The following is a 115,343-nucleotide window of genomic DNA, read 5'->3' on the forward strand; positions in this document are numbered from 1 at the left end:
CTGATCTTAATGCTAATACCTGTTTCCCTGGTAATTATTTATTTTCAAAAGCAATTCCGCCAAGCAAATTATAAAGCTAGGGAAGAACTTTCGGTGCTTAATTCCACACTTCAAGAAAACATTGTGGGAATTAGTGTGGTGCAAATGTTCCGCCGAGAAAAGTTTAACTCTGAGATGTTTCGCAACACTAATAAACGCTATATTCGGGAAATTGACATCACAATTTTTTATGATTCAGCTGTTTCTGCTACTTTAGAGTGGATTTCTTTAGTTGCGATCGCCTGCGTTTTAGGATTAGGTGGATGGCTTGTGTTGCGAGAAAACTTAACCTTTGGCATCTTATCCACCTTTATTTTATATTCCCAACGTCTCTTCGATCCACTCAGACAATTAGCCGAAAAATTCACCTCAATTCAAGCAGGTTTTACAGCTGTCGAACGGATCACAGATATTCTCAATGAACCGATCGAAATTCGCGATACCGAAACACCCAAATCTTTGCCCATAATTAGCTATGCTGATAATAATGGCGTTGCCTCAATGGGAGAAATTCGCTTTGAACAAGTTGACTTTGCTTATAAATCAAACGAATACGTTTTAAAGAACCTCGACTTTACCATTCATCCCGGAGAAAAAGTAGCTTTAGTTGGGCCAACAGGTGCCGGAAAAAGTTCCATAATTCGGTTATTATGTCGGCTTTACGAACCTACATCTGGACGAATTATTGTTGATGGAGTCGATATTCGGGACTTACCTCAAACCGAACTTCGTCGTCACATTGGCGTAATTTTACAAGACGGATTTCTCTTTTCTGGTGATGTCAAAAGCAACATTACTTTAGGTGAAAACTATTCCTTAGAAGCAGTCAAAGCCGCAGCCAAAGCCACCAATGTTGACCAATTCATCGAACAATTACCCCAAGGTTATGACACCGAATTGAGAGAAAGAGGAACCAATCTTTCAGGAGGTCAAAAACAATTATTAGCCTTTGCAAGGGCAGCAATCCGCGATCCTAGAATTTTAGTATTAGACGAAGCAACTGCCAATTTGGATGTCAGAACGGAAGCATTAATTCAGGAAGCATTAGAAAGATTACTTGTAGGGCGTACTGCAATTATTATCGCTCATAGACTTTCCACAATTCGCAATGTAGACCGAATTTTAGTACTGAAACGCGGAGAATTAGTCGAAACAGGAAGCCACGAAGAACTATTAGCAAAAAATGGACTTTATGCCAGTTTGTATAAATTGCAAATGTTAGGGTCTTAGGGATTGGGGACTGGGGATTGGGGATTAGGAAACTTACTTTCATTTATCCCCAATACAGCAAAAAAATAGCAATCCTCTTGGAATTGTAAACTCCTCCCTCTCTTCTCTGTGTCCTCTGTGTCTGGAGCGGTTCAAAAAAAATCCAATGTTTGATAAAATGAACTAGTTTCAGCCTCCAGATTTATCTCTCAAGTCAAGCTAAAATTTAAAATCGAATGACCACTTCCGAAGCTTCCCTGTCAAAAAACACCGTTGTTACTGATTCCAATAACAAGGGTAATTGGTCAAATGTACTGCAACAATTACTCGAAAAACAATCTTTATCTAATAGCCAAGCCGCAGAACTAATGCAGGGATGGCTGAATGAAGAAATTGAACCTGTTTTATCAGGGGCAATTTTAGCCGCCTTACAAGCCAAAGGAGTTTCTGCTGAAGAATTAGCAGGAATGGCTAAAGTTTTACAAGCAAAATCTCTGGCATCAGAAAACTATTCGGCTCAAAATTTAGCGAGTTCTGTAATTGATACTTGCGGTACTGGTGGCGATGGCGCATCAACTTTTAATATTTCTACAGCAGTGGCTTTTGTGGCAGCAGCGGCAGGCGTAGCAGTGGCTAAACATGGCAATCGTTCTGCTTCGAGTCGGGTAGGTTCTGCGGATGTATTGGAAGTTTTGGGAGTCAATCTTAGTGCTAATCCCGAAAAAGTTCAAGCGGCATTATCAGAGGTAGGAATTACGTTTTTGTTTGCCCCTGGATGGCATCCGGCATTAAAAGTTGTCGCCCCTATGCGTCGGACTTTAAAAGTGCGAACGGTGTTTAATTTATTAGGGCCATTAGTTAATCCTTTGCGTCCAACAGGTCAGGTAATTGGTGTTTGTGAACCGCATTTAATGTTGACTATTGCTCATGCTTTGAGTCAGTTGGGAATGGAAAAAGCGATCGTCCTACATGGCAGAGAAAAATTAGATGAAGCGGGATTAGCAGATAAAACAGATCTAGCAATATTATCAGCAGGAGAAGTTAAATTAGAAACAATTTCCCCTGAAGAATTAGGTTTAACAACAGCAACAACAGCTGCAATTCGGGGCGGCGATGTGTCAGAAAATGCGGAAATTTTACGCAATGTTTTGCAAGGAAAAGGTACAACAGCACAACAGGATGTTGTAACTTTAAATGCGGCGATCGCACTTCAAATCGGCGAAGTAATTGCGATCGGTGAATATCAAAAAGGAATTGCTCTAGTAAGGGAAATTTTATCTAGTGGCGCAGCTTGGACAAAATTAGAACAATTAGTTGAATTTCTGAAAAATTAAACCAAACTTAGGATAGAAATTTGTCCATAACATAGTAAGGTTTGACAAGTAAATGAGTTTAGTTTAAAGTTGGCAGTAACAATATTTACTTGCTCAACTTTTTTCTTTATTTGATATAGATGTTACAGAAACAATATAGCTTTTTACCTCGGTTTTTCCAGTTAGCGATCGCTAGTGTTTTGTCAAATGTCATGATCCCCTTAGCGGGATTAGTTGATTTAGCCTTTCTGGGTCACTTAGCCGATATTCGCTACTTGGCAGGAGTTATTTTAGGTACAATTTTATTTGACTATTTATATCGAGTTTTAAAGCCCTTACGCACCAGCACAAATGCCATTACAGCGCAAGCAGTTGGAGCAAGTGACGAGCAAGGAGTATTGCTGACTGGATTACGCAGTGGTTTGATTGCTTTGAGCATTGGTATTCTGATTATTATTTTGCAATATCCTCTCCAAAAATTAGGATTTTTGATCCTCAATGGTTCTCCAGATATTGAAACTGCCGGAATTGACTATTTTTATGGTCGAATTTGGGGTGCTCCTGCGGTACTTTTGAATTTTGTTTTAATTGGTTGGTTTCTCGGACAAGAAATGAATAAAGTAGTTTTATTCATGTCCTTAGTTGGTAATGGAATGAATGTGGTGCTTGATTATCTTACCATCTTCCAGTGGGGCTGGGGCAGCATGGGCGCAGGAATAGCCACTGCATGGAGTCAGTATTTAGCTTTATTCACTGGGTTAGTTTGGGTAGGTTTTAAAATTAATTGGCAACATTTATCGATCGCACTCAAAGAAGTTTTCGATCGGCAAGCTTTGAAGTCAATCTTAGCTTTTAATGGCAATGTTTTAGTCAGGTTTTTATGTTTAATTTCAGCCTACAGTATTTTCACAAATGTCAGTGCTACTCTCGGAACTACCCTGTTAGCTCAGAATGGTTTATTGTTACAAATTGCCCTTTTGAATCAGTTTACAGTTCAAGGAGTCGGCATGACCACTCAAACTCTGACAGGGAATTTCAAAGGAAAAGGTACAACTGAACTAATCAGTCCTTTATTGCAAGTTTCCCTGACAGTTAGTGGATTTATTTCTCTAACCTTTGCTTTAGGAACAATTTTATTCCCTCAACAAGTATTTGGAATTTTAACCAACCACAGCGAAGTAAGTACTGATATCAATAAATATATATTCTGGCTTTTACCACTGTTAACGCTAACCGCTGTAGCTTTTATGCTAGAAGGTTATTTCATCGGTTTAAAAGAAGTAGGAATTTTACGAAATGCTTCTTTAATTGCCTTTGGTATAGGATTTTTGCCCTTAGTAGCTCTAGCTTTTTACTGGCATAATAATCACATATTATGGTTATCTTTAGTAGCTTACATGACCACTGTAACCATTGTTTTAACAGTACAAATGCTACTAAAAATGATGGTTACTCAACCTGTTAATTCCCAGCAAATAGCAAAGCAAGAAAATAGTTAATTTTAAGTACAAGGAACCGATCGCAAATATTCGCTAAGATGAGAGCGATCGCAAATCACATGAAACTTTGGCCCTTTAGCTGCCATTTCGACAATACTAACTGCCGCTACAGGCATCGCTAGGCGATCGCGATATCTCCCCACATCTATTCCCAACAACCGACAAAGCATAATTCTAATTGTTGCTTTGTGTGACACAATCAACACATTCCCTTCGCTGTATCTTTTTTGAATTTCTTGAATTACTAAAGAAGAACGACGGGCAATATCGATCGCCCTTTCACCATTTGGCGGCGCAATCCAAGCCGGATTCGTTAACCAGTATACATATTCATCATGAAATTCCTGGTTAACTATTGATGGGTGTAAACCTTCCCAACAACCGTAAGAAACTTCTCGCAATCCGTCTCGCAATTGCATTTCTAAACCCACCGCTTCACAAAAAGGCTTTGCTGTTTGCATAGTGCGGTGTAAAGGACTAACAAAAGCAGCTTTCCAAGGTAAATGACAATAAGCATTAGCAAAAGCTTCTGCCATTAAAATTCCATCTGGTGTAAGTCCTGGATCGTTTTCGATCGTGCCACAATAACCACCAGTAATACTATAAGCAGTTTGACCGTGACGCAGAAAGTAGAGCTTTAAAGTCATTTGTCATTGGTCATTTGTCATTCAATTTTAGATTTTAGTATAAACAGATCCCCGACTTCTTGAAGAAGTCGGGGATCTCGCTGGAAGAGGAAAAGTAGGGATAACAAAATATACTTTCTAAACCCGCCCCTACAAATGGACTGAACGCTTTTGAATCTTTATTCAGTCCTATGATAGAGGAGTTTAGCTATTAGCCTGCGAATTGATTCGCAGGCGGATTTTGAGACTGGTGCAAGATCTGAGTTTAATGCAGAATAGCAGTTGCTTCAACGTATTCTTTCAACTCAATTTTTACTGGTTGAATTTTCCAGAAATCCTCGCAATAATCGCGAATGGAACGATCGGAAGAAAACTTACCCATTCTGGCAACATTGAGAATAGACATCCGCACCCAGCGATCGATATCGCGATATGCTTCACTTACTCGATCCTGAGTATCGATGTAGGAACGATAGTCAGCCAATAGCATATATTGGTCATTACCCAACAGGTGATCGACTAAAGGTTTAAACAACTTCGGATCGCCGTGAGAGAAGAAGCCGGAAGCGATGCGATCGATCGCCAATTTCAACTCAGGATCTTTTTGGTAATATTCCCAAGGTTTGTAACCTTGTGCTTTCAAAGCTTCAACTTCTTCTGTTGTTAATCCACACAAAAAGAAGTTTTCTGCCCCAACTTCTTCGAGGATTTCCACATTCGCACCATCCAAAGTTCCGATCGTCAGTGCGCCATTTAAGGCAAATTTCATGTTACCTGTACCGGAAGCTTCTTTACCTGCGGTAGAAATTTGTTCCGAAAGATCCGCCGACGGATAAATTCTTTGGGCGAATTTCACGCTGAAGTCTTTGAGGAAAACTACTTTTAGGCGATCGCGCACATCAGGATCGCGGTTAACAATATCCCCCACAGAATTAATCAACTTAATGATTAATTTTGCCATGTAATAACCAGGTGCCGCCTTCCCACCAAACAAGAAAGTTCGCGGAGTAATATCAATGTTTGGATTAGCTTTAATCCGGTTATACAAAGTGATAATGTGCAGCACATTCAGGTGTTGACGTTTATATTCGTGGAAACGTTTTGCCTGAATATCAAACATCGAATTAACATTTACATCAATATCTGTAGTTTTCTTGATGTAATCCACCACATCTTGTTTGATTTCTTGCTTCATTTCCCGCCACTGGTGACGGAATTCGGGATCGTCAACAAAAGCTTCTAATTTCTTCAGTTCATACAGATCTTTTACCCATTCATCGCCAATTTTGCTCCGCAGCAACTTACAAAGTCTGGGATTACTCAACACCATAAAACGTCGGGGAGTAATGCCATTAGTTTTGTTGTTGAACTTCTCCGGGTACATTTCGTAGAAGTCATGCAACACATCTTTTTTCAACAATTCAGTGTGTAATGCTGCTACACCATTAATTGAGTAACTACCCACACAAGCTAAAAATGCCATCCGCACATAACGTTCCCCGGATTCATCAATTAATGACATCCGCCGCAATCTATCTGTTTCGTCGGGAAACTTCATGCGGACTTCATCTAGGAAACGGTTATTGATTTCATAGATTATTTCTAAATGTCGGGGTAACATTTTGCCAAACAAACTAATCGGCCAACGCTCTAAAGCTTCTGGCAATAAAGTATGATTAGTGTAAGCAAAAGTGCGCTTAGTAATCCCCCAAGCTTTTTCCCAAGGCATATCATATTCGTCAATCAGTAACCGCATCAATTCTGGGATGGCAACTGATGGGTGAGTATCATTTAACTGAATCACGAATTTTTCATGGAACTGGTCTAAAGGAACTTTTTGTTGTTCCATAATTCGCATCATATCTTTTAGCGAACAGGAGACAAAAAAGATTTGCTGCGCTAAACGAAGTTCCTTACCTTGTGCTGAGTTATCGTTAGGATAAAGTACTTTCGAGATGTTTTCTGAAACAGTTTTTTGGTGAACTGCGCCTAAGTAATCTCCCGAATCAAAAGCGTAAAAGTCGAAGGATTCTACTGCTTCTGCTTTCCACAAACGTAGGGTGTTAGCGGTGTTAGTTTTGTAGCCTAAAATTGGTGTGTCGTAAGGGATGCCTTTAACTACTTTTTCCGGCAACCAATATACTTTAAAACGTCCATGTTCATCGGCACGCATTTCTGTGCGTCCACCCAGTTTAACTTCTACTGACCATTCTGGGCGGGGAAGTTCCCAAGGATTACCAGCACTTAACCATTTGTCAGTAATTTCGACTTGCCAACCGTCTTTAATATCTTGCTCGAAAATGCCGAATTCGTAGCGAATGCCGTAACCTAAAGAGGGAATTTCTAAGGTGGCGAGGGAGTCGAGATAGCAAGCTGCTAATCTACCTAAACCACCGTTACCTAGTCCGGGTTCTTCTTCTTCTTCTAGCAGTTCTCGCAAGTCGAGTCCAAGTTCTTTCATTGCTTGATTAACTTGGTCATAAATTCCCAAGTTAATTAAATTGTTGCCTAATTGTGGGCCCATGAGGAATTCGGCTGACAGATAAGCAACGGTACGAGAGGCGTTTCTGGTGTAGGTTTCAGCGGTGTTTAACCAACGGCGCAATAAACGATCGCGCACCGTATAAGCTAATGCCATGTAAAAATCATTTTTACTGGCGATTCCGGGGAATTTTCCTTGAATATAAAACAGGTTATCTGCAAAGGCTCTTTTTAGCGTTTCTACACTTAACCCAGTGCGATCGTCTTCTACTCTAACTTCTGCTACTGATTCTGATGAATTCGGCAATGTTTGCATAAATCAATTTCCCACCGATTTTTTGACTTTAGATTTTATATTTTAGATTCGCGATTTTGGATTTTATCGATTTACAGATATTAAAAAATCGAAAATCGAAAATCCAAAATCTAAAATCTATTTACTGGTTGCTAATTGTAACACTGCTCCAATTCCTGCGCCCATTTCTTCAGCCGTAATTTTTCCATCTTTGTTGACATCCAAGGCATCAAATACCGCATCACTTCCCAGCCATTCTTCGCGGGTAATAAATCCATCGCCGTCTAAGTCATAGACATGGAAAATATCTTCCGCTGCATGGCTGAGAGTAGCTGCACCTTCCAAACGCGCCAGTCGATCTGCTAATAGTTTCTCCAGAGTTTCTAAAGCTTTGGTGAAACCTTTGATTCCTTCATCGAGTTTTTCGTTAGCCATGCGATCGGCTTCGTGCATTTTATCAAAGGTAGCTTTGTCGATCGATATTTTTTCCATCTCTGATTTTACCGCCAATGCCGGGTCAAGTTTGCGCGGTAACTCTGCTGTAGCTGCTTGTAATTCTGCCAACAATGCCGGAGAAATTGTCAACAAATCACAACCTGCCAACTCAGTAATTTCGTCAAGATTACGGAAACTAGCCCCCATCACCTCTGTTTTGTAGCCAAATTTCTTGTAATAATTATAAATTTGAGTCACAGAAAGTACGCCTGGATCTTCGGCGGGTGCGTAACTGGTTTTCCCAGTTTCTTTCTTGTACCAATCAAGAATTCTACCCACAAAAGGCGAAATCAAAGTAACTCCTGCTTCGGCGCAAGCGATCGCTTGATGCAACCCAAACAACAAAGTTAAATTACAATGAATTCCCTCTTTTTCTAACACTTCAGCGGCGCGAATTCCTTCCCAAGTCGAAGCAATTTTAATTAAAATTCTCTCTTGAGGAATTCCCGCAGATTGGTATTCCGAAATTAAATAACGAGCCTTAGCAATTGTACCTTCTGTATCATAAGAAAGTCTAGCATCGACTTCAGTAGAAACGCGACCCGGAATAATTTCCAGAATCTTTTTCCCAAAAGCAACCGCCAAGCGATCGAACGCTAAAGAAAGTATTTGAGAATCAGGCGCACCAGCACCCACATCTTTTTTTGCCGTCTTCAAAGTCTCATCAACAATTTCTTGATACTGAGGCATTTGTGCTGCCGCCGTAATCAAAGAAGGGTTAGTTGTCGCATCTCTAGGTGTAAATTTTTCAATTGCTTGAATATCTCCTGTATCAGCAACAACAACTGTCATTTCCCGCAGTTGTTCCAACAAAGTTTTAGCCATTTTTTGTCTATCCTTTTTTTTGTTTAGTAATTGGTTATCGGTCATTAGTCATTTGTCATTTGTAAGATGCTTAACTAATGACAAATGACTAATAACTAATGACTCATGACCTAATTAATACGGCCATTTCCAGTGCATAACATCTGGTTTATCCACGCCGTATTCATAAGCGTAGTTGCGGCAATCAATTTGCATATTCTTGAATTTTTCTTTAGCATGAGCACCTGCAACTTTCAAGCTAGGAATGCGATCGATCGCATCCATAGCAATACTATAGCGATCGATTTGGTTTTGAATCGCCAATTCCAAAGGAGTGTTAATATTCCCCTTTTCCTTGTAACCGCGAACGTGCAAATTCTTATGATTTGTCCGGCGGTAAGCAAGGCGGTGAATTAACCAAGGATAACCGTGAAAATTGAAGATAATCGGCTTATCAATCGTGAACAAACTGTCGAAATCAGCATCGCTCAAACCGTGAGGATGTTCCGTATCTGGCTGCAACTTAAACAGATCCACCACATTAATAAACCGAATCTTCAAATCTGGGAATTCCTGACGCAACATCACCGTTGCCGCTAGCGCTTCCAAAGTGGGAATATCACCCGCAGAAGCCATCACCAGATCGGGTTCACAACCTTGGTCATTGCTAGCCCAATCCCAAATGCCAATCCCTTTAGTACAATGCTTAATTGCAGCATCCATATCCATATACTGCAAGTGCATTTGTTTGTCGGACACAATTACATTCACATAATTCTTACTCCGCAAACAGTGATTTGCCACTGACAGCAAACTATTCACATCAGGAGGCAAATAAATCCGAGTAACTTCCGCACTCTTATTCACCACCAAATCTAAGAAACCAGGATCTTGGTGAGTAAAACCGTTGTGATCTTGTCGCCAAACCGTTGAAGTAATCAACAAATTCAACGAAGAAATATCCGCCCGCCAAGAAAGTTGACGGCAAATATCTAACCACTTAGCGTGTTGGTTAAACATTGAATCAATCACATGGACAAAAGCCTCATAAGTCGAGAAAAATCCATGTCTTCCAGTTAACAAATAACCTTCTAACCAACCTTCCAAAGTATGCTCGCTGAGCATTTCCATTACTCGACCATCAGTAGACAGTTCGCTACCGTCTAAATCTTCCGGGAAAAACTCCTCAATCCAGAACTTCTTACTAACTTCGTAAATCGCTTGCAGTTTATTCGAGCTATTTTCATCTGGCCCAAATACCCGGAAATTAGTCATGTTCCATTTCATCACATCGCGCAAGAAAACACCCAGAGGTTTGGTATTTTCTGCTTCGATTTGGGCGGGTTTTTCCAATTTCACCCCATATTCCCGGAAATCAGGCATCCGTAAATCTTTCCGCAACAAACCGCCGTTAGCGTGGGGATTAGCACCAATCCGACGAGTTCCCTTCGGTGTTAAATCTTTGAGTTCGGGAATCAATTTGCCGTTTTGGTCAAATAATTCTTCTGGTTTGTAGCTGAGTAACCAATTTTTCAATAACTCGAAGCTTTCTGGATTCTTAGCCACATCTGCCATTGGAACTTGGTGTGCTCTCCAAAAACCTTCTACCTTATGTCCGTTAACTTCTGCTGGGCCTGTCCAACCTTTGGGGCTACGTAACACAATCATCGGCCAACGCGGACGGAAGGTATTGCCTGTGCTGCGGGCTTCCAACTGAATTTTTTTGATTTCGGCAACGCAATGATCCAAGGTAGCTGCCATTGCTTGGTGCATTGTCTCAGGATCGGACCCTTCGACAAAGTAAGGCGTGTAACCGTAGCCTTTAAACAGGTTTTCTAATTCTTCGTGGCTAATGCGTGCCGGAATCGTTGGGTTATTAATCTTGTAACCGTTCAGGTGCAGAATCGGCAACACTGCCCCATCCCGCGCTGGGTTAATAAATTTGTTGGAATGCCAAGAGGTTGCCAGAGGGCCTGTTTCCGATTCGCCGTCACCCACCAACACAGTAACAATCAAGTCTGGGTTATCGAAGGCTGCACCGTAAGCATGGGAAATACTGTAACCAAGTTCGCCGCCTTCGTGAATCGAACCGGGAGTTTCCGGGGTGCAGTGGCTACCAACACCGCCTGGGAAAGAGAATTCTTTGAAGAAGATTTTCATGCCTTCTTCGTCTTCGCTTTTCTCTGGGTAAATTTCCGAGTAAGTGCCTTCTAAGTAGCAAGGGCCAAGATAACCGGGTGCGCCGTGTCCTGGGCCTACGAGATAAATCATGTCTAGGTCTTGGTTTTTAATCACTCGGTTCAGGTGAGTGTAAACAAAACTAATCCCTGGACTCGATCCCCAGTGTCCCAACAAGCGCTTTTTGATCTGTTCTATTTTCAAGGGTTCTCTGAGCAGAGGATTGTCTCGCAAGTAAATCATTCCCACTGCTAGATAGTTGCAGGCTCGCCAAAATGCGTGCATTTTGCGAAGTTCTTCGCCACTAAGGGGTGTTCCCTGTACAGTGGATCGCGCTGTTCCAAAGGCGCTAATTGACGCAATATCACTAGTTGGTTTGGGAGGAGTTGCTACCATATTTCCTCATTCTCAAGGTTTACTTCAATCTCTACAATTGATACACCGACCTAGTTATAGAACTAATGAGTTCTTTGTCAGCTTGTCATCTCAGTTAGGCAAAATTCCTAGAAAATAATCCTCTGTTAACGGATAGATAATTGACGATCATTTTCTCAGCTTGTGAACTTTTCTCGGGGTCAGGATTAGCTTTGTATAAGCATTTGTTATCTTTGTATGTTGTTGAACGGGATAACTTTCCCAGGTAGTTTAACATCTAAAATAGAATGAATTCATCACTGCAACTATAAAATAAATTTTAAAATTTCAAATTTTTGTATAACATTTATCACTAACGATCGCTAATTTAAACTTAAAGTTGCTACATGGTAAATAATTTAATCATTTATTAATGTAATAATTATCTGAACTTAAGTAAAATAGGGTAAATTTTGTGCCAAATTCGCTAGAACGACAGCTTTTAAACCAAAGCGATCGAGTTTTCCCGGTTGTGCAAATATATTATGGTATTAAAATAAAGGGTTATTGTGGGGAATAGTATTTTAAAGGTTGCTCTATGGGCTTAATGCTGTATTTTTTACGACACGGACAAACAGTTTATAGCCGTTCTAATAGTTATTGTGGGTCGCTCGATCCAGAGTTAACTGCTGAAGGAATGGAGATGGCACAGGCTTTTGGTGAAGCGTATAAATCTTTTCCTTGGACTGCGATTTTTTGTAGTCCTTTGCTCCGTACTAGAACGACTGCGAAGCCGTTATGTGATGCGATCGGCATGGAAATGCAATTGCGAGACGGGCTCAAAGAGATTACTTATGGAAAGTGGGAGGGTTTATCTCCTGAAGAGGTTAGTCTCCAATTTCATGATGATTATATTCGTTATTTAGCCGATCCGGGTTGGAATGCGCCAACGGGTGGAGAAAGAGCAGTTGATATTGCTCAACGCAGTTCTGCTGTGCTGGAGGAGATTGAACAAACTTATAAAACGGGTAATATTTTGGTGGTTTCTCACAAGGCAACCATTAGAATTATGCTGTGTTGGTTGTTAGGGATTGATGTGGGGAGGTTTCGCGATCGCATTTCTGCCCCTGTAGCTTCTGTCAGTGTAATCGAATATGGCGTACATGGCCCGTTACTTCATGCGTTGGGCGATCGATCTCACTTAAGCGATCGCTTACGAAATTTGCCCGGTACTTAATTTCTCATCCTTTAGTTATTGCCATTACTTACCAGAGAAAATCTTGTTAACTAGGCAACATTTCTTCCAGAGGATTTGGCAACTTAGCTTACAGTAATTTGAACTGCAATCTGATAAAACTATAATGGCAACTATCCAAAGGAGGAAATCTATTAGATTTGGAAATAGCCACTTTTTCTCTACTCCTAAGATTAATTCTGGTTTTTGCTAAGGTATACTCCTAATGGTAGTTGCTTCTAGCAATTACTCTGCTTGGCTTTAATAATTAAATTAAAGCGGTGTAGTTAAAGGAGTCAGAAATAATGTTAGAACCAGCAAAAACTGTTCTCATCTATCAAAAACAACCAGGAATTAAAGAATTTTCCCCAGGCGAAGTCATTTTTGAAGCCGGAGAAATTGGCACTGTGATGTATGGTTTACTCGAAGGGGTAGTTGATTTATATGTGGGTAATAAAGTTGTAGAAACGATCGAAACAGGTGATATTTTTGGAGAAGGGGCGTTAGTTCATGAATCACATCAAAGGGCTACCACAGCTATAGCAAAAACTAATTGCAAACTAGCTTATTTAGATAAAGAAAGATTTCTGTTTGCAGTGCATGAAACACCTGTTTTTGCCCTAGAAATAATGCGGAGTTATTCAAATCGTCTGCGACGCTTAAAAAGTCAATATTAATGCTGCTAGGGGGCAGAAGTTTTAAGTAGTTAACTTAGCGGAATTCATCCTCATGGAAATACTAGTTCTCAATGCCGGATCTAGCAGCCAAAAAAGCTGCCTTTATATCCTAAAAGAAGATGCACTACCATCACAACCACCGCAACCACTTTGGGAAGCACAAATAGATTGGAGTCACCATCAAGGTGTAGCAGAACTGAAGGTGAAAACAATTCATGGGGCTGTTTTAAAAGAGGAATTAAAAACCCAATCTCGACTAGAAACAGTTGAGTATATGCTGCAAACTTTGTGGCAAGGTGAGACTAAAGTAATTAATAATTTAGGAGAAATTGATTGCGTTGGGCATCGGGTGGTGCATGGCGGAGACAAGTATCACGACAGTACTTTAATTACTAAAGAAGTCAAAGAAGCGATCGCAGATTTTGCCAAATTCGCCCCCGTTCATAACCCAGTTAATTTAGAGGGAATTGAAGCAATAGAACATATTTTAGGGGACAAAATCCCACAAATTGCCGTTTTTGATACGGCTTTTCATGCCAAAATGCCAGAAGCAGCGATTGTCTATCCCCTACCTTATGAATTTTACGAACATGGCATTCGTCGCTACGGATTTCATGGCATTAGTCACCAATATGTTTCCCAACGTGCAGCCCAACTTTTAGGCAAAGATTTAACCTCATTAAAGTTAGTAACTTGTCATTTAGGAAATGGTTGTTCTTTAGCAGCAGTAAAAAATGGACATAGCATTGATACAACAATGGGATTTACTCCCACTGCTGGATTAATGATGGGAACTCGTTCGGGAGATATCGATCCAGGAATTATTATAGACTTGTTGCGAAGGGGTCATACAGGCGAACAAATCGATGATATTTTTAATCGTCGATCGGGATTTTTAGGACTTTCGGGAATCTCTGCGGATATGCGACTTATTGAAGAAGCGATCGCCAAAGGTAACAACCGTGCCCAACTCGCTTATGATGTTTATGTTCACATCTTACGCTCTTTTATTGGTGCAATGATTGCCTCTTTAAGCGGTGTAGATGCCTTAGTATTTACTGCCGGAGTTGGAGAAAATGCCGCTAATTTGCGTGCAGATGTTTGTCAATCTTTTGAGTTTTTAGGGCTAAAACTTGACGAAGAAAAAAATAATCATAAACCTGTCGATCGAGATATTTCCACACCTGATTCCCCAGTCAAAGTTTTAGTAATTCACACACAAGAAGATTGGGCGATCGCCCAAGAGTGTGTTCGCTTAACTCAATTAGTCGCCAGTCACTAAAAATCTATAAATTTAATATACAATTCTGGTTACTATTCTTCGCTTAGTTCGTTGTAACGACTTCAGTCGCTTAGTTCGTTGTAACGACTTCAGTCGTTTTTTCCCAGATAAAAGGACTAAAGTCCTCACAACGAACCGGGACTAAAGTCCTCACAACGAACCAAAAAAAAGACGGTTTTCCCGTCTTCTTTACATTCAAAACCAAATTCTATGTAAAATAGCTTCACCAGTAGAAGTCTAATTTCCTGATTTTGGTTTCAAAGCCAACAAAATTTCCATTTGACTAGTTGATGAATCTGGCTGAGTAGCAGTTAAACCAATACCCCGAATTGAATTTAGAAAAGCACTAGCTTCTGAAGGTATTGTACTTTGTGGATTGCTAGCCAAATTACGATTCATCAAAGCCATTGTTTTGTCCATATCCAGGTAAAAATAACCGCCATTTGGCTTGGGTAAAGTATTAGTAACAGCTTTAAATGACGGGCTATTTTCTAAAGATTGAGAATTACTAGCCATCGTATCAACAACAGAACCACCTGTAGCGATAAACAGAGATTCTCCATCTAACCAACCATAACCTAACCAAGCTTCTTGCCCAGGACTTGACCATTCGGTAATAGTTTTCCCTTGAATATTTCTTTGTGTGACATTAATTGCATTAGTCTTGGCTACTTCATTGATTTTTGCTAAAGTATTTTCGGCAGTTTTGCGATCGCTAGTTTTTAACACAAAAGCTCCACCAAAACCTAACTGTGCTAAAACCCCTTGATTAGCAGAAACCGCCCCTAAAGCAAATTCCCCATCCATCCAACCAAAAACATCTTCATCTAAATCCAGATTCAAGTTAGTTTTAAGTTGTCCCCGCATTTGGTCAATTTGTTGTTGAATCCCTGGATTAGTTTTTGTTTGAGTCACAAATGTTGACCAACCTCGATTAATTCCCTGACCACTAATTAAAGCCACAGTTTCCAAAGGAAATTGAGAAATTACCTTTCCGGGAGTAGGTTTGTATGTAACTAAATTTAAAGCTGGATCGATTTTAGCAACAGCCTTCATTCTAATTCCAGCGTTATCAATTCCTACCCCAGCCGCCAAAGACTTAACCATTTTTAATTGATTCAAAGTTTCTGGAGGTAATGAGCCAGCATTAGGATTACTAGCTATTAATTGTTGAATTACACCACCATAATTAGGTAAATAAATTTGTACAACCGGATTTGGCACATCTACTCCCTTTGTAACCATTGAACTAACACCCTCTTGGCTAGCAAAAGAAGGCTCACCCTTAGAAGTGTCAATTGCCGATTCTACAGTTTTTTTACCCTCTGAAATTATCAAATGGTCGCCTAAAATAGCCGTATAAATTTTACCGCTTTTACCAGTAGACTCAAAGATTTTCACTCCCTTATAGTCACTTTCGACAACTTTTTCCTTAGATTTATTGAGTTTATTGGCAAAGTTAAACAAGCTAATTTTGTCCTTTGTACCCACAACAAATAGTAAGTTCGGTGCATTAGCAACTGGGGGTGTAGGTGGTGTAGGTGGTGTAGGGGTTGTAGTTGCAGGTAACACCGCAAACATGACACTACCCAACCAAGGTTTCACATCTTTGTCATAATCTATTTTTGACTCATTGAGCATTTGTTGGTTAAAATCAGCAAGGCTTTTACCAATTAATTGTTGCGCCTCTTTTGTACCAAACTGTTGCAATTGTGCCCAACTCTTTGCATCTGGAGAAACAAAACCTACCATCAAAGCTTCATCAGGGACAATCTTTGCACTAGCTAGAGGACTAACATCACTGAAAGTACCTCTTAAATAGAGATAACCAAGAGTTGCCCCACCTGCAATAACGGCAGCAGCACCAATTCCTACTGGAATCAGCCAATTTGATTTTTTCTCAGACATTTTTTTAAGATTTACTCAGATAGTTGTTAAAAAGTCGAAAAATTAACTCTCACTCTGAGAGCATCCGTAGACTGGTTAATATTTCTACTAAATAAATACTTCAACCTGAAAAAAAGCTATTCCAGAAGGCAGAGAAAAGGGGACTGGGGACTGGGGACTGGGGACTGGGAGACAAGGGGACAAGGGGACAAGGGGACAAGGGGAATTTTTATCTTCTGCTCCCCTGCCCCCCTGCCCCCCTGCCCCCCTGCCCCCCTGCCTCTTACAACTTGGCGGTTTCCAAAACTTGTGGTTCTTGGAACAACGGTGTACTCAAGTAACGTTCGCCAAAACTTGGTTGTATCATCACAATTAAACGACCTGCATTTTCTTCCCGTTTGCCAATTTTAATAGCTGCTGCTAAAGCTGCACCAGAAGAAATTCCAGAAAGCAAACCTTCTTCCCTTGCTAAACGACGACTAAAATACATCGATTCATCATCTGCAACTGGAATTACTTCATCAATTAATTCCACTCGCAAAACTTCGGGAACAAACCCCGCACCAATACCTTGAATTTTATGGGGGCCCGGTTTTCCTCCAGAAAGCACTGGACTATTTACAGGTTCAACTGCGATCGCTTTAAAACTCGGTTTCCTCTGCTTAATTACTTCTGCTACTCCGGTTAAAGTCCCACCAGTACCAACCCCAGCAATTAAAAAGTCTACTTCTCCATCGGTGTCAGCCCAAATTTCTTCAGCAGTGGTTTCGCGGTGAATTTTGGGATTAGCTGGGTTGCGGAATTGTTGCAACAGATAACCATTAGGAATGCTAGCAGCAATCTCTTCCGCACGCTTAATTGCTCCCCGCATTCCTTCCATGCCTGGAGTTAATTCTAATGTGGCACCATAAGCTTTGAGCATATTGCGTCTTTCCATGCTCATTGTCTCTGGCATGGTGAGAATTAATTCGTAACCTTTGGCAGCTGCTACCATTGCTAAAGCGATGCCTGTGTTACCAGAAGTGGGCTCGACTAAAACAGTTTTTCCTGGCTCAATTAATCCCGCTTCTTCTGCTACTTGAATCATACTTGCGCCGATGCGGTCTTTCACAGAAGCAGCTGGATTCATCCCTTCCAACTTAACAACAATTCGCGCTAAACTTCCTTCTGCTTGCGGAATTCTATTTAATTCAACTAGCGGCGTGCGTCCAATTAATTCCGTAACATTACGAGCAATTCGCATTTTGTACTCCTTAACGCGCTTGAGAGTTTGACTTTTGGCTTTCATCCCAGTGGTCAGAGAAGTCCTGTCAGGTATGCCGCTCCTTGCTTTGCTCGTAATTACTAACTGGTTCTAAAAGAGCTAATCAAGCGTTTTCCACCTAACTGGACAGTTTTATCTCTTCCAAAGTATGACCTTAATTATACTACGGTTAGCCGATTGGATTATTGTACTTGTTGCAACAAAAATCTACTTTTCCTCTAAGTTTAACTTTTTTTAAGTAATTAAATCAGTAAAAATTCTTAAGTACTATCCACCCACTTGCGGTTTTTACGTACTTAAGTAAAAGCCCTGAGTAAGTATTCCTAAGTGAAAACCACTAGAAACTTTTTCAGTGAAAATAACTAGGAAGTAATGCTTTAAAATAGCTTTAAAATTCATGAATTATTCATATTAAATTTTGTTAATACATATTTTTTAGTTTATATAGAAATACTAATTTAATTGAGGGATTAATAATTTATTTGCAGTTGCAAAGTTAATTTTTGCATTTAATTCAAAGTCTCGATCGCGAGCTAAAAAAACATGGGAAAAGTTGAGAATTCTCTAAATCTAAATACACCCGCAGAAAAATCTGATGGGCTAGTAGAAAAAGAGCGCAAAACAGGGCAGGTCTACTTTATTAGACATGGTGAAAGCACCAGCAACGAACGCAATATTTTTGCGGGGGTGCTGGATGTTGGACTGACAGCATTTGGTAAGTTGCAAGCACGTCGGGCGGGACTGGATATTAAAAAAAGAGGCATCAAATTTGATGCTGTATATGTTTCGCACATGAGAAGAGCGCGGCAAACTTGTCAAATTGCAGTTGATGTGAGCCAATCTCTTAAATCCCCGGATATCCCGATTAATATCGATCACCGCATTGGTGAGAAATCTTTTGGGATTTTTGCTGGGAGAAATTTAAATTTATTGCGCCTTGCTCTGGGCTATGAAGGCTTCGAGGAAATGTTACATTCCCATAACGAAGCGCCTCCAGCTGGGGAAAAAATAGACCAAGTTTATGCCAGGGCTGCTAGTTTTTACCGGGAAAAAGTTGTTCCCCATTTGGAACGAGGCGAAGATGTTCTGGTAGTGTGCCATCAATATGTTTTGGAGCCTTTAGCGCTTTATTTAAGTGGCTTACCACCAACGGCTTATAAACATTTGAAATTGCCAAATGGTAAGGCTCTGAGTAAGGAAGAGTTGACAAAATTCCGTGATAAAGAATCTAGCGGTAGTGCAGAGTTACGGAAAAAGTTCAACGATCTTTCGATTATGTGGGCGATTCTGCTCTATGCTGTGTCATTTTTAGTTGGCAGTTTGGCGAGAGCTTTTAGCGCTTCTAATTATCAGCTTCTTCCACCAGTGTTTACTTGGTTAATTGTTGCTTGTTTGGCAGTTTCAACTTTTTACACTTACTTAGATATTGACTTTGCTGGGACTAGGGGTAAAGTAACTCCTACTGTTAAGTCGATCGTCTATGGTTGGATGATAGTTCGATGGGCGATCGGACTATTTTTAATATTTTCAGGAATTTTGTATCAAAGTCCAGCAGACTTATACAAAATTTTGTGGGTGTTATTTTGGATGGTGCCACCAGCTTTGACTTCGCCAGTTTTATCAGTGCTTTGGGGCGGTAATCTTTATCCCTCTGCGGTGTTATCTCGGTTATTATCAATAGTTGCTCCTTTAGCGCTTCTAGGGACTTTTGCTATTGCGCCTTTACCAATTAAAGTTGACAGTTTGAACTTTTTCTTTGTCATTTTAATTGTAGGTTTAGCAATTCCCGCTGCGATCGCGCAATATTGGCGAGGTAAATCTCCTGTAGAATCAAATCACCACAGTAAAAACTGGAAATTTATCGGGGTTTTAGCTGTGGCAATTATGGCTTTATTTACAGGTTTTCAGTTTACGCCCTATACCATTATTTCCGACTTATTTACTTCAGCTGCGCCTGAGCGATCGCTAGCCTGTTTACAACAACTAGCATTAGCAGTATTAGTCTTTGTTTTCATGCGCTTGGCTGCTACATTAACTTACGTATTTTCCAACGGGAAAATCATCAAAGCAGAAGCACAAGACGCTTACATTCTATTAGTAAATCCCAACTTTTACCTCTGGGCAGCACTATTCATGAGCGCAGTTAGCGTAGTTCCTAACCCAGACACTCTAAGATATGCCGCTTTTTGGGCAGCACTGGGTTTCTTCTGCATCCCATTAGTTGAGCAAATTTTGTTCATGAATTTCTTCAGCAATGACATATTGCGAGAAACATTGCAATCCTCAAGAATGGCAACAGAAGATATCAGAAAACTGTTCCTAGAATTGGATAAAGATGGCAGTAAAGCACTGGATAAAGACGAGATTTTTGAACTCTTAGGAATGATTGAAGATTTAACAGTAGGCGAACGTAGTCCTGAAGAAGTCAGAAGACACATCACTGATTATCTTTTCAACATTCTCGACAGTGATAAAAATGGCACTGTTGACTTACAAGAGTTAGAAGATTACGTATCAGTATATGGGTTAGTTGCTAACCTTAACGCTGCTGCTTAATCCGGTTTTTTTGGATTGAACAAAGGGAGGTTAGCACAAATTTTAAGCTGACCTCTCTTATCCAATCTTTATTAACTAGAGTTTTACCCTACAAGTACAAGAGAGCCAAAAAAACTTTTAAAAATTGCAAGATTAAATTATTATTTCGTTTATTACAATTTTTCTAAAATATGTTTAAATTGTTATAGCAAAATATTAGGTACTAGAAAAATATGTCTTTAAATGTTGAACTGTTAGAGCAAAGTTTTGCACAAATCAAACCTAACTCTGAGGAATTTGTAGCTAGTTTCTACGACAACCTGTTTACAGCTTACCCAGAAGCAAAGGCGTTATTTGCCACAACTAATATGAACGAGCAACGGAAACATTTGTTAGCTGCACTAGTCATGGTAGTACAAAATTTACGGAAGCCGGAGGTTTTAGTGGAAATTCTTCAAACTTTAGGAGCTAAACATATCAAATATGGAACACTTCCCGAACATTACCCCTTAGTTGGGCAAGCATTACTAACAACTTTTGGGCAGTATCTTCAGCAGGATTGGACTCCTGAAATTAAGCAAGCATGGACAGATGCTTTTGAAGCAATTACTGCTTTGATGTTACAAGGTGCAGCCGAAGTATCTTCTTAGAACCCACATTCCGCACTTCAAAATGTAGTAAATAACTAAACATTTTGGTTAGCTTAGCGAGTACTTCAAGTATTTTTATTGATAGCTAAACTACTCAGGATTGGTGTAATACTTTGTCTACTATAATTTGAAGTGCGGAATCTGCAATATCAGGCTTTCAGAAGGTGGCAATAAATTTACTAAGAGGAAAAAATTATTTATGAAATTGGATAAGTTTGTCTTAGCCGAAAAAATGGCATTTCTCATTTCAATTCCACCAGAAAGCAATTTAGCCAAATTACTTTCCTTTTGTTTAGCAACAAAAGCTAGACACAATACTTCAGGAGTAGAGATTCTCAAGCTAACTTACGAACTAATGGAAAACCCATCCAATTTACCTTATTGGGTTCAAGATATAATGGGAATCGATCTAGATTATAGCGCCAATGAATGGAAAGCTTTGGGAGAAATGGGTATCAAAGATCCAGCAGAGTTCATGGCTAAACTTTATCAAGAATTGGCGGATTTGAATTTATAGCATCAACCTAAAACTTATGTAGATGGGTTCTCCCGGTTAACTATAAATTTTAAGCAACTTATCACTAGAAAAACCTATTCATTTGAAACATGAGTAAAAACATTGATAAATTCAGGGTCAAAAAATGTCTTTAAATGTAGAACTGTTAGAACAAAGTTTCGAGAAAATTAAACCTCATGCTCATGAATTTGTCGTAAGTTTCTACGAAAACTTATTTGCAGCTAATCCAGAAGTCAAACCTTTGTTTGCTCAAACTGATATGACAAATCAGTACAAAAAGCTGCTAAATTCCTTGGTGTTAGTCGTGGAAAATCTCCGCCAACCAGAAAACTTAGGAGCAGTACTGAATGCTTTGGGAGCTAGGCACGTTAGTTATGGAGTAATTCCTAAATATTATGGCCCAGTTGGTGCAGCTTTAATTACTACTTTTGAACAATATCTTCAAACAGATTGGACTCCTGAAGTTAAGCAAGCTTGGTTAGCTGCTTATCAAGCTATTACGGCTGAAATGTTAAAGGGTGCAGGAGCAGAATCAACAGCAACAGTTACTCCCGAACAGCCAAAAGTTGCCTCACCAGCTACAATAAAGACACCTGTTTCTCAGCCATCAGAATTACCAGTAGAATTATTAGAGCAAAGTTTTGAAAAAATTAAACCTCATGCTCATGAATTTGTCGTGAGTTTCTACGAAAACTTATTTGCAGCTAATCCAGAAGTCAAACCTTTGTTTGCTCAAACTGATATGACAAATCAGTACAAAAAGCTGCTAAATTCCTTGGTGTTAGTCGTGGAAAATCTCCGCCAACCAGAAAACTTAGGAGCAGTACTTAAAGCCTTGGGAGCTAGGCACGTTAGTTATGGAGCAATTCCTAAGTATTATGGCCCAGTTGGTGCAGCTTTACTCACCGCTTTTGAACAATATCTCCAAGAAGATTGGACTCCTGAAGTGAAGCAAGCTTGGTTAACTGCTTATCAAGCTATTACTGCTCAAATGTTAAAGGGTGCAGATGAAATATCCTCACCAAAAGTGGCAGCAACAGTAAAGCCTGCGGAATCAACAGTAAGTCAGCCTGAAACAAAGCCAGAAAAAGCTCCGAAACAGCGAGAAAAAACTACTATTCAAGACTTGCTTAAAGTTTTCACTAATATTCCGAAAAAACTTGTTGATACTTTTTGGGTATTACCCGCTTGGTTAGTCGCGGTTTGTGCAGCTTTATTGTTTATTTTAGTGTATTTGTTTGCTGATGAAAATTCTGTTGTTTCAGAAATTGTGGAAAGTGCTGATGTATTGAGTTTAATAATTGCCTTAGTTTTGTTTATTAAGGAAACTCCCGATCGCCGCAAGCAATTTTACTACCAAGCTTGGAGTACAATTGATGCAGCACATGGAGTAAAAGTTAGCTACGCCAGACTTTTAGCACTACAAGATTTAAATGAAGATGGTGTTTCTTTGCGAGGATTGGACACTCCTGGTGCAGAATTAGTAGATATTAATCTTCCCAAAGCTAATCTTAGTTCAGCTAATTTAAGTGCAACCGATTTGACTAATGCTAACTTAAGTTACGCCAACTTGGACAATGCTAACCTCAGTCAGAGCAAACTTAGTGGTGCTAATCTTAGTCATGCTAACTTTGGTTTTGCGAAGTTAAATCAGGCTAATCTTAGTAGTGCTAATCTTAGTAACGCTAACTTAATTTGTGCAGATTTAACTCAAGCTAACCTCAGTGGTGCTAATCTAAAAAATGCTAGTTTAAGTGGTGCAAATTTGGAGGGAGTCTACCTAACTGGTGCCAATCTTAAAGGTGCTAAAGTGAGTGATTTTGAGTTGAGTGTTGCTTTCCTTGAAGGCGCGATTATGCCTAACGGAAAGAAATATAAATCAGCAGAAACAGCAAAAATAAATTCATAATTTTACGAGGATTACTAACAGAAATTAGCCGTTTAGAAAGCGAACAAAAGAAGACTTCATCTAGTAGCTAATTAATGCAGTGAGGCAGAAGTAACTATAAGGTTAAAACCCGTGAAAAAGCTTCTGCCTTCTACATCTTCAGATTAGTTTTCTACAGTAACTTGTTGCGGGGCGATCTCTGTAGGGAAATTGTAGTTTTTGCCATTCAATTCGTTCATTTCAACTCCGATTTCAATTGCTTTCGGGATAGCAGCGAGTTCAATTCCTTCTTCATTGAACCGTTTTTGAATTAGGCGAATAATATCTGCGTAGGTATCCCAAAAATCATCTTTCTTCGTCCATCCACCAGCAAACAGGCTGATATAGTACTCTTCAATCTGCCACACAAAAGTACTGGGAGCGGGATTGGTGAGAACTTTGGGGTGAGATTTGAAGGTGTCTATAAGTAGTTGCTCTACCTTTTTGAGGTCTTCGTCAAAGGCGACGCGGAACGAGAGCATGATTTTGCGGTTTTTATCGTGGCTTAAGTTTTCGATCGTGTCATTCCAAATATTATTGTTAGGAATAGTAAATATCTGACCGCTAAAGCCTTTGATTTTGGTGTTGGCTAAGGTAATAGCTTCCACCCATCCCCAGAGTTCACCTACTTTTATTTCGTCGCCCACATCAAAGGGTTTGTAAGCCATGATCATTAAACCGCTAGCTAAGTTACCCAGGTTGCTTTGCAGCGCGAATGCTAGGACAAAACTTACACCCCCAACTAAGGCTAAAACTGGGCCAAGGCTGACTTCCAGCGCTGTTAAAGCTAACAGGAAACCGACTACAACTCCGCCACGCTTGACGAGCATGACGATAAATTGGCGCATAATTGCTGATGTACCGCCAAATCGGGAAAGTATTTGATTGAGTAGTGCGCCCAGGATTTGAGAAACTACGATCGAAGCTAGAATAATCCCAGTAAACTTGCCGAAATTACCAGCCCAGCGCAAACCTCCTTCGCTAGATTGTGCCCAGCTGATCAGCCGTAAGCCCAGCCCTTCAGTGTCTTTGGTATCCACTTCGACGGTGCTAACTGCTTTAATGTACTGACGATAGGACTTAACATCGCCACCTTTTTTTTCTAGTTCGTCTAAGACTGCGTTAAGGCGATCGATCAGTGCCGTCTGCTGTCCTTGAAGTTCAGTTACAGTGGTAACGAGTTGGTTTTTCGCTTCCGACTCAGCATCGGCACTCTTTTCCAGCTGTTGCGTCGTTCGTTCTACCTCTTGTTTCTTTTCTTGCAACTTCTGTTCGTTGTTCACTACTCCTGGTACACCCGCAACTTTCTCCTCTGGATTGTTTTTAATTTCAGTTTTTTCCAACGTCGCTGTAGCATTGTTTAAATTCTGGGATGACTGCTCAGTTTTGTCACCTTTACTAACCCCTAATTCTTGGAGTAGTTTCTTCAGGGCTTCATCCGCTTTGTCTAGCTGTTCGGTAGCTTTTTTATATTCTGGTGAATCAAGTTTCGCGCCTTTTTGTGCTTCTTGGGCATCCTCTACTTTTTTAATTGCAGCTTCTAGTTTTTCGATTTTTTTAGTTGCATCTTGATAAGCTAAAGAGCCTGCTGTTAATTTATCTCGATCGGCTTTTGTGCGATCGAGTGTTTGTTTAGCTGTGTCTAAGTTACCTGTTTTCTTAGCTTTTTCTAATGCCTCTTGTGCTGTTTCGTCTTTTTTTAATTCAGCCTTTGTTGTTTGGGCTTCATCAACAGCTTTTTGGGCTTTTTTTAAGTTTTCTTGGGCTTCTTCTACCTTTTTCGTTGATTCTTGATATTGCGGCGAACCAACAGTAGCACCTTGTTGAGCTTTTTGGGCTTCTTCCAGGGCTTTTTTAGCTGTTGCTAGGGCTTCGGCACCTTCTTTTTGTTTGGCAATAGCTAAATTCTGACGTTTAATTGTAACTTCAGCTTGACTGATTTCTTTGGCTTTATCTTGCAGTGCTTGCATCCAAGCCGCTGCTTCGTTTTGCAGTTCATCTAATGTCAACGGTTTGACGAGTAGTTTCAGTTCATCAACTGGAATATCAAGCTGTTTGATGGTTGTTGCTGCTTTGGGATCTGGTGGTTTTGCTGATTTTGCTGGTTCCACCTTTTCCGTTTTAGCATCTGGTGCTGGTTCCTGCTGTTCCTGCGATCGCACAGGAGTAACCCAAACCGCAAAAGCGCCGATCGCTCCTACAAGCATAATAGCTCGAACTCGGTAACGCCACATTTATCACATCCCTCCGTTCAGTATTTTTACTAATCACTTATTTTTAGGATACCCATTAGTTCGCTTAAAAATTTATATTATGTTGGTATAAATAATTTACTTTTGTAACTTTTGATAGATGAAATAAGTATTTATTCTCGTGCTATTCCGGTTACACCCATAAACTCAAAGGTTAAAAAAGGCAATTACATTTCTACTTTTTAGACTAAACAAGATTCCAAGGTTAGTAGTATTTATGACGAAAAATCTACAAAGTAACTCTAAGTATGGAGAAATTTGTCCAAAAACTAGCTATTTTCAGGAAAAAATGGGGTTATTGACTTATTTATAGTCAATAACCCCGTTCTTTGGAAATTTTGTATTGATTGAACTAAAATTCTGACAACTGACTTTGCAGCGAACTTAAATTAAGCTGTTGGTTTAGGTAATTTAGAGAGGTTTTCGCTGTAGATATTTACTGCCAAATTATCATCTTCGCGGTTCGTTAGCGATCGCCTAACCTCACCCAAAATCAGCGGTTGAGAAACCCCCGCTTCTGGATGAATCATTGTTCTAGCACGAATGACTAAACTATCACCACCCAATCTGCCATAAGAAAACAAATCTGCTGCGGCTTGACGCAAAGTTGCATCTAATTCAGACTGAGTGATTGTGGGGGGAACTGCGATCGAAGCTAAAGTTGCCCCATTATCAAACACCACCGAATAGCGAATAGCACCGGGAATAGTAGTATGGGAGAAAAGCCCTAAACTTAAAGCAAATAAACCACCAGTTAAAACCCCCATAAACCCAGTAGCACCAACAAATCGAAAGCGAAATCCCCACTTAAAAACAAAAGCTATTAAAGTCAACGCCGCACAACCTAAAGTTAGAATCCCTGCCCACTTACCAGCAATTAAAAAATCTGTTGTTGTTAACATAAATTCTGCAATGTTTGATTTTCAATTTTCGATTTTAAACCAATATTAGGTACGTTGTTGCGCTTTAGCGCTATAGTGGCGCTAAAGCGCAACAACGTACTTAGTTTATGATTGATTTCCCAGGAAAAATCCACACCTAAAATCTCAACAAACTGCAATTAAGCTTCCTCTTTTTCATTACTGATAAAGCCATTTGACTCAGCATTATCAGCTGATTGCAACGCCGCTTTTAAAGCGTGCCAAGTTAGATTAGCACATTTAATTCGCACAGGGAATTGGGCAACCCCTTGCATAACATTTAATTTTCGCAACTCTTTGGGAAACTCTGCTTCACCTTTCATCATTTGTTGGAAACGTTCCACCATTTCCAAAGCTTCCTTAACAGTTTTTCCCTTTAAAGCTTCCGCCATTAAATCAGCAGAAGCCATCGAAATTGCACAACCTTCCCCCTCAAATTTGGCATCTACAATTGTGTCGCCAGCATCATTTAGTTGCAACGTCAATTCGATCGTATCGCCACAGGAAGGATTATGCCCTTTTTGATATCGATGCACCGGATTAGTTTTACCCTTGTGCCTGGGTGTTTTATATCGTTCTAGAATTACCTGTTGATACAGGTCGCGCAAATTGCCCAAAGTCATAATTCGACTGATATTATGTTGTTTATCTTCCTATTTGATTGTAACGGTAATCAAACCTTTCAATTGTTAAATTGGTAAATCCGCACGGGGGTTAAAGGTTTCAATTTGGCGGATTTTTTCATAAAGTTCTCTTTCCCTGGAACTAATCTCTTTAGGAATCACTATTTGAATTTCCAACAATTGATCTCCCCGACTGCCATCTTCCATCGGATAACCTTTATTAGCAAGGCGCAATCTTTGACCTGATTTTACACCAGGAGGAATATTCATTTTTACCCGTCCATCTAAAGTTGGCACTTGTACTGGTGCGCCTAAAACTGCTTCACTGGGAGTAATAGGCAATTGGCAAACAATATCTGCACCTTCCAACTTATAAAACGAATGTGGTGTAACAGTAATTTTCAGGTAAAGATCGCCACCGCCTATGCCTTGACCTTTCAGACGAATGCGTTGATCTGTTACCATTGCGGGGGGCATATTTACTTCTAAACTGCGTCCATCTTCTAAGCGAATTCTTTCTACTCCCCCAGTGTAAGCTCTTTCTAAAGGTAAAGTTAATCGCGCTTCAATATCTTTGCGAGTTGGACGAGAAGGGACGGTGTAACTAACTTTAGTATTTCCGGGGCGAAATTCATCTTCTGCAACTTTAGCACGGGAATTCACATCATCTTCTGTCGCTACCCGGACTTTTTTGTTACTGCGTCCTAGTAGTTCATCGATGAATTGACCAAACTCGGTAAACTGACTGTAATAGTCATCATCTTTATCATCACGATTACCATTAAACCAACTTTTGCTACCACGAGCCGATCGACCTCCGCCAAATCCTCTTTGTTTCCAATAGCGACTAAATTGGTCATATTCTGCACGTTTATCGATATCAGAAAGTACTTCGTAAGCTTCACCGATATCTTTAAATTTTTCTTCCGCTTCTTTGTTTCCCGGATTTAAATCTGGATGATATTGTCTAGCTAGTCTCCGATAGACTTTTTTGATTTCTTCTGCTGATGCTTCTCTGGGAACACCCAGAATTTCGTAATAGTTTCTAAAGTTTTCCATAGTTATTTGTCATTGGTTATTTGTCATTTGCCATCGGTTATTTTGTCATTTGTCATTGGTCATTTGTTTATTACTAATCACCATTGACCAATGACAGGTGACTATTTACTATGACAATTAGAACCAATCATCGTCATCATCATCATCCCAATCTTGTCTTTGAGGTTGTTGGCTTCTTCGACCTGTTCCAATACCATCAGAAGTATTGCGACGATTAGACCCAGTATCATAGTAAGGGCGATCGTCACGAATCACTTCACGGCGATCGTCACGGCGATCGTCATAACGTCGATCGTCATAGCGGCGATCGTCATAATCTCGATTATTATTCCCGTAATACGATCGATCTCTATCTCTAAAATCGAAGTCCTCATCGTCATCATCTCCAGAGAAAGCGCGACGAATCGATCCGAATAAATCGTCTTCTTCTTCGGTATAACGCAGACGTACTTCCCGATTCATTTCATATAGAATATCCTGCAAATCTGCTTGACTCCTATCAATTCCCGCATCATCATTTCTTGCTAAATAATCGCGCAATTCGCGGACTAAACTTTCAATGCGGTAACGATATTCATTAGCAAACTGCATTCCCAAATCTATACTTACTTCTCGCAGTTGTCTTTCTGCTTGAGTCGCTAAAGATTCTGCACGATTTCGTTTTTCAATTCTCTCCCTTTGCAAGCGATCGACTTCCGCATATTCTTCAGCATCCCGAATCATTTGTTGCACTTCACTTTCACTCAAAGTCGAAGCTTCTTGAATCGTGACAGTTTGTTCTCGACCTGTGCTTCTATCTAATGCCGTGACTTGCAAAATGCCATTAGCATCAATATCAAAAGCGACTTGAATTTGAGGAATTCCTCTCGGCGCAGGTGGGATTCCTAATAACTTAAATCGACCCAAAGATTTATTATCTTTTGCCATTTCTCGTTCCCCTTGGAGAACGTGAATTTCTACCATTGTTTGATTGTTCTCTCCGGTAGAAAAGGTATCGGATCTTCTAACTGGAATTGTCGTATTGCGGGGAATTAATTTTTTCATTACGCCGCCGATCGTTTCCAATCCCAAAGATAGCGGAGTCACATCTAATAACAGGATATCTTTAAATTCTCCTGCCAAAATTCCCGCTTGAACTGCTGCACCAACAGCGACAACTTCATCAGGATTAATGTTTTGATTGGGTTCGATATCGATAATACTAGCCACCAAATCTTGAACCATTGGCATTCGCGTTCCCCCGCCAACAAGTACCACTTCGTCGATATCTTCTGGCAACAGATTAGCATCAGCCAAAGCGCGTTTTACAGGTCTGCGAAGGCGGCTAACTAAATCGGTACATAGAGCTTCAAATTGCGATCGCGTCAACCGAGTTTCTAAATGTACGGGACCGTTTTCCGTTGCCGCAATAAATGGTAAGTTTATCTCAGTAACGCTAACGCCAGAAAGTTCAATTTTTGCCTTTTCTGCTGCTTCAATTAAGCGTTGTAAAGATTGGCGATCGCGTCTTAAATCAATCCCTTCCTGTTCCAAAAATTGTTCTGCCAACCAATCAACAATCTTACTATCAAAATCATTCCCCCCCAACTGAGTATCGCCGCTAGTAGCCTTGACCTCAAAAACACCATCACCAACATCTAAAATAGACACATCAAAAGTGCCACCACCCAAATCAAACACCAAAATAGTTTGATTGTTTCGCTTATCTAAACCATAAGCCAAAGCCGCCGCTGTAGGCTCATTAAGAATCCGCTTAACCTCTAAACCTGCAATTCTTCCTGCATCTCTTGTAGCTTGCCGTTGCGAATCGTTAAAATATGCCGGAACCGTAATTACCGCCCCTGTAACTGGCTGTCCTAAGTAACGACTGGCTTCATCAGCCAACTTTTTGAGCACCATTGCCGAAACTTCTTCAGGTGCAAAATCCTTATTCAGACGGGGACACTTAATCTTAATATTTCCCTGTTCATCCTTGCGAATCGTATAAGGCACTCGCTTCGACTCTGGGCTAATTTCCGCATACTTACGCCCGATAAACCGCTTCACCCCATAAAATGTATTTTGCGGGTTGAGCACAGCTTGTCGCCGCGCCATTTGCCCTACCAGACGTTCCCCATCCTTGTTAAAGCCAACTACAGAGGGAGTAGTCCGCATTCCTTCGGCATTGGCAATTACCAAGGGTTTGCCACCCTCCATCACAGCTACCACTGAGTTTGTTGTACCCAAGTCAATGCCGACTACCTTTCCCATGCGTTACTGTTCTCCTCGCCTCTATTAAATAATGTTGAGAACTATTGCTGAAATTATTCTATCTTGCCAGCGGCAGATACATCGGGGAAAGGCAGAGGCGGACAAAAGTTTTGAGTTTGTAGGGGTGCGTTAGCTATTTGTAGGGTGCGTTAGTGCTAACGTAACGCACCATCCCACTAAATACTTAGGACTCAAAAGCTTTCAATCCATTTTAATGGACTTGGGCTATAAGAAAAGCGAATTGATAAGGCAGGCGGATTTTGGCAGTGGTGCAAGATCTCAGTATTACACTTTGGCGATCGCTATATGATTTTCACATCTAGGTGTGGCATCTTAGCGATGATCGATCATGACCGTTTATTCAAAGAACTACTAACAACCTTCTTTTTCCAGTTCATCGAATTATTTTTTCCCGATGTTGCAGCATATCTGGAACGTGACTCGCTGACTTTTCTGGATAAGGAGATTTTCACCGATGTTACCGCTGGCGAACAATACGAAGCCGACTTAGTGGCAAAAGTAAGGTTTCGAGGTGAAGAATCATTTTTCCTGATTCATACCGAACACCAATCAGAAGCAAGAGGCGACTTCAGTAAAAGAATGTTTCGCTACTTTGCTCGATTGTACGAAAAACACGCTTTGCCAGTTTATCCCATTGCCCTATTTTCCTACGACGTACCACAACGCCCAGAAACAACTTTTCACTCAGTTGATTTCCCCGACTTCCGGGTACTGGAATTTAATTATCGAGTAATTCAGCTAAATCGCCTCAACTGGCGAGATTTTCTGCGTTACCAAAATCCGGTAGCTAGTGCGTTAATGGCAAAAATGAAAATAGCGCCAAAAGATCGTCGGCGCGTGAAATTTGAATGTTTGTGCTTGATGGCTACCTTACGGTTAGATAAAGCACGAATGAAGCTGATTTCCGGGTTTATTGACACTTATCTACGTCTAACAGCTGAAGAGGAACGACTTCTCCAAGCTGAAATTAATACAATTGAACCATCTGCAAGGGAGGTAGTTATGGAGATTGTTACCAGTTGGGAACTACGAGGAATAGAGCAAGGACTAGAACAAGGACGACAACGAGAAGCATCCTTTGTTCTGCGCCTGCTTAACCGTCGTCTTGGCGAAATTGCTCCTGATTTAGAGGAAAAAATTCGCAGTTTATCGACTGAAAAATTGGAAGATTTAGGTGAGGCGTTATTAGATTTTTCGGAGGTTGGTGATTTGGTTGATTGGTTTAATAGGGAGGTAACGCCGTAATCGAAAATTGATTTAGGGTGGGCAATATCCACCCTGATTTTTTTTCTACAAATCAGTGTTTTAGTCGTTGTAATTTTTGGGGATTTGGGAAATGCGATCGCCAATCCTGTACTACCACCAGTTATCGCCCTCCCCAACCATCTAAAATAATCGACAAATACTCCCTAATTTCTAAAACAATTCGTATCTATGTCACTCAAAGAATTAGAACCAAAACTCCTTGCATTAACACCCGCCGAAAAAGCCCAAGCAATTCAACTATTAGCCCAAAGTTTAAGTAACACTTGGCAAGGTGTAGAAAAAACTCCTGGAGTGTGTGGTGGTGAAGCTTGTATCGCCGGAACTCGCATTCCAGTTTGGATACTTGTAAATGCACGTCGCATAGGTATAACTGAAGCAGAACTTTTATATGACTATCCAACAATATCTGCTGCTGACTTAACAAATGCTTGGGCTTATGCAGAAGCATTTCCTGAAGAAATTGAAATAGCCATCCGCAAAAATGAGGAAGATTAACCGATGGCAAGTTTTTATGCAGACGAACAATTCCCGAAGCGAGTGGTAGAATTACTCAGAGATTTAGGTCACGACGTTCTTACAGTACAGGAAGCAGGAAAGGCAAATCTGAAGATTCCCGATGAAGAAGTTTTGGCATTTGCTGTAAGTGAGGAACGCGCAGTTTTGACTTTAAATAGAGAAGATTTCTTCCGACTTCATCGCTTTCAACCTGAACATTTTGGCATAATTGCTTGCACAGACGATCGCGATCGGGAAAGAATGGCAACTCGCATTAACGAAGCGATTTCTAGGGAAGAAGACTTGAGAGGTAAATTAATTCGAGTTGTTCGTCCGTCTAGATGAAAATTATGCAATATCAAAATCTTTTTCTAACTCCCATTACTACTGGAGTAATCAAGCTAATGGAAGAACTAATCACTCTAAAAGAACTACTACACCAAGGCAATATAGCAGAAGCTTTGTTAATCGTAGAAGAACTCGAAGAAATGAGCAAATCTGATAAATTAAACAAAATATTTAGTTATGGCATCATTTTATTATTACACTTGATTAAACAAGCGGCAGAAAATCGCACTACAAGGTCTTGGAATTTCTCAATTCGCAATTCAGTTACGCAAATTCAACGCACCAATCGTCGCCAAAAAGCTAAAGGAACTTACCTAACTGAAGATGAATTAAGAGAAACTTTACAAGAAGCTTACGATTTAGCTTTGGAAAAAGCTGCTTTAGAAGCTTTTGAAGGTCAATATCAAACAGAAGAATTAGGCAAATTAGTTAATCAAAAAGAAATAATTCAAAAAGCAATAGATTTAATAATTGAAAAATAGTTACTCTGTCCCAGAGAGAAAAAAATAAACAATTCCCAGTCCCTAATCCCCAGTCCCCAATCCCCGATCGCCACATTTCTTGCAAAATGTAACGGACTGTAAAGTATAATGAGACCGATAAAGACGCAAGCAAGATTAAGGGTAATACCATACGAATGCGAGTTGCGATCGCTGGAGCAGGTCTAGCAGGACTTTCCTGCGCTAAATATCTCACAGATGTCGGTCACACCCCGATCGTCCTAGAAAGCCGAGACGTACTAGGAGGATTAGTGGCTGCATGGAAAGACAAAGATGGCGACTGGTACGAAACTGGATTGCACGCTTTCTTCGGAGCCTATCCCAATATGCTTCAACTGTTCAAGGAATTGGACATCGAAGATCGGCTCCAGTGGAAAGAACATACACTAATTTTCAATCAACCAGAAAAACCTGGAACATATTCCCGTTTTGATGTCCCAGATATCCCCGCACCGATAAACGTAATTTTGTCCATTCTGCGGAACAACGATATGCTCACTTGGGAGCAGAAAATCCGCTTTGCCATCGGACTACTTCCGGCAGTAGTTCGGGGACAAAAGTACGTCGAGGAAATGGACAAATACTCGCTTTTGGAATGGCTGAGAAGACAAGGTGTTGATGAAAAAGTAAACACCGATATCTTTATCGCCGCTTCCAAAGCTCTCACCTTCATTAATCCCGATGAAGTTTCCGCTACCATTCCTTTAACTGCGCTTAATCGCTTCCTGCAAGAGCGCTACGGCTCGAAAATCGCCTTTTTGGATGGTTCTCCTACCGAACGGATGTGTCAGCCTTTAGCGGACTATATTACCCAACGTGGGGGCGAAATTCGGATTAACTCGCCGCTTAAGGAAATTGTCCTGAACGAAGATGGCACAGTTAAACATTTTGTAATTCGGGGACTCAACGGCGCACCCGATGAGATTTTGACGGCAGATGTTTACGTTTCCGCGATGTCTGTGGATGTGGTGAAAGTGCTGTTGCCTAAACCTTGGCAGCAAATGGAATTTTTCCAAAAGCTGGAAGGTTTGGAAGGTGTGCCTGTGATTAATCTACATTTGTGGTTCGATCGCAAACTCACAGACATCGACCAACTGCTATTCTCCCGTTCCGACTTACTCAGCGTCTATGCCGACATGAGTAACACCTGCCGGGAATACGCCAATCCCGATCGCTCGATGCTAGAACTAGTTTTAGCACCCGCAAAAGATTGGATCGATCGCTCTGAAGAAGACATCGTAGCCGCAACAATGACAGAGTTGAAAAAACTCTTCCCCCACCACTTTGACAGTGATAAGCCAGCCAAATTACTGAAATATCACATCGTAAAAACGCCGCGCTCAGTCTACAAGGCAATTCCAGGTCGTCAACAGTACCGTCCTTCCCAAACTACACCTATTAATAATTTTTATCTTGCAGGTAGTTATACCATGCAACGTTATTTAGGCAGTATGGAAGGTGCCGTACTTTCTGGTAAGCTGACAGCGCAGGCGATCGCTGAAGCACACCCGCAAACAGCAAAAAAGGTAAACAAAACCCCAATCACCTCCCAGCCTGCGACCAATGCTGCAACTGTCTAATTACCCTCGCATGAGAACGCTGGCCTCTTTGGAGCAATCCTACGAACTCTGTCGTCAAATAACAGCTAAATACGCCAAGACCTTTTATTTAGGCGCATTACTAATGCCGGAGGCCAAGCGTCGGGCAATTTGGGCTATCTATGCTTGGTGCCGTCGTACAGATGAACTCGTAGATGGCCCCCAATCAGTCAACACCACCGACGAAACTCTCGATCGCTGGGAACAACAGCTAGAATCAGTTTTTGCTGGCGTTCCCCAAGACGATCAAGATGTCGCTTTAGTTGATACCCTGCAACGTTACCCGATGGACATTCAACCATTTCGGGATATGATTGCAGGTCAACGAATGGACTTATATCGCAATCGATATGAGACTTTTGAAGAACTCAATCTCTACTGTTATCGGGTCGCTGGTACAGTTGGGTTAATGTCTACTGCTGTCATCGGTGTCGATCGGACTATTTACACTGCCCCTTGGAATCAAGATCGAGAAGTTTATATTCCTACAGAAGAAGCGATCGCATTAGGAATAGCCAACCAATTAACTAACATTCTCCGCGATGTGGGAGAAGATGCCCGTCGCGGACGCATCTACCTACCCTTAGAAGAATTAGCTTTGTTTAATTACACGGAAGCTGATTTATTGAATGGCGTAGTTGACGATCGTTGGCGAGAATTAATGCGTTTCCAAATTCAACGGGCACGCAAGTATTTCGTATTAGCAGAAAAGGGCATTCGCGCCCTCAGTGCTGATTCCCGTTGGCCCATTTGGGCAGCTTTGATGCTGTACCAAAGAATTTTAAATGCGATCGAACGGAATAACTACGATGTTTTCCGGCAAAGAGCTTATGTTTCTAATCCAACCAAGCTGCTATGTTTGCCGATCGCCGGGATACGCTCAAAAGTCCTCTAAAAGTCAATGCTCAACCAGTTAATTTGGTTGAGCTTATCTTTAATATTCCTATCGACACAAATACACAAATAACTAGAATGTCTGTTGTAAGCACTTTAGTGCTTTTATCTAAGAAATGTACGACTAAAGTCGCTACAACAAACAATATTGATTATTTAGCAGCTTCGCCTTTTTTCAAAGCTTTTTCTACTAATTCATCATCGACATTTCCCACACTTTCAGCCGCAGGATTAACGTCTCTAGCCATATCTAAATAATCATCTGGGTTGCCTGTAGCTTCAGCTTGAAATGTTGTTTCTTCGGGTTTTGGTACTTCCAAATTAGGTGCTGTCGCCTTTGCTGCTGCTTGAGCACCTTCGCCAGTGCGATCGATTTCACTAACACTAAAAGCCTTCGATGCTTCATAGTCAGCATCCAAATCTACAGCAGGCATTGGCTCATTCCCACTCGCCATATTTTCCGCAGCTAATTGAGCATCCTGAGTAGGCGCTTGGTTCGGTTGAGGATTCACTTTTTCAGACATAATCTTTGCGTTTCCTGTTTTCTAGACTTCCACACCAAGCATAAAGGAGCTATCCTTGTTATTCTGACTCCCTTCCGATAGATCCCAAATCCACCTTTTGAGAGAAAATTATTCGCTCTCTAACTATGTCTAAAACTCTATCTATAGCCAGGGGATTTTATGCCATCAACCCTGTTATTCCTTGAATTTGAACTACTCAAATTTATGGGAAGGAAATCTATGGTTTTAAGTCAAAACACCATCAAGTCTCAAGCGCTATCAGAAGAATCTCTAAAAGTTGTCGATGCTTTTAACGCGCTAAACACAGACGAAAAGTTAGCCCTACTCTATTATGTATACAAGAAAATGGGCGACTCAATTACCCCAGCAGCCCCAACCGCAACCGATCCACAATTAGCGCCCAAACTTTTAGGCGATTACTATGAATTAGATAACGATCGCCAATTAGCAATTATGCGCGAAATTGTGAATCGTGAGGACACAGAATATTCCCGTGCTTACGGTACCCTGAAACAAAACAATCAGCTGATGGTTTGGTTTGCTTGGGCGCAAGCAATGGGCGACACAGTGGTAGATATGCCTGGTGATTACCAAGCAACTCAACCGATAAATGACGCTTTAGGACAAATCGAAAAACTGGATTTTGAAGGGCAAATTTCCGTTTTACGGACAGTCGCCGAAGAAATGGGCTACACTGACATTCAACCCATTCCCAGCCAAGCGGAAACAGGCAAAACTCCTAGCCTCTAAAGATTGGGGACTAGGGACTGAGGACTGGGGACTGGGGAAGGTTTGAGTTTTGAGTTGGGGAGACAGTTTTAAGCTAATAAACTTCCCCTTGTCCCCTTGTCCCCTTGTCCCCTTGTCCCCTTGTCCCCTTGTCCCCTTGTCCCCTTGTCCCCTTGTCCCCTTGTCCCCCTGCTCCGAGAGTTACCTACATTCCCATTCCAGGAAGATCGAGTCCACTAGTCAACTCTTCCATGCGTTCGCGCATGGTAGCGGTTGATTTGTTGTAAGCATTTTTCATTGCGGAAGTAACGATCGCAGACAGAGCTTCTGCACCTTGCGCCACAGCTTCAGGTGCAATTTCCACCCGCTGTGGTTCCTGATTACCATTGAGAACAACCTTGACTAAACCATCGTCAGATTGTCCCTCAATCTCCATTACCTCTAATTCTTCTTGCAGCCTTTTAGCGCCTTCTTGAACCTGCTGAGCTTTCTTAAAAGCGTCGGCTAATTCCTTCATTTTGCCTAAGCCGAAGCCAAATCCCTTTTGCTGTGACATAACCTTATTTGTCTGTTTATACGTAACCCATTCTGGCACAGGCTAGGAACATCGGACGAGGAAAGTTTTAAGAGCAGATGGGGGGAAAATAATTTACTAACTACTTCTTCAACTTCCCCCACCACCCCACCACCCCACCCCCCTACCTCTTCTTCCCTGTTGTCTTCACTCACCAAAATTTCCTGCCTCAAAATTGAACCTTTCAGTAAAGCTAGAAGTCTAAATAGGCTGAAACTCACCTAAGATTTTCACTTCTGGTTGCAACGATAAAGACCAATGACGCTCTACTTGCTGTTGTACATAGTGAATCAATTGGAAAATATCGTTTGCTGTCGCTCCACCGCAGTTAAGGATAAAGTTAGCATGACGTTCGGCGACTGTGGCACCACCAATCCGATAACCTTTCAAGCCAGTTTGTTCGATCAACCAACCAGCTTTATGAGGGTTGGGATTGCGGAACACGCTACCGCAGCTAGGTTTGTTATAGGGTTGGGTTGTATGACGCTGTTTCAGGTGTTGAGCAGTGGTAGCAATTACTGTAGCTGGATTGGCACCGGGTTTCAATTGGAAGGTGGCTTGAGTTACCAAGCGTTTGTCCCCTTGTAATCGGGAGGTGCGGTAGTTGTATCCTAATTTTTCTGGGGTAATAATTTCTAGAGAGCCGTTGGGGGAGAGTACATGAGCATTAACCAAGATATCTGCCATGCAACCAGTGTGAGCGCCTGCGTTCATGACTACAGAACCACCGACTGAACCTGGGATGCCTACAGCCCATTCTAGTCCTGACCAGCCCAATTCGGCGGCTCTCCAAGCTAGACGGACTAAGGGTTCACCTGCGGCTGCTGTTACTTGTCCGGTTTCTTGGTCAAAGTAAGTGTAGCGCAGGTGGCGAGTGCAGATAACTAGACCGGATAAACCGCGATCGCTAATCAGTAAATTCGAGCCTGCTCCTAAAAGAGTAATTGGTAAATCGTGATTTAATGCCCATTCAAAGCTAGCTTCTAATTCATTTAAATGCTTCGGCGCAACCAACCATTCGGCAGGTCCACCTACCCGGAATGAAGTAAAGCTAGCCAAAGAAACCTGAGACTTTACTAAACACTCCGTACCAGGCAAACAAATTTTTTCTGTTTTCATATTATCTGTTTTGTGCCGCTGACCCTGGAATCTGGCGACATTTAGGCCGTTAACGAGGTCTTTTGAGACAGTCATAGCTCCTCACATAAGCTTGTATACCGGAAGGCTTGCTGAAAATTTTTGTGGCTCAAGCTTAGGCTCTCAGGCGATATTCTTGAGGCATTCCTTGAGCAGTTTGTTCGTAAAAAGCCACTACTTCGGGAATAATTTGATTCAGGTTTCCTGCACCTAAAAAGATTGCTAGATCGCCTGGTTGAAGATTTTCCATCAGAAAGCGAGAAACTGCCTTTAAGGAAGGTTGGTAGACTACCTGGGGATGGTGAGTCGCAATTTCTGCGGCTACTTTTTCACCGCTAATATCATTTAATTTCGCTTCTCCAGCACTGTAAATATCGGTTACAACTACCAAGTCAGCACTAGAGAAACATTGACCAAATTCTTCTAGGAAGGTTTGGGTGCGACTGTAACGGTGAGGTTGAAAGATCGCTACAACTCGGTTTTGGGGAAAATCTAATCCATTAGCTTGAATCCTTGCTGCTGCAAGGGTAGCGTTGATTTCGCTGGGGTGATGAGCGTAGTCATCAATAAAGCGAATGCCGTTGACTTCACCACGTTTTTCAAAGCGGCGACTGGCTCCTGAAAATGTGGCGATCGCATCAGCTATCACCTTAAATTCCAAACCCAGATAACGACCTAATGCCACTACCGCTAAAGCATTGCTAAGATTATGCTTTCCTAACAACTGCAAGTTCAACTGTCCCAGGATATTACCTCGTTCCCAAACCCTCGCGGTTGTTCCCTCGGCTCGGTAAACTACACAATCAACGGTGTAATCTGCGCCTATTTCTGGTTGTAAGCTATAGCTAATTGCAGGTTTGATGTGTTCTTTTACGGTTGTGCAATCTATGCAGCCGATCGTAGTTTGACAGCGCCGAGCAAATACTTGAAAAGTGTCGATCACCTCGGCTAAGTTTTCATAGTGATCGGGATGATCTAATTCAATATTGGTGATCATGCCAATTTCTGAGGAGAGTTTCACCAAAGAACCATCTGATTCATCGGCTTCCGCAACTAAATATTTGCCTTTACCTAATCGTGCATTACCTCCCCAAGCTGTCACCTCTCCCCCAACGACAATAGTTGGGTCTAAACCAGCTTCTAGCAATAAATATCCCACCATACTGCTAGTAGTGGTTTTACCATGAGTCCCGGCTACTGCGATACTGTGATAATCCTGAATTAAAGCTGCCAATAAATCGGAGCGATGAAGAATGGGACAACCCAAATCTAATGCGGCTCGATATTCAGTATTGGCGGGATTAATCGCAGTAGAACAGACAACTTGCGGTAAAACTGGCTCTTTTCGTGCTACTGCCAAGTAAGCTGTGCCGTTGTTTGCTGATTCCCCAATTTGAAGATTTGTGGCACCTAGACAACCTGAGTTATGGCTAGAACTGAAAAATTCTAAATTACTTGCTTGTTGTTCGGCAAATATATGAGCGCCTATCGCTTGTAAACGCTCGGTAATATGACTAGAACGAATATCTGAGCCAGACACGGGTAATTTGCGTTTGGCGATCACATAAGCGAGTGCCGACATACCAATTCCACCGATGCCGATGAAATGAAATGGTCTGCCGCTAAAATCTACTGAAGTTAGCATATAAGCTCCTTACACACCACATAAAACCACACACCACAGATAACAGGCGTTATCATAGCAGGAAATATTTTTTCCCGATACCGATTAAAGCAGGATCTTATAAGCTAAGATTGCACAATTTTTCCTAAACTGAGCTTTTTAGATATTACGATGATTTATAACTATAAGATTACGGAATGTTTGTCATCTGTTGTGTAGCTATAAGCTATTTATCTTTGTAATTCAGGAAATTTAAGCTAGTGCCAGCCAAAAAGAGGTCTTTAACTGCCTTATGGAAGTTCTTAATCGGGAAAACTGTTGAGGAGTTCCCTATTCCCTGTTCCCTTTTTTGATGGAAAAGTAATGTTTGGGTATGCAAAAAGTAGCTATTTTCGGGGGTACCTTCGATCCGATTCACTGGGGACATCTGTTGATTGCCCAAACTGCTCTCGATCGGTTGGGATTAGATCGAGTAATCTGGGTGGTCGATCGCTCTCCCCCCCACAAACAACTTTCTACCCAATTAAATTTTCAGTATCGTTGGGAAATGGTGCAATTGGCGATCGCCGATCGCCCAGCCTTTATCCTCCCGGACATAACAACCAAATCCCCCGGACATTCTTACGCCATTGAAACCCTAACTCACCTGCAAGCAGTTTATCCCCAAACTCACTGGCATTGGATCGTTGGTCAAGATGCTTTTGCCACTTTACCACGCTGGTATCGTCGTCAGGAATTGATCCCTGAATGTGATTGGTTAGTTGCACCTCGTCCCGAAGGCAGCAACATCGAACTAGAATTACTGTGTAAAACCGTAGTCGAGCAACTAGCCACTCAATCTATACCCATTTGCTGGCAAGTTTTGTCAGTGCCACCTGTAGCTATCTCATCTAGTTTAATTCGCCAGTACTGCCAGCAAAACCGCTCCATCCGTTACTTAGTTCCCGAAGCAGTCAGAACTTACATTCTCAATCAGCAACTTTACCAATCCCCAGGCTTCGACGTGAGCGACTTCGGCGTGAACGCTCAGTCGAACGCTCAGCCGAACGTACCCAGTCCCTAGTCCCCTTGCACCAGAGTTTTCCACTACAAATCCGAGATCATCTTTTAAATGAGATTTCCTCTGATCCCAAATAGTTGAAGAGCATTCTATTTGGTACACCCTTTGCGATATGATGTGGTTCAATACTTGGGTTTTATCATTACAGTAGACAGAGGGCAAGACGCAGTGATAAGAGTAGCGATCAACGGTTTTGGACGCATCGGACGTAATTTCTTGCGTTGCTGGGCAGGAAGAGAAAATAGTAGTTTTGAGGTAGTCGCAATTAATGACACCTCCGATCCGAAAACAAACGCACACCTGCTGAAATATGACACGATGCTAGGAACGTTTGCTGCGGATGTCAGTGCCGATGATAATTCGATAATTCTTAATGGCAAGACGATTAAATGTGTTTCCGATCGTAATCCAGAAAACTTGCCCTGGAAAGACTGGGAAATCGATCTAATCATTGAATCTACTGGCGTATTCACCAGCAAAGAGGGAGCATCTAAACATTTAAATGCTGGTGCGAAAAAGGTTCTGATTACCGCCCCAGGCAAAAATGATGATGGTACTTTTGTTGTTGGCGTAAACGATCATGATTATGACCATGATAAGCACGTAATCATCAGCAACGCTAGCTGTACCACTAACTGCTTGTCTCCAGTGGCTAAGGTAATTCATGAGAATTTCGGGATTATCAAGGGTACAATGACCACTACCCACAGCTACACCGGGGATCAACGTCTTTTGGATGCTTCTCACCGGGATGTGCGTCGGGCAAGAGCAGCAGCAATGAATATTGTACCTACCTCTACTGGTGCTGCTAAGGCTGTGGCTTTAGTATTACCAGAATTGAAGGGTAAACTTAATGGTATCGCTTTGCGGGTTCCTACTCCCAACGTTTCTGTAGTGGACTTGGTGGTAATCGTAGAGAAGGAAACTTTTGCAGAAAAGGTTAACGAAACTCTCAAAGAAGCAGCAGAAGGGCCATTGAAGGGTATTCTCGAATATAGCGATTTGGAGTTGGTGTCTTCTGACTATCGCGGTCATGATGCTTCTTCGATCGTTGATGCTAGCCTAACTATGGTTATGGGTGGCAACATGGTGAAAGTGGTTGCTTGGTATGACAACGAATGGGGTTATTCTCAACGAGTTGTCGATTTGGCAGAATTGGTTGGTAAAAAGTGGGTTAAGTAATTTTCGATTTTAGATTTGGGATTTTCGATGGAATTAATATCGATTTCTCAAATCTAAGATGTGAAAGTTTCTCAAGTAGGGAAGGCAAAGTCCTCCCTACTTAATTTTTGACCAAGTTTTTGTAAACGATCTGCTAATGCGGTACCGACATTTCCCACACCGATGAAAGCTATTTTCATGTTGTTGCTCCTGAGATAGACCGATCGATCTCACGTAATGGGGAGATGGGGAGAGAGATCTGTATCATTATTTTTTTATGGGATAATCCGGTTTTACGGATTCATTCCCAATGCTTCCAACACCAGTTTTGCGGTTTCCGAGCCAGAATTTTGTTGCTGTCCGGTAATTAAATTGCCATCCCGAACGGCGTGGGGTGAAAAAGGCTCTTTGGTGACAAAGTTTGCGCCCAGTTGTTTCGCTTCATCCTCGATTCGGAAGGGCATTACTTTCTGCCCTACGACATGATCGGCATAGTCTTCTTCACTATTTGCAAAACCTGTGATCGTTTTACCTTGAATCAGATAGCCACCTGTGGCTAACTTGGTTTCGAGCAGTACACAAGTTCCGTGACAAAGCGCTGCTGTAGGTTTACCTGCTTGGTAAAAGTTGGCGAACATTTCAATGAGGTCATGGTCTTGCCGGAATGTGAACATGGGAGATTGCCCGCCACAAACGACGATCGCATCAAATGTATTCAAATCCAAGTCTGCGATCGCAGGCGTATTTTCCAGCAATTCCATGAATTCTGGTTTATTAATGTACTCCAAAGAAAGAGAATCATCTTTGGAGTAGCCAAAGGCATCGCGGGGATCGCTCAAACTATCAAATTCAACTTTGCCGCCTTGGGGACTGGCGATCGTTACCTGACAGCCCGATGAGCTAAATACATCGTAGGGATGAATCAATTCAGATGCCCAAAAGCCTACCGGAGTTCCCAAAGTTGTGGAGATGGAAGGATTGGCAACAATCATCAGAATACGCTTACTCATTAAATATTTTTCCTCTTTCCTCATTTCTCGGCTTAGATCCCCGACTTCTTGAAGAAGTCGGGGATCTAGATTCAACTACATTCTCAGTCTGGATCGGGTATGATTCATTTGTCCAATGGATATTTTGTATAAGTATCATTCATCAAATGAATCTTACGGGGATCGATCTCAACTTGCTGGTGGTTTTTGATGCACTGATGATGGAACGCCATGTCACCCGTGCTGGGGAACGAATTGGCTTAAGTCAACCTGCAACTAGCAATGCTCTGGCAAGATTGCGGAATTTAACGCATGATGAATTGTTTGTCAGAAGTAGAGGGGGATTACAACCTACTCCGGTAGCGATCGCGCTAGCGCAACAAATTCAACCCGCTTTAAGACAAATTCAAACTGCCTTATCGCTAGGACAGAATTTCGATCCTAAAAGTAGCGATCGCGTCTTCACCATTGGCATGACTGATTACATGGAATTTGTGCTTTTGCCTCGGTTGCTGGAAACCTTGGAAAAAACTGCTCCCCAGATCAAAATTCAAATTCGATCGGGCGATCGTCAACACCTCTTGGCGTTGTTGGATAGCGGACAAGCGGATCTAATTTGTGGTTTATTCCCAGAACAAGTGGCGTGGCATGAGGAAGAATTTCTGTTTGAAGAAAAGTTCGTTTGCTTGTGTCGGCGCGATCATCCGCTAATAGGCGATTCTCTTTCTTTAGAAGACTATCTTGCAGTTTCCCATTTGTTAGTGTCGATTAAAGAGGATATGGTGGGTCGTGTAGATGAGCTTTTAGCAGAACAGGGATGGAAGCGACGAATTACTATTTCTATTCCTCATTTTTTGGTTGCGCCGTTCATTCTAGCTCGGACAAACTTAGTGGCAACTTTAGCACAACGAGTGGCAAAGGAATTTGCCGATGCCCAAAATTTAAAAAGCTTTCCTTGTCCACTGCCGCTTAAAGGCTTTTCTGTGTATATGCGATCGCACCGCAGTACTCTTAAAGTAGCGACACACATTTGGCTAAGAGCCACAATTAAAGAAATCGCTTTGGCTGTTTAAAAGCTAGTTGATCGATCGAATTGTGAGTAAAATTAAAATATTCTTCATAAATGCTGAGTCTAATTCAATAAGACCCTGCTTACAGTCTCAGTTTAAGTCAAAATTTACGAGCTAAACTCATGAGTCACCATACAGATGCTTCGCGCCTTCATCCGACTCGCATTGACATTCCTGCGGAAGTGCGATCGCAAATTGCGGAAATACTCAACTCAAGTCTTGCTTCTACTTTGGATCTCAAAACTCAAGTGAAGCAAGCACACTGGAATGTTAAAGGGATGGATTTCTACCAGTTGCATGAGTTGTTCGATGAAATGGCAACTGAGTTAGAAGAGTTTATCGATTTGATCGCGGAACGGATCACGGCTTTAGGCGGTGTAGCTCTGGGTACTGCGCGGATTGCTGCGGAACGTTCTAGTTTGCCAGAATATCCCATAGATATTTTAGATGGCAAATCTCATGTTACAGCTTTGGCAGAACGCTATGCTCCTTATGCTAAGTTGCTTCGGGATGCGATCGATAAAACTGACAGTTTAGGTGATGCTGATACTGCCGATCTTTACACGGAAGTTTCCCGTGCGATCGATAAGCGCCTGTGGTTCTTAGAAGCACATTTACAAGCTTAGTAAGAAAGGCTCCAAGGCAGAAGGCTCCAAGGCAGAAGGCAAGAAAGATAAAGGTTATATTTTCTCCCCTGCTCAAGAGCTCCCCTGCTCAAGAGCTCCCCCTGCCCCTCTGCCCCTCTGCCCCTCTGCCCCTCTGCCCCTCTGCCAACAAAGGGGCAGCTTTTAATAATGTTTGTGTATAGGGATGTTGGGGATTGGTGAAAAGTTGGTGAGTTGGGCCAATTTCTACTATTTGACCGCTATTCATGACGGCGATGCGATCGCAGAAAAACCGCGCTACCCAAAGGTCGTGAGTAATAAATAAATAAGTTAAATCAAAATCTCTCTTTAATTCCAACATTAATTCTAAAACTTGGGTTTGTACGCTAGCATCTAACATACTTACTGGCTCATCACAGATTACCAATTTTGGTCTAGTAATTAATGCTCTAGCAATAGCTACCCGTTGTTGTTGTCCTCCAGATAAATCAGAGGGATATCGTTCATAGTATTCTTCTGTTGGTGTTAATCCCACTCTTTTCAGCATTTCTAATACTTGAGTTTTTGCCTCGGTGGGAGTTGCTAATTTATGAATAAATAAGGGATCGGAAATACTTTGTCCTACTGTCATCCGAGGATTTAAACAAGCATGGGGATCTTGGAAAATCATTTGAATGTCTCTTCTTGTCAGTCGCATTGACTCACGAGGAAGAGTAGTAAGATCTTTTCCTAAAAATTCAACTTTTCCAGAGGTAGGATGAATTAATTGTAAAATTGTCCTGGATAAGGTACTTTTACCACAACCAGATTCTCCCACTAATCCTAAAATTTCCCCTGGATAAAGTTCTAAATTAATCCCATCAACTGCTTTAATAGTGTGACTTTTTCGAGCCAATAATTTCTCAATCAAACCACTTTCTAAACTATAATATTGCTTCAAATCTTTAACTTGCAAAATCGGATTTTTGCCCCTCTGCCCCTCTGCCCCTCTGCCCCTCTGCCCCTCTGCCCCTCTGCCCCTCTGCCCCTGGAGCTCCTTCTCATCAACTGCTTGTAAATGCAAAGCGGCTTGCAGAAGCGATCGTGTATATTGATGCTGAGGATGATAAATAATTGAGTCAGTTTTGCCAGTTTCAACTATTTTCCCATTGTACATTACAGCCATGCGATCGCAATATTCGCCCACCATTGCCAAGTCGTGAGAAATTAACAATAAAGCCATTTCTCTTTCCCGACAAAGCCGAGTTAATTCATCTAAAATTTGCGCCGAAACGGTAACATCTAAACTAGTAGTTGGTTCATCTGCTACAATTAATTTAGGGTTGAGGAGGAGGGCTAGTGCGATCGCCACTCTTTGCCGCATTCCCCCACTAAATTCATGGGGATATTGCGCCCATCTACTAGCAGGAATTTTCACCGCTTCTAAAGTAGCAATTGCTTTTTCCTTCGCCTGACGAGAAGATAATTCAGGTTGATGTGCCTTCAAAGTTTCGATGCAATGTTCTCCAATAGTCATCAGAGGATCGAGACGAGTCATTGGATCTTGAAAAATCAATGCTACCGCTTCTCCCCGAAAGCGCCGCAACTGGGAAGGCGAAAGATCGAAAACTGATTGCTCCTGAAAAGTTACTCTTCCTTCAATGCGCGTTGATGTAGGTAACAAACGCATTGCTGCACGTCCTAAAGTAGACTTTCCGCAACCAGATTCTCCCACCAATCCCAGACGTTCACCAGGTTTTAAAGTAAAAGAAACATCATCAACAGCCCATTGAATATTTTCAGAAATTGATGAAGCTTGAGGATAAGCTACGCGCAAATTTTCTACAGCAAAGATAACTTTGTCACCAGTCATTAGTCATTAGTCCTTTGTCATTGGTCATTTGTTATATAATCATAATAAGTTCGTAGTAATGACTTTAGTCGTTATCACCGTCATTGCTCAATGACCAATGACCAATGACTAATCAAATTACTTATTAAATCGCCGCATTAAGTAAGCAACACCAAAATCGCCATTAGGATGATTTTCCAGGATTTCTGCTAATTCAAAAACCAATGATGCGACTTTTGAACCGAGTTTTGCTTCCGTCGCTTGACGTTCTTTTTCTGCATATTCCATCTCCCGCACCCTTGATTGCCATTCATGAGAAAACATTTGTTCAATATTAGTATGTAAACCTAGTTTTTCCAGAACTTCCCATTCTCCTTTATCGCACCAAATTCCGCCGCAGTGCATACAACGCTCGATATAAAAACAGCGGTTATAGAAAACTCTAGCTCTTGTTAGGTAATGCTGACATTCGGGACATAGTGCTGCACGATTATCATTAGGGGAGGGGACAAAATTGGAGTCTGTGACAGAGCTACTAGCCATTAACTTTGGTTCAGCTAATCTTGGGGGTTGAGATAATATCCATTCTTCGTAGTTAGTGTGAGAAATCCAGTTTCCTTGACAATCTGGGCAATGTTTGACGGGTAATTTATCAGATAAAGTACCGTCAACTAAGCTTACACGCTGATTTTTGGGACACTGCACGGTTTTTTCAATCCTCTGGGAAACTCTTCGATAATATTGAACCAGTTTCGATATTACTACGGTGGCCTTAGAGAGAAAATATTTTTTCCTTAAGTTCAGCGATCGTAGGGTGCGTCAGACCGATAATCTTTAAATTAAACGAAGAAGCCGCTGTTCTGACACACCGTACAAAACCTACAGATCTAAAATCCCTTGAGAGTAATTTGTTAGGGTTTGCAGACGAGTGCGGATTTGGGCTATTTTGGTTTGTGCTGTGGCTCTTTGGCGAGAAGCTTGTAAAAAGGTGAGATCAATTCCTAGTAGTTGAAGTTGCTTGTTGATTTCTGTTAGGTAGGATTGTAAGCGAGAGGCTATGGCTGGTTCTAAGTCATCTAAACTTAAATTGGCAATTTCTTCGGTAAAAACTGCTTGTAATTGAGCGAAATCCTGTTTTAACTCCAGTTTGGCTGAGCTTGTGGCTGCGGTTTGTTGGTTTTCTGGTGATTGTGACATAGATGAGTAACCATTGAGCAGATTTTGGCAATGCTCAATAGCTAGTAAAAATTTCTGATAGCGATCGCGAAATGAATTTGGCAACATTATGTAAATGCTTGAGATACAATCTTATGTAACAAAAGTTTTCATTAATGCAGACACTTATTTAACTAGGGATGAGACATAGCTTAAGCCAAGTTTTAGGATTTGGGCAGTTCTGATTCCTTACGTTAACAATATTCTTAAAGTACAGCCCTTGATGAATGCTAATGCTATTTTCACCAAGGTAAGGGTACTCAACCCTCTTGGGACAAAATTGCTCACAAGCTGATAGAACCGAATTCGTGGAAATCTTTTTATCCTTAAGGTTTGAAGTTCGACATTATGAACGCAGTCGCGCCAACTCCCATTATCAATTGCGTCATTCCTGACTGGTTACAGGAATGTTTATCTGCTAATTGTGCGAACCCCGAAGCTTGTACCACCAATGATATAGGCTTAATTTGTCGTGCATTTGAATTTGCTTACCAACTCCATGAAGGTCAGTACCGCAAATCAGGAGAACCCTACATTTGTCATCCCGTTGCTGTCGCCGGATTGTTGCGCGATTTGGGTGGCGGTAGTGCGATGATAGCGGCGGGTTTTCTACATGATGTGGTAGAAGACACCGAAGTAACAGTCGAAGAAATTGAACAGCGTTTTGGTGCAGAAGTCGCCAGATTAGTGGAAGGTGTCACCAAACTTTCCAAGTTTTCCCATAACTTTTCTAGTAAGACAGAACGACAGGCGGAGAATATCCGGCGAATGTTCGTGGCGATGGCGAAAGATATTCGGGTGATTGTGGTCAAGTTAGCCGATCGCCTCCATAATATGCGAACCTTAGAACATCTGCCAGATGAAAAACGCCGTCGCATTGCTCAAGAAACCAGAGAAATTTTTGCTCCCTTGGCAAATCGCTTGGGGATCGGTAGATTTAAGTGGGAATTAGAAGATTTATCTTTTAAATATTTAGAACCAGAATCCTATCGCCAAGTTCAAGAATTGGTCGCGGAGAAACGGACCGATCGGGAAGCTAGACTTGGTAAAGTTCAAGAAGTCCTCAAAGAAGGACTGGATGAAGCTGGAATTAAATTATTAGATATTAGTGGTCGTCCCAAGCATCTTTACAGCATTTACCAAAAAATGCAGCGACAGCAAAAGGAATTTCACGAAATCTACGATTTAGCTGCCATTCGCTTAATTGTAGAAACAAACGAGGAATGTTATCGCTCTTTGGCTGTGGTTCATGATTCCTTTACACCGATTCCGGGTCGGTTTAAAGATTATATTGGTTTACCAAAACCTAACCGCTATCAATCTTTACATACCGTTGTAGTAGGGCCAATAGGTAAACCTGTAGAAATCCAAATCCGCACTTTGGAAATGCACCATATAGCAGAGTATGGGATTGCAGCGCACTGGAAATATAAGGAAACTGGTAAATCTAATCGCAGTCGCGTCACTGCTGATGAAGAAAAGTTTACTTGGTTGCGCCAACTCCTGGAATGGCAAAATGAACTGAAAGATGCGGAAGAATACCTGGAAAACGTCAAAGATAACTTAGAATTTGATGAAGTTTTTGTTTTTACTCCCAAAGGAGATGTAATTTCTTTGCCGCAAGGTGCGACAGCGGTAGATTTTGCCTATCGGATACATACAGAAGTGGGGAATCACTGTTATGGCGCGAAGGTGAATGGTCGGATGGTGCAGTTAGATACGCCCTTGAAAAATGGCGATATCGTGGATATTATGACTCAAAAAAATAGTCATCCGAGTTTAGATTGGCTAAACTTTGTAGTAACCACTGGTGCCAAGAACCGAATTCGGCAATGGTACAAGCGATCGCATCGCGACGAAAATGTAGCCAGGGGAAGAGAACTCTTAGAAAAGGAATTTGGCAAAAGTGGCTTTTCGGCAGTGATCAAATCCGAACAAATGCAGTCAGTTGCGGAACGATGTAACTATCACAGCGTTGACGATCTCCTAGCTGCTTTAGGTTACGGCGAAGTCACCCTTAACTTGGTGGTAAATCGGATGCGAGAAACAGTGAAAGCCTTGCAACCAATTGCACCCGCAACAGAGGAAACTTCTTTACTGCCTACAACGTCACGTTCTGTAGCGAATACCAACAATAACAAGTCCAGTCACAGTAGTTCCTGTTCTCCCATTGTTGGTATTGAGGGTTTGCTTCATTATCTAGCTGGGTGTTGCAATCCTATTCCCTGTGAACCGATTCTCGGTGTGGTAACAAGAGGTAATCGAGGCATTTCTATCCACAGGCAGGGTTGTCCGAATGTGGAAAGTGTCCAAGGCGATCGTCTCGTACCTGTTAGCTGGAATCACACTTACAAGGATTCTGTTCGTCCGCAGACTTATCCAGTTAATATCCAGATTGAAGTGCTCGATCGCGTGGGAGTCCTCAAAGATATTCTGTCCCGCTTGACAGATAATAACATCAACGTGCGAAATGCTCAGGTTAGGACTTTTGAAGGCCGACCAGCTGTAATCGATCTTGGTATTGATATCCGCGATCATGAGCAATTAGAACGTATCTTCACTCAAATTAAAAAAATGAGTGATATCCTAAACCTGCGTCGCGTCAGCCAAGTTGATGAATAGATAGTACACTCTTTCATCAAACCACTTTATTGTTGTTGTTTTTTTAGGATTTTTTGAATGGCTTTTTCTTCCGCCAAACTCGTTTCCCTATTTGCTAGCGTTGTAGCCCTCGCTACAATAGGTTCTCAAGTTGCACTTTCACAACAGTCTCCCAGACAAAACACTACTCCTGGGGCAAACACTCAACCAAACGCTCAACCAAACGCTCAACCAAACGCTCAACCAAACGCTCAACCAAACGCTCAACCAAACAGTCAATCTCAGAGTGTTGAAGAATTACTGGGTTTAAGTCAAGATCAGATCCAAAAAATCCGCAGTATTTTAATTGACAGACAACAAAAAATTGAGCAAGTACTAACCCAAGACCAGCGTACTATGCTTAGTCAAGCAATGCGTTCTGGTCAAAATGCTGCCCCAGTTCTGCAACAATTGAACCTTTCTCAAGATCAAAAATCTCGCATTGGTACAATTGTACAGGCTTCTAACCAACAAATCCGATCGGTTCTGACTCCAGAACAACTCAAAAAGTTGGAAGCGCAAATTCAACAAAACCAAAACCAAAACCAAAACCGTCGGTAAGTACTAGTAAGCAAACATTTCAGCTAACTGGTAAACTCATGATGGTAATCTTAGGAGGCTAGTTTTTAAAGTTTTTAGATCCCCGACTTCTTGAAGAAGTCGGGGATCTAGGTAGTTTTTTTGGGGTAGATGAAATGCAATTAAATGTTGCTAATCCTTTCTTAAATTTGAAATACGAACCAGCATTAGAAAACTTGGGTGAAGATTATTACGATCCCGTTCCAGCAGCAGAATTTCCCCAGCATATTTTACGGTTTCGCAATGACAATTTACTACCCCAAATCGGATTAGATCCAGAAAAAGTTGATGACCAAGATTTTATCGAAGCTTTTGGTCAATTTCAAGGTGTTAGACCTTTTTTAGCTTTGCGTTATCATGGCTATCAATTCGGTGAATATAACCCAGCTTTAGGAGATGGGAGAGGTTTTCTTTACGGACAAGTTCGGGGAATAGATGGGGAACTTTACGATTTTGGAACTAAGGGATCGGGAAGAACTCCTTACTCGCGTGGCGGTGATGGGAGATTAACGCTTAAAGGGGGAGTGAGAGAAGTTTTGGCAGCTGAAGCTTTGCATCAAATGGGTGTGAGAACTTCCCGCTGTTTCAGCATGATTGAAACTGGGGAATCTCTGTGGCGTGGGGATGAACCTTCGCCAACGCGATCGTCAGTAATGGTACGTTTTAGCCGTTCTCATATCCGCTTTGGTACTTTTGAAAGGTTACATTATATTGGACGCAGCGATCTAATTAAAAAGCTGTTAGATCATGTAATTGAAATTTATTACTCTCATTTATTAAAGATAGAAAATGAATCGGAACGTTATGCGTTATTTTATGCCCAATTAGTGCAAAAAGTAGCCCAATTAGTGGCGCAATGGATGGCGGCAGGTTTTTGTCATGCAGTTTTAAATACTGATAATATGTCAATTACAGGGGAAAGTTTTGATTATGGGCCTTATGCTTTTATTCCTACTTATAATCCCACTTTTACAGCGGCTTATTTTGACTATTATGGTCGCTACTGTTACGGTTATCAACCTGCTATTTGCCAGTTGAATTTGGAAATGCTGCAAGTGCCTTTGCGTGCGGTAATGTCGAAAGCAGATATGGAAGCGGCATTGGAGAAGTTTTCGGAATTTTATGCCCAACATTATCAAGAGTTAATGTTACGAAAGTTGGGTTTAGAAAATTTGCCAATGCCGGAAGCTGAAGAGTTGTTAAAATCAACTATTCAGGTTTTAGGAGATACTCAAGTTGGTTATCATGCTTTTTTCTGGGAAATTACTGATTTGTTTTCCCGTAACTGGCGCGAGGATGTTAATTCAATTTTGAGTGAACCGGACTTTTTACAAGGTTTGGAAAATCGGGAGAGTTTGGAGAATTGGCGGAGTTTGTATCATCGAGTTTTGCAGAATTTACCCCAGTCGGAAATGGCAGAAGTTGCAGCGAGAATGAAGCGTTGGAATCCGAAAACTGTGTTACTTAGACCGCAAATAGAAGCGATTTGGGAACCGATTACTAATGAGGATAATTGGGAACCTTTTTATGAGTTGGTGCGGAAAATTCAATTGGGAATTTAAATATACAGCAAATTCCAGGTTGATGAAGTACACCCAGAAACCCGGTTTCTTCAAGAAACCGGGTTTCTCTGTACCTGCTGTAAGTATTTTCTCGTACTTGAGTAGGGGTGGAGACAATTTATGTGAAGTTATATGACGAAGAACAACCTCTAGAGGAAATGAAGTAACTAATCTAGAGGGATTTAACTAACTAATTTATCGGTAAGCGTTCTCATCTACTCTAAGTAGTATCCCGTAATATGAAAGCCAACTCTGCTGTTAAAAGGATCTGCTCAAAGTTACTAACCCCGATCGCCTTTAGTCTTACGGCGGGAATCAGTTTGAGCGGTACAGCCGTCCAAGCACTAACATTCAAGTTTAATTACTCACCCGACATCGATCCGCGAGCCCTGGCTGGATTTCAGACTGCCTCAGATCTTTGGTCTGACTTGTTAATCGATAATGTCACCGTCAACCTTGACATTGGTTATCGGGCATTAGGATCTGGTGTTCTTGGGGAGACTGGGACAACATTATACGATCGCTCATATAGTGTGTTGCGTAATGCACTGTCTTTGGATGCGACTTCCACTGATGATGCTATTGCCGTCAGTAACCTTCAAACAGGTTCAGCATTGGATATGTTGATCAACTACACGGCAAACAATCCTAACGGTTCGGGTAGTGCCACACCCTACTTTGACAACAATAATAGTAATAATAACCGTCTGGCTTTGTTAACAGGAGCTAATGCGAAAGCTCTTGGTTTACTCCCAGCTGATAACGCTGATAGCGATGGTTCGATCGCATTCAGCAGTTTGTTCAACTTCGATTTCGATCGCACTGATGGTATCGATGCAGATAAGTATGATTTCATCAGTGTCGCCGCACATGAAATTGGTCATGCTTTAGGTTTCATCAGCAGTGTTGATGATATTGACTACGTTGCTGGTTTTCTGAAACAGACTTCTCAGTATTCAGAAAATGATTATCTTCCCACGACAGCAGATTTTTTCCGTTTTTCTAGTAACAGTATTCAATACGGAAAGAGCGTCATTGATTTGACTGCTGGTTCAACTGACCAATATTTCTCGATCGATGGCGGAAACACCCGAATCGCCAGCTTTTCCACTGGGCAATTTCTGGGCGATCGACGGCAAGCAAGTCATTGGAAAGATGATATCCTTACAGGTGTTTACTTGGGTATTATGGACCCTGGTTACAGTTCGCCAGTTCTCAGCCGAACGCAACCAAGATTTATTACAAATAACGATGTAATGCTATTCGATGTTATCGGTTGGGATCGCCGTGCGGTACCAGAGCCTAGCACTGTAGTAGGATTGATGGTACTGGGAGCAGGATTGTTATTAAAAGGCAAACGGCAGAGTAATTGTTGATTTCAACCCGGAAGTTGAAGCAATATCGAATTGTAATTGATGTTAGGTTAATTTTTAGATTTTAGCGATCGCTAATCTCCCATTGGAAGTGTGAAGTAGAAAGTGCTTCCTTTCCCCATTACACTTTCTATCCAAATTTCTCCTTGATGACGTTGAATAATATTTTTGCAGATGGCTAACCCTAAACCTGTTCCTCCTTTTTGACGAGAATCTGACGAATCTACTTGTTGGAAGCGTCCGAAGATCGATTCGAGTTTGTCGGCTGGAATGCCTCGCCCTTGGTCTGTAATTGAGAACAGGATATAAGAAGCGGGAATGGTATCTTCTAGGTTGGGAAATTTTGCTGAAATTCGCCGCTCCAAATTGTTGGTAATTTCGGCTTTTACCCAAATAGTGCTTAGGGGTGGGGAAAACTTAATCGCATTTCCCAAAAGATTGATGAGAGTTTGAATGATTTCGTCGGAAGATGCGGAAACTGCGGCAGATACGGCGTGCCATTCTAGAGTGATATCCGCTTCGTCGGCGATCGCTCTGACGGATTCTACTGCTTGCTCGATCAATTCACTAACTTGGCAGTTTTCCTTAGCTAGCGGCACTCTACCAGAGTCTAATCGCTGTAAATTGAGAATATCGTTGACTAAACGTACTAGGCGATCGGTATTCTTTACGGCAATTTCTAACATCTGTTGCGCTTTGTCCGGTTTATTTTTCAACACACCCGATTTTAAAAGGTTCAGGGAACCATGAATGGAAGTTAAAGGTGTCCGCAGTTCGTGACTGACTATGGAAATAAATTCGTCCTTCATGGCATCAAGCTGACGGCGATCGGTAATATCCACAGACATTCCCACGATCCGAGTTGGTTTACCTGTGCTGTCAGTGAGAACTCTAGCACTAACTTGAAACCATCGCCATTCCGGGTTTTTTAGGGAAGTTGCGACGCGATGTTCAATCTGAAATGTGCCTCTTTGAGCAATAGCTTCTTGATTAGCTCGATCGAGTGCTTCTCGATCGTCTGGATGAACTAATGCCATTGCTTGCTGATAGGGGATGTTTTCCGGGATGTACGCTGTAACAATGTTGGTAAACAAGATTTCATCAGTTTCTAGATCGCGTTCCCAAGCGATCGCGCCAGAAGCTTTCAATGCTAACCGGAGGCGAGTTTCACTGGTTTTTAGGGCGATTTCTGCTTGTTTGCGTTCTGTGATATCAATCGTAATGCCAAAAATTTGCCCAATTTCACCCTGTCGATCCAAAATCGGGACATACTTTACCAGAATTGTGTAAGGTTCTTGTCCTGGTAGTTGAATTGTGGCTTCTCCCGACCCAAAAGTGCGAGTTTCGACGGTTCGCAGTAGGATTGGCAAATAGGTAGAGGTGACTTCTTTGGGAAACAAATCTTCATCTCGTTTACCGATAAAGGTTTCGTAAGTCCATCCGGTGCGCTTGATAGCACGCTCGTTGACATACTGCAAGCGTCGATCGCGATCGTAAATCACAAATACATCTGGCGCATATTCTACGACTGTCCTAAAACGGGTTTCACTAGCTTGTAGGGCGATTTCGGCTTGTTTGCGAGCGCTAATGTCGCTTAACACCCCGATTACACAATCTTGCTCATCCAAGCGAGTGACATTGGCAAATAGCAATACTGTTTTAATTTCACCTGATTTGGTGCGAAACCCAACTTCAAAATTATCTATTCTGCCATACTGAAGCAGGGATGCGCGAAAGTGGTGTAAATCTGCCAAATCAGTCCATAATTGCATCTCAACACAGGTTTTGCCGATCGCTTCTGTTCGGGAATAGCCCAAAACCTTGCTGAAACTGTCGTTCATTTCAATGCAGCGTCCTTCTGCTAGGGTAGCAATCCAGGCTGGCTGAGGGCTAGTACGAAAAACAGTGGTAAACTTTTTTTCTGACTCTTCTAGACAGTTCTGAAGGCGATCGAAAGATTCTTCTAACCGATCTGCCATCAGATTAAAAGATTGCGCCAATTCTCTGACTTCAATAATTAAACTATTGGCTGGCAATCGCTGGGTTAAATCTCCAGATGCGAGTTGCTGACTAATTTGATTTAGGCGAGTAATGCGAGTAGTAAATCGATTGGCGAGAATTAATCCTGATGCGATCGCCATTGATAAAGTCAGCAAGCAGAGTAAGATAGTGGTGCGGTTATTGCTTTGAATTTCTGCCATAAAATCTGACTCTGGAATTACTGTTACTACTAACCAATCCAACCCATATTTATCTTGATAGGGGTAAACGGTTAAAAAATAACGATTACCACGAATTTGAAAATTTAAGGCTTGCGGCGATTTTATTATTGTCAAATTACTAAATTTTGTTGGCAAATACTGATAAGAATCTTGAATTGCAGGATTAGGAGTTTCCCAAGGTAAGCGACGCTTAAATTTCAAAGTTCCCGGTTCAGCTATTCCACTTAAGTCAGGTTTCCCCGATACTGAGTAAGAACTTTCTGCGGTTGAGTCAGCAATCAACAAACCGTTGCGATCGATAATAAACACTTTCCCCGATTTTCCCACCTCTAAACGACGGAGAAAATCACTCAGTTGATTGAGGCTAATATTAACAGAAAAGACTCCTAACAATTGACGTGATTTATTATAAAAAGGAGTGTAAGCATTGAGAGTCAAAATATTAGTGCTACTAATTTGAAAAGGGCTAGTCCAACCTGCTTTTCCCATTTTCACCGCTTGACGATACCAAGGGCGATCGCGCACATCAATATTTTTAACTGTTTCCAAATAGCGCCCCAAATCCCCTGCCTGATTCACGCTATAAGTATGATTAATGGCAGGGTTGGATGGTTTGGAAATAGCGGCTTCAAAGGGCAACTCTCCAGGTTTTAAATGTGTTGTGATTCCATAATCTCTGTTGCTGACGCGATGACTGACTCGCAAATCGCCTTGGGGAGTTCCAAACAAAAGTGTTGTCAGTTCTTGATTCTGCCGATGTTGTAGGATTAAAAATCGATGTAGTCGATCGAGGTTTTCCAGGTTGATTACCCCGGATTCGATCGCTGTAATCTGACGTTGATTGAACTGATGGGCATTTTGCAAATAGCGATCGAGTTCCTGGGTAACTTGCAGCCCGACATTTTTCATTAATTGATGAGCGAGTTTCTCTACTGCTTGTTGCCCACTACGGTAAGACAGATATCCCACTAGTGCCACTGCTCCCACAGTTTGCAAGATAAACGGAACTACCAGCAACCACCGCAGCGGGATTTTTGCTGAATTAACCTGAAAGCGTGGTAAAAAAAAGTTCAGGGGCGACGGCATAAACGGCAGTAAAACCTTCTGAGCAAGTTCAGGTAATAATCAGTTCTGCAACTTTTCTCTATTTGTAAGGATAAAACACCTAAATAATCACTGCCATTAAGTTATCTATCCTAAGTTAGGGATTGATTTTTTAGTTTGGGCGATCGCTAATCTTGTAATGGCAGCGTGAAATAAAAAATACTTCCTTGTCCCATGACACTTTCTACTGAATAGTATATGAGAGTCTGTATTGCGACTCTATCTGATACCAAATCCGGGTTAGTTACCCCCGTTATTTTTGAGGGGAAGGGGGAAGGGGGAAAGGGGAAGGGGAAGAAGGGGAAGCAGGATATTGGCTTTAAAGGTAATACCACATCCGGAGCAAAAACCCTTGCCCCTGCCCCCTTCCCCCTTCCCCAGAAAAAGGGGTTTTTCACCCGGATTTAGTATGACTTGCAGGATAAAGCACTTAGAGTACGAATGTAATTAAGTCATCTACCGAAGGATATAAATTAATATTTAGGTTGAGGCGATCGATATGCAATAACGATCGCTTTTTGTAGAGAAAGAATAAGTTTAATTAATACACTACACCAGCAGAATGATCGGAATTAATTTCAATAACTAAATCGACTAAGTTTGGGTTTTTAACTAATGGTTTGATGAATAATTCTGGGTGAAGACTGCGCCAAAAATATTGCACAAATTGCTCGATCGCTTCATCTGTCATTCCCGTTTTTCCAGATGCAATCATTTGTTGTTCGGCTTGTTTGCGCCATTGCAGGGAAAGCCGATAATCGACGGGATAAAGTACAATTAAACGATCTAAAAGTTGCCACAAAGGAACGTATTCTTGGAGTTTAAAATTGATGTCACGGGCGAAAGTGCGATCGCTCAAAGTTACAATTGGCTCAGGTGCAGAATCGAAGGTGGTCGGATTGATCGGACGCACTCCCACAAACCAACCTTCAAATAATACAATATCGGCTTTTTCAACTATTTCTGGTGTAGTTCGATCGCCTGCACCTTGCCACAGAGATTTATCGAAGCGAGGAATTTCTACAGGCGTTTGTTGTTGGCGCAATTGATTTAAAACTTCAATTCCCAAATTTACATCATGAGTTCCCGGAGGCCCTCGCCAAATTAATCTAGGGTCTTGTTTTTGTAGTTCTTGTCTTTCTGTGTAGGTTTTGTAAAGGTCATCGATCGAAATACTTATAGTTTCGAGCCGCAAATGGTTTAAAATTAAACTCAGAACAGCTGCTAAAGTGGTTTTTCCCGTGCCTTGTCCGCCCAAAATTCCTTGAATTAAAGGACGTGGTAAATCGCGCCGCCAAGTTGCTAACTGGATTGCCAAAGGTAGCCATAATTCCCAGAGAGTTTCGAGAATTAAAGGGCGACTAGTGAAACCTTTGTTTTGGCAATATTGGATAACTTGGGAGTGGAGTTGGGAGAAGAGGTGCGATCGGAAATCCAGTAACTCGGCTACATTTTCTGATGTAATCCCAAAAGCTTTTGCCCTTAACTCATCAGCTAAAGCCCAAACCAGTAGTTTTTCCCAAGAAGAAGCTGATAAACTATTACCAGAAACCCAATTTTCGAGGATTTCTCTTAATGATTCCCTGTTTAGTTCCGGCATAGCATCAAGAACCAAGTTTAAACGCTTCAATAAACAAACTAAAAGTTAAACCAACTTTGAGCAAATTAATTGATTCAGCTAATAAAGATCGTTGTACTCCCGGCTTTCTAGTTGTGTAAAAAAATCTACTATATAACTCAGTAAATATTACCAAAACACCCGCCGCTGGCACATCCCATTGGGCAGATTGACCCGTTTCCGTAGAAACTGCCGTTCCCAGAAAAAAGCCGAGCAACAAACAGATTAATTGTAATGATAACCGTCGCCAAGGGTTGCCAAACCAAGCGCCAAGCTGATTGCTAGTAGAAACAACTAAAGTATTGAGACGAGTGTTTTGCATTGCCAGAAATAATTATAAGGAGAGAAAGGGAAACTTATTTAACATTTTATGATTCCTGACGGGAAAATTAAGATTAACTGCGAACTTACCGTCCTGAGCTTAGTCATTTATATTAAAGGTTATTTTATTTAGCCCAAATCCGTTTCCATCTGAACGGGGATCTGTTATGACAAAATTATCACCTCTTAAACATAAAAATAGTTATATCTAAAAAACTATGAATCTAACGAAATGGCAAGTTTACACTATCTTTAGCGTTAGCTCTGTATTCGTACTTGTGGCATTGCTCCTGAGTCGGTGGCAAATCAGCGTTACTGTTGAGCAAACACAGCCGCAACTTTCTCCAGTTTCCTTATCAAATCGGGATTCCGCTGTGATCGAGTCAGTCGCCAACAACCAATCTACGACAAAAGTCAATCCAAGAGCAACGTCGGTAAAAACGCCTCCGAGAGCTTTACGCTTGAGTAATCAAACTGATTATCCGGTGAGAGTTGCCTTTTTACCAAAACAGGTAGGAGCGAGAAAACAGGAATCTGCTACCGTCAAACAATCAGTGTACGGTGAACCAGGACACTGGGACTTTGCTCCCCAAGAAGGTGCAAGCACAGGATTAGTTCTCTCTTTACCCAAAGGAATTGTACAGCTAGAAAATGGAGATGTTCTAGTTGCCTTTGCTCAAGATGGTTCAGGGCGCTACTGGGGTCCTTATGTTGTAGGCGAAACATCTTCACCCGTCTGGAATCGCCAAAAGTCAGAGTGGCAGTTAATTTTGCAACCATGATCGATGGCTAGAGGGACTGGGGACAAGGGGACTCTTGAGACAAGGAGACAAGGGGACTCTTGAGACAAGGGGACTCTTGAGACAAGGGGACTCTTGAGAATTTTTGCCTTGTGCACCCGGAGCACCCGGAGCACCCCACCTCCCCAATCCCCTTAACCAAAATTTGCCATTTCTCGCTAAAGTAAGTCTGGCAACAAAACTGAGCAGGATTACTTACCGACGGTTAAAGGCTGCATGAAACTGTATTTTGAGCGCTTTACTATTCCTTTGCAGAAGTATTGGGAGACGCATCCGAAAATGGTGTGGGTACTCTCGATTTTGTGGGTGTTGTTGATTGGTTGGTTAGCCTTTTTTTGGCATTTGGGCAGTGTTGGCTTAGTGGATGAGACTGAGCCTTTGTTTGCGGAAGCGGCGCGGCAAATGGTGGTGACGGGGGATTGGATTACGCCTTATTTCAATGGTGAGACTCGTTTTGACAAACCAGCTTTAGTTTACTGGCTGATGGCGATCGCCTACCAAACAATCGGTGTCAACGAGTGGGCAGTCAGACTCCCCTCTGCCTTAGCTGCACTAGCTTTGACGGCTGGAGGTTTTTATACCCTGCAACGGTTTGGTTTTTCTAGCCCCAGAGGAGATGGGGAGATGGGGAGATGGGGAGATGGGGAGAATCCCAAATCTACATCAACAACTGGTTCCACCTCCTCTGACCGAACCTACCCCCCCACCTCTGACCCCAGTCCCCAGTACCTAAGTGCTTGGATTGCTGCGGCTTTAATTGCTTTAAATCCGATTACAATTGCTTGGGCGAGAACGGGTGTTTCTGATATGTTGCTCAGTGGTTGTATCGGTACATCTTTGTTCTGCTTTTTTATTGGTTATGCGGCAAAAGATGAAAGTAATTATTCCGAAAACCAGAAAAGTTTCTTTTTAAATATTTCGCCTTGGTATATAGCTTTTTATGTTTTAAGTGCTTTGGCGGTGTTAACTAAAGGCCCTGTGGGGATTGTTTTACCAGCGATAATTATTACTGGTTTTGTGATTTATTTGGGTAATTGGCGGGAAGTTTGGCGAGAAATGCGCCCGGTTTGGGGTAGTTTAATTTTTAGTGCGATCGCTCTCCCTTGGTATATCTTGTGCTATTTACGCAATGGCAATGCTTTCATTGATGCGTTTTTTGGTTATCACAATGTTGAACGCTTCACTCAAGTTGTGAATCGCCATTCTGCACCTTGGTATTTTTACTTTTTGGTGGTGTTGGTTGGGTTTTTCCCTTGGTCAATTTATCTGCCTTTGGCGATCGCAAAATTGCGCTTTTGGCAAGTGAAAAAATGGCGAAATTCTGCCCGTTCCAGTCAGCTTGGTTTATTTGCTTTGGCTTGGTTTTTTGGGATTTTCGGCTTTTTTACGATTGCGGTAACTAAGTTGCCCAGCTACGTTATCCCATTAATGCCAGCAGCAGCAATTTTAGTGGCGCTGTTGTTTAGCGAACAAATAACTTTTGTGGCTTCGGAAAAGTTTCTGATTACCGATCGGGAGAAGTTCCAAACAAATAAAGGTTTGTTTTGGAGTGGAATTTTCAACGTAGTTTTATGTATTGCTATTGCAGGTTTACTGCTCTATCTTCCCCGGATCTTGGGATACGATCCAGCAATACCTGATTTGCGCCAGTTGTTAGAAAAATCAGGTTTAGCATTCAGAGGTTTTTTGATTTGGGGGATTAGTGCGATCGCCCTAATATTTTTACTCCAACATCGTCGCCGTTTACCATTCTTAGTAGTTGCCAATTTTATCGCTTTTGTCGCCTTCTTAACTTTTGTCCTCACACCCGCCTCTTTTCTCTTGGATAGCGCCAGACAAATGCCTTTACGGGAATTATCTGCTGTTATCAAAGAAGTAGAAAACCCAGGGGAAGAGTTGTTTATGATTGGCTTTAAAAAACCCAGTGTGGTGTTCTACACTCAACGAAATGTCAAGTATTTGGAAGGTTTTAACGAAACCTTTAATTACATGAAAAAAACCGCTGCTGCTAACCCAAATCGCACTTCTGTTTTAATCCTCAGTCAATCCAACCAAGTCGATCGTGAATTACTCGATACTACTCCCCATCAAGTATTAGCTAAAACCAAAGCTTATAAGTTAATTCGAGTGCAGATTTCAGGGAACTAGGAATTGGGGACTCTTGAGATGGGGAGATGGGGAGATGGGGGGATGGGGGGATGGGGGGATGGGGGGATGGGGACAAGGGGACAAGGGGACAAGGGGACAAGGGGACAAGGGGACAAGGGGACAAGGGGACAAGGGAAACTCAAAACTTAAAACTCTCTGACTCCCCAAACTAACTCAAAACTCAAAACTCAAAACTTAAAACTCTCTGACTCCCCAAACTAACTCAAAACTCTCTCAAACGAAGCTAAGAACTCAAAACTTTCCTAGTCCCCAGTCCCAATTTTTCGGAACAAGACGCGATAAACAGGTTCCCCTTTATTAAAGGTGGCGATTTCGCGTTCGGTGGGGACTGGGAGGGGGTTTTGAGTTAACCATTCGGTTGCGCCTTGTTTTTGGAAAGCTGGGTGTTCTTGAAAACGATCGCGCATTTCGATCGCCACAGCTTCCACATCCGATTGAATAAACACCTCGCCACCAATCACCAAATAATTCGCTAAATCAGCTACCGTTTCTGGTTGTACCATGCGCCGTTTTTGGTGACGTTTTTTAAACCAAGGATCGGGAAATTGAATTGTTACTCGCTGCAACTTTCCGGGAGGAAGGGAACTGAGGAGAGGGCGCAAAGAATTATTTACATTGCAAAATAAGTAATGTAAATTTGCCAATCCTAATTGATCCCGATATTGATTTGCTTCATCAACTAAAGGTTCTCTAATTTCCAACCCTAAAAAATTCCAATCAAGTTGGATCTGTGCCATGCTCAACACAAATCTACCCCTAGCACAACCAATGTCTAAATGTATTGGTTGACCCAGATCGGCATAAATTTGACTCCAGTCTGGGGGACTTGTCGGCGTTTGATACTTTTTGCTTAGTGGGTTAACGTGCTGGCGCACTCGGACAGCTGCCAAAATTTTTACTCCTTTTTCGCAAATAAACTATACAGACAGAGGTCGTAAGGGCTCAGTATTAGTTATACTCAACGGGGATCAAGGTTGAATGGTACTTGAGCAAAAGTTTCGCCTTCTAGATCCCCGACTTCTCGAAGAAGTCGGGGATCTAGAACTCCAGATACCCGACTTCTCGAAGAAGTCGGGTATCTGGAGGTCGGGGATCTAGACAGCTTATTTTAGTTCCATTCGATCGAGGTTTTACTCATTTAACTCGCTTATTGCCATCATGAGTTTAGAATTTCGCTTCGCAGTGGCTAGCGATTTACACATCGCCCTTCCTCACACCATTTGGGACAATCCTCATCGGTTTCATTTGGTAGAAGTTAGCATTCCAGCTTTAGAATTAATTTTTCAACATTTGGCGCAACTCGACCTAGATTTTTTATTATTACCAGGAGATTTAACTCAACATGGTGAACGGGAGAATCATGCTTGGTTAGAACAGCGGTTGGCGCAGTTACCTTTTCCAGTTTACGTTGTACCGGGAAATCATGATGTACCTGTTTTCCGAGGTGATGAAAAAACTATTAGTTGGGCAGATTTTCCGAGTTATTATCAAAAGTTTGGTTATGATGACCCGAAACAACTTTATTACTCTTGTGAAATTTTGCCGGGAGTGCGCTTAATTGGTTTAAATTCTAATAATTTTAATGAAAAAGGCGAGCAAATCGGACGTTTAGATGATACTCAATTAGAGTGGTTAAAAGGTGTTTTGGCGACTGCTACGGAAGATGTAATTTTGGTGATGATTCATCATAATGTGGTGGAACATTTGCCGGGACAATCTCAACATAAAATGGGGCGCAGATATATGTTAGAAAATGCCCCCCAGTTGTTAGAACTTTTGCGCCCAAAGGTGCAGTTGGTGTTTACTGGGCATTTGCACGTTCAAGATATTGCTTACAATCGGGGAATTTATGATATTACGACTGGTTCTTTAGTGAGTTATCCTCACCCTTATCGAATTTTACATTTTCGGGTTGATGAGTTGGGGAGAAAATGGTTACAAGTTGAAAGTAATCGAATTGATTGTTTACCGGAATGGCCTGATTTACCGAAGTTTTCGCGGGAGTGGATGGGCGATCGCTCTCTCCAATTTATGCTGCGTTTATTAACCGAACCACCTTTAAGTTTACCCTTAGAAACTGCTCGCGAATTAGCCCCCAGTTTACGTTATTTCTGGGCAGATATCGCGGCTGGTGATGCCATATTTGATTATCCAAATTTCCCCCCAAAAGCTAGGCGCTTTTTCCAAAATTTTAGTGCTACTGGGAGCGATCGAACTCCCGCAATGATTGATAATTACGCTACGTTGTTGCTTTAAGGGTTAGGGGTTAGGGGGTAGGGGTTAGGGGTTCGGGAAGAACTCCCCATCTCCCCACCTCCCCATCTCCCCACCTCCCCATCTCCCCATCCCCTCATCTCCCCACCTCTTCTAAGGTTGGCGACAAATGCCAAACACGGAGGTATAACCGTGAAGGAAGGTGCTACCTCCGACGGGGCCAATTTCGCCGTTACAGAAAAAGCCACTTAAGGGGGCATTTTTGATGTAACGACGGAACAATTGGGAGTCAAAATTAGGGCGACCATAAAGCCCTTCGCCTCTGCCTACACAGGGGAATATGAAAGCGCCAATGGCATCAGCATCAGCGGGGGTTTGTTGTAGATAACGGTTGAGCATCATTTCTAAATCATCAGCGGATGCGTCGGCATCTCTGAGGTGAAATTTGATGCGTTGTCCGGGACGGACTCGATCGCCGATTGCGATCGCGCCTGCTTTGGGATCGACACCCAACAAGTTGCGAATTAAAAAGTCTCCGTGTTGTAATTCCTGTTTAAATTCGTCTCTGGCTACACCAACAAATAGGGAATTTTGGGCTAATAGGCGATCGGTATCACTTAACCCTTGTAACAAATCTCGCAACACTTCTAAAGGTGGACGAGAATTATCACTCCCAAAAGCATTACTACTTTGTTCTTCCAATCCCAAAACAATGTTTCTTTCCCCTTGGGTAACGCGATAAGTCTCACCAATGGGACGGCAACCTTGAGCCACAATTGTTTCTAAAATAATGTTACCACTAAGGGCAATTCCTACCGTTCCTTCGCGATGGAGTTTGTAATTACAAAATAGAGCTACATTACCTCTAACGTTACCACCGCTAGCTAATCCGCCTAATTTAATTGATCCCGGATAGGCATAATCTAAACCTTCTAGGAGATCGTTGATCCCTGATAGAAAGGGATCGGAAAATATAATGAAATTAGGTCGAGTTTCCGGTGAAACACCAATTAAATTGACCCAATTATCGGGAGAACTATCTAAATCTGGTAAAACTTCTGGTAGGAGATGAAAGGCTTGTACTGTTACATCTGGCAAGTGTAGCAAAGTCAGACTTAATCCTGGTTGCCCTTCTACTTCTTGGGCTTCGCCGTAGCGACTCATGCCAATTACACCGCCCCCACTGCAACCAATTAGTACTTTTGCTGATAATCGTTCTTGGAGTAAGGGCATTAACCTTGTATACTCACTAGCAAAAGCAGAGGAAATGAACACCAGTCCTAAGTCTGCTGATGCTTGTAATGATTGTTCTGTACGTTCTACAACTTCCTCGACAGCCGCTTCCAAAGAGGGACGGGTGGAGAGGGCATTTGCCCATCTAATTTGGTTGCTCATGGGTTTACCGTCACGTCCTATTTCCTGATTTTACGCTATCTGAAATCACAGCCTAGCAGAAATAATTGAGCAGTTGAAAATAGGTAAAAAGTTGATCGAACCCTTCTGCCTTCTGCCCTGGAGCCTTCTGCCTTCTTTTATGTTCTATGTTAATTGTATGGTAGGATAGCAACCAATTTGTAATTTGAGTAGTAGCGAAATGTTACGGTTTTCATCCTAGTTGCTTTATGTAAACAAATGATAAGATGAAAACTGCTAAAGATACAGGGCGTTATTACATCCTGTAAATTCAGGAACGCCTAAATCTTAAGAAATAAGCTCAGATTCCTACCTAATGAAGAAGCTGATTGTAAGAATAGACAGTTAGGATCTCATTAGTATAGATGCCTCTGACAAAATTTTAGAGGTAAAAAGCTGAGATTAAACTGAAAGATAGAAAATCCTCAAACAAAGACAAGATCTATGAGCAACATCGAACAACAAATCGAAAAAGAACGGGAACAAGCTCGTAACGTATGTGATTCTAAGGGTGCGGCATCGGGCGAGTGTGCTGCGGCTTGGGATGCAGTGGAAGAATTACAAGCAGAAGCTTCACATCAGCGACAAACGAAACCCAAAACTTCTTTTGCTCAATACTGTGATGATAACCCGGATGCTGCTGAGTGTCGGCTATATGAGGACTAATTTTTGTTAGTTCCCATTGGTAAATGAAATTAGTAAGTAACATCTGCAACCGAACTCTGTAAAATGAGTTCGAGTTGCCAATTTTTTACTGTGAAGCAGTTAGGAGATGATGCAAGAGAACATTTGGTTTCGACCGTTAGTTTGGATGGATTACCGACTAGCGGTATTATTTACCTTGATTATTCCTCTGATTCTACTGGTTTGGGCTTTTGTGGAAAAAAGCGAGGCGGTGCAGAGGTTGATGATTATTTACTGGCGAGTTGCTAGTTTGTTCTTGATTACGATTTATTTGTTGATCGGTGGTTGGTCAATTGGTTTTATTACGGCTTTTGTGGGGAGGCTATTAATTCCGGCTTCTTTGTGGTTTTGGCAGGATATTAATGAGGAGATTAATGATTTGCCAGAGCGAAAATTGAGGTTGGGTGTAACTTCTTGGCGATGGGCAATTACAGTTTATAGTTTACTAGGAGCGATCGCGCAAATTCCCTTCCTACGTTGCGCGTTTTCAACGGGGGCGATGGATGAGCAGTTTTGTCAAGTTTGGCAGGAAGCACCGTTTTTATTTAAAGCATATTTCCACGCTAATACTAGGGCGGGTTTTCTGGGATTTATTGGCTTAATGGCGCTGGTATTTTATGTGGCGTATTTTGGTTACTTTTTGTTTTTTAGATTGGGGAAACAAGGGCGATCGGCAATTGAACAATAATTAAAGAAGGTTCCAAGAAAGTCCTCAGAGTCCCCGGGTCATGATGAGTAATTCTATTGGTAGACGGTTAGAAAAATATACGGAAAAACGTCCCCAAGAGGTTTTGCTGGTGAATGTGCAAATGGGGGATGTGGAAGACCAAATAGCCATTTTTAAGGGTTTTTCCAGTTCTTTAATGAATCCTACGGCTAGCGATCCTGATGTGCCAGTGTTGCCAGATGAGGCAAAGATTATCAGTGTCGATCGCTTAGCCAGTCCCTATAATCCCGCAGCACCTCGCTATATACAGAAAGATTTAACTTGGGAAAATATGGAAGATCTGTTATTAGAAGTAGGAGTCTGATTTAGGACTATAATCAAAACGCCATAAAACGGAGTAAACCGTAATATTTCGCTTGAGTGTTGTTTTCGGGAAGAGGTAACAGGGAACTCCTGAACAGGGGACAGATATAGGACTGCTGGCAAATCGATCGCCAATCCCAGTCCCCAATCCCTAGTCCCCAGTCCCCTTGCACCAGTGTTTTCCCTTGCGAATCAGTATTAGGTGTAATTTCTGATTTATATGGGGCTAGATTAACTTGCTTACTTACAATTACTTAATTGTGTCTTTACAGAAAATACATATAAATACCATATATCCAGAATTACAATCAGGTCAAATAGTCAATCGGAAGAAGTAAAAAGCGTTAACCACTTTAGACTAGCTCCCGAAAGTGCTATCCTCCACTAGTAAGTAAGTGTGATGTGTGGAGTGACTTTAGCTTATGGTTTCAACCCCTGTTAAAACTCAGTCTTCTGGACGTGCTGAATTAGGATTATCTCTAGTACAGCCAGTAAAATTGCCGCAACCGAGTCCTAGCCAAGGATACCATTCTATTGCTCTGCCATCGACGGCTTTATTTGGCACGGATGGGATTCGGGGGAAAGTTGGGGACTTGCTAACTGCGGAACTGGCGTTGCAGGTAGGGTTACATTGTGGTCAGGTGTTGCGATCGACCTTTTGTGACCAACAAACTGGTAATAAAACCGTAATTGTTGGTCAAGATACGCGAAATTCCAGCAATATGTTAGCAATGGCTTTATCTGCTGGGTTAACTGCGGCTGGGTTGGAAGTTTGGGATTTGGGTATTTGTCCGACTCCGGGTGTGGCTTATCTGGCAAGTGTTTCGGGTGCTTTGGGCGGGGTGATGATTTCCGCTAGTCATAATCCGCCAGAGGATAATGGAATTAAAATTTTTGGGCCCAGTGGTAATAAACTGAGCAAGGAATTACAAGCAGAAATTGAAGCTAGTTTGCGCGGGAAGCGGGAATTTTCGGCAACTACTGGGAATAGTTGGGGTAAACACTACCAACGACGGGATTTATTGAAAGATTATGCAGCTTCTCTGACTCAACCTCTGCAAGCTGGGTTAGATTTGCGGGGAATGCGAGTGGTGCTAGATCTGGCTTGGGGTGCGGCTGTGGGGATAGCGCCGTCCGTGTTTACGGCGATGGGTGCCCAGGTGATTTGCTTGCATGAATTGGCGGATGGCGATCGCATTAATGTTAACTGCGGTTCTACTCATTTGGGCGCGTTGCAGGCAGCTGTAAAGACTCATCAAGCGGATTTGGGTTTTGCTTTTGATGGCGATGCCGATCGCGTCCTAGCTGTAGATTCTAAAGGACGGGTTGTAGATGGGGATTATATTCTCTATTTCTGGGGACAACATTTAGCTAAGGGGCAAAAGTTACCCGGAAATATGATTGTGGCTACGGTAATGGCTAATTTGGGTTTTGAACTAGCTTGGAAAAATTTGGGTGGTCAATTTTTGCGGACAGCTGTGGGCGATCAGTATGTTCACGCGGAAATGGTGCGTCAGGATGCGATGTTAGGTGGCGAACAATCTGGACATATTTTATGCCGTCATTATGGAATTAGTGGCGATGGTTTGTTGACGGCGTTGCATTTGGCGGCGATCGTCAAGCAAACAGGAACTTCTTTAACTCAAATGGTAGACCAAAGTTTCCAACCTTATCCCCAAATCCTGAAAAATGTCCGAGTTGAAGATCGGGAAGTTCGTTTGAATTGGCAAAATTGCGATGCTTTGACTAATGCGATCGCTCAAGCAGAAAGCGCAATGGCTGGACAAGGACGGGTTTTAGTTCGCGCTTCTGGTACTGAACCTTTAATTCGGGTGATGGTGGAAGCGGCTAATGCTGAACTGACTCATCACTGGGCAGATAAGTTAGTTCTCACTGTTCAACAACACCTACTTACCTAAGTTACTTTTTTACCTGTTGCCGCCGTCGCAGTTGCAACTGTGACGGTGTTTTTGGCTATTTGTATAGTATTATACTAAAAGTTTCGGCTTTCTCTTCGATACTACAAATATATAAGATATTTGTAAGATATGATTCCATTTCGTCAAAGGCGACCAAATAAAATTAAGACCGAATTAAATTTAATCAAAATCATAAAATTTTTAACAACGGAAGCCTGGTATGCTTGTTAAGCTGCTGGCAAAAGATTAAAACGCTAAGAATTCATACATAAATTAAATTTAGTAGCAGTTAAAATCAGTTCAAGTAAAACTGAACATGGCTATAGTTAGCTGATAAATCTCAAAGGCAAACTTTTCGCTTCTTAAATCTCCCCATTCAGCATTGTTCAAAGGTGTAATTATGGTAGATTCTATATCTTTAATACCTAAATTAGCGTCTGGATTATATGAGGAAAAACAGTTAGTTAACCCAGAAATTGCAGAGTCCTATAAAAGGAGTGTAATCTTGCAAAAAATAATTGCGCGGATTTGGAACGCTTCCGAAAGTTTAGGAATACAAAATTGTGCGCCCATAGAAGTAGCATTAGAAGAAATAGCCAAGTTATTAGATATAGAACGTTGTAGTTTTTTGTGGTATTTACCGAATACGAAGCAAATTAATGTACCTTACGAATGGGTAGGGGAAAAACAAAAATTGGTGTCAGGGGAATGTTGTCGATTAGAAATATTTACTAGTGCAGCTAGTGCTTTAGAAAGAATTGCTTCAGGAATTAAAAATGACTTAATTTATATTAAATCGGGGACTGATTCAATGTTAGCCTCGTTTGAGGTGATAGCGGAAATGTTGACGCAGCAAACAAATACGCGATCGCGGCGCAGAAGAGGCGAACAAAGTTCCTTACCAAAGAAAGATTTTGCTCAATTAATAATTCCTGTTTATCGGGATACGACTAAAGAAATTTTTCAGGAAACCTCGCTTGGATTAATTGCTTGCTATTGTTCTTATCCACGTAATTGGAGTGTAAATGAGCTAGATTTTTTACAGTTAATTGCCCAACAATTAGCGATCGCGATTCGGCAATCGCAAATTTACGAACGTAGTCAGAGACAAGCGCAAAGAGAAAAACTAATTAATCAAATTACTAGCCAAACTAGGCAAAGTTTAGATTTAGAAACAATTTTAAATTCAGCGATCGCGCAGTTGTTAGATGCCTTAGAAGTCGATCGTTGTTTAGTGCATTTAGTAGAAACTGTCAGCCCAACAAAATCGGAAGTTAAACAGAATATATTATTAGAGAATACTAATTTAGAATTAACAGAAAGCCAAGCAAAAAGCTTTTGGGAAACACCCATCAAATAGCTTATCGCCGCCAGCATTTATATGAAGTGTATCGGGAACCTTTTCCGGCTTCTTTAAATGATTTTGACACGCAAGGGCCGATTACTCAATGGGTAATTCAACATCGACAATCAGTGGTAATTAATGATATTGCTCAGGATACGCGAATCGGGGAACAAAATGAAGAATACCAAAAAGCAGCGATTAAATCTTCTTTAGTGATTCCCGTTCAAGCAAATAATGTATTACACGCAATTCTTTATCTTAATCAATGTGCTTATAATCGCTATTGGACAAAAAGTGATTTAGAATTAGCAGAAGCGGTGGCGAATCAATTAGCTATTGCTATCCATCAAGCTTGTTTATATGCTCAAAGTCGGGCGACGATGGAGCGAGAATCTTTATTAAGAGTAATTAGTAACCAAATTCGTCGGACGTTAGATTTAAAGACAATTTTACAAACAACAGTCAAGCAAGTTCAGAATTTTTTAGCTACAGATCGAGTAGCAATATATCAGTTTACCGAGGGAACGCAAGGTGAGTTACTGGTGCAAGAAACAAGGGAAAATTGCTCAGAGCTTGAGCAAGAACAGAGCGATAATTATTGTTTTTTGCGAAAGTATTCCTATCCATATCAGGGGGAAGTGGTACAGGTAATTAATGATGTGACTAATGCGGATATTAGCGATCGTCATTTAGTATTTTTGCAGCAGTTACAGGTGCGGGCTAGTTTAGTTGTACCAATTATGAAAACTGAGGAAACAACAGAATTAGATGCAGAAATTAAAAATAATCAAATTTGGGGATTATTAATTGTTCAAGAGTGTAATTTACCGAGAGTTTGGCAAGATTCGGAAGTGGAATTATTGCAACAAATTAGTACACAGTTAGCGATCGCCATTCAACAAGCAGAACTTTACAAAAAAAGCCAAATTGCTGCTGCTACTGCTCAGAAGAAAGCCGCAGCTTTGCAACAAGCTTTGCATGACTTGCAACAAACTCAAGCCCAATTAATTCAAACAGAAAAAATGTCTAGTTTAGGGCAATTAGTAGCTGGAGTAGCCCATGAAATTAACAATCCAGTTAACTTTATTTATGGCAATTTAACCTATATTAATAATTACAGCAAAGACTTACTAAAATTAATCAATCTTTACCAAGAAATTTATCCAAATCCTAACCCAGAAATCCAAGAATGTAGCGAAGAAATTGACTTAGAATTTTTGATGCAGGATATGCCAAAAATTCTAACTTCCATGAAGGTAGGGACCGATCGCATTCGTCAAATTGTTCTGAGTTTACGGAACTTCTCCCGACTTGAACAAGCAGAAATGAAAGCAGTTGACATTCATGAAGGCATTGAAAGCACTTTATTAATCTTGCAAAATCGGTTCAAAGGTAACGGTACAACTCCGCAAATCGAACTAATTAAAGAATACGGAAAAATACCTTTAGTAGAATGTTTTGCTGGACAATTAAATCAGGTATTTATGAATATTATCAGCAATGCGATTGATGCTTTAGAAGAGAAAACAAGCAAAGATAACTTATCTCCTACTATTACAATTCGCACAGGACTTTATGATGATCATTCTATTATTATCCGCATTGCTGATAATGGCCCCGGTATAACCGCTAAAGCCAAAAAACAATTATTTGACGCTTTCTTCACCACTAAACCAGTAGGAAAAGGCACAGGTTTAGGCTTATCAATTAGCTACCAAATTGTAGTAGAAAGACACCAAGGAGCGCTGTGGTGCGAGTCAACTTTAGGAGAAGGTACAGAATTTTTTATCAAGATTCCTTTAGTACAACCAAGATAAATTATTTAAAAATTGTACGTTGTTGCGCTTTAGCGCTAAAGCGCAACAACGTACCAGTAATACTAGCGCTAAAGCGCAACAACGTACCAAATTTATTCGCCAGTAATTGAAAGTGCATCAACCCAGACTTTGGGGCAAACACCACTGGTAGTTAATTCTGCTTCTTTTTCTACAAAAATGATGGAATTTAAAACTTGGAGAAAATCTCCGGCGACAGTTGCCGCATCGACACTAATTAACTCACCATTTCTGATCATCCAACCATCAAAAGGCAGAGAGAAAGAACCTTGTACAGCTTTAACTCCCGCATGAAAAGCCTTTAATTGATCGATGTAAATCACATTATCCGCAGTTTCTATGCTTAATTCTTGTTCAGGTTGTGCTTCAGACAAAACATGATAGAAATGCGGGCTAACTGTTACTTTCGCGCCGATATTAGCATTGCCTGTTGGCTGTGCATTTAACCTTTTGGCAGTACCAGCACTGTGAATTAAACCAGCTAAAACACCATTACTAATTAACGAAATTCTGCGAGTTGGTGTACCTTCATCATCAAAAGTTTCTGGGCTAACATTGCTAGGATGTAACGCATCATCGTAGACAAAAAGTAAAGGAGAAGCAATTTTTGTTCCCAAGGTTTCAGCAGTAGAAAGACTTTGCTTGTCTAGGATATCTTGAGCATTAAAAATGTTAGAAAAAGCATTCAACAAACTCAAGAAAGCTTTACCCGAAAAAACCACTTGGTATTTACCAGTTTTGACTTTTTCATAATCCAAATGGCTGATAGTTTTCTTGGCGGCTTCTTGCAAGCAACCTTGAATATCTAACTCCTCTAAACTGTGGCTAATTCTCACTGCGCCAGCACTACGGGGTTTTTTCCCTTCTTGCTCAGTTTTGGTGGAAAGATAGATTGAGGAAATGGTGCGAGATTCGTTTCTGAGGGCACCTTCACTGTTAACATAAAATTTGTCTACCTCTCTTTGAGATAAACCATTGTAAGGCACGCTGGTAATGGCTGGATGAGCAGAAATTAACTCTTTTTCTGCTGATAATAAAGTTTCAATTAGTTTAGCTGCGGGTGCTTGGTTTACTTTTGGTGCAAAGGAATGATTAATGGGAATAGTTGCTTCCGGGCTAAAGTCGGGGATGTTTTCTTTGGCACCAAAAAAACTCGCTTCGTAGGCAGTTTTTAAAGCTAATTCAATACCCAAAGGATCGACATCTGTTGTACTAGTAACCCCTAAAGTTTGTTCGTCATTCCAAACCCGAACCATGACACCAGAACGACTAGAGGCGTTAACTTGTTTCGGTTCTCCTCGCTCTACTTGTACGCTGGTTTCATCAACAGTCGCTCCACAGATATCGAACTTTTTAATTCCCAATTTATGAGCAATTTCTTGAGCGTATCCCGCAATTTCTTGAGTACTTGGCACAATTTTCTCCGTTTTGAATTCATCCAAAAAAGTTTTAGATTTATGATGCAATCTAAAATCAAAATTGCCTACAAATGAGATAATAAGAGCAAGAGGCAGAGCCTCTTTTTTTCGTTCCCAGGTTGAACCTGGGAACGAGATCGCGAAATCTAAAATTGATTTAGCGTCCGCCAACGGTGATAGAATCAACCTTAATATGTGGTTGTCCAACGGTTACGTAAACGCTGCCGCTGATGGAACCGCAAAAACCAGCAGATAGTTCTAAATCTTTAGAACTCATGGAAATTTTGTTCATGATTTCCTTAGCTTCGCCAATCAAAACTGCACCTTTTAAAGGTTTGGTGATTTTGCCATTTTCGATCAGGTAAGCTTCATCAACGCCGAAGTTAAATTCGCCTGTTGCGCCGACACTACCGCCGCCCATTTTCTTACAGTAAATTCCTTTATCTACGGAATTAAACAAGTCTTCTAGGGAATAATCTCCGGGTGCAATGTAAGTATTTCGCATCCGAGAAGCAGCAGCATAAGTGTAACCTTGTCTTCTGCCGCTTCCGGTTCTAGGATGTCCAGTTCGCATGGAACCTGCGCGATCGGCAATAAAATTCTTCAAAATGCCATTTTCGATTAATAATGTTCTTTGAGTAGGCATTCCTTCGTCGTCCATGTCGATGGTTCCGAAGGCATTTTGCGATCGACCTTCATCCCAAGCGGTTAAATTTTCGTGAGCAATCTTCTCGCCTTTTTTATCAATAAAAGGAGTAATTTTGCGTTCAATTTGAGTAGTTTCCAGCAAATGCCCGCAAGCTTCATGGAAAATCACGCCGCCAAAAGCATTTGCCATAATAATCGGATAAGTTCCCGATTCTACATAATCAGCATAAAGCATTTTTCCGGCTGATTCTGCCACTTCTTCCGCAGCAGCTTCATAATTCCAATTCCGCAAAAACTTAGCATCTCCCGTATTACCTGAACGCTTACCAATGGAAGAACGATTAGCGCCATCAGCACACAACAGATTGTAACCAACGGATTGAGTTAAGCGAATATCACGGGCAAAAGTACCATCACTTGCAGCGACTAAAATTTCTTGCCAATCTCTAAAATAAACGGCGCGGCGAGATTGAACGTGATTAGCTTTTTGTTTTAGTTTAGTATTAGCATCAAGCAGAACTTCGCCCATTTCTTGCATTGAGCTAAATTGAGAAATCCAAGTATCTTTGTTATTTTTTGTGGCGTAATCTCGGAGTAATTCTAAGTTAATTTCGGGGATGTAAGAATTAGGTGCGGGAAGAATTAGTCCTTGAATGGAAAGTGCTTTTTCTAATGCTGCTTTTAGTCCTGAAAATGATAGGTCATTGGTGCTAACATAGCAATCAGATTGTCCGCGAAAAACTCTCACACCTGCACCTGTAGAAAGTTTGGGTGAGATGCTAGTGATAGCGTCATCTTCTGCTAAACAGCTAATGTAATTGACTCGTTCTAAAAAGAATTCGATAAAATCTGCACCAGCAGCACGTCCCAATCCTAGCAATGTTGCTAAGGGTGCTTCCCAACTTTCATCAAAGCGATCGCGTGTGGGATTATATGACAAGCTGGGCAATTCTTTGGTCAAAAGTATCGAGGTTGCTAGCATGGGTATTCTGGTTTTAGGGAATGGATTAACTGACGCTTCCTAGTTCTAATTAGTGTAGCAAATTTTGTCATTGGTCATTGGTCATTGGTTATTGGTCATTGGTCATTGGTCATTTGTCATTTGTCATTTGTCATTTGTCATTGGTCATTTGTCATTTGGGAAATTACCGATTGATTTGAGATAGGCGTTTAATTTTGGAGCTAATTCGTCAATAATTGGTTTAATAATTTTTACCTCTTCAACAGTTAAAAGATTTCGGCAGTAAGCTCGTCTTAACCAATGCTGAGTTTCTAGTAAAGAACCTCTTGCTATTCTAACAAAGTAACGATTTTGTTGATAAGTACCTCTGCCTACTCCTTCGGCAATATTAGCACCTATACTATCAGCAGAACGAATTAATTGCTTTCCTACTGTATCTTGTTTTAAATAATCCCACTTCGTCACTATTTTCCATATTTCATCAGCTAATTTTTCAGACAATTGGTAAACCTGCAAATCTTGAAATCTCTTAATTGACATATTATTTTTTCCTTGTTTATTTGTTTGTCATTGGTCATTGGTCATTGGTCATTGGTTATTGGTCATTTGTCATTTGTCATTTGTTATTTGTGACGATGATGAACGCTCAATTTATTACTACAAATTTATGATTATGGTATAACCAATGACCAATGACTAATGACTAATGACCAATGACTAATTACCTTCTATCTTTCCTTCTGCTTCGTGGACTATTGCTCTTAATTTATCTATTGTATCGCGATCGACATTTGACCACAAACCTCGCTGATTTGCTTCTAACAATCTTTCTGCCATATCTCGCAACGCCCAAGGGTTTTTTTGTTGAATAAATTCTTGGACTTCTGAGTTAAATAAATAATTTTCTGCTATTCCTTGATACATGAAATCTTCTACACAGTTTGCTGTTGCATCGTAAGCAAATAAATAATCAACTGTTGCGGACATTTCAAATGCACCTTTGTAACCGTGACGCATTACGCCAGCTATCCATTTTGGGTTAATCACACGGGAACGATAAACTTTGGCAATTTCCGCTTTTAATTGTTTAACTTTGGGGTTTTCAGGAATGGAATTATCACCGAAATAAGTTTGGGGATTTTTGCCAGTTAAAGCGCGAACTGATGCAGTTAAACCCCCTTGAAATTGATAGTAATCATCGGAGTCTAATAAATCGTGTTCGCGGTTATCTTGGTTATGTAATACTATTTGCATTTGGCGCAATCTTTCGGCAAAAGCTTCTGGCGCGGAGATCCCCCCTAACCCCCCTTGAGAAGCGGAGATCCCCCCTAACCCCCCTTGAGAAGCGGAGATCCCCCCTAACCCCCCTTGAGAAGCGGAGATCCCCCCTAACCCCCCTTGAGAAGCGGAGATCCCCCCTAACCCCCCTTGAGAAGGGGGGGAATTTTTGTTAGAGCTAGTATAAGCGTAACTACTCCAGTTAATATAAGCGCGGGCTAAATCTTGGTCATCTTGCCAATTTTGGGATTCGATTAAACCTTGTAAACCTGCACCATAAGCACCGGGTTTTGAACCGAAAATGCGAAATTGCGATCGCATTTTTGCCTGTTCTTCACTCAACCCAGCATTTACCCAAACTTCCGTTTCTTGCTTAACTTTTGCCGCTAAAGGGTTATCTTCCGGCGACTCATTTAATGCTGCAACTGCGGTTACTGCTTGGTCGAATAAATCAATTAAATTGGGAAAAGCATCGCGGAAAAAACCCGAAATTCGCAAGGTGACATCGACGCGAGGACGACCTAAAACTGAAACTGGTAATATTTCAAAATCTACCACTCGTCGCGCTACTCCATCCCAAATTGGACGCACTCCTAATAATGCTAACGCTTCTGCTAAATCATCGCCACCTGTTCGCATTGTGGAAGTTCCCCAAATAGATAAACCCAGAGTTTTGGGATATTCTCCATTTTCTTGAGTGTATCTTTCAATTAATACTTCTGCCGCTTTTCGACCAATATCCCAAGCGGTTTCTGTGGGAATGGCGCGAATATCAACTGAGTAAAAGTTGCGTCCAGTTGGTAACACTTCCGGGCGACCTCTTGTAGGTGCGCCGGAAGGTGCGGGAGGGACAAATTTACCGTCTAAACCTTGTAATAAATTGGTGATTTCTTGTCCAGTTTTTTGTAATGCGGGAAGGAGATAGTCACCGATCCAAGTTAATTCTTTTTGGGTCATTTGTCCTTGGTCATTGGTCATTTGTTCTTGGTCATTTGTGATTAGGTTTTCTACTAATTTGGCAGCGTGTTCTTCCAAAATTTCTACCACATCACCCACAGTCCGACATTTACCAATGACAAATGACGAATGACTAATAACCAATGACAAATCATCTGTTAATGGGTCAATTTCTAAACCCCAATCTTTAGCAATGGCGCGAGTTAACCCGATGCGGTTACTACCAGGATGTCGCGCAATAGCAACGATTAAATCTCTTAATTGTCGCCCTGGGGGACATTGCCCAAAAATATGCAAACCGTCCCGAATTTGCGCCTCTTTCAATTCACACAAATAACCGTCCATTTGGGGAATCACCTCTGTTAATTCCCCTGACCCCAATTCTAAACGCAAATTCTCTGCTAATATTAGCTGAGAAATGCGATCGCATATCACCCCCAACCGAGAAGGGTCTAAATTTTGCGCCTCGTAATATTCATCAATTAAATTCTCTAACTTATGCAAATTACCATATAATTCTGCCCTCGTCATTGGCGGTGTTAAATGGTCAATAATCACCGCTTGGGCGCGACGTTTCGCTTGGGAACCTTCACCTGGATCGTTAACAATAAAAGGATAAAAATGCGGAATTGCGCCTAATGCTACTTCTGGGTAACAATTACTCGAAAGGGCGACACTTTTACCTGGCAACCATTCCAAATTACCATGTTTTCCTACATGAACGATCGCATCCACCCCAAAATGTTTTCTCACCCAATAATAAAAAGCTAAATAATCATGGGTTGGTTCTAAATCTGGCGCATGATAATTTAAACTAGGGTCAATATCATAACCCCGACTTGGTTGAATTCCCACAAATATATTACCTAACTGAATTCCCGGAATGGGAAAAGATGAAAACTCAGCAATTCCCCATCTTTCAATTATCCCTTGTTGGACGGACAAAGGAAGATTAGCAAAATATTCTTGGTATTCTGTTAAAGATAATACTTGATTTGGCGATCGCAATTCCTTCCCTTCTGGATCGTTAGTAATTCCCGCAGTTAATCTATTAATTAAATCATCTCCAGTTTCCGGCAAATTTCCCACCACATAACCAGCATTTTCTAAAGCTTTCAGGATTTCCACACAACTAGCAGGCGTATCCAAACCTACACCATTTGCCAACCTGCCATCACGAGTGGGATAGTTCGCTAAAATTAAAGCAACCTTGCGTTCTGCTGGAATTTTTTGCCGCAAATTTACCCAACTTGCAGCTAAGTCAGCAACAAAATTAATCCGGTCTAAATTTGGTTCATATCCAACTACATCTGTTTCTAAACTAGGATGTTTAGACTGTACCGCTTTAAAAGAAACTACCCGACTAATAACTCTCCCATCTACCTCTGGTAACGCCACATTCATCGCCATATCTCTTGGCGAAAGTCCCTGAAAACCAGATTCCCATTGTTCAGAAGTTCCTCCACTAAAAATTACTTGTAAAACTGGTACATCTGAGGAATTTGGCGTTAACTCAAAATTGCTAATTGTCCGTTCAAAATTATTAACTGAAAAGCTGGTAGTATTGAGTAAAATTTGAATTGGTGCAGCATCCTTTGGGTGAAAATATTCCTCTAATTCAGCTTGCACATCGGGATCTCGTAAAGAAGAAACAAAAACGGGCACTGGGGCTAAATCTTTTGTCATTAAAGCATGACACAAAGCATCAATGGGAGCGGTATTTCCTGCTAAATAATGAGCGCGGTAAAATAAGACACCAACTTTAGGGATTAAATTTAAGTGTTTATACCCTGTTCCTGACTGTTCTTGCTGCCAAGAATAGATTCCTACTCGCGGAACTTCCTGCGGAGGCGGGGGATTGTAATTTGTTTGGCAGCAAACATCAACAACAAACTTTAAAGCATTGACAAAATTATTTACACCGCCCTCGTTGAAATAGCGCCACAACTGATTTACCCCTACCAGGGAAACATTAGAATGACTAATTAAATCGGGGTCTGGACGGTCATCCCCAGGCATGATAATTAACTTTGCCTTTGTTTGTTGTACCGTCTCCCGCACCACTTCTAAACCATAAGACCAGTAGGAACGTCCTCCCAGTAGGCGAATAATGATAATCTGGGCTTTTGCTAATACTTGGGTGGCGTAAGTATCAATACTCAGTTGTTGCTGTAATTGTAAAAGATTGACGACTCGCAGTTCGGGAAAATCTGCTGGCAGTTTGCCTACAGCCGCTGCTAGAGTTTGAATATCCGTATCCGCAGCTGTTAGGAATACAATAGGAGCAGGCGTTTGCTCAATGAAAATCACTCCTTGTTCTGTAAAATTCCATCCTCCGGGGGTAGCAGCTAAACGATGCACAAGTTTACCTCAATGATTACGGTTTTTTACGAGCTTTCGGCTATACATTAGTAAAAGAAACTGTTTATACTTGCCTTAATCCATGATGAATCATTAAGAACCATGATTGGAGTCAGATTTAGTAAAGCTTACTGCTTCTTTATGTAAACGGCTAAAATGCTGAGTTATCAAAATTTTATTTTACGGCGGAATTTATCGCTAACCTCTTTTAATGGACTACGAACCGTGTTTGGGCAAATGGCACAAAGGGTCGGAGAAGGTAATTTGCTTTTGACTGAAGATGTGCTATCTACCCTGACAGTTAGACCACAACAAATAGAGGAAAAATTTATTTTGTTGGTGTCAGAAGAGTTTAGTGGTCTACTGGTGGCAACGCAACAGTTAGAAGAGAGTTCGTGGGAAGATGCAGAAGATAGATTATACCAGGTAGGATTAACTTTTGCACCAGAAGCGATCGCAGAATTTCTCGCTCAGTTGAGTAGTTTCCTCAAAGATCATCCGATCGCGGAAAAAAGTCTTCAAGAAGCAAGTCAAATTCTCGGTCCGAATGATGCCAATCTACAAAGCGAATTTACTCTTTCCTTGCTGGAAGTTATTGCAAATGAAAATAATAAAATCTTTTCTGAACAGGCAATCTATCCTTTTGTTTCTGTCTGTAAACCTGTGCATGAAGCTTTAGAACAACAGGTGGAACAAGAGAGATTATTGAATCAGGTAACAACCCAAATTCGCCAGAGTTTAGAATTACCTGTAATCTTAGAAACAGCTGTAGAACAGGTGAGGAAATTTTTACAGACCGATCGCTTATTAATTTATCAGTTTGAACAGCCTTTATCTTCAGTTAAAAGCATAGAAATAACCGAAAAAGATATTTTAAGTTTTTATGAACTAGCGGCAAGACAAGAATTACATCCAGAAGCATCGAATTTAATTAAACCAGAAAATAACAATCAATTAGAGCAGGACTTTGAGCAGGAAGTAAGCGATCGCAAAATTTGGGGACGAGTTACTTATGAAGCCAGATATTCTCATGATATCCCCTCAGTCTTAGGTTTTTCTGAAGAAGAACGTTGTTTTACTTATGTACCAAACTGTCGAGAAAGATACCGAAAAGGCTTCACCTTAGCAGTCAAAGATACTGAAAGTGCCTATATTTTTCATCCCTGCTTATTGCAATTAATGCGGCATTCTCAAGTGAGAGCCAAGTTAGTTGTACCAATTTTAATTCAAGAACAACTTTGGGGTTTATTAATTGCTCACCAATGTTTTGAACCGCGAGAATGGCAAGAGAAAGAGAAAAAATTCCTGGCACATATTGCTGAACATTTGGCGATCGCAATTTACCAAGCACAACTTTATGCCCAAGTGCAACAACAAAAACAAACATTAGAGAAAAGGGTGATCGATCGCACCCAAGAACTACATGATGCCATGCTTTTGGCACAATCAGCCAACCGTGCCAAAACTGAATTCTTAGCCACAATGAGCCATGAATTACGCACACCTCTAACCTGTGTAATCGGCTTATCTGCTACCCTATTAAGATGGTCTTTTGGGCAACTAAGTCAAAAACAAAGAGACTATTTACAAAGCATTCACGACAACGGCGAACACCTCCTCGAATTAATTAACGATATTTTAGAATTATCTCAACTAGAAGCTGGGAAAACTGTTTTAAATATCAGCGAATTTTCACTCTCGCAATTAGCACATCAAGAAATCATCAACTTGAGACCAAAAGCTAACCAAAGAGGAGTAGAATTAGCAATAGCAGTTAAACTTGATGCCAAAAGCGATCGCTTTTTAGCCGATGATAGAAGAGTGAGGCAAATTCTCTACAACTTATTGAGTAACGGCATTAAATTCACTCCCCAAGGAGGCAGAGTAATATTGCGAGTTTGGCGAGAAGGCGATCGCGCAGTTTTGCAAGTAGAAGATACAGGAATAGGCATTCCCGAACACCAAAAACATTTGCTTTTCCAAAAATTTCAACAACTAGATAGTTCCTACCGTCGTCAATACGAAGGAACAGGATTAGGATTAGCTTTAACTAAACAATTGGTAGAACTTCACGACGGGAGAATTGAAGTTAACTCTACTGTTGATGTCGGTTCAATTTTTACTGTGTGGTTGCCAAAACAACAATACCTTGTTAGCCATAAAACTGAATCTCAATCATCATCTTATACTAAAGAAGAAAGATTAATCAACCTAAACTTTCCCGCCGGAAGAATCGTTGTTATTGAAAATCATGAAGAAACAGCCACTTTAATTTGTGAAATTTTAACTGCTGCTGGCTTTCAAGTAGTATGGTTATTAGAAGCGTCTACCGCAATGAAGCAAATAGAAATTTTGCAACCTTTAATAGTCATTTTGGACTGGCAACTCTCAGGAACTAATGGCAAAGAATTAGTTGAACAAATTCGCAGTTTACCGGGTATGCAGGATGTGAAAATCCTAGCTTTGACCAACAAAATATCATCGGAGAATCTAGTATTAGGAGCAAACAATTACTTACTTAAACCAATTTTACCCCAAAGTTTATTACACAAAATTCAACTACTAATGATGAATCCTATAAATGAATAAAAACTCATTACAGTCATTAAATAAAACTTTAATAGTTTCCTGTCAAGCGCCAGTAGAATCTCCCCTACACGATCCTTATGTGATTGCAGCAATGGCAAAAGCAGCGGTACTGGGTGGCGCAGCAGCAGTCAGAATTGATACACCAGCACATATAACAGCAACACGCCAAAAAATATCAGCCCCAATTATTGGACTTTGGAAACAACAAATCCCTGGCTATGAGGTGTATATTACCCCACAATTTAATCATGCAGAAGCGATCGCAATAGCCGGAGCAGATATCATAGCAATTGACGCTACCTTGAGAGAACGTCCCCATCAAGAACAACTAACCACAATAATCTCCCGCATTCACCAAGAATTAGGTAAATTAGTCATGGCAGATATAGACACCATAGAAGCAGCAATAGCCGCTGCCAATGCGGGTGCTGATATCGTCGGTACCACCCTTTACGGCTACACAAAAGAAACAAAACACCTCTCCCCCCCAGGCTTTCAACTATTAGCAGAAATGGTGCAAAAACTCCAAGTTCCCGTAATTTGCGAAGGCGGTATTTCCTCCCCAGAAATGGCAAAACAAGCCCTAAAAATCGGCGCTTTCGCCGTAGTCGTCGGCACAGACATCACCGGAATTGATGCCAAACTCAAACAGTACGTAGTTGCGCTTTAGCGCTAGGAAGAGCGCCCAAGCGCAACTACGTACCTTGTTAACTGATTCCGGCTAATTTTCTTTGCCAAATAATCATATTAGAACCAATCACCGGGGAACGAGCTACCAGCCTACCTTGAGTATCGTTAATTTCCAACTTCTCAAAGTCCAATTCTTGAGAACGTTGCCACATCTGGGCAGCTAACTGATCCTGTTTAGCAGAATCAAAAGTGTACCAATCATTAGCAACTTGAAGACTTAAAAAATTATTCGGAAAATCAGCTTTAATTCCCACAATTAAACCATCAGCAAATCCACCCACAATATCAGTAACTTGGTTTTGAATTGCCACAATTAAACTTTGTTCAGGTGTCAATACTGGCGGCGGTGGTGGCAAAGTTTCTATTATTTCAGGTGGCTTAGGTTCTGTTAATTCCAGCGGCGCTTCAATTCCTGATGCTACCTTTTCCTCCTCTGGTACAGGTGTGAATACAGGAGTTTCTGACGGTGAGGTAATTTCCGACGGCACAGGTATTTCGGAAACTGGGGTTTCTTCCGGTAGTACAGCCACTTCCGGTGGAATGGTAGCTTCCGGTGGTGCTTCCAGTGGTGCTTCCGGTGGTATTGTCACCTCTGGCGGTGTGCTAGGAATTGTGGGGGGAACTTCCGCAACTTGTGGTGGTTTGGCGGGCGAAAGTAGGGAATTTACCCAGAATATGAGGATTAATACTAGAGCGATCGCGCCAGTCAAAACCGTATCATTAGGCAACTTCTCCCGCACAGACTGGGGCAAAATCTGACGCACCTTCGTCAAAACAGCCTTCCACAAACCCCAAATTTTACTGAGGAAACTCGGCTTTTTCTCTACTGGCGCTGCCTTAGCCGTAGTTTCTGCCGTTGACACAGGCGCAGCAGTCGTTGCTGCTGGTAACGTTTCCCCCACCGGAGTAGAAACATTTATTCCCGCTGCTGGTAACGTATCGGTTAACGGGCTCGGAACAGTTAATTCCGCTGCTGATAACGTATCGGTTAACGGGCTCGGAACAGTTAATTCCGCTGCTGATAACGTATCGGTTAACGGGCTCGGAACAGTTAATTCCGCTGCTGATAACGTATCTGTTAGCAGACTTGGAACATTTATTCCCTCTGCTGGTAACGCATCGGTTAACGGGCTCGGAACATTTATTCCCTCTGCTGGTAACGTATCGGTTAACGGACTCGGAACAGTTAATTCCTCTGCTGGTAACGTATCGGTTAGCGGACTCGGAACAGGTACAGCTGTTTCTGGTGGCAAACTAGCAGCAGCGGGTATAGTGTCCTGAGTGCTAACTTCCGGCTGCTTTGGTTGATCTTGTGACATGAAATCTCTTTAAATTAAGGGAGGTTTTAGCTTTTCTGACGCACCTTACAAAGTTATGTAAGAGTGACAGCTTTAGTCCTAAGATTCTTACAGAATGCTCTCTCCTGACCTAATCTATCATTTGCTATTCTGCTTTCGATCGAGTTATTGAGTTTAAGAATTTATTATGAACTTCAAGCGTCGTCAGTTCCTAGTTTTGGGCGGCTTAACTGGTTTGGGATTCAGCTTTTTAGGTAACTTTCTGCAAAGTTCCCCAGCCGAAAGTGCAGATACCCAATTATCCAACGCCGTCCCGGAATTAGCCACCCCAACCACACCACCCCTATTCAGATTCGTTTCCGTCGCGGATACGGGTACTGGTACAAAAAGTCAGTATGCTGTAGCAGAAGCTATGTCTCGCTATCACCAAAAAAATCCCTACAACTTAGTAATTTTGGCAGGAGATAACATTTATAATCACGGGGAAATCGAAAAAATAGAAGCGGTTTTTGAGCGACCTTATCAATACTTATTAAATAAAGGAGTAAAATTTCGTGCTTGTTTAGGTAATCACGATGTTGCTACACAAAATGGCGATCCTCAAGTTAAGTATGCTGGGTTTAATATGCCAAGTCGCTACTATACTTTTCGTCATGATTCTGTACAATTTTTTGCTTTAGATACTAATGCTAATGCCGATTGGAAAAATCAGATGGTTTGGTTAGAAAAAGAACTAAGTCGCAGCGATGCGCCTTGGAAAATTGTGTTTGGGCATCACCAAATTTATTCTTCTGGTGTTTATGGGGTAAATCAACCTTTTATTAAGCAATTTACTCCGCTTTTCCAAAAATATAGAGTCCAACTTTATATTAATGGTCATGAGCATAATTATGAACGGACGCGATCGATCGATGGCACAACTTACATGATCACTGGTGGAGGTGCCGCAACTCGCCCAGTCGGACGTTCTGATTTTACGGAATATTCAGCAAGTCGCCTCAGTTTTGCAGCTTATGATGTGTATCGCGATCGCATTTTGATTAGCGCCATTGGGACCGATCATTCAGTGTTTGACACAGGTGTGATTAGTTTGTAGGTTTTGGCGATCGATTTGAGGAAAAACTATGAGAGTCAAACAATTAAAAATTTCCTCATTTCGAGGAATCGAAAATTTAATACTAGACTTTCCACCAGACGAACCAACCGTATTTATCGGCAACAACGGAGTAGGAAAATCCAGTATTTTGGATAGTCTAGCGATTCTTTTATCCTGGCTAATAGCACGTATTGAATTTGACCCTCAATCAAGAGTATCTATAGTTGACAGGAAAAATTTCCGATTTGGAGGGATTAGAGAAGGAGAACTGGCAAATGGACGTTCTTTTAAAGCAACAGACATTAAGAAAGGAGAGAATAAAGTACTACAAATATTAAATTTTTTATTTGATTCACAAGAAATTGGTTGGTATATTACTGCAAGTGAAATAGACAATAATACCCATACAACTTGTGAACTGGGAATTTTAGAGCAACTTACTCAAAACTTACGTAATCAGTGGCAAACAGATCCCAAAGCTAATTTACCTTTGGCAGTTTACTACCCGATCAATCGTGCAGTTTTTGAAATATCTTTAGAGATACCGGATAACTATTCACCCAAACAAATAGACGCTTATCAAAAAGCGCTTGATGGAGCACAAATCACCTTTGAGAGCTTCTTCCAATGGTTCAGAATTTTGGAAGATTTAGAAAATGAAGAACGAAGAGATCGCCCAAACTACCTAAATCATCAATTAGAAGCAGTTAGACAAGCCATTTATTCATTAATACCAGAATTTTCTAACCTGCGTGTTCGTCGTTCTCCCCTACGAATGACTGTCACAAAACAAGGTCAAGAATTTACAGTAAATCAATTATCGGATGGGGAAAAATGCTTGTTAGCGATGGTAGGAGATTTAGCAAGGCGTTTAGCAATTGCTAATCCAGGTTTATCTAATCCTTTAGAAGGTGAAGGAGTAGTTTTAATAGACGAAATTGAACTACATCTTCATCCTAAATGGCAAAGGGAAATTATTCCCGCTTTAACTAGAACTTTCCCTAATTGTCAGTTTATTGTAACTACTCATTCACCCCAAGTAGTTAGTCATGTAAAACCAGAGGGAATTTTCATTTTAGAAGCAACATCTGAAGGTATAATTGCTAAAAAGCCAGAAAGTTCTTTTGGGAGAGATAGCAATCAAATTCTAGAAGATATTATGGGCGTTCCCGATCGTCCTCAGCAAATTAAAAATAGCTTACGCCAACTATTTCAACTAATAGACGCTGGAAATCTAGAAGCTGCAAAAGAATTGCGCCATCAAATATCTGAAGAAATTGGCTCTGATGAACCGGAGTTTGTGAGAGCAGATGTACTGATGCGGCGAAAGGAAATTCTCAATCGATGAAGTACATCAAAAAAGGCAAAGAACCAGAAGAATTTACTAATTGGAAGAACTTGGAAAATGATGATTGGAAACCTAATTGGGATGATAACTTCCAAGCACCAGAAAAACCTATTGTCCATGAAGCATTACTAAAAGAACAAGGTTATATTTGTTGCTATTGTGGAATGCGTATTAACAGAAAAAGCAGTCATATTGAACATTTAAAACCTCGTACTGCTTACCCAGATTTAGCTTTAGATTACACAAATCTGATTGCTTCATGTCAAGGAGAAAGCGAACAACCTCCCCCTCAACCTGTACATTGTGGGCATAAGAAACGCTACTGGTATGATGAAAATTTCATGGTTTCGCCTTTAGATGCTAACTGTGAAAATTTTTTTAGATATTCTGGTTTTGGAGATATCTTACCAACAGATGAATCAAATCAAAAAGCTGCTGCTGAAACAACTATTGAGCAATTAGGATTAAATATCCCCAAGCTGACGAGGATGCGTCGTGAAGCAATTGATGGAATTTTGCAAGCTATTCAAGGTTTAACGAATGAGGAGATAAAGGAGTTTGCAGAAGCTTTGAAAAATCTTGATACTAATGGACAGTGTACACCTTTTTGTTTTGTTATTACTTATATCCTAAACCAATATTTAATTCCTTAATAATTCATCACCAAAACCTCTTTGATTTTCCCCCGTTTATTGCCCTTAGAATTAATTGCTCTTGTCGCCAAGATTTCCTGAGTGGGGAAATCTCTGTATAATTCCCGAATAAATTCACAATTTGAATTAGATAACATGACTTTTACGCCTTTGCTAGTAAGTTCTACAAATACATCTTTTAATTTAACTTGTTCGACTTCGGTAAAAGCAAAACGGCTGTAAGCTGTAAAATTACTAGTTGTACTTATGGGATAATATGGTGGATCAAAATAAACAAAGTCATCTTTTTTAGCCCAGTGCAAAACTTCTGTAAAACCAGAGACTTGAATTTTGCTCGATCGCAGTGCCTCAGAAACAGAACGCAGTAAATCAGGCTGACAAATTTGGGGATTTTTATATTTGCCCATTGGCACGTTAAATTTACCTTGGGAATTTTCTCGATATAATCCATTGAAACAAGTTTTGTTCAAATAAATTAACCGAGCAGCTTTTTCCAGAGAGGTTTGGTAATTTTGCGATCGCATCCAGTAATAATAATCTTTATCATGTTTCTCCTGATGCCGTGCTAACAACTCAATTAGCGACTCCACATCATCTCTCACACAACAATAAACATTAATCAACTCTGGATTAATATCACTCAAAACCGCCCCTTGGGGCAACAGGTGAAAAAATACCGCCCCTCCACCCAAAAACGGCTCATAGTAAGTGTTAAACTTTTGGGGAAAATAGGGAATATATTGCTCAATTAACTGACTTTTACCCCCTGCCCACTTGAGAAAAGGACGAGGAGAAACCGATTCTGCCGGATTATGCGACATTAGTTTAGCGATTAATCGATCGGGGTTTACAATTGTTTAGACTAGAGTTTCTTAGAGAGTAGGAGTGACCTGCGTGGACAATCCCGACCTCGCCAGAAAGCGATCGCGAGTAGTACCCTCATTCGAGGATATCCCAGAGGCTTTACGGGAAGCGCCAACTACAGTACAAGAGCGTCGGAGGCACAAGTTCTGGCTGATTGCAGGACTAACAGGACTGGGAGTAATTGCTCTGTTTGCTGGATTTTTGTTTGCCACTTTCTTATCCTTAGAGCCAAATATAATTACCGCTAATAACACTCAGAGTAAAGATAATCCAAAAACACCTGCCTCAGCCCAATCAGGCAATGTATCGACCAAACAGCCCGATATAGTTGTAGGAGAATCTGGACATTTCGCTTATCAAGAAGCCCCACCCCAACAATTACAATCAATTACAGCCGATGGTCAAATTAAATTACGTCAACCAGCTGCCCAGAAATTTAAAGCAATGGTAGCAGCAGCTAGAGCGCAGGGAATTATTTTAGTACCTATTTCTGGTTTTCGGTCTGTAGCAGAGCAGCAACACCTGTTTTTTGATGTAAAAGCCCAACGTGGTCAAGCAGCAGCCGAACGAGCATCAGTCAGCGCCCCTCCAGGTTACAGCGAACATCACACAGGTTACGCAGTTGATATTGGTGATGGCAATGTCCCCGCCACCAACTTGAACCCCACATTTGAAAACACAGCTGCTTTTAAGTGGCCTCAAGCAAACGCCCCTCGCTTTAGCTTTGAGTTGTCTTTCCCCAAAAACAATCCCCAAGGCGTAAGTTACGAACCTTGGCATTGGCGTTTTGTCGGGGATAGACAAAGCCTGGAAACATTCTACAAAGCCAAAAATCTGGGTTCGAGTCGGAAGTAGGAGATCCAGGGACACAGGGGCACAGGGGACGCTCCCGACGCTGGGATAAGGAGAAGTAATTAACTCGTAACTCTGTAGGGGCAATTCATGAATTGCCCCTACAACTCAAAACTTTCTTCTACCTTCTGCCTTGAACCCTCCGCCTTCTGCCTTCGCTTCTGCCTTCGCTTCTACCTTCGCTTCTACCTTCGCTTTTGCCTTCTGTCTTCTTTCCTTTTTCCTTTGCTTGGGTGGCTTCTTTTTGCTTGAAGTAGGCTTCTAAAACTTTTAGGACTTTGGGGGCGCAAAAACTACCACCACCACCGCCGGAGTGTTCGCCAAATGCGACTACAACAATTTCAGGATTATCTGCTGGGGCATAAGCACCGAACCAAGTGTGGACTTTTTTGCCATGTCCGACTTCGGAAGTGCCACTTTTACCCGCAGCTGGGGGGATTGTCTCTACATGCAAAGCTTTGCCTGTACCACTAGTTACTGTAGCTCGTAAACCTTTCTGGAGAACTTCTACGGTTGTGGGCTTCATATTTAAAGATTCCCGCCAGCTTCTCGCTTCCTCGTTATCTTTGAGGATATGGGGTTGGACGCGATAACCACCATTGGCAGGGACGGCAAACATGACTGCTAGTTGTAATGGTGTGGTTTGTAAGAAGCCTTGACCGATCGACATATTCACAGTATCGCCTAGCGTCCATTCGTATTTCATCCGCCTCAGTTTCCACTCATTATCCGGGACTAAACCAGCAACTTCTTCTTTTTTCAACTCTACGCCTGTTTCTTTCCCAAAGCCAAACTTTCTCGTCCACTCAATCAAAGTTGGCCCACCGACTCGCATCCCCACTTGGTAAAAGAAGGTGTCGCTACTCCACTTCATTGCTCCCACAAATCCCAAGGGGCCAAAACCCGCTCGGTTCCAATCAGCAAACCAAATTCCCCCTACCCTAATCGCTGGGTAGGTTCGCAAGATTGTATCTGGGGAAAACTTCCCTGATTCTAAACCTGCTGTTGTGGTGACAATTTTAAATGTACTGGCGGGGGGAAACGCTTGGAGCGATCGATTGACAAAAGGATGATCTTTTGCTTGGACTTTTCTCCAAGTTTCTTTGTCAATCCGCGAGGAAAAAATATTCGGGTCAAAAGCGGGGCGAGAAACCATTGCTAAAATTGCCCCATTTCTGGGGTCCATTGCGATGATTGAGCCTTTATTTTCTCCTAAAATCGCTTCTGCTGCCTTTTGTAATTCCAAGTCTAGGGTTAAATGTACGTTTTTCCCAGGCTTAGAGGGCTTTTCGCCCAAAATCCTGATGATTTGTCCGCGCCCATCTACTTCCACTTGTTGCCCGCCCCAAGTGCCCCGCAATGTTGATTCAAAGGCATATTCGACTCCCATTTGCCCAACTACATCACCCATACGGTACCCTTCTTTGCGGCGTTTGTAGAGTTCGACATCGCTTAATTCACCTGTGTAACCGAGTACGTGAGCAGCTACTTCGCCGTTGGGGTAAACCCGCAAGGCTTCAATATCGACGCTGACTCCTTGTAGTTCGTTTCTGGATTCCTCTAGGGCGGTAATTTGCTCAGGAGAGATATCTCTGGCAATTCTGACTAGGGTGGTAGCGTTTTCTCCTCCGGCGACTCGCTTTTGAATATCTGCTTCTGGAATGTCTAAAATCTGGGATAGGCGTTGGCGTGTCTTGGGCCAATGGGTGTCTTTATTGACTAGGGGCCAAAGGTATACTGAACGTGCTAGACGGCTACTGGCGAGGATTCTGCCTTTGCGATCGAAAATATTACCTCGTTCCGGTTGTTTGGGCATCAACCGAATCCGGTTATTTTCTGCTAATTCCCGGTTGCGTTTTCCTTCTACCAATTGCAGGTAAGCAAGACGACTACCAAGGGCTCCCACTAGTGTTAGGGAGATAATTATCATGACAATCAGCGATTGGTAACTACGTCCTACGGTACGAGTTCTCTGTGGGTTGTCTAGTGAGGAAGACTGAATCAAGGCCATATAGCAGAAGTTGACAGATGTTAAACGCCGAAAATCAATATGCTGGGGAAGTTATACCAGGTGCGATCGTAAAAGCAAAACAATACCTTTAAGAAATAGCACCAATGTTTATTTTTTACCAGCTGTGCATCTGGCTATAGCTTAGGGCAGAATGTCAAAATAAGCCAAGAACTATTTTGCTCCTGAATCAGTTGATTCAATCTGTTTTAATTTTGTAACTAGGGCATCTCTACAGGAAGTCGCCATTATGTCTCAAATTGCCGTCCAGAATCAAGATGCGAAGTACACTAACAAGGCGCTGGATGTTGAACTGCGTAAGGTTTTTAAGGTTTTCAACGGGGAAACTGCTGTCCGTGGGGTTGACTTGAATATCCACCAAGGCGAATTTTTTAGTATTCTTGGCCCTTCAGGGTGCGGTAAAACCACTACCTTACGTTTAATTGCTGGTTTTGAGTCGCCTTCTGCTGGTGAGGTGTTGATTCAAAATCAGTCGATGACTCATGTTCCTCCCTACCGTCGTCCCGTCAATACGGTGTTTCAAAGTTATGCGCTGTTTAATCATTTGACGGTGTGGGAAAATGTGGCTTTTGGTTTACGAATTAAACGCCTTAATAAAGCCGCGCTTGCCGATCGCGTTAAAAGTGCTCTCAAATTAGTCAAAATGGAATCATTAGCTAACCGTTTTCCCTCTCAACTTTCGGGAGGTCAACAGCAACGGGTAGCTTTAGCTAGGGCTTTGGTTAATCGTCCCGCTGTGTTGTTGTTAGATGAACCTTTGGGCGCACTGGATTTAAAATTGCGGAAGGAAATGCAAGTGGAATTATCAAATCTTCATCAAGATTTGGGGTTAACTTTTGTCATGGTAACTCACGATCAAGAAGAAGCTTTGAGTTTGAGCGATCGCATTTCCGTTATGCACGAAGGTAAAATCGAACAAATCGGTAGTCCTAGCGAAATTTATGAACGTCCCCAAACTGCTTTTGTGGCAGATTTTATTGGTGATACTAATCTGTTTCGCGGTCGCGTGATTGCTGTTGAAGGTTCAGATTTACAAGTTTTGACCGATAATAAAATGAAAATCTTTGTCCAAAAACAGGAATCTGCTCCGGTTTTTGGGTCTCAAGATCCTGTAGTTGTCAGTGTGCGACCGGAGAAAATTAAACTTAGTTTTGAGGCTCCTTGTTTAAAAGGTAACTGTTTTGCTGGACAGTTAAAAAATGTTATGTATTTGGGAACTCATGTTCATTGTTTGGTAGAACTGGATTCTGGCGATCGCCTGACGGTAAAGCAAGCTAATAATTTCGCTATACCGGATATGAATCAACCTGTCTATGTTTACTGGCATACTAGCGATTGTCTGGCTTTAGTCAATAGTTGAATCAGTTGATTAAATCCAGAAGTTCCTCTGATTCAATGATGCCCAATTCATCAGGATAAAGAGTAAAATGCTGGGATTAGATCAATTTTTGCAAGAGTTAGAATCTCACTGTCCAAAAACAGCGATCGCTACTTTCCTCAACAGTGAAGGAGAATGCTTTGTCGTCGATTTAACCCGGGAAGCAGACAAAGTAAAGTATGGTTACGATCGTCGTACTAAAGCATTATTTAGAACAAAGATCAGCCAAGGTTGTCATCCTTATGGTTCTCTGATTTTACGTTCTTTTACTGCGGAAACCGACGAGCTAACTCACTTACCTTATAAGGAACTCCGGGGTTATATTCTCAAAGCTTTTACCGATCGCTTAGAATTTGAAAAACTTTCTCCTGAAATGTTATTCGCCTGTCAAAATACCGATGCCGAAACAGGCGAACCTTTACCCTTAGAACAATCAGTGCGCTACTGTTAAAGCAGTAGGAAAAATCGCTCGCCATCTACCAATTTAACAATGAAAAGTCTGGCTTTAAAACGACGTAATTTTCTCAAAACAGCAGTAGCAGCTACTTCAGGATTAGTGCTTTCTAGTTGTGGCTGGACTTTGGCTCAAGTAAGACCTGCCACCAGTGAGAAAGGTAATCCTAATAAATTATATATTTACACTTGGTCTGGTTATACTAATAACGAGTTACTAAATAAATTTACGGAAAATACTGGTGTAGCAGCAATCGCCAATGTTTTTGATTCTAATGAAGCGATGTTAGCTAAAATTCAGGCGGGTGGTGGTGCTGACTATAGCATTATTTATCCTTCTGATTATATGGTCAGACAAATGTTAGAGTTGGGTTTGTTAAGGGAATTAGACCACGAGCGCCTCAGTGGTTTAAATTATTTGATGCCCCAATTTAAAAACCCCGAATATGACCCAGGAAACCGTCATAGTGTACCAGTTAGTTGGGGAACAACCGGGTTAATTTATAATAGCAAAAAACTCCCGAAACCGCCAGAAGATTGGGAGTATTTGTGGCAAAATCAACAAATATTAGCTAAACGCATGACTTTAATGGATGACGTGCGGGAAGTTATGGGAGCGACTTTACGAATGATGGGTTATTCTTATAATTCCACTAATCCCCAAGAAGTGAGAAAAGCTTATGAAAAATTGAAGGTTTTAAAGCCTGCGATCGCATCTTTTACCACCGATGCTTGGAAAGAACAAATCTTAGCAGGAGACTTATTAATAGCAATGGGTTATTCAGCGGATGCGATGGAAGTAATCGAAGAAAACCCAGATTTAAAATATGCAATTCCCCGCAGTGGAACATCCCTGTGGACAGATACAATGGTAATTCCCAAAAATGCACCCAATGCCGATGCAGCTTATGCTTGGATTAATTTTATGTTAGAACCTTCGGTGGCGGCACTAGTTACAGAAACTTTAAACTTTGCCACAGCAAATAATACCGCACTCAAACAGTTACCAGAAAAAATAGTCAAAAATACTACCTTATTTCCCCCAGAATCAGTGATAGCAAAATCAGAAAGAATAACTCCAGTTGGTAAATTTAGTGAAGTTTACGATAACTACTGGACTCAACTAAGAAGCAGCTAAAATCGCCATTCCAAACCCCAATCCCAAATCTAAAATCTCAAACTAAAATCGAACTGTGTCTACCCAAATTCCCTCAGTAAATCCTAGCTCTAATCCACCTGTTCCCGCCAAAAATCCCAGTGGAAAAGTTGGTCAACGTTGGTGGGAACCTCTGTTACTACTTGGCCCTTCTGGGTTATGGTTATTACTGTTATTAGTACTTCCCACCCTAGTAATTTTTGAATTAAGTTTAGTTCCGGGAATTAAACCTGGACAGGTAGTAAATCCTTCGGGAATAGCCAACTATATCCAAGCATTTCAACCAGTATATCTGAGGGTAATAGGGCGATCGCTCTATTTAGCCTTCGGAACCACAATAATTTGCCTACTTTTAGGATTTCCGGTAGCTTATTGGATTGCCTTATTGAGTCCAAAAAGATGGCGTAACTTAATTTTAGTTGCCTTTGTTTTACCCTTGTGGACTTCTTCCTTGTTGAGAACTTATGCCTGGATTACCATTTTACGTCGCAGTGGAGTTTTAAATACAATTCTGGCTAATATTGGCATTCCTCCAGTAGATATTCTTTACACGGATACAGCAGTTCTCATCGGCATGGGTTACGGATTATTGCCTTACATGGTATTAATTTTGTATGCTTCTTTAGAGAAATTAGACCGCAGATTATTAGAAGCAGCAGCAGACTTAGGTGCAAATCCGATTCAGACATTCACCAAAGTTACCATACCGCAAACTTTACCCGGAATAGCCGCAGGTTCCTTGCTAGTTTTTATTACCGGATTAGGTGATTTTGTCGATCCAGAATTGCTTGGTGGTGCTTCTAGTATGACAGTTTCTCGGCTGATTTATAACCAATTTTTAGGGGCGACACAAAATTGGGGATTTGGTTCAGCATTGAGTATGTTATTAATTATGGTGGTTAGTATTGCGATCGCCCTTTTAATTCGATTTGGTGAAGCAACTCCTCAGCGTTAGGAACTGGGGACTAGGGATTGGTTTTTGGAGACAGGCTTATGACACAAAATCAAACAATTACTCCCAAAAATTCCGAACTGTATGAAACAGATTTCTATGCTTGGACTATAGAACAAGCCCAGTTTTTGCGAGAAGGTTCATGGGATAGTTTAGATGTCCCAAATTTGATTGAGGAGATAGAATCATTGGGGAAACAGGAACGCCAAAAATTGCGAAACCGTTTGGCTATTCTATTTGGACATTTACTTAAGTGGGAGTTTCAGCCAAGTCATCGTTCTAATAGTTGGCTGGGTACAATCAAGGAACAAAGGCGACGAATTATAGAACTACTCGAAGAAAATCCTAGTTTAAAACCTTATTTACCCGAAGCCAAAGAAAAAGCCTATTTGGACGGTTTAGACTTAGCTGTTCAAGAAACTTCTATGAGCTACAAAGTTTTTCCCTATGAATGCCCTTACGAATTAAATCAGGCATTGGATTCTAACTTTTTTCCTGGCGAAGCATCAGACCTTTTGAATTAAATTAAGCTGCCATATTCTCAAATATAAAGACTGTTTATTTCCCATAAATTTAACAAATGGGTACTAGTAAAAATTAACTTGATATGATACTATCTAAATAATGGAAAAGGTGCGCTCATATATACTAATTTAAATTGGCTAACGGGTGTAAACTACATAAAATACCCAGAGCTAAACTACCTACTACTCATCAAGGTGCATGACCAATCCCCAAACAGAATTCGATACTCCTTGGAAAGATATCTTACAAGGCTATTTTGAGGAATTTATATTATTCTTTTTCCCGGAAGCTCATCAAGAAATCGATTGGACGCGCCCCCCGGAATTTCTAGATAAGGAACTACAACAAGTAGTGCGGGATGCCGAATTAGGGCGACGATTAGTTGATAAACTGGTAAAGATTTATCTTAAAAATGGTTCAGAAGTTTGGGTTTTGCTTCATGTAGAAGTGCAGAGTCAAGAAGAATCGGACTTTGCCGAGAGGATGTTTACTTATAATTATCGGATATACGATCGCTACAAGCGCACTGTAGCTTCTCTAGCCGTATTAGGTGACGAGCGAAAAAACTGGCGACCCGAACAATTTGGCTATGAATTATTTGGATGCGAAATCAGATTTAGATTTCCCGTAGTGAAATTGCTTGACTACCAACAACAATGGTCGGCGTTACAAGAAAACCGCAACCCCTTTGCTACTGTAGTAATGGCACACTTGAAAGCTCTGGAAACCCGCGATAATAGAACTGAGCGTAAAGAGTGGAAATTAGCTTTAACTAGACGGTTGTACGAACAAGGTTATGAACGGAAAGATATCATAAATATATTCCAGTTTATAGACTGGATAATGAGCCTCCCACAAGAATTAGATCGAGAGTTTTGGCAAGAAGTAATTCAATTAGAAGGAGAAAGACGTATGCCGTATATCACCAGCGTTGAAAGATTTGGAATTGAAAAGGGTATTGAACAAGGTATTGAGCAAGGTATTCAGCAAAGCCGACAACAGATGAAACAGATACTTTTAGAAAGTATTGAATTAGGGTTAGAGTTAAAATTTGGTGAGAGTGGATTAAGCTTGTTACCGGAAATTTCCGTGCTAGAAGATATAGATCAATTAAGAGCCATTCACACTGGGTTGAGAACGGCGAGTACAGTAGAGGAGTTGCGGCTAATTTATCAGCAACAGTCGTAAATTTTTGCGGTTTTGTCATTGTTTTAATACTAGCTTTTTAAGAAAAGGTAGAGATTGGGGAATTAGTAGGCGCGATCGCACTTAAATCAACTAAGTGCGATCGGCAAAAGCATAAAATTTTTGCCGAAAATCTTAACAAATTGGCACTAGTAAAAATTAACTTGACATGATACTATCTAGATAATGGAAAAGGTCTGCTCATATATACTAATTTTTCAAACTAAAAACCCTTGCGAGGTAGAAAGCAATTCCACTTTCTGCCAAACAAAGCTCTAACTAACTATGCAAATATGTCAAAATCCGAATTGCCCAAATCCCTTTAATCCTGACGGCAATCGCTTCTGTAGTTATTGTGGTGCAAACAATCTTGGTACATTATTTAGAAACCGCTTTCGGGTAATTGGATTAATTGGTGAAGGCGGATTTGGCAGAACTTACCAAGCAGAGGATGTAGATAAATTGGATGATCCTTGTGTGATCAAACAATTTGTGCCTCAAGTGCAGGGAACCGCAGCTTTAAACAAAGCAGCAGAACTGTTTAAACAAGAAGCAAAGCGACTTTTTGAATTAGGCGATCGTCATTCCCAAATTCCTCGATTGATTGCTTACTTTGAACAAGGAACTCGCCTTTACTTGGTGCAGGAGTTTATCAAGGGGCAAACTTTATTAGAAGAAGTGCGACAAGGTGCTTTTAATGAAGAGCAAATTTTGCAGATTTTGCATGATTTGTTACCTGTGCTGAAATTCATTCACGAAAGCAACGTCATTCATCGAGATATTAAACCAGACAATATTATCCGTCGTCAAAAAGATGGAAAATTAGTATTAATTGATTTTGGTGGTGCAAAGCAAGTAACTCAGACTAGTTTAGCGAAAGCTGCAACAGGAATTTACACACCTGGATATGCACCAACTGAACAAATGGCAGGTCGTCCTTGTCATGGTAGTGACTTATATAGTTTAGGTGCAACTTGCGTGCGGTTGTTAACTGGATGTTTACCTGTTCCTGATATTTCGGGTGAATTTGATGATCCGTTATATGATGCTCATGAAGGGCATTGGTTATGGCGAGAATATCTTCAGAAAAAAGGGCTAAAATTTAGCAGTGAACTGGGAAAACTTTTAGATAAGCTATTAGCGCATTTTCCGAAAGATAGGTTTCAGTCATCAGAGGAAGTGTTACAAATTTTGAATTCTCCAAAACCAAACCATAAAAGTACCACAAGTACAGCACCAAAATCAAACCCTCCCAAAACCGCTAGCACGACTACAATACCAGAAGCAAATAATGCTCAAACTAATGTTAAACGCTCAAGTAATTTGCAGCTTTTTGAATTTGATGTAGTCACAGTAGACTCTACGGGAAAGAAAATCAAAACCGAACGCAGTCAAGCAGAATTTTTTGTTGAAGATTTAGGCAATGGTGTAACTTTAGAAATGGTATCTATTCCCGGTGGAAAATTTATCATGGGTTCACCAAAGGGAGAAGGAAAAGATAACGAACGCCCACAACACCGAGTAAATGTAGCATCATTTTTCATGGGAAAAAGTCCCGTTACTCAAGCACAATGGAAAGCTGTTGCTGCTTTACCTAAAATTAAGACTCAACTCGATCCCGATCCATCTCATTTTAAAGGTGCAAATCGACCAGTAGAAAAGGTATCATGGGGCGACGCAGTAGAATTTTGTGCGCGACTTTCCAAAAAAACCGGACGTATTTACCGTTTACCTAGTGAAGCAGAATGGGAATATGCTTGTCGCGCAGGTACAACTACACCTTTCCATTTTGGAGAAACAATTAATTCTGACTTAGCTCGCTACGATGGTAGATACACTTATGCTTCAGAACCAAAAGGAATCTATTGGCAAAAAACAACTATTGTGGAAAGTGTTGCAGTAGCAAATGCCTTTGGACTTTACGATATGCACGGAAACATTTGGGAATGGTGCGCTGATCCTTGGCATAAAAATTATCTAGGAGCGCCATCAAATGCAGCAGTGTGGGAGATGCAGGGAAATTACAATTATCGGGTGCTGCGTGGGGGTTCTTGGTATGTTGGTCCTGCTAGTTGTACCTCTGCTTTTCGTAGCTTTGCTTCGCCCAGCTATCGCCACAATGATTCCGGTTTTCGCTTAGTCTATACAGTGAGGACTCCTTAACCCTTATTCCTTCTTCCTTCCTCTTCTTCTTCGTGTCCTTCGTGTCTTCGTGGTTCAAAAAAAATCTTTCTCACAAATCAAAAAGGATAGCTACTCAAGAAGTCAGCAGTTTGAGATAACTTGGACAAAATACGCTTTTTTTAATGAACCACGAAGACGCGAAGGAAGCGAAGGAAAGAGAAGAAAATTAGGGTTGTTGCCCAGATCCCCGACTTCTTCAAGAAGTCGGGGATCTAGATTTTCCTTCGGCTATACACACCCTACTGATTTGAGTGCAAGATTGAGGAATAGAGAAATAACACCCAATCCGGTAAATTAGAAAGTTGTGAAGCACGAAACAGACGACGGGCTAATGCCTAAACTACAGTCCCAGGAAAAACCCCGCTTTTATTGGCAGTTAATTTTCTCGCTGCTAATGTTTGTTTATATGTACTTACCAATCCTGGTACTAGCTTTTTTCAGTTTTAATGAATCTCGCTTTAGTGCTAGTTGGGAAGGTTTTACTCTGAAATGGTATCAACAGCTGTTTCAGGATCAGCGGATTCTCTCAGCTTTACAGAATAGCTTGATTGTGGCTGTTTCTGCGGTGGGAATTGCGGCAGTGATTGGGACGTTGATGGCTGTAGGTTTGGCGCGGTATCGCTTTCGGGGAAAAACTTTGTATCGAGGCGTATCTTACTTGCCTTTGATTATTCCAGATATTGCGATCGCAGTCGCCACCCTAGTCTTCCTCGCCGTCGTGCAAATCCGCCTCAGCATTTGGACTATCGTCGCTGCCCACGTCGTCTTTTGTCTCGCCTACGTCGGACTAGTTGTGTCTACCCGCCTCGCAGATTTAGACCCCCACTTAGAAGAAGCTGCACTCGACTTAGGCGCAACACCCAGACAAGCATTCTTAAAAGTATTATTACCCGAACTCATGCCCGGAATCATCTCCGGCTGTCTCCTCGCTTTCGTCCTCAGTTTAGATGACTTCCTGATTGCTAGTTTTACCGCAGGTAGCGGCGCAACTACTTTACCAATGGAAATTTTTAGCCGCATTCGTACAGGGGTTAAACCGGATATTAACGCCCTCAGCGTCATCCTAATGTTAATTTCTGGTGTAGTTTTCTTCCTCGCTGAATCTATCCGTTACCAAAGTGCGGAAAAACGGTTAAAGCAATAAATTAACTTAAAATTGATCTAATCTAAGCACTTCAACCCATTGTTAAATCTTCCGAACAATGGGCTTTTAGGTTAACTAAGAACAACTAGAATGGCTATAGCGGGATGGTGCGTTACACTGGCGTTAACGCACCCTACGGATAAAGGTTTTGGGTAGTCCTATGAATATTAAAGTACGAAAAAACGAGCTAAAAAAATGATATGGAAACTAAAATACTGAATTTAAAGCGACTTTATGAAAATGAGTACGATCGCTGGTTAACAGAAATGGTTAAGCTACTCAAAAATCGCGATCTGGAAAACTTAGATTATGACAATTTAATTGAGGAGTTGGAAGCATTGGGACGCAGCGAAAGAAATGCTGTTAAAAGTTTGCTATTACAGATTATTGTTCATCTAATGTTGTATCAATTTTGGGAATTAGAGAAAGAGAGAAACGCAAATCACTGGGCGGCAGAGATTATTACTTTTAGGGTTCAGTTAGAAGATAAACTTACCACTAATTTACAAAATTATTTAGCAGATGAATTGCCCAAAATCTACCAAAATGCTTTATTGATTGTCCATAAAAAAACTCAACTAACTTCTCTACCAGAACAATGTCCTTATTCTCTTGACCAATTACTTGATAAAAATTGGTTTCCTAATTAGTAATTAACATAATAAAAAACAGGGCTAGAATTAACTAACCCTGTTTTGATTTTTGATTGTTTGATTCGAGTCGCCTGATTTGATCCCCCTAAATCCCCCTTAATAAGGGGGACTTTGAAAGGTAATAAAGGGGACTTTGATAAAGATTTCCCTTCTTTGTAAGAGGGACTTTGAAAAGAGTTCCCCCCTTTGTAAGGGGGGTTAGGGGGGATCAAATTAGCGATTCGTAAAACCCCATTAAATCAGTTTCAAATTGGGATATTCGGCAATCATGTCATCAGAAGAGAGAGTATCGCCTTCTGCTTGGGGAGTCCAGAGAACTTCCATTGCTAATAATTTATCTCCAGGAATACCACCAAACTGACGCAATGCTTGACGCAAATCTTCTGAACTATTCACTTTTGGTAATTCAACTTTGCCCAAGGTAGCTGCTAACAGAGTCACTACAATATATTCACCTGACTCTTGTTGCGTTTCTACTAAAGCACCAGAAGTTTCACCCGCTGGTAAAGCAGCATTTGGAGTAGCTTGCTTCAGCAGATTATTCATATTAGAAAGAGTTTCAGAAGTAAACTTACTCCGTTCTGCCAAAGAAAAGCGGTTAAATTGAGCTTCTGCACCAGCTAAACGTGCTTGTTGACTTTCCCCACCTGCATAAACCCAGTATTCTGGATGGCGCAACAAAGCTAATGTAGCTTCTTGTACCACTTCGGCGCGACCTTCAGGAGAACCTGTATCAGCTTTTTCGGCAATTTGATTTAGTTCTGCTTGCAGAGTCCGCGCACCTGCCAACAAACCAACCTGTAACTTGGCTACAGAAACAGTCGGGTTGCTGGAATAGCCTAACTCTTCAGATTCACCAGCGCCTACACGACGGAAGGTTTGTACCAAAAAGTTAGCCAAAGTTAAGAAGATGATGATGGTAAACAAACCACCAAAACCGCCCCCAAATCCAAAAAATGGAATCAGGAAGGGAAACCCAAAACCGCCACCCCCATAAGGATAATATCCGCCAGAAGGCCCTGGTGCATAACTGCGAGGCCCAGAATAAGTGCGGCTAGGGGCACTAAAAGAACCACCACCAATGCGCCCACCAGTTCGGGCGGCTAAAGCCCCATCAGCATGACCAAGTGCTAAGGTAAGCACCAGACCAAGAACAATGACAGGTTTGACGAGTGGTTTAATAACTGAAAGTAATTTTTTGTACATATAACCCAGCCTCTTGAAAAGCTTTTATCTCAAAGAAACACTCTAACGTTCGTAGTAGCGACTTTAGTCGTTCTTAGTCATTTTCTACAGCTTCTTTGATTAATCACTTTTTTGTTACAACTTCTTTACACTCTTCTAATTTATCGCTTTCTCTCTTTCCTGGGCAGCTATCTGGGGGTGTATTGCTGGGTAGATTACCGTACCGTAGGAGCAAAGAATCTTTTTTACCGTAAATAGTGGAACTTACTGTGTCCCCTGTTTCTTTACCCACCACCGACGATCAAAGAGTGCCAGGATCAGCATAAAAGCTTAAAACTCGGTCATCATAATTCATGTTTTTGCTCAAAATTTTGTTCTTACGATTCCTGGGAGTTTGGTTTCCTCTTTGGAGAAATAACTTGCCGATCGAAAGGATTAATATTGTGAGAATCCGATTCATTTGGAGAATAATAGACAATGTATTGAGTCGGATGGAGGATAATACCTTGACTGAGAAACTCATCTAGAATTTGTTTTCTCACCGCACTACCTGTTTTAACTATGCTAGGTGTATGGGTAGCATATTTCAACAGATAAGTCATGTAGTTATGCTTGAAAGCGGAGCTTAAGATGAGAGGCTCTGGTTCCTGTACCACATTTGGTACTTTACGAGAGGCGTTCCTCAAAATTTCGTACACTTGCTGAGATGGAACATTAGCAGGAACGGCAACCTCTACAATCCATAACGGTGCAGGATAGATGTTATCTCTTGGGTTAGGCTGAGGATTAGTTCTGTAGTTAAGCACGTTACTACTTAAAATCGTTGAGTTGGGAATACTTACAAACTGATTCTCGTAATTTAGAAGTCGAGTTACAAATAGACCTCTTTCAATCACGGTTCCCCACAGTTCGCCGATTAGAATATCATCATTAATCCTAAATGCGCGGGTGTAGGTTAACAAAATACCAGCAATAATATTGGCAACTGCTGTACTAGAACCAATTGAAAGCAGTACGCCGATAAAGATGGAAATTCCTTGGAATGCACCACTATTTGACCCAGGAAGATAGGGAAAGGCAACGACCCCACAAAGAGCAAGTGTTAAAAATTGAATAATTCGTTGCGAAGGAGCCGCCCATTCTGGATCAAAATCTGGTATAACTAGATTTCCTGCCTCAATTTCCCCAAAAATAAACCGAATAAATTTAAGCGAATAATAAGCCGTGAAAAACAAAATAATCAGGAAGATTAAATTGGGTATGTAATTGACAAATCCCAAAACCACCTGGCTAATTGCGTTAAATATGGAGGTGAAAATTATGGAGGCTATAGGTTGAGTTTGGGGAAAAAAGGAAAGAACAGCGTTAACATAAAACAGCGCGATCGACCCTAGAATGACAAATCGGCTGCAGGTAATTACCCGCATTAAGAATTGAGTAATTTGTTCCGGGCGAAGTACCTCTTTACTACCAATACGAATTGTTCTAGTATATTTTGCCTGTAATTCTTTCACCTTAGTCGGAAGAAAACGGAAGAACCTATTAATTAAATTCCAACTAATAACCAGCAATAGGGTTGCCACTCCTGCCGCCAGTAAGCCTAGAATCAACTGTTTAAAGATCTCGCTATTGAGGAAGTTCATCACATTGCTGCTGAGGGAATCAAAAAACGAGATTTGAACTAGTATGTTCCCATGTGTTAATGCTATAATTCCTTGATTAACAGGTTCTGGTAAACTTTGATTTATCACAGTTGCACTGACTAAAGGGGCGATCGCTAATATAATTATTGCCATTAACAAAAGGCTGATAAAACGTTTAGTTGTACGGGAAAGTCGGGGTTTCATTATGTCTTTCTACTATTGACAATTGAGTTTTTCAGTTTTATAAGCTGATACGCATTTAAATTGGGGGTTTTGAAGCCTAGACCCCTTGCAGTAAGGATTTCAGGCAAAAAATTTAAATGCTTAACAGCTTATTCTTGTTAGATATAATACCATGAATAATTCCTGGTTATAAAATTGTCGATTTAATTCAACCCACATTCCGCACCCAAAAATGTCACATACACTAAATGCGCGAAAGATAAAGGGTGTGACACACTACATTTAGGGGTACGGAATGTGGGTTAAAAATTATGAAAAGTTTTGGGCGAATGTAATTCGCTACTAAGTAGGTGGTAATAAATTAAAGTCAACAACCAAAACGCTGAACCCCTTATCCCAAGAGACTTAAAGAATTTGGGAATATTACTTTATTTAATACCGCTTACTTACATACACAAAGTTCACGCAGGTGGACTAACAAAAATCAAGGTTTTTCGTAGGTGGGTAAAGTCTCGTGTAGCCGCGACTTCTGGTTGCCAAGGCTTTTCAAACAACCTCTTAGACCTGAGAATGTCAACCGCCACCAACGATCGTAACAACCTCCAATTTATCGCCCTCCTTCACCTCAGTCTCTAACCAAAATTGCCGATGCAGAATTTCCCCGTTATACTCTACAGCTACTAAACGGGGATTAAAACCCAAATGCGTTAATAAGTCGGGGATTAGCATTTGGGATGGACAATTACGGTTTTCGCCGTTTACCTGTAGTGTGATTTCATTAGACATGAGATTGCGGTAAGTGCGATCGATAATTACGCAGAGTTTGCACGCGAGTCAACTGCGAGATAAAGTACTGAGTCACTAACGTTGGCTGTTCTGCTTGCATAACTGCCCTAACTACAGCAACTCTATCTGCCCCTGCTGAGAGTACATCATTTAAATTACTCGGATCAATCCCACCAATGGCAAACCAGGGCAATTTCGCGTTTTGGGCAGCATAACGGACATATTCTAAACCTGTGGCAGCTTTATCGACTTTGGTGGGAGTGGCGTAAACTGGGCCTACCCCAATATAATCTGCGCCTTCTGCGATCGCACGCTGCATTTCCTCTGGGTTTGTGGTAGAACGTCCTATAATCCGATGTGGGCCAAGTAACTGCCTTGCAATTGCGATCGGCATATCCTGCTGACCCAAATGTACACCATCAGCATCCACCGCTAAAGCTAAATCTACTCGGTCATTCACAATCAACAAAGCTTCGTAATGATGGCACAGTTTACATAATCTATCCGCAACTTCAAACCTAACATTATCATTCCCCGTTTTATCCCGGTACTGCACCAGAGTTAACCCGCCTTCTAAAGCAGCTTCGACGATCGCAAACAAATGTTCTGAGGCAGAAGTTACCAGATACAACGAACTCTGCAACAATTTCTGTTGCCGTTGATAACCTAACAAATTCGTCTCTAAAATGTATGCGCGATAACGCATTTGCTTAAACGCGCTTCCCATCTCTGCTAAGTAAAGTTTGCCGTACTCTTCCAAAACTCGCAGCGCCTCTTGTACCCGACAAAGATTTGCTTGTAAAAGTTGCCCAATATTGGCGCGAGTTTCTTCTTGGGGATGACTTAACTCAGTTCCCACATCACCCAAAGTATCGCGAAACGCCCGTAACTCTGGGGTATGCCATTTCGCAATTTCTTGGCGCAACTGCTTGCATTCTGCCGCCAACTCGCTACTATTAAGACCAAACCGACACCATTCCTCAACAATTCTTAAACCTTCTCTAGCGCGGTCTAAATTAGCATCTAAAATACGGCATAACGCAGGCTGCGCTTGTAAGGGTAACTCAGCTAATAATAACTTGGGGCGATCGACCATTGTCACAACTCCATTTAGTTCATTAATCCTAATAAATTAGTCAGATAGGGTGCTCCCAAAGCATAATTTTCTCATTTTTACCAGGAGAATCAGACTCTTGGAAGCGATTAAATTTTGCTTTAACAATTGCTTTACCTGAGATTTGCAGTTTAATCTTTAGTACTCTCGGAAATTTTAGGAGGACAGCTAGCTGTGAATTTACCACGCCACTGTCAATATTCGGCAAAACCTCCCATAAAGTTAGTCCCCGGCTATTTAACTAAGCACTCCCTGAAAGCCAGTTTAGGACTTGCTACAATAGCCCTGCTTTGTTGGGAAAACACCGCAGTAGGGGCGGGTTTTGTAATTAATTCTTCTACTGCGATCGCACAATTATCTGCTAAACCCGCCCCTACTTTACCACCACAGCCGCAAGTAGTTGAAAGTTTCCCAGTATCGCAAACAGAGTCAACCATGACTCAATTGTTTGTCAACCCGATCGCAGGTAATGATACCGCTGGAAACGGTAGCAACGGCACACCTTTCAAAACCATTACCCAAGCCTTAAAAGTCGCCAGAGAAAACACCGTCATTTACCTCGCCCCCGGAACTTACAGCCAACAAAGTGGCGAAACTTTCCCCCTACAACTAAAATCTGGCATTACTCTTCAAGGAGATCCCCCAAGCAAAGGTCGAAGTATCATTATTAAAGGTGGCGGCTTATTCATTAGTCCGACTTTCGCCCGTCAAAATATTACCATCCTCGCCGCTAACAAATCAGGCATTGCCGGAATCACAATTACTAACCCTAACACCAGAGGCTACGGTTTATGGATTGAATCAACTAACCCAGTAGTCGCAGATTGTACTTTCATTGGCAATAGTCACGATGGAATTTCCGTAGCAGGTAATAGTGCCCCTTTAATACGCAACAACTACTTCGCCAATAATGGGGCAAATGGCATGACTATTTACGGTTCTTCTCGCCCCGAAGTGAGGGAAAATGTGTTTGAAAGGACTGGATTTGCCATTAATATTGGTAACGATGCCACACCCTCGATCGCAGGTAATCGCATCTCCCAAAATACAGACGGAATTGTGATCCAAGGTAAAGCTAGACCAATTTTGCGCGGTAATACGATCGAAAGCAATAGTCGAGATGGTTTAGTTGCCTTAACTGAAACTATGCCAGATTTGGGAACCGCTCAAGACCCAGGTGGTAATATTTTCCGTAATAATGGTCGCTATGAAATTAATGCCGGAACTGCGGTGCAAGTAATTTCCATGTATGGTAATCAATTAACTAGTAGGCGGTTAATTGGACGCATTTCCGTAGATGGTAATTTAATTCAAGTTAGCGCCCCTCGTAGCAGTTCCCCCGTAGCATTTACAAATGATGGCAGTGCGGTACAACTTCGAGTTCCCGCCCCCACTGTGAGGAAACGCCCTGCGCGTCGCAACAGAAGGGCGAGGGCTACTACCAGAAGGCGGGCGAGAAGACAAGTTCGCCGCCCCACAGTCGTCGCCAGAAGTACTTCAACACCAACAGCAGTACCAATACCAGTACCAACTTCACAACAGGCGAGACTTCCTCAAACAGGACTTCAACCTGGTGTTTTACCAACAGCGAACCCGACATTTTCTCAGGTAAATACTAACAGTTTGCCCAGCCAAACTTTACCTCAAACTAATCAAACTGTTTCGGCATTAGGTTTACGTTACCGTGTGGTGGTTGAAGTGCGAACTTTGGAGGAACAAACAAAAGTTTTATCTTTAGTTCCGGGGGCTTTTCGCACTATTTCTGATGGCAAAGTAGTCATGCAAGTGGGGGCTTTTAGCGATCGCGATCAAGCCGAGGAAATGCTAGAAAAAATTAATAGCAACGATCTGTTAGGTGCGATCGAAGAAATTGATTGAGCAGAGGGGCTCCAGGGGCAGGGGAGCAGAGGGGCTCCAGGGGCAGGGGGGCAGGGGAGCAGGGGGGCAGGGGAGCAGGGGAGCAGGGGAGCAGGGGAGCAGGGGGGCAGGGGAGCAGGGGGGCAGGGGGGCAGGGGAGCAGGGGGGCAGGGGAGCAGGGGGGCAGGGGAGCAGAAGGTAAAAATTCCCCTTGTCCCCTAGTCCCCTTGTCCCCTTGTCCCCTAGTCCCCTAGTCCCCTTGTCCCCTTGTCCCCTTGTCCCCTTGTCCCCTAGTCTCCTTGTCCCCTAGTCCCCTTGTCCCCTAGTCCCCCAGTCCCCAGTCCCCAGTCCCCAGTTCCCAGTCCCTAGTACCAAGTTCCAGTAAAAACTTTAACAGCTGGGCCAGTCATGTAAACTCGCTGTTCTACCTCTGACCATTGAATTTCCAATGGGCCACCGGGTAATTCTACAGTAGCTTGGCGATCGCAATTTCCCGTAAGCACCCCAGCCACCAAAGCCGCACAAGCACCAGTACCACAAGCCATAGTTGCCCCAGCACCTCTTTCCCAAACCAACATTTTTAAATAATTTCGGTTAACTACTTGAATAAATTCCGTATTTGTGCGTTGGGGAAAAACTGAATGATGCTCAAATTGTGGGCCAATTTCTGCCAAAGGAATCGCTGCTACATCCTCCACAAAAGTAATACAGTGAGGATTACCCATACTCACACAAGTCACATTCCAAGACTTTCCTGCCACTTCCAAAGGTTGATTAATCACCTTTTCTGATGCAGCAGTCAAAGTCGTGGGAATTTCCTTTGCCAACAGTCGGGGTACACCCATATCTACTGTAACTTGACCATCAGGACGCAATTCGGGCGACATTACGCCACCTAAAGTATGAATGCGATAACGCAGCGATTGAGTTGAACGACCTTCCAAATCCGCGATAAACTTAGCTAAACAGCGGATACCATTGCCACACATTTCCGGTTCCGAACCATCAGAATTAAAAATCCTCATGGTGTAATCTGTGCCTTCGAGTCCCGGTAAAACAAAGATTACCCCATCTGCACCGATACCAAAATGGCGATCGCACCACTTAATCGCCTCTTGGGGTGTTAACATTGGCTGGGACGAAGCCCGATTATCAATCAAAATGAAATCATTTCCTAAACCCTGGTACTTAGTAAACTCAATTGCCATTACAATTACCTTTGTCCTTCGTTAATTTGTCCTTCGTCATTCGTCCTTCGTCATCTGTCATTTGTCATTTGTCATTTGGATAAACTTTGCCACAATGACTAATCACCAATGACATAAGACCAATAACCAATGACTAATCACCAACGCTCAATTAGATATGACTAGTGGATTTGATACTAATTTACCTAGTGTACGGCAAGTTCAATCAATTATTAAAGCTCAAAAGCGAGTTGAGCTAAAGTTGTTAACTGGAGAAGTACTCAGCGGAATACTACGTTGGCAAGATCAAAATTGCATCGCTATTATCGATGATAGTAATCAACAAACTTTAGTTTGGCGACAATCAATAGCTTATCTAAAAGCCTTTGATTAAAAACGTAGTTCGTTGTAACGACTTCAGTCGTAGTTCGTTGTAACGACTTCAGTCGTTTCCTTCCTAGATAGAAGGACTGAAGTCCTCACAACGAACCTGAATTAAATTGAAAAATTCAAGGTTCTCGCAAATTATCCATTGGTAAATATTCGAGCAAAGCTTGACTTTCTGCGGCTTGAACTACTGGAACAATAGGAATAGATCGTTGCTCTTCTGGCATCAGAGAAGCTTGTAATAATTTCAGTGGATGATAACCACCACAGAGCAAAATTCTATCACCTACTTGCAGAGCAATATCCTCTTCTGGATCGCGGATAAACTTACCTTCACGACGAAGAGCACTCGCTTTTATTCCATACTGCCGCTCAATATCTAAATGTGCCAAAGTTTTACCCACAAAAGGACTATTTTCTGGGACTAAAATCCATTGACAAGAAGGCGCACTTTTTGCTGGAATAGCTGCTTTACCTTTTGCCAAATCATCCAAAGCGGCTAACTCCTCAGCTTGTCCCACAACTAATAAGCGATCGCCTTCCTCAATAGTAGTAAAATTATCTGGATAATCCACCTCTTCCCCAGTCGCACGCCGAATTGCCATCAAGCTTACACCAGCCAAATTCCGTAAATCTGCTTCGGCTAAATTCATTCCCGACAAAGGAGAATTAGCAGGTAAAGAATACCAGCGACTATTCATATCTTGCGTTGCCAATTCTAACTCGCGAGAAACTTCAGAAGCCGATCGTTGTGGACGTAATTCTAAATAATGATGTTTGCGAATTTCCTGTGCTTGCTGTTGAATAGTCGCCAAACTCATACCCATGCGATTTAACAAATGACTGACTAATTCTAAGCTAGCCTCAAACTCTGGTTGTACTACCTCCTTCGCCCCCAATTGATAAAGTAATTCGATATCTTTATCCTTATTAGCACGCACTACCACATCTAAATCTGGGGATAATTCTAAAGATCGGCGCAAAGCATTTCTAGTACTCATTGCATCAGGAAGACAAATTCCCATTCCCCTTGCTTGCGCTACTCCAGCAGTTTGTAAAACGTGCAAACTTGCAGCATTACCATAAACATAAGAAATTCCCGCTTCTCTTAATTGTTGAATTTTACTTTCCGACTGATCGATGACAACTACCGGATAACCATGTTGCTGCACCTGTTGCACTAAATTTCGTCCCACTCTGCCATAACCACAAATTACCACATGATTTTGTGAAGGCAATTCCGGCGCAACATCTAAAGGCAAATCAGTAGGATCGAGAAAGTTTTTCAACCAAGGAATTTCAAATAATTGAGGTACTAACCGCATCACAAAGGGAGTCAACACCAAAGTTACCGCAGTCGTACCTAAAATTAATAAATAAACCCGTCGAGAAACTAAACCTAAAACCTGACCTTCACTAGCTAAAACAAAAGAAAACTCCCCAATTTGTGCTAATCCCAATCCAGCAATTACCGCTGTTTTCCAAGAATAGCGAAACAATCTTACTAAAGGAGTAACAATTAAGAATTTTCCTAAAAATACTAACGCCACCAATCCCAGAATTAACTCTAGATTCTTCCAGAGGAAAATCGGATCGATTAACATTCCGATCGAAGCGAAAAACAGTGTGGCAAAAATGTCTCGTACTGGTTCAACATAAGTCAAAGTTTGGTCAGCATATTCTACTTCTGAAATCATTAAACCAGCGACGAATGCACCCATTTCAATAGAAAGACCCAAAGATTCAGTAAATAGGGCAATTCCTAAACATAAAGCCACTACACCCAGTAAGAATAATTCTTGGCTTTCAGTACGCGCCAAAAATCGCAGCAAAGGTGGAATTAACCAAATCCCAACCGCAACTGCACCCGCAGCAAACAAGCCAATTCTTAACAAAGCAAATAATACAGCTTTTCCAATTGCTTCCGGTGGTTGGTCAAGGGCAGGCAAAACTGCTAACATCAACCCCAATGCTAAATCTTGAACTACCAAAATTCCTAACATTACTTGACCGTGAGGAGTTTCGGTTTCGTTCCGTTCCATCAAGCATTTTAAAACTACCGCAGTGGAAGAAAGGGAAAGAATTGCCCCTAAAAACACACCTTTGGCTGGTAAAGTAGCCCAAGCGCCAGTAATTCCGCAGACTACAACCGTAACTAAAATTGTCAGGATTATTTGTAGCCCCCCACCTCCCAGAGCAATTTTCTGTACTTTCCTGAGTTCCGCAAATGAGAACTCAACTCCCAAGGCAAACAGGAGGAAAGCTACACCAAATTGAGCCAGTGTCTCTACTTGAATTACTTCTTTAATTAATCCTAGTCCGGCTGGCCCAACAACCATTCCGCCCAACAAATAGCCCAGCAACACAGGCTGTCGTAGTATTGCGGCTAACAGCCCTCCAAACGCAGCCGCACTGAGAACTAATACTAAATCAACAATTAGCCTAAAGTCTTCTTGCACAAGTTTTCTGAAAAAAGTATTAAGGTATATGAACTTAGAATACAAACTTTTGCCCGTATAGGGGAAGACAATTTGAGAAAAGGCAGAGGAGTACAGGGGAGCAAAGGAGAGATGGTATTGTAATGAGGTTGAAGTGTACTAAAACTCATCATGAGTAATTGGCAAAGAACAATTTTGGACTGGAAATTGCGGATTTCGCGATCGACCACAACTCTATTGAGGCGCTGTACAACCTCACCCAAGAAAGTCTCTGTAGTGCAACTATTAAACAAATTTAAGAGAATTCCTTCTGCCTTATTTATCCTGACTACGACGATTTTATTTTTAGCTGCACCTGTAATTGCTCAAAGGGTGCAGGTGTCGCCAGCTAGTCCCAGGTTAGGGGATACCATTTCAGTAATCATTCAGGACGCATCGAAACAAGGGGCAAAACCTACGTTAAGGATGGATGATAAGAGTTATCCGATGTTTCCGATAAATACGAATACTTATCGGGCATTTTTGCCGACAACGCCACTGGAAAGACCGGGAATTCGCCTTCTTCAAGTGCAGGTGGATGGACAGGTAGAAAATCTTTCGGTGAATGTAGGCTCGCGCACTTTCCCCACCCAACGCATTCGCATTGCTACCACTAGCAGCGGTGGACTCGAACCTACCCAACATGAATTAAACCGAGTAGCAGCGTTTCGCCAACTAGCCACCCCAGAAAAATATTGGACTGGCCCGTTTATCCCACCCAGTCGCGCTAGGCGAAGCACTGTATATGGAGTGCGTCGTTACTATAACGGCGTTTTCGCCAAAGACTACTACCATCGCGGTTTAGATTTTGCTGGCGCTCAAGGTTCGCCTGTAGTCGCCCCAGCACCAGGTAGAGTAGCTTTGGTGGGCAAACTCTCCGAAGGTTTCCGGTTGCATGGTAATACGGTTGGTATCGATCACGGTCAAGGGGTAACGAGTGTATTTCTCCACTTGAGCCGAATTAACGTTCAAGAAGGAGATTTTGTGCAAGCAGGTCAACTTATTGGTGCGATCGGTTCCACTGGCGCTTCCACAGGCCCTCACCTACACTGGGGTTTGTATGTTAATGGCAAATCAATTGATCCCGCACCTTGGTTGGCTCAAACTATGGAATAAAACTAAATTTGTGAGGGAAACACTTGATTAATTCCCGGAACTAGAACCAAAATGTAGTAAAGATGAAAATCCTGGCTTTAAATCAGGAAATACTCAATTGTTTACTTAATCGGTCAGAAAAACCAACTTTCTGAAGTGCGGTTGAGTGTTAGTTTAGGGTGAGGCAATATTGAGAAAAAATAAGCTCGTCTAGCAAAAGTGCCTTGGGGAGCCATAGAGAAATTTATGAGTATTGAGAAAATAGTTGAACAAGCCTTACAAGATGGTTATCTGACACCAGCAATGGAAGCGGAAGTGGCAAGAATCTGCGATACTGCCTCGGAGCTTTCCATTGAAGAGTATATGGCGCTAGACCGACTAATGGGTTCGCTATTAACTGGGGAAGTGGTGGCAGTGCCGCGCAAACAGTTTATTAATGTGATGGAAGAGTTGGTGCTCACAGAAGCGATCGCTCGCGTAGCAGAAATTGAAGCTAACAGTAACCAAGTATTAGATGTGGGTGATATAGCAGCTTATGCCTTAAACCGATTACCTCCCCTCTACGCTACCACCGAAGAAGGCGCTACCTATCAACGGAAGCGGGCGAAGGAGGAACTGCAAGAATTTATTGCTCAACAAGTTCGAGAAGCTATTGCGCGAAACATTGATAAACCAGAAATAGACCCCTCCCGAATATTACTCGGTAAAGCTTCCAAAACTGATGTGGTACAGCAGGTAAGTTCTTTATTACAAGCTTACGCCCCTACCTTTGAACCAAAATCAGACAAAGAATCTGGATCGGATCAAAATTAGACAAATATCATGGTAAGTGCAGGAACTTCTCATACAGCAGTATCGTCTTTCGGAATAGGACGTTATTAATCTGTATCTGTCCATGAGTCAATCAATTCCTGTATCCTGGTCTAGCGCTGAGGTCATGATTCCTCAAACGCAAGTGCAGCCTGTAGAAAAGCTCTCTAATTACGATTTGGTTTTGCGCTGCCAAACTGGTCATCGACCGCAACGTGAGGCATTCGCCGAATTGTTGCGCCGATATCAGCCCCATGTGGAGAAGATTTTATATCATCTGGCTCCAGATTGGCAGGATAGAGCAGATTTAGCCCAAGAAGTCTGGATTCGCGTTTATCGCAATATTAAGCGCCTCAATGAGCCTGTAAAATTCCAAGGTTGGCTCAGTCGCATTGCGACTAACTTGTTTTATGACGAATTACGGAAACGCAAGCGCGTTAACCAACCTTTGTCATTAGATGCACCGAGAATGCTCGATGATGGCGAAATGGATTGGGAAATTGCGGCGGATAATCCCGGCCCAGTAGAAAAATTAAGTACTACTGAGTTTTATGAGCAATTGCATAGAGCGATCGCAGATTTACCAGACGTTTTTCGCATTACCATAGTTTTGCGCGAAATAGAAGGCATGGCTTATGAAGAAATTGCCGAAATTACCGGAGTTTCTCTGGGAACGGTGAAATCGCGCATCGCTAGAGCGCGACAAAGACTTCAGTCCCAATTACAAAATTATTTAGATAGTTAGTAAAACTTCAAAATGGCTTCATAAAAATGGGTTCATAGCCCTAGAGAGTGTTTTATGATCCATAGTAGACTAGCGATTACTCGCCAAAGGGTTTCGTTACCCTCCTGTTACAGAAGGATTTGATATGACTCCTGAGTTTGAATCCCAAAAACACCAAAAGAATTCCTTTGGGGATTCGCCAGATCCCTGTTTCGGCGCTCGTGATATGGAAAAGCGCGATCGCTTTGAACTACTTAGCGCCTACCTGGATGGAGAGGTGAGTGCCACAGAACGCAAACAAGTAGAAGACTGGTTAGCAACCGACCCCCAGAGCCAATGCTTATATAAAAGATTACTTAATCTGCGTCAACGATTACGCAGTGT

Annotated in this window: 92 protein-coding genes and 1 pseudogene (2 of these 93 cut by a window edge); 55 read left to right on the forward strand and 38 right to left on the reverse strand. The window is 41.6% G+C overall.

Translation table 11 applies throughout. The annotated features are described in order from the left end of the window. The 3 genes from ACE1CI_RS29655 to gntT form a co-directional block, all read left to right on the forward strand. A protein-coding gene (locus ACE1CI_RS29655; protein ID WP_413262468.1) for an ABC transporter ATP-binding protein crosses the window boundary here: on the forward strand, positions 1–1,269 show its 3' portion. Its footprint begins 579 nt before the window's first position; 1,269 of the gene's 1,848 nt are visible here — the last part of the coding sequence; its start codon lies off the left edge, out of view; the stop codon is at positions 1,267–1,269. Between the two features lie 215 nt (positions 1,270–1,484). Next, complete coding sequence (gene trpD, locus ACE1CI_RS29660) at positions 1,485–2,582, forward strand: anthranilate phosphoribosyltransferase (RefSeq protein WP_413262469.1); 1,098 nt, start codon at positions 1,485–1,487, stop codon at positions 2,580–2,582. Positions 2,583–2,701: 119 nt separating this feature from the next. Beyond that, a complete protein-coding gene (gene gntT / locus ACE1CI_RS29665) occupies positions 2,702–4,060 on the forward strand; it encodes a guanitoxin biosynthesis MATE family efflux transporter GntT (RefSeq protein ID WP_413262470.1) in 1,359 nt (452 codons plus the stop codon). A gap of 2 nt (positions 4,061–4,062) precedes the next feature. Here the strand turns inward: gntT and ACE1CI_RS29670 are convergent, their stop codons facing one another. The 4 genes from ACE1CI_RS29670 to ACE1CI_RS29685 all read right to left on the reverse strand — a co-directional run bounded on the left by ACE1CI_RS29670 (position 4,063) and on the right by ACE1CI_RS29685 (position 11,335). After that, positions 4,063–4,707 (reverse strand): histidine phosphatase family protein, encoded by a 645-nt coding sequence (locus ACE1CI_RS29670; RefSeq protein ID WP_413262471.1) that lies wholly within the window; start codon positions 4,705–4,707, stop codon positions 4,063–4,065. 244 nt (positions 4,708–4,951) lie between these two features. Beyond that, on the reverse strand, positions 4,952–7,483 hold the full coding sequence (locus tag ACE1CI_RS29675) for a glycogen/starch/alpha-glucan phosphorylase (protein WP_413262472.1): 2,532 nt from the start codon (positions 7,481–7,483) through the stop codon (positions 4,952–4,954). Positions 7,484–7,600: 117 nt separating this feature from the next. Further along, entirely contained in the window at positions 7,601–8,782 is a 1,182-nt protein-coding gene (locus tag ACE1CI_RS29680; RefSeq protein WP_459564007.1) for a transaldolase, read from the reverse strand. A gap of 114 nt (positions 8,783–8,896) precedes the next feature. Further along, entirely contained in the window at positions 8,897–11,335 is a 2,439-nt protein-coding gene (locus ACE1CI_RS29685; RefSeq protein ID WP_413262474.1) for a phosphoketolase family protein, read from the reverse strand. A gap of 556 nt (positions 11,336–11,891) precedes the next feature. Here ACE1CI_RS29685 and ACE1CI_RS29690 point away from each other — a divergent pair. The 3 genes from ACE1CI_RS29690 (at position 11,892) to ACE1CI_RS29700 (ending at position 14,486) form a co-directional block, all read left to right on the forward strand. Further along, positions 11,892–12,530 (forward strand): histidine phosphatase family protein, encoded by a 639-nt coding sequence (locus tag ACE1CI_RS29690; RefSeq protein ID WP_413262475.1) that lies wholly within the window; start codon positions 11,892–11,894, stop codon positions 12,528–12,530. Between the two features lie 302 nt (positions 12,531–12,832). Then, positions 12,833–13,204, forward strand: coding sequence for a cyclic nucleotide-binding domain-containing protein (locus tag ACE1CI_RS29695; protein WP_413262476.1), 372 nt, complete (start codon positions 12,833–12,835; stop codon positions 13,202–13,204). Positions 13,205–13,256: 52 nt separating this feature from the next. Next, positions 13,257–14,486, forward strand: coding sequence for an acetate kinase (locus ACE1CI_RS29700; protein ID WP_413262477.1), 1,230 nt, complete (start codon positions 13,257–13,259; stop codon positions 14,484–14,486). Between the two features lie 237 nt (positions 14,487–14,723). On the opposite strand, the gene ACE1CI_RS29705 is transcribed toward ACE1CI_RS29700, so the two are convergent. Then, a complete protein-coding gene (locus ACE1CI_RS29705) occupies positions 14,724–16,394 on the reverse strand; it encodes a DUF3352 domain-containing protein (protein WP_413262478.1) in 1,671 nt (556 codons plus the stop codon). A gap of 262 nt (positions 16,395–16,656) precedes the next feature. After that, positions 16,657–17,616, reverse strand: coding sequence for a cysteine synthase A (gene cysK, locus ACE1CI_RS29710; RefSeq protein WP_413262479.1), 960 nt, complete (start codon positions 17,614–17,616; stop codon positions 16,657–16,659). A 564-nt stretch (positions 17,617–18,180) separates the two neighbouring features. Between cysK and ACE1CI_RS29715 the strand changes: the two genes are divergently transcribed. From ACE1CI_RS29715 to ACE1CI_RS29730, 4 genes are all read left to right on the forward strand, one after another. Then, positions 18,181–20,193 carry a histidine phosphatase family protein gene (locus ACE1CI_RS29715; protein ID WP_413262480.1) on the forward strand — a complete coding sequence of 671 codons (2,013 nt, stop codon included), beginning with the start codon at positions 18,181–18,183 and terminating at the stop codon, positions 20,191–20,193. Between the two features lie 212 nt (positions 20,194–20,405). Continuing rightward, on the forward strand, positions 20,406–20,822 hold the full coding sequence (locus ACE1CI_RS29720) for a globin family protein (RefSeq protein WP_413262481.1): 417 nt from the start codon (positions 20,406–20,408) through the stop codon (positions 20,820–20,822). 199 nt (positions 20,823–21,021) lie between these two features. Beyond that, positions 21,022–21,339: a hypothetical protein gene (locus tag ACE1CI_RS29725; protein ID WP_413262482.1), complete on the forward strand. Its 318-nt coding sequence runs from the start codon at positions 21,022–21,024 to the stop codon at positions 21,337–21,339. 124 nt (positions 21,340–21,463) lie between these two features. Continuing rightward, complete coding sequence (locus tag ACE1CI_RS29730) at positions 21,464–23,248, forward strand: pentapeptide repeat-containing protein (protein WP_496615919.1); 1,785 nt, start codon at positions 21,464–21,466, stop codon at positions 23,246–23,248. A 143-nt stretch (positions 23,249–23,391) separates the two neighbouring features. Here ACE1CI_RS29730 and ACE1CI_RS29735 read toward each other — a convergent pair whose 3' ends face one another. The 5 genes from ACE1CI_RS29735 to dnaK form a co-directional block, all read right to left on the reverse strand. Next, positions 23,392–25,500 carry a mechanosensitive ion channel family protein gene (locus ACE1CI_RS29735; RefSeq protein WP_413266472.1) on the reverse strand — a complete coding sequence of 703 codons (2,109 nt, stop codon included), beginning with the start codon at positions 25,498–25,500 and terminating at the stop codon, positions 23,392–23,394. Between the two features lie 407 nt (positions 25,501–25,907). Then, entirely contained in the window at positions 25,908–26,420 is a 513-nt protein-coding gene (locus tag ACE1CI_RS29740) for a Ycf51 family protein (protein WP_413266471.1), read from the reverse strand. Positions 26,421–26,578: 158 nt separating this feature from the next. Further along, positions 26,579–27,061 carry a Fe-S cluster assembly sulfur transfer protein SufU gene (sufU, locus tag ACE1CI_RS29745; RefSeq protein WP_413261951.1) on the reverse strand — a complete coding sequence of 161 codons (483 nt, stop codon included), beginning with the start codon at positions 27,059–27,061 and terminating at the stop codon, positions 26,579–26,581. A gap of 66 nt (positions 27,062–27,127) precedes the next feature. Beyond that, positions 27,128–28,120 carry a DnaJ C-terminal domain-containing protein gene (locus ACE1CI_RS29750; RefSeq protein WP_413261952.1) on the reverse strand — a complete coding sequence of 331 codons (993 nt, stop codon included), beginning with the start codon at positions 28,118–28,120 and terminating at the stop codon, positions 27,128–27,130. A 117-nt stretch (positions 28,121–28,237) separates the two neighbouring features. Next, positions 28,238–30,370 carry a molecular chaperone DnaK gene (gene dnaK, locus ACE1CI_RS29755; RefSeq protein ID WP_413261953.1) on the reverse strand — a complete coding sequence of 711 codons (2,133 nt, stop codon included), beginning with the start codon at positions 30,368–30,370 and terminating at the stop codon, positions 28,238–28,240. Positions 30,371–30,709: 339 nt separating this feature from the next. Between dnaK and ACE1CI_RS29760 the strand changes: the two genes are divergently transcribed. The 6 genes from ACE1CI_RS29760 (at position 30,710) to crtB (ending at position 35,493) form a co-directional block, all read left to right on the forward strand. Beyond that, complete coding sequence (locus tag ACE1CI_RS29760) at positions 30,710–31,636, forward strand: DUF4351 domain-containing protein (RefSeq protein ID WP_459563993.1); 927 nt, start codon at positions 30,710–30,712, stop codon at positions 31,634–31,636. Positions 31,637–31,825: 189 nt separating this feature from the next. Beyond that, positions 31,826–32,152, forward strand: coding sequence for a DUF433 domain-containing protein (locus ACE1CI_RS29765; protein ID WP_413261955.1), 327 nt, complete (start codon positions 31,826–31,828; stop codon positions 32,150–32,152). Between the two features lie 3 nt (positions 32,153–32,155). Then, positions 32,156–32,497: a DUF5615 family PIN-like protein gene (locus tag ACE1CI_RS29770; protein ID WP_413261956.1), complete on the forward strand. Its 342-nt coding sequence runs from the start codon at positions 32,156–32,158 to the stop codon at positions 32,495–32,497. 59 nt (positions 32,498–32,556) lie between these two features. Beyond that, positions 32,557–32,982, forward strand: a complete 426-nt coding sequence (locus ACE1CI_RS29775; protein WP_413261961.1) for a DUF29 family protein — start codon at positions 32,557–32,559, stop codon at positions 32,980–32,982. Between the two features lie 155 nt (positions 32,983–33,137). Then, positions 33,138–34,580 (forward strand): 15-cis-phytoene desaturase, encoded by a 1,443-nt coding sequence (gene pds / locus ACE1CI_RS29780; RefSeq protein ID WP_413261957.1) that lies wholly within the window; start codon positions 33,138–33,140, stop codon positions 34,578–34,580. Then, positions 34,564–35,493, forward strand: coding sequence for a 15-cis-phytoene synthase CrtB (crtB, locus tag ACE1CI_RS29785; protein ID WP_413261958.1), 930 nt, complete (start codon positions 34,564–34,566; stop codon positions 35,491–35,493). The genes pds and crtB overlap by 17 nt, the downstream gene beginning before the upstream one ends. Before the next feature lie 151 nt (positions 35,494–35,644). On the opposite strand, the gene ACE1CI_RS29790 is transcribed toward crtB, so the two are convergent. Continuing rightward, the gene (locus ACE1CI_RS29790) at positions 35,645–36,016 is read right to left on the reverse strand and encodes a hypothetical protein (RefSeq protein ID WP_413261959.1); all 372 of its coding nucleotides are present in this window, start codon (positions 36,014–36,016) and stop codon (positions 35,645–35,647) included. Between the two features lie 219 nt (positions 36,017–36,235). Between ACE1CI_RS29790 and ACE1CI_RS29795 the strand changes: the two genes are divergently transcribed. Continuing rightward, on the forward strand, positions 36,236–36,766 hold the full coding sequence (locus ACE1CI_RS29795; RefSeq protein ID WP_413261960.1) for an orange carotenoid protein N-terminal domain-containing protein: 531 nt from the start codon (positions 36,236–36,238) through the stop codon (positions 36,764–36,766). A gap of 184 nt (positions 36,767–36,950) precedes the next feature. On the opposite strand, the gene ACE1CI_RS29800 is transcribed toward ACE1CI_RS29795, so the two are convergent. The 3 genes from ACE1CI_RS29800 to murC form a co-directional block, all read right to left on the reverse strand. Beyond that, positions 36,951–37,301 (reverse strand): YbaB/EbfC family nucleoid-associated protein, encoded by a 351-nt coding sequence (locus tag ACE1CI_RS29800; RefSeq protein ID WP_413266677.1) that lies wholly within the window; start codon positions 37,299–37,301, stop codon positions 36,951–36,953. Between the two features lie 219 nt (positions 37,302–37,520). After that, a complete protein-coding gene (gene murB / locus ACE1CI_RS29805; RefSeq protein WP_413266676.1) occupies positions 37,521–38,438 on the reverse strand; it encodes a UDP-N-acetylmuramate dehydrogenase in 918 nt (305 codons plus the stop codon). Positions 38,439–38,571: 133 nt separating this feature from the next. Next, positions 38,572–40,101 carry a UDP-N-acetylmuramate--L-alanine ligase gene (gene murC, locus ACE1CI_RS29810; protein WP_413266675.1) on the reverse strand — a complete coding sequence of 510 codons (1,530 nt, stop codon included), beginning with the start codon at positions 40,099–40,101 and terminating at the stop codon, positions 38,572–38,574. A gap of 352 nt (positions 40,102–40,453) precedes the next feature. Between murC and nadD the strand changes: the two are divergent. Both nadD and ACE1CI_RS29820 read left to right on the forward strand, forming a co-directional pair. Next, positions 40,454–41,065 (forward strand): annotated as a pseudogene (nadD, locus tag ACE1CI_RS29815) (nicotinate (nicotinamide) nucleotide adenylyltransferase); the annotation flags it as partial. Positions 41,066–41,308: 243 nt separating this feature from the next. Beyond that, positions 41,309–42,322, forward strand: a complete 1,014-nt coding sequence (locus ACE1CI_RS29820; protein ID WP_413266678.1) for a type I glyceraldehyde-3-phosphate dehydrogenase — start codon at positions 41,309–41,311, stop codon at positions 42,320–42,322. Between the two features lie 71 nt (positions 42,323–42,393). Here the strand turns inward: ACE1CI_RS29820 and ACE1CI_RS29825 are convergent, their stop codons facing one another. After that, positions 42,394–42,501 (reverse strand): NAD(P)-binding domain-containing protein, encoded by a 108-nt coding sequence (locus tag ACE1CI_RS29825; RefSeq protein ID WP_413266673.1) that lies wholly within the window; start codon positions 42,499–42,501, stop codon positions 42,394–42,396. A 93-nt stretch (positions 42,502–42,594) separates the two neighbouring features. After that, complete coding sequence (locus tag ACE1CI_RS29830) at positions 42,595–43,311, reverse strand: type 1 glutamine amidotransferase domain-containing protein (RefSeq protein ID WP_413266672.1); 717 nt, start codon at positions 43,309–43,311, stop codon at positions 42,595–42,597. A 146-nt stretch (positions 43,312–43,457) separates the two neighbouring features. Between ACE1CI_RS29830 and ACE1CI_RS29835 the strand changes: the two genes are divergently transcribed. Further along, positions 43,458–44,363, forward strand: coding sequence for a LysR family transcriptional regulator (locus ACE1CI_RS29835; RefSeq protein WP_413266671.1), 906 nt, complete (start codon positions 43,458–43,460; stop codon positions 44,361–44,363). A 119-nt stretch (positions 44,364–44,482) separates the two neighbouring features. Further along, positions 44,483–44,986, forward strand: coding sequence for a DNA starvation/stationary phase protection protein Dps (dps, locus tag ACE1CI_RS29840; RefSeq protein ID WP_413266670.1), 504 nt, complete (start codon positions 44,483–44,485; stop codon positions 44,984–44,986). 88 nt (positions 44,987–45,074) lie between these two features. On the opposite strand, the gene ACE1CI_RS29845 is transcribed toward dps, so the two are convergent. The 3 genes from ACE1CI_RS29845 to patD all read right to left on the reverse strand — a co-directional run bounded on the left by ACE1CI_RS29845 (position 45,075) and on the right by patD (position 48,080). Next, positions 45,075–46,817, reverse strand: a complete 1,743-nt coding sequence (locus ACE1CI_RS29845; protein WP_496615920.1) for a dipeptide ABC transporter ATP-binding protein — start codon at positions 46,815–46,817, stop codon at positions 45,075–45,077. 117 nt (positions 46,818–46,934) lie between these two features. Continuing rightward, positions 46,935–47,501, reverse strand: a complete 567-nt coding sequence (locus ACE1CI_RS29850) for a TFIIB-type zinc ribbon-containing protein (protein ID WP_413266668.1) — start codon at positions 47,499–47,501, stop codon at positions 46,935–46,937. A 174-nt stretch (positions 47,502–47,675) separates the two neighbouring features. Beyond that, positions 47,676–48,080 (reverse strand): heterocyst frequency control protein PatD, encoded by a 405-nt coding sequence (patD, locus tag ACE1CI_RS29855; RefSeq protein ID WP_413266667.1) that lies wholly within the window; start codon positions 48,078–48,080, stop codon positions 47,676–47,678. Between the two features lie 279 nt (positions 48,081–48,359). On the opposite strand from patD, the gene ACE1CI_RS29860 reads away from it, so the two are divergent. The 4 genes from ACE1CI_RS29860 to ACE1CI_RS29875 all read left to right on the forward strand — a co-directional run bounded on the left by ACE1CI_RS29860 (position 48,360) and on the right by ACE1CI_RS29875 (position 54,168). Next, positions 48,360–50,633 carry a RelA/SpoT family protein gene (locus ACE1CI_RS29860; protein WP_413266666.1) on the forward strand — a complete coding sequence of 758 codons (2,274 nt, stop codon included), beginning with the start codon at positions 48,360–48,362 and terminating at the stop codon, positions 50,631–50,633. Between the two features lie 57 nt (positions 50,634–50,690). Next, complete coding sequence (locus tag ACE1CI_RS29865; protein ID WP_496615921.1) at positions 50,691–51,212, forward strand: hypothetical protein; 522 nt, start codon at positions 50,691–50,693, stop codon at positions 51,210–51,212. 134 nt (positions 51,213–51,346) lie between these two features. Then, a complete protein-coding gene (locus ACE1CI_RS29870) occupies positions 51,347–52,792 on the forward strand; it encodes a protein adenylyltransferase SelO (RefSeq protein ID WP_413266664.1) in 1,446 nt (481 codons plus the stop codon). A 239-nt stretch (positions 52,793–53,031) separates the two neighbouring features. Beyond that, positions 53,032–54,168 (forward strand): NF038122 family metalloprotease, encoded by a 1,137-nt coding sequence (locus tag ACE1CI_RS29875; protein ID WP_413266663.1) that lies wholly within the window; start codon positions 53,032–53,034, stop codon positions 54,166–54,168. A 71-nt stretch (positions 54,169–54,239) separates the two neighbouring features. Here ACE1CI_RS29875 and ACE1CI_RS29880 read toward each other — a convergent pair whose 3' ends face one another. From ACE1CI_RS29880 to ACE1CI_RS29890, 3 genes are all read right to left on the reverse strand, one after another. Next, the gene (locus ACE1CI_RS29880; RefSeq protein WP_413266662.1) at positions 54,240–57,473 is read right to left on the reverse strand and encodes a PAS domain S-box protein; all 3,234 of its coding nucleotides are present in this window, start codon (positions 57,471–57,473) and stop codon (positions 54,240–54,242) included. A gap of 559 nt (positions 57,474–58,032) precedes the next feature. Then, positions 58,033–59,091: a glycerate kinase gene (locus ACE1CI_RS29885; protein ID WP_413267966.1), complete on the reverse strand. Its 1,059-nt coding sequence runs from the start codon at positions 59,089–59,091 to the stop codon at positions 58,033–58,035. A gap of 4 nt (positions 59,092–59,095) precedes the next feature. Further along, positions 59,096–59,431, reverse strand: a complete 336-nt coding sequence (locus ACE1CI_RS29890; RefSeq protein WP_413267965.1) for a DUF565 domain-containing protein — start codon at positions 59,429–59,431, stop codon at positions 59,096–59,098. A gap of 217 nt (positions 59,432–59,648) precedes the next feature. Between ACE1CI_RS29890 and ACE1CI_RS29895 the strand changes: the two genes are divergently transcribed. Together ACE1CI_RS29895 and ACE1CI_RS29900 are read left to right on the forward strand one after the other, a co-directional pair. Beyond that, positions 59,649–60,212: a hypothetical protein gene (locus tag ACE1CI_RS29895; protein ID WP_413267964.1), complete on the forward strand. Its 564-nt coding sequence runs from the start codon at positions 59,649–59,651 to the stop codon at positions 60,210–60,212. Positions 60,213–60,446: 234 nt separating this feature from the next. Next, on the forward strand, positions 60,447–62,378 hold the full coding sequence (locus ACE1CI_RS29900) for an ArnT family glycosyltransferase (RefSeq protein WP_413262403.1): 1,932 nt from the start codon (positions 60,447–60,449) through the stop codon (positions 62,376–62,378). Between the two features lie 263 nt (positions 62,379–62,641). Here the strand turns inward: ACE1CI_RS29900 and trmB are convergent, their stop codons facing one another. Then, a complete protein-coding gene (trmB, locus tag ACE1CI_RS29905) occupies positions 62,642–63,289 on the reverse strand; it encodes a tRNA (guanosine(46)-N7)-methyltransferase TrmB (protein WP_413262404.1) in 648 nt (215 codons plus the stop codon). Between the two features lie 268 nt (positions 63,290–63,557). Here trmB and ACE1CI_RS29910 point away from each other — a divergent pair, with 268 nt between their 5' ends. Continuing rightward, positions 63,558–64,655 carry a metallophosphoesterase family protein gene (locus ACE1CI_RS29910; protein WP_413262405.1) on the forward strand — a complete coding sequence of 366 codons (1,098 nt, stop codon included), beginning with the start codon at positions 63,558–63,560 and terminating at the stop codon, positions 64,653–64,655. A 111-nt stretch (positions 64,656–64,766) separates the two neighbouring features. On the opposite strand, the gene ACE1CI_RS29915 is transcribed toward ACE1CI_RS29910, so the two are convergent. After that, positions 64,767–66,008, reverse strand: coding sequence for an FIST signal transduction protein (locus ACE1CI_RS29915; RefSeq protein ID WP_413262406.1), 1,242 nt, complete (start codon positions 66,006–66,008; stop codon positions 64,767–64,769). A gap of 462 nt (positions 66,009–66,470) precedes the next feature. Here ACE1CI_RS29915 and ACE1CI_RS29920 point away from each other — a divergent pair, with 462 nt between their 5' ends. The 6 genes from ACE1CI_RS29920 (at position 66,471) to ACE1CI_RS29945 (ending at position 72,821) form a co-directional block, all read left to right on the forward strand. Further along, on the forward strand, positions 66,471–66,692 hold the full coding sequence (locus tag ACE1CI_RS29920) for a Calvin cycle protein CP12 (protein ID WP_413262407.1): 222 nt from the start codon (positions 66,471–66,473) through the stop codon (positions 66,690–66,692). 109 nt (positions 66,693–66,801) lie between these two features. Then, positions 66,802–67,398 carry a DUF3177 family protein gene (locus ACE1CI_RS29925; RefSeq protein ID WP_413262450.1) on the forward strand — a complete coding sequence of 199 codons (597 nt, stop codon included), beginning with the start codon at positions 66,802–66,804 and terminating at the stop codon, positions 67,396–67,398. A 43-nt stretch (positions 67,399–67,441) separates the two neighbouring features. Next, the gene (locus ACE1CI_RS29930) at positions 67,442–67,741 is read left to right on the forward strand and encodes a DUF7734 family protein (RefSeq protein WP_413262451.1); all 300 of its coding nucleotides are present in this window, start codon (positions 67,442–67,444) and stop codon (positions 67,739–67,741) included. A gap of 421 nt (positions 67,742–68,162) precedes the next feature. Then, positions 68,163–69,659, forward strand: a complete 1,497-nt coding sequence (gene glmM / locus ACE1CI_RS29935; protein WP_413262408.1) for a phosphoglucosamine mutase — start codon at positions 68,163–68,165, stop codon at positions 69,657–69,659. A gap of 400 nt (positions 69,660–70,059) precedes the next feature. Next, the gene (locus tag ACE1CI_RS29940) at positions 70,060–71,019 is read left to right on the forward strand and encodes a GAF domain-containing protein (RefSeq protein WP_496615922.1); all 960 of its coding nucleotides are present in this window, start codon (positions 70,060–70,062) and stop codon (positions 71,017–71,019) included. Continuing rightward, positions 70,998–72,821: a GAF domain-containing protein gene (locus tag ACE1CI_RS29945; protein WP_496615923.1), complete on the forward strand. Its 1,824-nt coding sequence runs from the start codon at positions 70,998–71,000 to the stop codon at positions 72,819–72,821. Before ACE1CI_RS29940 ends, ACE1CI_RS29945 begins: the two co-directional genes overlap by 22 nt. Before the next feature lie 92 nt (positions 72,822–72,913). Here ACE1CI_RS29945 and ACE1CI_RS29950 read toward each other — a convergent pair whose 3' ends face one another. The 4 genes from ACE1CI_RS29950 to cobN all read right to left on the reverse strand — a co-directional run bounded on the left by ACE1CI_RS29950 (position 72,914) and on the right by cobN (position 80,462). Further along, positions 72,914–74,254 (reverse strand): TldD/PmbA family protein, encoded by a 1,341-nt coding sequence (locus ACE1CI_RS29950; protein WP_413262410.1) that lies wholly within the window; start codon positions 74,252–74,254, stop codon positions 72,914–72,916. Between the two features lie 160 nt (positions 74,255–74,414). Next, the gene (locus ACE1CI_RS29955; protein ID WP_413262411.1) at positions 74,415–75,887 is read right to left on the reverse strand and encodes a TldD/PmbA family protein; all 1,473 of its coding nucleotides are present in this window, start codon (positions 75,885–75,887) and stop codon (positions 74,415–74,417) included. A gap of 144 nt (positions 75,888–76,031) precedes the next feature. Then, positions 76,032–76,406, reverse strand: a complete 375-nt coding sequence (locus ACE1CI_RS29960) for a four helix bundle protein (RefSeq protein WP_413262412.1) — start codon at positions 76,404–76,406, stop codon at positions 76,032–76,034. Between the two features lie 177 nt (positions 76,407–76,583). Then, entirely contained in the window at positions 76,584–80,462 is a 3,879-nt protein-coding gene (gene cobN, locus ACE1CI_RS29965) for a cobaltochelatase subunit CobN (RefSeq protein WP_496615924.1), read from the reverse strand. Between the two features lie 156 nt (positions 80,463–80,618). Between cobN and ACE1CI_RS29970 the strand changes: the two genes are divergently transcribed. Further along, positions 80,619–83,051 (forward strand): hybrid sensor histidine kinase/response regulator, encoded by a 2,433-nt coding sequence (locus tag ACE1CI_RS29970; protein ID WP_413262414.1) that lies wholly within the window; start codon positions 80,619–80,621, stop codon positions 83,049–83,051. Beyond that, a complete protein-coding gene (locus ACE1CI_RS29975) occupies positions 83,044–83,721 on the forward strand; it encodes an N-acetylmannosamine-6-phosphate 2-epimerase (RefSeq protein ID WP_413262415.1) in 678 nt (225 codons plus the stop codon). The genes ACE1CI_RS29970 and ACE1CI_RS29975 overlap by 8 nt, the downstream gene beginning before the upstream one ends. A 37-nt stretch (positions 83,722–83,758) precedes the next feature. Here the strand turns inward: ACE1CI_RS29975 and ACE1CI_RS29980 are convergent, their stop codons facing one another. Next, complete coding sequence (locus ACE1CI_RS29980) at positions 83,759–85,060, reverse strand: hypothetical protein (RefSeq protein WP_413262416.1); 1,302 nt, start codon at positions 85,058–85,060, stop codon at positions 83,759–83,761. Between the two features lie 166 nt (positions 85,061–85,226). On the opposite strand from ACE1CI_RS29980, the gene ACE1CI_RS29985 reads away from it, so the two are divergent. From ACE1CI_RS29985 to ACE1CI_RS29995, 3 genes are read left to right on the forward strand one after another with little or no spacing between them, the layout of a single operon-like run. Continuing rightward, entirely contained in the window at positions 85,227–86,135 is a 909-nt protein-coding gene (locus tag ACE1CI_RS29985) for a metallophosphoesterase family protein (RefSeq protein WP_413262417.1), read from the forward strand. A 28-nt stretch (positions 86,136–86,163) separates the two neighbouring features. Further along, on the forward strand, positions 86,164–87,483 hold the full coding sequence (locus ACE1CI_RS29990; protein ID WP_413262418.1) for an AAA family ATPase: 1,320 nt from the start codon (positions 86,164–86,166) through the stop codon (positions 87,481–87,483). Beyond that, positions 87,480–88,136: a retron system putative HNH endonuclease gene (locus ACE1CI_RS29995; RefSeq protein WP_413262419.1), complete on the forward strand. Its 657-nt coding sequence runs from the start codon at positions 87,480–87,482 to the stop codon at positions 88,134–88,136. The genes ACE1CI_RS29990 and ACE1CI_RS29995 overlap by 4 nt, the downstream gene beginning before the upstream one ends. Here ACE1CI_RS29995 and ACE1CI_RS30000 read toward each other — a convergent pair. Next, positions 88,133–88,957 carry a DNA adenine methylase gene (locus tag ACE1CI_RS30000; protein WP_413262420.1) on the reverse strand — a complete coding sequence of 275 codons (825 nt, stop codon included), beginning with the start codon at positions 88,955–88,957 and terminating at the stop codon, positions 88,133–88,135. The genes ACE1CI_RS29995 and ACE1CI_RS30000 overlap by 4 nt on opposite strands. A 73-nt stretch (positions 88,958–89,030) precedes the next feature. On the opposite strand from ACE1CI_RS30000, the gene ACE1CI_RS30005 reads away from it, so the two are divergent. After that, positions 89,031–89,855, forward strand: coding sequence for a D-alanyl-D-alanine carboxypeptidase family protein (locus ACE1CI_RS30005; RefSeq protein WP_496615925.1), 825 nt, complete (start codon positions 89,031–89,033; stop codon positions 89,853–89,855). A gap of 118 nt (positions 89,856–89,973) precedes the next feature. Here the strand turns inward: ACE1CI_RS30005 and mrdA are convergent, their stop codons facing one another. Beyond that, positions 89,974–91,863 (reverse strand): penicillin-binding protein 2, encoded by a 1,890-nt coding sequence (mrdA, locus tag ACE1CI_RS30010; RefSeq protein WP_459564005.1) that lies wholly within the window; start codon positions 91,861–91,863, stop codon positions 89,974–89,976. Positions 91,864–92,110: 247 nt separating this feature from the next. Between mrdA and ACE1CI_RS30015 the strand changes: the two genes are divergently transcribed. From ACE1CI_RS30015 to ACE1CI_RS30055, 9 genes are all read left to right on the forward strand, one after another. Continuing rightward, a complete protein-coding gene (locus tag ACE1CI_RS30015) occupies positions 92,111–93,241 on the forward strand; it encodes an ABC transporter ATP-binding protein (RefSeq protein ID WP_413262423.1) in 1,131 nt (376 codons plus the stop codon). A gap of 67 nt (positions 93,242–93,308) precedes the next feature. Next, on the forward strand, positions 93,309–93,710 hold the full coding sequence (locus ACE1CI_RS30020) for a hypothetical protein (protein WP_413262424.1): 402 nt from the start codon (positions 93,309–93,311) through the stop codon (positions 93,708–93,710). 39 nt (positions 93,711–93,749) lie between these two features. Continuing rightward, complete coding sequence (locus ACE1CI_RS30025) at positions 93,750–94,850, forward strand: ABC transporter substrate-binding protein (RefSeq protein ID WP_413262425.1); 1,101 nt, start codon at positions 93,750–93,752, stop codon at positions 94,848–94,850. A 55-nt stretch (positions 94,851–94,905) separates the two neighbouring features. Further along, the gene (locus tag ACE1CI_RS30030) at positions 94,906–95,823 is read left to right on the forward strand and encodes an ABC transporter permease (protein WP_413262426.1); all 918 of its coding nucleotides are present in this window, start codon (positions 94,906–94,908) and stop codon (positions 95,821–95,823) included. 38 nt (positions 95,824–95,861) lie between these two features. Further along, positions 95,862–96,344 carry a DUF29 domain-containing protein gene (locus ACE1CI_RS30035; RefSeq protein ID WP_413262427.1) on the forward strand — a complete coding sequence of 161 codons (483 nt, stop codon included), beginning with the start codon at positions 95,862–95,864 and terminating at the stop codon, positions 96,342–96,344. Positions 96,345–96,543: 199 nt separating this feature from the next. Further along, entirely contained in the window at positions 96,544–97,533 is a 990-nt protein-coding gene (locus ACE1CI_RS30040) for an RpnC/YadD family protein (RefSeq protein WP_413262428.1), read from the forward strand. A gap of 282 nt (positions 97,534–97,815) precedes the next feature. Beyond that, positions 97,816–99,693 (forward strand): bifunctional serine/threonine-protein kinase/formylglycine-generating enzyme family protein, encoded by a 1,878-nt coding sequence (locus ACE1CI_RS30045; RefSeq protein WP_413262429.1) that lies wholly within the window; start codon positions 97,816–97,818, stop codon positions 99,691–99,693. Positions 99,694–100,045: 352 nt separating this feature from the next. Then, a complete protein-coding gene (locus ACE1CI_RS30050; protein ID WP_413262452.1) occupies positions 100,046–100,858 on the forward strand; it encodes an ABC transporter permease in 813 nt (270 codons plus the stop codon). 200 nt (positions 100,859–101,058) lie between these two features. After that, positions 101,059–101,508, forward strand: a complete 450-nt coding sequence (locus ACE1CI_RS30055) for a DUF29 domain-containing protein (protein ID WP_413262430.1) — start codon at positions 101,059–101,061, stop codon at positions 101,506–101,508. 237 nt (positions 101,509–101,745) lie between these two features. Here ACE1CI_RS30055 and ACE1CI_RS30060 read toward each other — a convergent pair whose 3' ends face one another. The 4 genes from ACE1CI_RS30060 to ACE1CI_RS30075 all read right to left on the reverse strand — a co-directional run bounded on the left by ACE1CI_RS30060 (position 101,746) and on the right by ACE1CI_RS30075 (position 106,404). Beyond that, a complete protein-coding gene (locus ACE1CI_RS30060; protein WP_413262431.1) occupies positions 101,746–102,717 on the reverse strand; it encodes a DUF1517 domain-containing protein in 972 nt (323 codons plus the stop codon). A gap of 356 nt (positions 102,718–103,073) precedes the next feature. Next, complete coding sequence (locus ACE1CI_RS30065) at positions 103,074–104,543, reverse strand: mechanosensitive ion channel family protein (protein ID WP_413262432.1); 1,470 nt, start codon at positions 104,541–104,543, stop codon at positions 103,074–103,076. Between the two features lie 552 nt (positions 104,544–105,095). Next, positions 105,096–105,308, reverse strand: a complete 213-nt coding sequence (thiS, locus tag ACE1CI_RS30070) for a sulfur carrier protein ThiS (RefSeq protein ID WP_413262433.1) — start codon at positions 105,306–105,308, stop codon at positions 105,096–105,098. Continuing rightward, the gene (locus ACE1CI_RS30075) at positions 105,301–106,404 is read right to left on the reverse strand and encodes a thiamine phosphate synthase (RefSeq protein ID WP_413262434.1); all 1,104 of its coding nucleotides are present in this window, start codon (positions 106,402–106,404) and stop codon (positions 105,301–105,303) included. The genes thiS and ACE1CI_RS30075 overlap by 8 nt, the downstream gene beginning before the upstream one ends. A gap of 192 nt (positions 106,405–106,596) precedes the next feature. On the opposite strand from ACE1CI_RS30075, the gene ACE1CI_RS30080 reads away from it, so the two are divergent. Next, positions 106,597–108,300 carry a DUF1565 domain-containing protein gene (locus tag ACE1CI_RS30080; RefSeq protein WP_413262435.1) on the forward strand — a complete coding sequence of 568 codons (1,704 nt, stop codon included), beginning with the start codon at positions 106,597–106,599 and terminating at the stop codon, positions 108,298–108,300. A gap of 344 nt (positions 108,301–108,644) precedes the next feature. On the opposite strand, the gene dapF is transcribed toward ACE1CI_RS30080, so the two are convergent. Next, positions 108,645–109,487 (reverse strand): diaminopimelate epimerase, encoded by an 843-nt coding sequence (dapF, locus tag ACE1CI_RS30085; RefSeq protein WP_413262436.1) that lies wholly within the window; start codon positions 109,485–109,487, stop codon positions 108,645–108,647. Between the two features lie 157 nt (positions 109,488–109,644). Between dapF and ACE1CI_RS30090 the strand changes: the two genes are divergently transcribed. Beyond that, the gene (locus tag ACE1CI_RS30090; RefSeq protein ID WP_413262437.1) at positions 109,645–109,860 is read left to right on the forward strand and encodes an Hfq-related RNA-binding protein; all 216 of its coding nucleotides are present in this window, start codon (positions 109,645–109,647) and stop codon (positions 109,858–109,860) included. 115 nt (positions 109,861–109,975) lie between these two features. On the opposite strand, the gene ACE1CI_RS30095 is transcribed toward ACE1CI_RS30090, so the two are convergent. Further along, positions 109,976–112,312, reverse strand: a complete 2,337-nt coding sequence (locus ACE1CI_RS30095) for a monovalent cation:proton antiporter family protein (protein WP_413262438.1) — start codon at positions 112,310–112,312, stop codon at positions 109,976–109,978. Between the two features lie 150 nt (positions 112,313–112,462). Here ACE1CI_RS30095 and ACE1CI_RS30100 point away from each other — a divergent pair, with 150 nt between their 5' ends. From ACE1CI_RS30100 to ACE1CI_RS30115, 4 genes are all read left to right on the forward strand, one after another. Further along, on the forward strand, positions 112,463–113,446 hold the full coding sequence (locus ACE1CI_RS30100; protein ID WP_413262439.1) for a M23 family metallopeptidase: 984 nt from the start codon (positions 112,463–112,465) through the stop codon (positions 113,444–113,446). 225 nt (positions 113,447–113,671) lie between these two features. Beyond that, the gene (locus ACE1CI_RS30105) at positions 113,672–114,238 is read left to right on the forward strand and encodes a late competence development ComFB family protein (RefSeq protein WP_413262440.1); all 567 of its coding nucleotides are present in this window, start codon (positions 113,672–113,674) and stop codon (positions 114,236–114,238) included. 82 nt (positions 114,239–114,320) lie between these two features. Further along, positions 114,321–114,980 (forward strand): sigma-70 family RNA polymerase sigma factor, encoded by a 660-nt coding sequence (locus ACE1CI_RS30110; protein WP_413262441.1) that lies wholly within the window; start codon positions 114,321–114,323, stop codon positions 114,978–114,980. Positions 114,981–115,104: 124 nt separating this feature from the next. Then, a protein-coding gene (locus ACE1CI_RS30115) for an anti-sigma factor family protein (protein ID WP_413262442.1) crosses the window boundary here: on the forward strand, positions 115,105–115,343 show its start. Its footprint extends 313 nt past the window's final position; the window shows 239 of its 552 coding nt (coding positions 1–239); the start codon lies at positions 115,105–115,107; its stop codon lies off the right edge, out of view.

The organism is Floridaenema flaviceps BLCC-F50 (assembly GCF_041929275.2).
Lineage (GTDB): Bacteria > Cyanobacteriota > Cyanobacteriia > Cyanobacteriales > Aerosakkonemataceae > Floridanema > Floridanema flaviceps.

Coding starts and splice junctions, on each gene's coding strand:
- ACE1CI_RS29860 (WP_413266666.1), top strand. CDS start 48,360: ATGAACGCAGTCGCGCCAACTCCCATTATCAATTGCGTCATTCCTGAC.
- ACE1CI_RS30090 (WP_413262437.1), top strand. CDS start 109,645: ATGACTAGTGGATTTGATACTAATTTACCTAGTGTACGGCAAGTTCAA.
- ACE1CI_RS29870 (WP_413266664.1), top strand. CDS start 51,347: ATGCAATTAAATGTTGCTAATCCTTTCTTAAATTTGAAATACGAACCA.
- ACE1CI_RS29900 (WP_413262403.1), top strand. CDS start 60,447: ATGAAACTGTATTTTGAGCGCTTTACTATTCCTTTGCAGAAGTATTGG.
- ACE1CI_RS30050 (WP_413262452.1), top strand. CDS start 100,046: ATGCCTAAACTACAGTCCCAGGAAAAACCCCGCTTTTATTGGCAGTTA.
- ACE1CI_RS30105 (WP_413262440.1), top strand. CDS start 113,672: ATGAGTATTGAGAAAATAGTTGAACAAGCCTTACAAGATGGTTATCTG.
- ACE1CI_RS29995 (WP_413262419.1), top strand. CDS start 87,480: ATGAAGTACATCAAAAAAGGCAAAGAACCAGAAGAATTTACTAATTGG.
- ACE1CI_RS29825 (WP_413266673.1), bottom strand. CDS start 42,501: ATGAAAATAGCTTTCATCGGTGTGGGAAATGTCGGTACCGCATTAGCA.
- ACE1CI_RS29725 (WP_413262482.1), top strand. CDS start 21,022: ATGAAATTGGATAAGTTTGTCTTAGCCGAAAAAATGGCATTTCTCATT.
- ACE1CI_RS30065 (WP_413262432.1), bottom strand. CDS start 104,543: ATGAAACCCCGACTTTCCCGTACAACTAAACGTTTTATCAGCCTTTTG.
- crtB (WP_413261958.1), top strand. CDS start 34,564: ATGCTGCAACTGTCTAATTACCCTCGCATGAGAACGCTGGCCTCTTTG.
- ACE1CI_RS30020 (WP_413262424.1), top strand. CDS start 93,309: ATGCTGGGATTAGATCAATTTTTGCAAGAGTTAGAATCTCACTGTCCA.
- ACE1CI_RS29915 (WP_413262406.1), bottom strand. CDS start 66,008: ATGAGCAACCAAATTAGATGGGCAAATGCCCTCTCCACCCGTCCCTCT.
- ACE1CI_RS29835 (WP_413266671.1), top strand. CDS start 43,458: ATGAATCTTACGGGGATCGATCTCAACTTGCTGGTGGTTTTTGATGCA.
- cysK (WP_413262479.1), bottom strand. CDS start 17,616: ATGCGAATTGCTCGTAATGTTACGGAATTAATTGGACGCACGCCGCTA.
- ACE1CI_RS30025 (WP_413262425.1), top strand. CDS start 93,750: ATGAAAAGTCTGGCTTTAAAACGACGTAATTTTCTCAAAACAGCAGTA.
- ACE1CI_RS29920 (WP_413262407.1), top strand. CDS start 66,471: ATGAGCAACATCGAACAACAAATCGAAAAAGAACGGGAACAAGCTCGT.
- ACE1CI_RS29910 (WP_413262405.1), top strand. CDS start 63,558: ATGAGTTTAGAATTTCGCTTCGCAGTGGCTAGCGATTTACACATCGCC.
- ACE1CI_RS29980 (WP_413262416.1), bottom strand. CDS start 85,060: ATGTCACAAGATCAACCAAAGCAGCCGGAAGTTAGCACTCAGGACACT.
- ACE1CI_RS29975 (WP_413262415.1), top strand. CDS start 83,044: ATGAATAAAAACTCATTACAGTCATTAAATAAAACTTTAATAGTTTCC.
- ACE1CI_RS29765 (WP_413261955.1), top strand. CDS start 31,826: ATGTCACTCAAAGAATTAGAACCAAAACTCCTTGCATTAACACCCGCC.
- ACE1CI_RS29795 (WP_413261960.1), top strand. CDS start 36,236: ATGGTTTTAAGTCAAAACACCATCAAGTCTCAAGCGCTATCAGAAGAA.
- ACE1CI_RS29705 (WP_413262478.1), bottom strand. CDS start 16,394: ATGTCTGAGAAAAAATCAAATTGGCTGATTCCAGTAGGAATTGGTGCT.
- ACE1CI_RS30055 (WP_413262430.1), top strand. CDS start 101,059: ATGGAAACTAAAATACTGAATTTAAAGCGACTTTATGAAAATGAGTAC.
- ACE1CI_RS29830 (WP_413266672.1), bottom strand. CDS start 43,311: ATGAGTAAGCGTATTCTGATGATTGTTGCCAATCCTTCCATCTCCACA.
- dps (WP_413266670.1), top strand. CDS start 44,483: ATGAGTCACCATACAGATGCTTCGCGCCTTCATCCGACTCGCATTGAC.
- dapF (WP_413262436.1), bottom strand. CDS start 109,487: ATGGCAATTGAGTTTACTAAGTACCAGGGTTTAGGAAATGATTTCATT.
- ACE1CI_RS29895 (WP_413267964.1), top strand. CDS start 59,649: ATGAATCTAACGAAATGGCAAGTTTACACTATCTTTAGCGTTAGCTCT.
- ACE1CI_RS29685 (WP_413262474.1), bottom strand. CDS start 11,335: ATGGTAGCAACTCCTCCCAAACCAACTAGTGATATTGCGTCAATTAGC.
- ACE1CI_RS29680 (WP_459564007.1), bottom strand. CDS start 8,782: ATGGCTAAAACTTTGTTGGAACAACTGCGGGAAATGACAGTTGTTGTT.
- dnaK (WP_413261953.1), bottom strand. CDS start 30,370: ATGGGAAAGGTAGTCGGCATTGACTTGGGTACAACAAACTCAGTGGTA.
- ACE1CI_RS30015 (WP_413262423.1), top strand. CDS start 92,111: ATGTCTCAAATTGCCGTCCAGAATCAAGATGCGAAGTACACTAACAAG.
- gntT (WP_413262470.1), top strand. CDS start 2,702: ATGTTACAGAAACAATATAGCTTTTTACCTCGGTTTTTCCAGTTAGCG.
- ACE1CI_RS29930 (WP_413262451.1), top strand. CDS start 67,442: ATGAGTAATTCTATTGGTAGACGGTTAGAAAAATATACGGAAAAACGT.
- ACE1CI_RS29790 (WP_413261959.1), bottom strand. CDS start 36,016: ATGTCTGAAAAAGTGAATCCTCAACCGAACCAAGCGCCTACTCAGGAT.
- ACE1CI_RS29670 (WP_413262471.1), bottom strand. CDS start 4,707: ATGACTTTAAAGCTCTACTTTCTGCGTCACGGTCAAACTGCTTATAGT.
- ACE1CI_RS29760 (WP_459563993.1), top strand. CDS start 30,710: ATGATCGATCATGACCGTTTATTCAAAGAACTACTAACAACCTTCTTT.
- ACE1CI_RS29990 (WP_413262418.1), top strand. CDS start 86,164: ATGAGAGTCAAACAATTAAAAATTTCCTCATTTCGAGGAATCGAAAAT.
- ACE1CI_RS29750 (WP_413261952.1), bottom strand. CDS start 28,120: ATGGAAAACTTTAGAAACTATTACGAAATTCTGGGTGTTCCCAGAGAA.
- ACE1CI_RS29865 (WP_496615921.1), top strand. CDS start 50,691: ATGGCTTTTTCTTCCGCCAAACTCGTTTCCCTATTTGCTAGCGTTGTA.
- murB (WP_413266676.1), bottom strand. CDS start 38,438: ATGAAAACAGAAAAAATTTGTTTGCCTGGTACGGAGTGTTTAGTAAAG.
- ACE1CI_RS30075 (WP_413262434.1), bottom strand. CDS start 106,404: ATGGTCGATCGCCCCAAGTTATTATTAGCTGAGTTACCCTTACAAGCG.
- ACE1CI_RS29770 (WP_413261956.1), top strand. CDS start 32,156: ATGGCAAGTTTTTATGCAGACGAACAATTCCCGAAGCGAGTGGTAGAA.
- ACE1CI_RS29925 (WP_413262450.1), top strand. CDS start 66,802: ATGCAAGAGAACATTTGGTTTCGACCGTTAGTTTGGATGGATTACCGA.
- glmM (WP_413262408.1), top strand. CDS start 68,163: ATGGTTTCAACCCCTGTTAAAACTCAGTCTTCTGGACGTGCTGAATTA.
- ACE1CI_RS30000 (WP_413262420.1), bottom strand. CDS start 88,957: ATGTCGCATAATCCGGCAGAATCGGTTTCTCCTCGTCCTTTTCTCAAG.
- ACE1CI_RS29775 (WP_413261961.1), top strand. CDS start 32,557: ATGGAAGAACTAATCACTCTAAAAGAACTACTACACCAAGGCAATATA.
- ACE1CI_RS29985 (WP_413262417.1), top strand. CDS start 85,227: ATGAACTTCAAGCGTCGTCAGTTCCTAGTTTTGGGCGGCTTAACTGGT.
- ACE1CI_RS29885 (WP_413267966.1), bottom strand. CDS start 59,091: ATGCCGGAACTAAACAGGGAATCATTAAGAGAAATCCTCGAAAATTGG.
- ACE1CI_RS29690 (WP_413262475.1), top strand. CDS start 11,892: ATGGGCTTAATGCTGTATTTTTTACGACACGGACAAACAGTTTATAGC.
- ACE1CI_RS29880 (WP_413266662.1), bottom strand. CDS start 57,473: ATGCCGTCGCCCCTGAACTTTTTTTTACCACGCTTTCAGGTTAATTCA.
- ACE1CI_RS30040 (WP_413262428.1), top strand. CDS start 96,544: ATGACCAATCCCCAAACAGAATTCGATACTCCTTGGAAAGATATCTTA.
- ACE1CI_RS29845 (WP_496615920.1), bottom strand. CDS start 46,817: ATGACTGGTGACAAAGTTATCTTTGCTGTAGAAAATTTGCGCGTAGCT.
- ACE1CI_RS29940 (WP_496615922.1), top strand. CDS start 70,060: ATGGTAGATTCTATATCTTTAATACCTAAATTAGCGTCTGGATTATAT.
- ACE1CI_RS29875 (WP_413266663.1), top strand. CDS start 53,032: ATGAAAGCCAACTCTGCTGTTAAAAGGATCTGCTCAAAGTTACTAACC.
- patD (WP_413266667.1), bottom strand. CDS start 48,080: ATGTTGCCAAATTCATTTCGCGATCGCTATCAGAAATTTTTACTAGCT.
- ACE1CI_RS29695 (WP_413262476.1), top strand. CDS start 12,833: ATGTTAGAACCAGCAAAAACTGTTCTCATCTATCAAAAACAACCAGGA.
- ACE1CI_RS29960 (WP_413262412.1), bottom strand. CDS start 76,406: ATGTCAATTAAGAGATTTCAAGATTTGCAGGTTTACCAATTGTCTGAA.
- thiS (WP_413262433.1), bottom strand. CDS start 105,308: ATGTCTAATGAAATCACACTACAGGTAAACGGCGAAAACCGTAATTGT.
- ACE1CI_RS29730 (WP_496615919.1), top strand. CDS start 21,464: ATGTCTTTAAATGTAGAACTGTTAGAACAAAGTTTCGAGAAAATTAAA.
- pds (WP_413261957.1), top strand. CDS start 33,138: ATGCGAGTTGCGATCGCTGGAGCAGGTCTAGCAGGACTTTCCTGCGCT.
- ACE1CI_RS29740 (WP_413266471.1), bottom strand. CDS start 26,420: ATGTTAACAACAACAGATTTTTTAATTGCTGGTAAGTGGGCAGGGATT.
- sufU (WP_413261951.1), bottom strand. CDS start 27,061: ATGACTTTGGGCAATTTGCGCGACCTGTATCAACAGGTAATTCTAGAA.
- ACE1CI_RS29955 (WP_413262411.1), bottom strand. CDS start 75,887: ATGCTAGCAACCTCGATACTTTTGACCAAAGAATTGCCCAGCTTGTCA.
- ACE1CI_RS29675 (WP_413262472.1), bottom strand. CDS start 7,483: ATGCAAACATTGCCGAATTCATCAGAATCAGTAGCAGAAGTTAGAGTA.
- ACE1CI_RS30045 (WP_413262429.1), top strand. CDS start 97,816: ATGCAAATATGTCAAAATCCGAATTGCCCAAATCCCTTTAATCCTGAC.
- ACE1CI_RS30060 (WP_413262431.1), bottom strand. CDS start 102,717: ATGTACAAAAAATTACTTTCAGTTATTAAACCACTCGTCAAACCTGTC.
- ACE1CI_RS29720 (WP_413262481.1), top strand. CDS start 20,406: ATGTCTTTAAATGTTGAACTGTTAGAGCAAAGTTTTGCACAAATCAAA.
- ACE1CI_RS30035 (WP_413262427.1), top strand. CDS start 95,862: ATGACACAAAATCAAACAATTACTCCCAAAAATTCCGAACTGTATGAA.
- trpD (WP_413262469.1), top strand. CDS start 1,485: ATGACCACTTCCGAAGCTTCCCTGTCAAAAAACACCGTTGTTACTGAT.
- ACE1CI_RS29700 (WP_413262477.1), top strand. CDS start 13,257: ATGGAAATACTAGTTCTCAATGCCGGATCTAGCAGCCAAAAAAGCTGC.
- ACE1CI_RS29970 (WP_413262414.1), top strand. CDS start 80,619: ATGCTGAGTTATCAAAATTTTATTTTACGGCGGAATTTATCGCTAACC.
- ACE1CI_RS29890 (WP_413267965.1), bottom strand. CDS start 59,431: ATGCAAAACACTCGTCTCAATACTTTAGTTGTTTCTACTAGCAATCAG.
- mrdA (WP_459564005.1), bottom strand. CDS start 91,863: ATGGCCTTGATTCAGTCTTCCTCACTAGACAACCCACAGAGAACTCGT.
- murC (WP_413266675.1), bottom strand. CDS start 40,101: ATGCTAACTTCAGTAGATTTTAGCGGCAGACCATTTCATTTCATCGGC.
- ACE1CI_RS30110 (WP_413262441.1), top strand. CDS start 114,321: ATGAGTCAATCAATTCCTGTATCCTGGTCTAGCGCTGAGGTCATGATT.
- ACE1CI_RS29735 (WP_413266472.1), bottom strand. CDS start 25,500: ATGTGGCGTTACCGAGTTCGAGCTATTATGCTTGTAGGAGCGATCGGC.
- ACE1CI_RS30100 (WP_413262439.1), top strand. CDS start 112,463: ATGAGTAATTGGCAAAGAACAATTTTGGACTGGAAATTGCGGATTTCG.
- ACE1CI_RS29800 (WP_413266677.1), bottom strand. CDS start 37,301: ATGTCACAGCAAAAGGGATTTGGCTTCGGCTTAGGCAAAATGAAGGAA.
- ACE1CI_RS29715 (WP_413262480.1), top strand. CDS start 18,181: ATGGGAAAAGTTGAGAATTCTCTAAATCTAAATACACCCGCAGAAAAA.